This is a genomic window from Myroides odoratus (genome assembly GCF_001549985.1).
Lineage (GTDB): Bacteria > Bacteroidota > Bacteroidia > Flavobacteriales > Flavobacteriaceae > Flavobacterium > Flavobacterium odoratum_A.
In genome coordinates this window covers 5001-88085 of the sequence record NZ_LROZ01000016.1, presented here as the reverse complement: position 1 = coordinate 88085, position 83085 = coordinate 5001, and the positions used below count along the sequence as shown (strand labels likewise).

At 36.1% G+C, this 83085-nt stretch carries 78 protein-coding genes and 3 tRNA genes (1 of these 81 cut by a window edge); 34 read left to right on the top strand and 47 right to left on the bottom strand.

Annotated elements, in window-relative coordinates; all coding sequences use genetic code 11:
• Positions 1-56: 56 nt before the first annotated feature.
• Positions 57-1253 carry an IS256 family transposase gene (locus AWV75_RS14600; protein ID WP_060874578.1) on the bottom strand — a complete coding sequence of 399 codons (1197 nt, stop codon included), beginning with the start codon at positions 1251-1253 and terminating at the stop codon, positions 57-59.
• A gap of 335 nt (positions 1254-1588) precedes the next feature.
• On the opposite strand from AWV75_RS14600, the gene AWV75_RS14595 reads away from it, so the two are divergent.
• From AWV75_RS14595 to carB, 7 genes are all read left to right on the top strand, one after another.
• On the top strand, positions 1589-2830 hold the full coding sequence (locus AWV75_RS14595) for an ABC transporter permease (protein ID WP_060875065.1): 1242 nt from the start codon (positions 1589-1591) through the stop codon (positions 2828-2830).
• 62 nt (positions 2831-2892) lie between these two features.
• Positions 2893-3366, top strand: coding sequence for an SgcJ/EcaC family oxidoreductase (locus AWV75_RS14590; protein WP_060875064.1), 474 nt, complete (start codon positions 2893-2895; stop codon positions 3364-3366).
• 94 nt (positions 3367-3460) lie between these two features.
• Entirely contained in the window at positions 3461-4057 is a 597-nt protein-coding gene (locus AWV75_RS14585; protein ID WP_060875063.1) for a hypothetical protein, read from the top strand.
• A 30-nt stretch (positions 4058-4087) separates the two neighbouring features.
• Positions 4088-6337, top strand: coding sequence for an ATP-binding protein (locus AWV75_RS14580; RefSeq protein WP_060875062.1), 2250 nt, complete (start codon positions 4088-4090; stop codon positions 6335-6337).
• A gap of 3 nt (positions 6338-6340) precedes the next feature.
• Positions 6341-6973: a response regulator transcription factor gene (locus tag AWV75_RS14575; protein WP_002990521.1), complete on the top strand. Its 633-nt coding sequence runs from the start codon at positions 6341-6343 to the stop codon at positions 6971-6973.
• A 337-nt stretch (positions 6974-7310) separates the two neighbouring features.
• Positions 7311-7472, top strand: a complete 162-nt coding sequence (gene rpmH / locus AWV75_RS14570; protein ID WP_002990519.1) for a 50S ribosomal protein L34 — start codon at positions 7311-7313, stop codon at positions 7470-7472.
• Positions 7473-7617: 145 nt separating this feature from the next.
• Positions 7618-10470, top strand: coding sequence for a carbamoyl-phosphate synthase large subunit (gene carB, locus AWV75_RS14565; RefSeq protein ID WP_060875061.1), 2853 nt, complete (start codon positions 7618-7620; stop codon positions 10468-10470).
• A gap of 52 nt (positions 10471-10522) precedes the next feature.
• On the opposite strand, the gene AWV75_RS14560 is transcribed toward carB, so the two are convergent.
• A complete protein-coding gene (locus AWV75_RS14560) occupies positions 10523-10909 on the bottom strand; it encodes a hypothetical protein (RefSeq protein WP_231738161.1) in 387 nt (128 codons plus the stop codon).
• Between the two features lie 51 nt (positions 10910-10960).
• Positions 10961-11413 (bottom strand): hypothetical protein, encoded by a 453-nt coding sequence (locus AWV75_RS14555; RefSeq protein ID WP_156424207.1) that lies wholly within the window; start codon positions 11411-11413, stop codon positions 10961-10963.
• A 179-nt stretch (positions 11414-11592) separates the two neighbouring features.
• Between AWV75_RS14555 and AWV75_RS14550 the strand changes: the two genes are divergently transcribed.
• Both AWV75_RS14550 and mgtE read left to right on the top strand, forming a co-directional pair.
• Positions 11593-12906, top strand: coding sequence for a DNA recombination protein RmuC (locus AWV75_RS14550; protein ID WP_060875058.1), 1314 nt, complete (start codon positions 11593-11595; stop codon positions 12904-12906).
• A 279-nt stretch (positions 12907-13185) separates the two neighbouring features.
• On the top strand, positions 13186-14499 hold the full coding sequence (mgtE, locus tag AWV75_RS14545) for a magnesium transporter (protein WP_060875057.1): 1314 nt from the start codon (positions 13186-13188) through the stop codon (positions 14497-14499).
• 129 nt (positions 14500-14628) lie between these two features.
• Here mgtE and AWV75_RS14540 read toward each other — a convergent pair whose 3' ends face one another.
• The 3 genes from AWV75_RS14540 to AWV75_RS14530 all read right to left on the bottom strand — a co-directional run bounded on the left by AWV75_RS14540 (position 14629) and on the right by AWV75_RS14530 (position 17810).
• A complete protein-coding gene (locus AWV75_RS14540) occupies positions 14629-15870 on the bottom strand; it encodes an MFS transporter (protein WP_060875056.1) in 1242 nt (413 codons plus the stop codon).
• Positions 15871-16177: 307 nt separating this feature from the next.
• Positions 16178-16423: a hypothetical protein gene (locus tag AWV75_RS14535; protein WP_002990505.1), complete on the bottom strand. Its 246-nt coding sequence runs from the start codon at positions 16421-16423 to the stop codon at positions 16178-16180.
• A 7-nt stretch (positions 16424-16430) separates the two neighbouring features.
• Entirely contained in the window at positions 16431-17810 is a 1380-nt protein-coding gene (locus AWV75_RS14530; protein WP_060875055.1) for an MATE family efflux transporter, read from the bottom strand.
• A 139-nt stretch (positions 17811-17949) separates the two neighbouring features.
• Here AWV75_RS14530 and AWV75_RS14525 point away from each other — a divergent pair, with 139 nt between their 5' ends.
• A complete protein-coding gene (locus tag AWV75_RS14525) occupies positions 17950-18471 on the top strand; it encodes a hypothetical protein (protein ID WP_060875054.1) in 522 nt (173 codons plus the stop codon).
• A gap of 25 nt (positions 18472-18496) precedes the next feature.
• On the opposite strand, the gene AWV75_RS14520 is transcribed toward AWV75_RS14525, so the two are convergent.
• Entirely contained in the window at positions 18497-19369 is an 873-nt protein-coding gene (locus AWV75_RS14520; protein WP_060875053.1) for a PPK2 family polyphosphate kinase, read from the bottom strand.
• A gap of 62 nt (positions 19370-19431) precedes the next feature.
• On the opposite strand from AWV75_RS14520, the gene AWV75_RS14515 reads away from it, so the two are divergent.
• Positions 19432-20271 carry a DUF6929 family protein gene (locus AWV75_RS14515; RefSeq protein ID WP_060875052.1) on the top strand — a complete coding sequence of 280 codons (840 nt, stop codon included), beginning with the start codon at positions 19432-19434 and terminating at the stop codon, positions 20269-20271.
• A gap of 25 nt (positions 20272-20296) precedes the next feature.
• Here AWV75_RS14515 and AWV75_RS14510 read toward each other — a convergent pair whose 3' ends face one another.
• The 6 genes from AWV75_RS14510 to AWV75_RS14485 all read right to left on the bottom strand — a co-directional run bounded on the left by AWV75_RS14510 (position 20297) and on the right by AWV75_RS14485 (position 28490).
• A complete protein-coding gene (locus tag AWV75_RS14510; protein ID WP_060875051.1) occupies positions 20297-21505 on the bottom strand; it encodes an ABC transporter permease in 1209 nt (402 codons plus the stop codon).
• Entirely contained in the window at positions 21495-22661 is a 1167-nt protein-coding gene (locus tag AWV75_RS14505; RefSeq protein WP_060875050.1) for an ABC transporter permease, read from the bottom strand. The genes AWV75_RS14510 and AWV75_RS14505 overlap by 11 nt, the downstream gene beginning before the upstream one ends.
• 13 nt (positions 22662-22674) lie before the next feature.
• Complete coding sequence (locus AWV75_RS14500) at positions 22675-23661, bottom strand: HlyD family secretion protein (protein ID WP_060875049.1); 987 nt, start codon at positions 23659-23661, stop codon at positions 22675-22677.
• A gap of 12 nt (positions 23662-23673) precedes the next feature.
• Positions 23674-25068 (bottom strand): TolC family protein, encoded by a 1395-nt coding sequence (locus AWV75_RS14495; RefSeq protein WP_060875048.1) that lies wholly within the window; start codon positions 25066-25068, stop codon positions 23674-23676.
• A 264-nt stretch (positions 25069-25332) separates the two neighbouring features.
• The gene (locus AWV75_RS14490) at positions 25333-26964 is read right to left on the bottom strand and encodes an ABC-F family ATP-binding cassette domain-containing protein (RefSeq protein WP_060875047.1); all 1632 of its coding nucleotides are present in this window, start codon (positions 26962-26964) and stop codon (positions 25333-25335) included.
• A gap of 152 nt (positions 26965-27116) precedes the next feature.
• Positions 27117-28490, bottom strand: a complete 1374-nt coding sequence (locus tag AWV75_RS14485; RefSeq protein ID WP_060875046.1) for an MFS transporter — start codon at positions 28488-28490, stop codon at positions 27117-27119.
• Between the two features lie 87 nt (positions 28491-28577).
• On the opposite strand from AWV75_RS14485, the gene AWV75_RS14480 reads away from it, so the two are divergent.
• A complete protein-coding gene (locus tag AWV75_RS14480) occupies positions 28578-28937 on the top strand; it encodes a winged helix-turn-helix transcriptional regulator (RefSeq protein WP_060875070.1) in 360 nt (119 codons plus the stop codon).
• Between the two features lie 38 nt (positions 28938-28975).
• Here AWV75_RS14480 and trpB read toward each other — a convergent pair whose 3' ends face one another.
• From trpB to AWV75_RS14445, 7 genes are all read right to left on the bottom strand, one after another.
• The gene (gene trpB, locus AWV75_RS14475) at positions 28976-30157 is read right to left on the bottom strand and encodes a tryptophan synthase subunit beta (RefSeq protein WP_060875045.1); all 1182 of its coding nucleotides are present in this window, start codon (positions 30155-30157) and stop codon (positions 28976-28978) included.
• Between the two features lie 295 nt (positions 30158-30452).
• Positions 30453-31103, bottom strand: coding sequence for a peptidoglycan-binding protein LysM (locus AWV75_RS14470; protein ID WP_197429585.1), 651 nt, complete (start codon positions 31101-31103; stop codon positions 30453-30455).
• A gap of 287 nt (positions 31104-31390) precedes the next feature.
• Positions 31391-33250 (bottom strand): ABC-F family ATP-binding cassette domain-containing protein, encoded by a 1860-nt coding sequence (locus AWV75_RS14465; RefSeq protein WP_060875043.1) that lies wholly within the window; start codon positions 33248-33250, stop codon positions 31391-31393.
• Between the two features lie 63 nt (positions 33251-33313).
• On the bottom strand, positions 33314-34453 hold the full coding sequence (locus tag AWV75_RS14460; protein WP_060875042.1) for a metallophosphoesterase: 1140 nt from the start codon (positions 34451-34453) through the stop codon (positions 33314-33316).
• 124 nt (positions 34454-34577) lie between these two features.
• Positions 34578-37541, bottom strand: coding sequence for a sensor histidine kinase (locus AWV75_RS14455; protein WP_060875041.1), 2964 nt, complete (start codon positions 37539-37541; stop codon positions 34578-34580).
• The gene (locus AWV75_RS14450) at positions 37538-38263 is read right to left on the bottom strand and encodes a LytR/AlgR family response regulator transcription factor (RefSeq protein WP_231738160.1); all 726 of its coding nucleotides are present in this window, start codon (positions 38261-38263) and stop codon (positions 37538-37540) included. Before AWV75_RS14450 ends, AWV75_RS14455 begins: the two co-directional genes overlap by 4 nt.
• Before the next feature lie 116 nt (positions 38264-38379).
• Entirely contained in the window at positions 38380-39981 is a 1602-nt protein-coding gene (locus AWV75_RS14445; RefSeq protein WP_060875069.1) for an ABC transporter substrate-binding protein, read from the bottom strand.
• 89 nt (positions 39982-40070) lie between these two features.
• On the opposite strand from AWV75_RS14445, the gene mtaB reads away from it, so the two are divergent.
• Positions 40071-41390 (top strand): tRNA (N(6)-L-threonylcarbamoyladenosine(37)-C(2))-methylthiotransferase MtaB, encoded by a 1320-nt coding sequence (gene mtaB, locus AWV75_RS14440; protein ID WP_060875068.1) that lies wholly within the window; start codon positions 40071-40073, stop codon positions 41388-41390.
• 258 nt (positions 41391-41648) lie between these two features.
• Here the strand turns inward: mtaB and AWV75_RS14435 are convergent, their stop codons facing one another.
• Entirely contained in the window at positions 41649-41930 is a 282-nt protein-coding gene (locus AWV75_RS14435) for a GNAT family N-acetyltransferase (RefSeq protein WP_060875039.1), read from the bottom strand.
• A gap of 219 nt (positions 41931-42149) precedes the next feature.
• On the opposite strand from AWV75_RS14435, the gene AWV75_RS14430 reads away from it, so the two are divergent.
• The 3 genes from AWV75_RS14430 (at position 42150) to AWV75_RS14420 (ending at position 44025) form a co-directional block, all read left to right on the top strand.
• On the top strand, positions 42150-42806 hold the full coding sequence (locus AWV75_RS14430) for an alpha/beta hydrolase (RefSeq protein WP_060875038.1): 657 nt from the start codon (positions 42150-42152) through the stop codon (positions 42804-42806).
• Positions 42807-42808: 2 nt separating this feature from the next.
• Positions 42809-43705, top strand: coding sequence for a lytic transglycosylase domain-containing protein (locus tag AWV75_RS14425; protein WP_060875037.1), 897 nt, complete (start codon positions 42809-42811; stop codon positions 43703-43705).
• Positions 43706-43821: 116 nt separating this feature from the next.
• Positions 43822-44025, top strand: a complete 204-nt coding sequence (locus AWV75_RS14420) for a hypothetical protein (protein WP_060875036.1) — start codon at positions 43822-43824, stop codon at positions 44023-44025.
• On the opposite strand, the gene AWV75_RS14415 is transcribed toward AWV75_RS14420, so the two are convergent.
• Positions 44020-44805 carry an alpha/beta fold hydrolase gene (locus tag AWV75_RS14415; RefSeq protein ID WP_060875035.1) on the bottom strand — a complete coding sequence of 262 codons (786 nt, stop codon included), beginning with the start codon at positions 44803-44805 and terminating at the stop codon, positions 44020-44022. The genes AWV75_RS14420 and AWV75_RS14415 overlap by 6 nt on opposite strands.
• 165 nt (positions 44806-44970) lie before the next feature.
• Between AWV75_RS14415 and AWV75_RS14410 the strand changes: the two genes are divergently transcribed.
• A complete protein-coding gene (locus tag AWV75_RS14410) occupies positions 44971-45525 on the top strand; it encodes a hypothetical protein (protein WP_060875034.1) in 555 nt (184 codons plus the stop codon).
• 107 nt (positions 45526-45632) lie between these two features.
• On the opposite strand, the gene AWV75_RS14405 is transcribed toward AWV75_RS14410, so the two are convergent.
• Positions 45633-46244 (bottom strand): nitroreductase family protein, encoded by a 612-nt coding sequence (locus tag AWV75_RS14405; protein ID WP_231738159.1) that lies wholly within the window; start codon positions 46242-46244, stop codon positions 45633-45635.
• 95 nt (positions 46245-46339) lie between these two features.
• Here AWV75_RS14405 and AWV75_RS14400 point away from each other — a divergent pair, with 95 nt between their 5' ends.
• Positions 46340-46717, top strand: a complete 378-nt coding sequence (locus AWV75_RS14400) for a winged helix-turn-helix transcriptional regulator (RefSeq protein ID WP_060875033.1) — start codon at positions 46340-46342, stop codon at positions 46715-46717.
• Between the two features lie 71 nt (positions 46718-46788).
• Here the strand turns inward: AWV75_RS14400 and AWV75_RS14395 are convergent, their stop codons facing one another.
• Positions 46789-47337, bottom strand: coding sequence for a YbhB/YbcL family Raf kinase inhibitor-like protein (locus AWV75_RS14395; RefSeq protein WP_060875032.1), 549 nt, complete (start codon positions 47335-47337; stop codon positions 46789-46791).
• 87 nt (positions 47338-47424) lie between these two features.
• On the bottom strand, positions 47425-48258 hold the full coding sequence (locus AWV75_RS14390; RefSeq protein WP_060875031.1) for a helix-turn-helix domain-containing protein: 834 nt from the start codon (positions 48256-48258) through the stop codon (positions 47425-47427).
• Between the two features lie 268 nt (positions 48259-48526).
• Here AWV75_RS14390 and AWV75_RS14385 point away from each other — a divergent pair, with 268 nt between their 5' ends.
• Positions 48527-48751, top strand: a complete 225-nt coding sequence (locus tag AWV75_RS14385) for a CDGSH iron-sulfur domain-containing protein (protein ID WP_060875030.1) — start codon at positions 48527-48529, stop codon at positions 48749-48751.
• A gap of 332 nt (positions 48752-49083) precedes the next feature.
• Here the strand turns inward: AWV75_RS14385 and AWV75_RS14380 are convergent, their stop codons facing one another.
• From AWV75_RS14380 to AWV75_RS14330, 11 genes are all read right to left on the bottom strand, one after another.
• Complete coding sequence (locus tag AWV75_RS14380) at positions 49084-49542, bottom strand: hypothetical protein (RefSeq protein WP_060875029.1); 459 nt, start codon at positions 49540-49542, stop codon at positions 49084-49086.
• A 134-nt stretch (positions 49543-49676) separates the two neighbouring features.
• Positions 49677-50129 carry a hypothetical protein gene (locus tag AWV75_RS14375; protein ID WP_060875028.1) on the bottom strand — a complete coding sequence of 151 codons (453 nt, stop codon included), beginning with the start codon at positions 50127-50129 and terminating at the stop codon, positions 49677-49679.
• A 134-nt stretch (positions 50130-50263) separates the two neighbouring features.
• Complete coding sequence (locus AWV75_RS14370) at positions 50264-50713, bottom strand: hypothetical protein (RefSeq protein ID WP_060875027.1); 450 nt, start codon at positions 50711-50713, stop codon at positions 50264-50266.
• 136 nt (positions 50714-50849) lie between these two features.
• Positions 50850-51302, bottom strand: coding sequence for a hypothetical protein (locus tag AWV75_RS14365; RefSeq protein WP_060875026.1), 453 nt, complete (start codon positions 51300-51302; stop codon positions 50850-50852).
• A 138-nt stretch (positions 51303-51440) separates the two neighbouring features.
• A complete protein-coding gene (locus AWV75_RS14360) occupies positions 51441-51893 on the bottom strand; it encodes a hypothetical protein (RefSeq protein ID WP_060875026.1) in 453 nt (150 codons plus the stop codon).
• Between the two features lie 138 nt (positions 51894-52031).
• On the bottom strand, positions 52032-52484 hold the full coding sequence (locus AWV75_RS14355) for a hypothetical protein (RefSeq protein WP_156424206.1): 453 nt from the start codon (positions 52482-52484) through the stop codon (positions 52032-52034).
• A gap of 44 nt (positions 52485-52528) precedes the next feature.
• Entirely contained in the window at positions 52529-52984 is a 456-nt protein-coding gene (locus AWV75_RS14350) for a hypothetical protein (protein WP_060875024.1), read from the bottom strand.
• A 5-nt stretch (positions 52985-52989) separates the two neighbouring features.
• The gene (locus AWV75_RS14345) at positions 52990-54303 is read right to left on the bottom strand and encodes a hypothetical protein (RefSeq protein ID WP_060875023.1); all 1314 of its coding nucleotides are present in this window, start codon (positions 54301-54303) and stop codon (positions 52990-52992) included.
• Between the two features lie 514 nt (positions 54304-54817).
• Positions 54818-54891 (bottom strand) — tRNA-Arg (locus AWV75_RS14340).
• A 16-nt stretch (positions 54892-54907) separates the two neighbouring features.
• Positions 54908-54985: transfer RNA gene (locus AWV75_RS14335), tRNA-Pro, on the bottom strand.
• Between the two features lie 6 nt (positions 54986-54991).
• Positions 54992-55075, bottom strand: a tRNA-Ser gene (locus AWV75_RS14330).
• A gap of 498 nt (positions 55076-55573) precedes the next feature.
• On the opposite strand from AWV75_RS14330, the gene AWV75_RS14325 reads away from it, so the two are divergent.
• The 3 genes from AWV75_RS14325 (at position 55574) to AWV75_RS14315 (ending at position 59040) form a co-directional block, all read left to right on the top strand.
• The gene (locus tag AWV75_RS14325) at positions 55574-56752 is read left to right on the top strand and encodes an acetyl-CoA C-acyltransferase (protein WP_060875022.1); all 1179 of its coding nucleotides are present in this window, start codon (positions 55574-55576) and stop codon (positions 56750-56752) included.
• Between the two features lie 88 nt (positions 56753-56840).
• Positions 56841-57605, top strand: coding sequence for a C40 family peptidase (locus tag AWV75_RS14320; protein ID WP_060875021.1), 765 nt, complete (start codon positions 56841-56843; stop codon positions 57603-57605).
• Between the two features lie 85 nt (positions 57606-57690).
• On the top strand, positions 57691-59040 hold the full coding sequence (locus AWV75_RS14315) for a DEAD/DEAH box helicase (protein ID WP_060875020.1): 1350 nt from the start codon (positions 57691-57693) through the stop codon (positions 59038-59040).
• A 66-nt stretch (positions 59041-59106) separates the two neighbouring features.
• Here the strand turns inward: AWV75_RS14315 and nhaA are convergent, their stop codons facing one another.
• Both nhaA and AWV75_RS14305 read right to left on the bottom strand, forming a co-directional pair.
• Positions 59107-60450 (bottom strand): Na+/H+ antiporter NhaA, encoded by a 1344-nt coding sequence (gene nhaA / locus AWV75_RS14310; RefSeq protein WP_060875019.1) that lies wholly within the window; start codon positions 60448-60450, stop codon positions 59107-59109.
• A 308-nt stretch (positions 60451-60758) separates the two neighbouring features.
• A complete protein-coding gene (locus AWV75_RS14305; protein WP_060875018.1) occupies positions 60759-61574 on the bottom strand; it encodes a DUF4261 domain-containing protein in 816 nt (271 codons plus the stop codon).
• 230 nt (positions 61575-61804) lie between these two features.
• Between AWV75_RS14305 and lipA the strand changes: the two genes are divergently transcribed.
• The gene (lipA, locus tag AWV75_RS14300) at positions 61805-62677 is read left to right on the top strand and encodes a lipoyl synthase (RefSeq protein ID WP_002990415.1); all 873 of its coding nucleotides are present in this window, start codon (positions 61805-61807) and stop codon (positions 62675-62677) included.
• A 48-nt stretch (positions 62678-62725) separates the two neighbouring features.
• Positions 62726-63736, top strand: coding sequence for a type I glyceraldehyde-3-phosphate dehydrogenase (gene gap / locus AWV75_RS14295; RefSeq protein ID WP_060875017.1), 1011 nt, complete (start codon positions 62726-62728; stop codon positions 63734-63736).
• 111 nt (positions 63737-63847) lie between these two features.
• Here the strand turns inward: gap and yajC are convergent, their stop codons facing one another.
• From yajC to AWV75_RS14275, 4 genes are all read right to left on the bottom strand, one after another.
• Positions 63848-64123 carry a preprotein translocase subunit YajC gene (yajC, locus tag AWV75_RS14290; protein WP_060875016.1) on the bottom strand — a complete coding sequence of 92 codons (276 nt, stop codon included), beginning with the start codon at positions 64121-64123 and terminating at the stop codon, positions 63848-63850.
• Positions 64124-64143: 20 nt separating this feature from the next.
• Positions 64144-64596 (bottom strand): DUF1573 domain-containing protein, encoded by a 453-nt coding sequence (locus AWV75_RS14285; RefSeq protein WP_060875015.1) that lies wholly within the window; start codon positions 64594-64596, stop codon positions 64144-64146.
• Positions 64597-64626: 30 nt separating this feature from the next.
• Positions 64627-65568, bottom strand: coding sequence for a transcription antitermination factor NusB (gene nusB / locus AWV75_RS14280; protein ID WP_060875014.1), 942 nt, complete (start codon positions 65566-65568; stop codon positions 64627-64629).
• Between the two features lie 429 nt (positions 65569-65997).
• Entirely contained in the window at positions 65998-66822 is an 825-nt protein-coding gene (locus tag AWV75_RS14275) for a siderophore-interacting protein (RefSeq protein ID WP_060875013.1), read from the bottom strand.
• Positions 66823-67076: 254 nt separating this feature from the next.
• Here AWV75_RS14275 and udk point away from each other — a divergent pair, with 254 nt between their 5' ends.
• The 6 genes from udk to AWV75_RS14245 all read left to right on the top strand — a co-directional run bounded on the left by udk (position 67077) and on the right by AWV75_RS14245 (position 72916).
• On the top strand, positions 67077-67685 hold the full coding sequence (gene udk, locus AWV75_RS14270) for a uridine kinase (protein ID WP_060875066.1): 609 nt from the start codon (positions 67077-67079) through the stop codon (positions 67683-67685).
• A gap of 30 nt (positions 67686-67715) precedes the next feature.
• On the top strand, positions 67716-68039 hold the full coding sequence (locus tag AWV75_RS14265) for an FtsB family cell division protein (RefSeq protein ID WP_060875012.1): 324 nt from the start codon (positions 67716-67718) through the stop codon (positions 68037-68039).
• An 18-nt stretch (positions 68040-68057) separates the two neighbouring features.
• On the top strand, positions 68058-69419 hold the full coding sequence (locus tag AWV75_RS14260) for a methylmalonyl-CoA mutase family protein (protein ID WP_060875011.1): 1362 nt from the start codon (positions 68058-68060) through the stop codon (positions 69417-69419).
• A gap of 11 nt (positions 69420-69430) precedes the next feature.
• Positions 69431-70864 (top strand): methylmalonyl-CoA mutase family protein, encoded by a 1434-nt coding sequence (locus AWV75_RS14255; RefSeq protein ID WP_060875010.1) that lies wholly within the window; start codon positions 69431-69433, stop codon positions 70862-70864.
• Positions 70865-70988: 124 nt separating this feature from the next.
• Entirely contained in the window at positions 70989-72236 is a 1248-nt protein-coding gene (locus tag AWV75_RS14250) for a DEAD/DEAH box helicase (protein WP_060875009.1), read from the top strand.
• Positions 72237-72256: 20 nt separating this feature from the next.
• On the top strand, positions 72257-72916 hold the full coding sequence (locus AWV75_RS14245; protein ID WP_060875008.1) for a SanA/YdcF family protein: 660 nt from the start codon (positions 72257-72259) through the stop codon (positions 72914-72916).
• Between the two features lie 21 nt (positions 72917-72937).
• Here AWV75_RS14245 and feoB read toward each other — a convergent pair whose 3' ends face one another.
• From feoB to recR, 3 genes are all read right to left on the bottom strand, one after another.
• Positions 72938-75118, bottom strand: coding sequence for a ferrous iron transport protein B (gene feoB / locus AWV75_RS14240; RefSeq protein ID WP_060875007.1), 2181 nt, complete (start codon positions 75116-75118; stop codon positions 72938-72940).
• A gap of 17 nt (positions 75119-75135) precedes the next feature.
• Positions 75136-75372, bottom strand: coding sequence for a FeoA family protein (locus AWV75_RS14235; protein WP_060875006.1), 237 nt, complete (start codon positions 75370-75372; stop codon positions 75136-75138).
• 180 nt (positions 75373-75552) lie between these two features.
• Positions 75553-76173: a recombination mediator RecR gene (recR, locus tag AWV75_RS14230; protein WP_060875005.1), complete on the bottom strand. Its 621-nt coding sequence runs from the start codon at positions 76171-76173 to the stop codon at positions 75553-75555.
• 198 nt (positions 76174-76371) lie between these two features.
• Between recR and AWV75_RS14225 the strand changes: the two genes are divergently transcribed.
• A complete protein-coding gene (locus AWV75_RS14225; protein ID WP_060875004.1) occupies positions 76372-77871 on the top strand; it encodes a sodium:solute symporter in 1500 nt (499 codons plus the stop codon).
• On the opposite strand, the gene AWV75_RS14220 is transcribed toward AWV75_RS14225, so the two are convergent.
• Positions 77851-78210, bottom strand: a complete 360-nt coding sequence (locus AWV75_RS14220) for a CoA-binding protein (RefSeq protein ID WP_060875003.1) — start codon at positions 78208-78210, stop codon at positions 77851-77853. The genes AWV75_RS14225 and AWV75_RS14220 overlap by 21 nt on opposite strands.
• Before the next feature lie 166 nt (positions 78211-78376).
• Here AWV75_RS14220 and AWV75_RS14215 point away from each other — a divergent pair, with 166 nt between their 5' ends.
• From AWV75_RS14215 to AWV75_RS14205, 3 genes are all read left to right on the top strand, one after another.
• Complete coding sequence (locus AWV75_RS14215; RefSeq protein ID WP_060875002.1) at positions 78377-79066, top strand: OmpW/AlkL family protein; 690 nt, start codon at positions 78377-78379, stop codon at positions 79064-79066.
• Positions 79067-79183: 117 nt separating this feature from the next.
• Positions 79184-80515, top strand: a complete 1332-nt coding sequence (locus AWV75_RS14210; RefSeq protein WP_060875001.1) for an MATE family efflux transporter — start codon at positions 79184-79186, stop codon at positions 80513-80515.
• Positions 80516-80686: 171 nt separating this feature from the next.
• Entirely contained in the window at positions 80687-82660 is a 1974-nt protein-coding gene (locus AWV75_RS14205) for a heavy metal translocating P-type ATPase (protein ID WP_060875000.1), read from the top strand.
• 202 nt (positions 82661-82862) lie between these two features.
• On the opposite strand, the gene AWV75_RS14200 is transcribed toward AWV75_RS14205, so the two are convergent.
• Positions 82863-83085, bottom strand: the 3' portion of a protein-coding gene (locus tag AWV75_RS14200) for a hypothetical protein (protein WP_060874999.1). Its footprint extends 374 nt past the window's final position; only the last 223 of its 597 coding nucleotides appear in the window; its start codon lies off the right edge, out of view; the stop codon is at positions 82863-82865.

Genomic DNA, 83085 nt, shown 5'->3' with positions numbered 1-83085 from the left:
GGCACTATCTCTTAAAGTGTGTAAGTTCAAAAATAAAGCTTGGGTTAGGTTTTGAATTAAAGTCTAACCCTTTCTTGATATAGGATTAAGAATTGATCAAGTATAATTCCCCAGCTTTTTACTGGCATTGACCATCTTTTAGTTGCTTCTCTTACAGCCAAATATACGGATTTCATCACAGCTTCGTCTGTAGGAAAGGATAATTTATTCTTGGTATACTTCCTTATTTTACCGTTTAAATTCTCAATTAAATTGGTGGTATAGATGATTTTTCTAATCTCTATAGGGAATTCAAAGAATACTGTAAGATCTTCCCAATTGTTTCTCCAACTTTGTATTGCATAGGAATATTTATGTTCCCATTTAACAGCAAAGTCATTAAAAGCAGCTTGCGCAGCTTGTTTATTTGGAGCATTATAAATATGTTTCATATCAGCAGTAAAAGGTCTTTTATCTTTCCAAACAACGTATTTACAAGCATTTCGTATTTGATGTACAACGCATATCTGCGTTTTAGATTCAGGAAAAACAGTGCGAATAGTATCAGTAAAACCGTTTAAATTGTCAGTTGCTGTAATTAAAATATCCTCAGTTCCACGGGCTTTTATATCCGTTAAAACACCCATCCAAAAGGAAGATGACTCATTTTTACCTAACCACAAACCTAAAACTTCTTTACGCCCATCACGTTTTAATCCTACTGCGATATAAATAGTTTTATTAATCACTTTTGAATCTTCTCGAACTTTAAATACAATTCCATCCATCCAAACAATTAAATAAACTGGTTCTAATGGGCGATTTTGCCAAGCGATAATATCTGCAGTAACAGCATCGGTTATACGAGATATTGTGGATTTAGAGACATCGAAATTATATACTTCTCGTATTTGTTCTTCGATATCAGAAACAGACATCCCTTTGGCGTAAAGGGAAACAATAACGTTTTCCAAGCCCTCCACCATGCTTTTTCGTTTGGGGATAATCATAGGGTTAAAACTAGCATCACGATCCCTAGGAACCTTTATTTCTTCTTCTCCGTAACTCGTTTTTATCTTTTTGGTAGAGTAACCATTACGCGTATTTTCTTCCTTTCGTAAATCATGCTTATCGTAATCTAGATGAGCATCTAACTCGCCTTCTAACATTTTTTCAATTCCTCGCTTTTGTAAGTCTTTTAGGAAGTTTTGAAGTTCATCTCCAGTTTTAAACTGTTTGAAAAACTCATCCGGAAATAGGTCTTTTGTTTCCATAACTATTTAAATATTAAATATATAAAAAAATTCTGCGCGGTTTTAACCCAAGCAGAATTTTATACTTACACAGTTTTTGGTACAGTGTCGCTTTAATCGAAAATTTACTTCTCTCCCTTTTCCACTTTCTCTTCTCCAATTGCTTTGTGAGGTTTGCTCATCGCCTCACCATCTCACCATCTCACCATCTCACCATCTCACCATCTCACCATCTCACCATCTCACCATCTCACCCTCTCACCACCTCACCATCTTCTCTCCCTTTTCCAATTTCCCTTCTCGAAAATTCCTATCTTTACTTGTAACATTTAATTCATTCTAGCTACTTATACCGTATGTGGAAAATAACACTTGAGAATATCAAAATTGCAACGACGAGTATCAAAAGTCAACTCCTCCGCACCTTTATTACGGTGTTTATTATTGCTATTGGTATATGGGCACTTGTTGGTATTCTATCCGTTGTAAGTGCATTAAAAAACACCATTTTAGCTGATTTCTCTTCCATGGGTGCTAATACTTTTACGATTAGCCAATATGATACAGCAGGTAGAATAGCAAAAAACCAATCCAATCAAGTAGAAAATCCACCTATTACCTATGCACAAGCTCTGGATTTCAAGGAACACTACAGTTACCCTTTTGCAGCGGTATCGCTTTCTTTTGATGCAGCTACTAATATTGAAATCAAGAATGATTATGTAAAAACGGATCCAGAAGTTAGCATTGTAGGTTGTGATGAAAATTACCTCTCCAACAGTGGATTATTAATCAACAATGGACGAGGATTGAGCTATACGGATTGCAAAAACAATCACTTTGTTTGTGTGGTGGGATCTGATTTCTCCAAAAACATGTTCAAATCACAATCCCCTATCGATCAAGTAATTTCCATTCGAGGATATAAATTTAAGATTGTTGGAATCCTCAAAGAACAAGGCAGTACCTTTGGTCAAAATGAAGATCAACGCGTGTTTATTCCCATTCAAATTGCTCGTAATATATTCAATACAGCCAATATCAATTACACCATCAAAGTAGGAATTCAACAAGAAGGATTATTAAATCAAGCTATTGATCAAGCTACCCTTGATTTTCGCATCAGTCGAAACTTAGCCGTAGTAAACGATTCTAATTTTGGTATTGAACGCAGTGATGACATGCTTCGATCCTTAGAAAAACAAATTGGCATGTTGAATATTGCTGCTTGGCTTATTGGTATGATCACCATTTTAGGTTCTTCGATTGCACTAATGAATATCATGTTGGTATCAGTAACAGAGCGAACCAAAGAAATTGGTATCCGCAAGTCTTTGGGAGCCAAACGAAAAACCATTGCTCAACAATTCTTTACGGAAACCCTTATCATTGGTCAATTGGGTGGATTACTAGGCACTATATTGGGAATTGGCACAGCATACTTAATGACCTCCATCCTCCATTTTACATTTGCCATTCCGTGGTCCGCCATTTTAGCTGCCTTCATTACCACCTTAGTAGTTGCTGTTATTTCAGGTTTATATCCTGCCATAAAAGCTTCCAAATTAGATCCAGTAGAGGCACTTCGTTACGAGTAAGTTAATTCACGGTATACATTCATGTAATCTGCGTATTTTTACATGACATCAAAAAACTCAACATGAACAGAACTTTACCTGAACATATTGCAGAACAATTTGTTACTGCATGGAATCAATACGATGCGGAACAATTAGCTGCTATTTTTATAGAAGATGCCGATTTTGTCAATGTTACAGGGTTATGGTGGCACAATAAAGAAGCCATCTTTCAGGCACATGACTATGGTTTACGCGTCATTTTCAACCACTCAAAGCTGGAAATAAAACGCATAAAAGTCCGATACTTATCTGATACTATTGCTACCGTACATGTCCGTGTAAGATTAAGCGACCAAACTGCTTTAGCGGAGAGTGAAACCCCTCAAATTCGAAATACACTCTTTTTATTTGTCGTACAAAAAATAGAAGAAACTTGGTTTTGTATTGCTGCCCAAAATGTAGAAGTCCAAAGCGGAAAAGAAACGTTCATCAAAAAAACAGATGGAAGTTTTGAAGCAGTCAATTATGGTCAATTCAAGAAAAAACAAGGTTAATTTCTATTTTTAGAACGCAAACTCATCATTTTTAGGGAGTACAACAAAAGTCCTTATTCGCTACTTTTGTAATCAACTAACAATCTTTCTATCTATGAAGAAACTATTATTAGCCTTAGCCCTAAGCTTAGGCACTTTTACCTTAGCACAAGCACAAGAGGTGACAACAAAAAACATCTTGATTAAACAAGGGAATACTACAATCGTTATTGATCAAAAAACACAAAACATCACCCTAAAACCAGAGCGTTTTAGCCTTGAGTTTTTAAACAAACCATACCAAGACAAAAAGGAGTTATTTTACGCTGCTAAGGCTTTAGTAACCGATAACAGTCAATTTGAGAATACTTTCGAATCCATGTCTTTTGAAGATATTGAATTTTTTAGCCCAGGAACGGGATTTGCCGCTTCTTTCGGCAAAAGTCAAGGTTATCCTATCTTGAGTGAAGAGGGGCATCAATACCTCTATTTTGCTTCAAATAGCGACCATCGAATCAACAAAATTGGACAGCAAAAAGAATGGGATATCTACCAATGGAGCCTTGATGGGGTAAACATTGACGGAAATGAAATTGCATGGAAAAACTACCGTATTGGCGAATTATATCTTTACTTTGTAGTAGATCGTAATTTAAACGATACCATTGACCCAGACGAGCATCATTTAATTCGAATCACATTTAAAAAATAACGGACGCTATGCGTACCTAAATACTTATACATGTCTTATTCTTCTAAATCTGCTTTATTTTTTGTCTCATTCCTTTGGTTTGTACTGCTCTTTTGTACCTCCAACCAGCTGTATGGACAAGAAATATTGACGACGTACAAAGAACAATACGACAAAACAGTACCGGGAAGTCCTGCGCGTTTTGAAGTCGTAGGAAAATACGCCCAAGCGCTTTTTTTTCAAGAACAACAACAAGAGGCCACTCAATTATTAAAAGAGAACATTCTCATCGCCGAAAAACAAGGAGATAAAACCAATGCGGCTTATCTCTATGCTATTTTGGCGATGAATGCTCAACTCAATGATAAAACAACTGAAGCCAGTAGAACGATTAAAAAGGCATTAGACTATGCGCAGCAGATTGACGCAAATGAAATCAAAGCCTATGTCAACTATTGCCAAGGATGGATTTATGTACGCAATAATCAAGAAGCTAAAGCAGTTCAATCCTTATTAACTGCCATTTCATTCTATGAAAAAGCTCCTTCATCGTCTACTAAATTAAGTCGATTATCTGCCGCCTATAAAGAGTTGACAAGCATCTATGCTAGTTGGGATGATTACGAATTACAAGAGAAGTACAGCAAGCTTACATTGGATATTGCTGTTCAACAAAATAATCCTAATGCCCTTTTTGATGCATACATGATGATGGGCTATTTATACGAAAGTGAATTTGCTCAAAACACCAACAATATTTATGCCCGTGATTTAGCTGAAAACTACTACAAAAAGGCCATCAAAACCTATGAAAATAATCGAGAAGTCATTCCTTTTCGTTCAGATTTAGCTTTTGTAGCCAATAATTTAGCAAGTCTTTATTTACGCGCCTTTCCCAAACAATACAACGAACAAGCCACCTATTATGCTAACTTAGCCTTACAACAAGCACAAGAAACCCATCAGATAAACTTTCAAGCGTCATCTTATGGGATTTTAGCTGAAATTGCCTTAAAAGAAAATAAGACCAAAATAGCAACTTCCTATTTGCTTTCTGCTTTATCGGCGATTAATAGTACGCATTTACCAGATAAAAACACCTTACTTTCTATTTATGAGAGTTTAGCTCAACTCAATGAAACAGAAGAAAACTATCTAGGTGCGCTCCACTTTCACAAGCTTTACCTACAAACGTATCAATCCATTTACAACCAGGATAAACTCGAAATTAGTAGACGCCTAGAAGCACAATATGAAAAAGAGCAACAGAAACAACAATTGTTAACCCTGCAATTGGCCTCTGAGAAAAAAGAGCAACAAATTCGCCTGATGAGAACCTTAGGGGTACAACAGCAACAAGAATTGGAAAATTTAAAACTTTCAGAGGAGAATCAACGAAAAAAACTCGAAATTAGTCAGCTGGAAACCGAGACACATGCTCAAGCATTGAGATTGTCCCAATTGGAGAATGATAACAAGTTATTGGATATTCAACACTTCAAGAAAACATTGTCTTATCAAAAAAAGGTCAATTCTTACTTTTTAGCCCTAGCTGTAGTTTTTGCTATCCTCCTTTTTGTCCTCCTTTATGTGTACAAACAGCGTACGAAAAGTATGAATCAACAAAAAGAGCTCTATAATCTAGCTTTAGAAAAAGAAAAACAACACGCCAAAATTGCAACATTAACCGCTTTATTGGATGGACAGGAACAAGAACGCGCCCGTTTAGCTCGAGATTTACACGACGGTTTAGGTGGATTACTTTCTGGAACAAAGATCCAGTTAAGTACCCTTCATCATAAAATCACAGATACCAATAAAATAGAAATGACAAAATCTATTGAACATCTGGACAATGCCGTAGATGAACTAAGACGTGTCGCTCATAATTTGATGCCTGATCTACTCCTCAAGTACGGATTAGAAGAAGCGCTAAAAGAGTATGCCAATCGCATGTCTACCGATCAATTGGATATCCATGTTCAATTCTTAGGATACACGCAAACCTTGGAGCAAGATAAACAATTGTTAGTCTATCGCATTATTCAAGAATTGGTCAACAATGCCTTAAAACATGCAAACCCACAACAAATTATTATTCAACTGGTTGAAAGTGATAACTCCTATATGGTTACCATTGAAGATGATGGATGTGGTTTTGAGCTAACCCAGGCCCAACAAACGCAATCCGCCGGACTACACAACATTCAGTCGAGGGTACAATTCCTCAAAGGAGAATTGCACATTCATTCTGAATTAAACCTTGGAACAAGTATCGATTTTCAATTCCCAAAACAATAACCCATGATAAAAGTAGCGCTGACAGACGACCACCCTTTGCTATTAGAAGGATTAAAAAACATCTTAAACAAGCAAGAAAACATTCAAGTAACTGGTTGTTACCCATCTATAGATACCCTCCAAAAAGGGTTAAAAAAGAATCCCATTCACATTTTATTACTCGATATTAATTTGGAAGATATCAATAGTTTGGATTGGATTAAACCTTTGAAGAAAAAACACCCTGAGATGCAAATCATCATGTTGAGCGTGCACAATGAATATGCTGTAATCAATAGTTCCCTACAAGAAGGAGCTTCGGGCTATATTCAGAAAAATGCTTCGGTCGATGAAATTGTACAGGGCATTTATGCTGTTTACAACCAACAAACCTTTTTGTGTTCTCAAACACAAGTTGTTTTAGAAAAGAAAAACAAAAATGGGTTGAATACCATTCCAAAGCTTACACGACGTGAAAAAGAAGTTTTAGTGGAAGCAGCACAAGGATTGACAACGCAACAGATTGCCGATCGTTTGTTTATCAGTACGCATACCGTAGATAGTCATCGCAAGAACTTGATAGAAAAATTTCAAACGTCCAATCTAAGTTCTGTGATTACCTTAGCTATTGAATATGGCTTGATTAAAAAAGCCTAAACAAGACAAACAACAAGGAAGCTAGATAAGTTGACTCTTTTTTTTAGCAATAAAAAAGATTTTTAATTTTCTTAACAGAAAAAACAGTTTTATGCGCTACAAAACATTGTTTTTTCATCTTAAAAAAAATATTTTCCTTATCTTTGATAAGATAACTTGTTGTTTTATCCTTAGAAATAGTGATTAAATGAGTTCAAATCGCAAGTTTCTAAAAATATTTTACAAAAAGACTTTGTAAGAATCAAATGACTTTATATATTTGCACTCGGTTTTGGCGCAAGTATATCAAAGCTGAATTTTTTGAGAAGTAAAATACTAAGATTTAAAGATAAACGCAATGAGCAAGAGAACGTTTCAACCTTCAAATAGAAAAAGAAGAAACAAACATGGTTTCATGGAAAGAATGTCTACTCCTAACGGTAGAAAAGTATTAGCTGCTAGAAGAGCTAAAGGAAGACATAAATTAACTGTTTCTTGTGAAACAAAACATAAACATTAATGTTTTGATTAAAATATAAATAAAGGTGTTACTCATTTGGTAGTAACGCCTTTTTTTATACTTTGTCGGAAGCATCACAATACAATCACACACACTATACTTACTTTTTTTAAACAAAGTAGTACAAAATAAACAACACAAGAAAATGCCTAAAGACACTTCTATCAAGACCGTTTTAATCATTGGTTCGGGACCAATCATCATCGGACAAGCTTGCGAATTTGATTATTCAGGTTCACAGTCAGCAAGATCATTAAGAGAAGAGGGAATTAAAGTTATCTTAGTTAACTCGAACCCCGCAACAATTATGACCGACCCTTCTATGGCGGATCATATTTATCTAAAGCCATTAACTGCACGTTCAATTATTGAAATTTTAGTTGCTCATCCAGAAATTGATGCTGTATTACCAACTATGGGAGGACAAACAGCTTTAAACTTATGTCTGGAATGTGATGAAAAGGGAATTTGGGCAGACTTTGGTGTTCGTTTAATTGGTGTAGATATTAACGCTATTAATATCACAGAAGACCGCGAACAATTCAAACAATTACTAGAGCGTATTGATGTGCCTGCTGCTCCAGCAAGAACAGCTACTTCTTACCTTCAAGGAAAAGAAATCGCACAAGAATTCGGATTTCCATTAGTTATTCGTCCTTCGTTTACTTTAGGAGGTACTGGTGCTGCTTTTGTACACCACGTAGAAGATTTCGACGATTTATTAACTAGAGGTTTAGAGGCTTCTCCAATCCACGAAGTTTTAATTGACAAAGCTTTATTAGGATGGAAAGAATACGAATTAGAGTTATTACGCGATAAAAATGATAACGTAGTTATCATCTGTACCATCGAAAATATGGATCCAATGGGAATCCATACTGGAGATAGTATCACGGTTGCGCCTGCGATGACTTTATCTGACAGAACCTTCCAAAGAATGCGTGACTTATCAATCAAGATGATGCGCAGTATTGGAAACTTCGCTGGAGGTTGTAACGTACAATTTGCAGTATCACCAGATGAAAAAGAAGATATCGTTGCCATTGAAATCAACCCTCGTGTTTCTCGTTCATCTGCTTTAGCTTCTAAAGCTACTGGATATCCAATTGCCAAAATTGCTACAAAATTAGCACTAGGTTATACTTTAGATGAATTGCAAAACCAAATTACAAAATCTACTTCTGCTTTATTCGAGCCGACCTTAGACTATGTAATTGTAAAAATCCCACGTTGGAACTTTGATAAATTCGAAGGAGCTGATAGAACCCTAGGATTACAAATGAAATCTGTAGGTGAAGTAATGGGAATTGGACGTTCATTCCAAGAAGCACTGCACAAAGCAACACAATCATTAGAGATTAAACGCAATGGTTTAGGTGCAGATGGAAAAGGATATACAAACTACGATCAAATCATTGAAAAACTAACGCATGCTAGTTGGGATCGTGTTTTTGTAATCTATGATGCCATTCAACATGGTATTCCATTGAGCAGAATCCATGAGATTACCAAAATAGATATGTGGTTCTTAAAACAATATGAAGAGCTTTATCTGTTAGAAAAAGAGATTTCAAATTACACCATCGAAACTTTGCCTAAAGATTTGTTGTTAGAAGCGAAACAAAAAGGATTTGCTGACAGACAAATTGCCCATATGTTGAAAACATTGGAAAGTCAAGTTCACGATTTAAGAGATAAAATGGATATTCAACGCGTATTCAAATTAGTGGATACTTGTGCGGCTGAATTCCCAGCAAAAACACCTTACTACTACTCTACTTTTGAAGCTGATATTCAAAAAGCAGATGGAACAAGATACGTTTCAAATGAAAGTGTTGTCACAGAGAAGAAAAAAGTAGTTGTTTTAGGATCAGGACCTAACCGAATTGGTCAAGGAATTGAGTTTGACTATTCTTGTGTACACGGGGTATTAGCTGCTGAAGAAGCAGGATATGAAACAATTATGATTAACTGTAACCCAGAAACTGTTTCTACAGATTTCGATACAGCAAACAAATTGTACTTCGAACCTGTATTCTGGGAGCATATTTACGATATCATCCGCCATGAGAAACCAGAAGGAGTAATCGTTCAGCTTGGAGGTCAAACGGCTTTAAAATTAGCAGAAAAATTACACCGTCACGGAATTAAAATTTTCGGAACTAGCTTTGACGCTTTAGACTTAGCTGAAGATCGCGGACGTTTTTCTACTTTATTAGAAGAGTTAAACATTCCATTCCCTCAATTCGGAGTTGCTAAAACAGCAGACCAAGCGTTGCAGTTAGCAGATAAGTTAGACTTCCCATTATTAGTTCGTCCATCGTATGTATTGGGAGGACAAGGAATGAAAATTGTCATCAACAAAAAAGAATTAGAAGAACACGTTATTGATTTATTAAACCAAATTCCTGGTAACTCGCTTTTACTTGACCACTACTTAGATGGCGCAATCGAAGCAGAAGCTGATGCAATTTGTGATGGTGAAAATGTGTATATTATTGGAATCATGGAGCATATTGAGCCATGTGGAGTTCACTCTGGAGATAGTCATGCCATGTTACCACCATTCAACTTAGGGGAATTTGTATTAAATCAAATCAAAGATCATACAAGAAAGATTGCCGTTGCTTTACAAACCGTAGGTTTAATCAACATACAGTTTGCAATTAAAGACGATATCGTTTACATCATCGAAGCAAATCCAAGAGCTTCAAGAACGGTTCCATTTATTGCAAAAGCTTATGGAGAGCCTTATGTAAACTATGCGACGAAAGTAATGTTAGGTGAAAATAAAGTCACTGACTTTACATTCAATCCTCAGTTGAAAGGATATGCAATCAAAACGCCTGTATTCTCTTTCAATAAGTTTAGAAATGTGAATAAAGCTTTAGGCCCAGAGATGAAATCAACAGGAGAAAGCATCTTATTCATCGATAACTTAAGAGATGATCAGTTCTATGAAATCTATTCTCGTAGAAAAATGTACTTGAGTAAATAAAAATAGAAAAAGCCCTCGTTTATAACGAGGGCTTTTTTTATACTAACCTAGATTATTTTACTTTTTTGTAATAGGTATAACCACCTCCTCTTCGGATGTAAATGTATTTTACACCTCCAGCACAAAGCTCATACGTTCCATATTCTTTGGTATCACGACCACTGATTATAGCAACATCTTTGAGTTGAACATTGTGCTCTTTTGCCGCACGATTACGTATCTCCTCTATTCGACTCGGAGATAAAACAATATAGCCATCCAATACCGCCATGCGTTCGTCATCTTTGGTGAATTTACAATAGTAATACTCCCCCATATCCCAGACTTTACCTTCTAAATTTTGAGATGCAGCTGCTTTAATTACAACTTCATCGATTACCTTACTTATAGTATCCTTGTCTTGTGCAGAAATAGAATAGCTTCCTACTATAAATACCAAAAAAAATAAACTTTTTTTTATCATCCTGTTAAATTTCGTTTTTCTATCTTACTATTCCATCTTCATCCAATCTACTTTTTTATATCGCTCATAGTTATCACCTCGACGTATATAGGTGTATTTTGTACCTGCTACGCAAACCTCATAGGTTCCATATTTTCTTGATTCCTTTGCATTAATAATAGTTACATCTGTCGAATGCACATTATTTCCACCAGATGCTTGCGCCCTAATTTCTTCTACGCGAATAGGATCTACCAAAATCCACCCATCTAAAACTGCTTTTCGCTCATCATCACGAGAAAACTTACAATAATAATAAGCCCCCATATCCCAAACTTTTCCTTCTAAATTTTGTCTAGGTTGTGTTCGTATCACAATTTCTTTAATTTTAGTATCTGGTACGCTCAAAATATAAGGTTCTGTTTGTTCTTGTGCAAAAGCGATTATTCCTCCACCCAAAAAAAACATACAAGAATAAATAAAAAGATATATTTTTTTCATAATAAAACCTATTTAATTAATGACAACTAAAAATACAATTTAAATCTCATTAAAACAACTTTAATAATTAATAAAAAATTAACCAATCAAAATACCTTTTTGCGACAAATAAGAACAACAAAAAAGATAAAGAAGCCTTTTAGATTCCTTATTTTTGACTTTCAATACAAATACAAAAAATGTCACAAGAAATATTCTTAATCCTTAATGGTGTACTGGTTATCCTTATCGCCTTCTTCATTGGAAAAAAATCGAATAGAAAACCGGATGTTTCATCAACTCTAATTCAATTAACAACGGAAAGGGATTTCTTAACTCAACAAAACATTCAATTAAATAACGATAAAACGAAGTTGGAAGAACAAACCGAAATACTTCGTCAGGACAACCAAGAGTTGATTGCGCGCATTTCTATTCGAGAAACAGAACTCGCCAACTTCAAAGAGAAACTCGAGTTGCAACAAAAGCAAACGCTAATCTTACAAGAACAGTTTACCACGCAATTTGAAAACCTAGCCAATAAAATACTCGAAGAGAAAAGCGATAAGTTTACCCAATTAAACAAAACGCAAATGGAGCGTATTTTAACGCCTTTACAGGAAAAAATAGGTTTGTTTGAGCAGAAAGTAGAACAAACCCATAAAGAGAGTATTGATCATCACGCCGCCTTACGTCAACAAATTTTTGGACTTCAACAGGTACACGCGAAGATGAGTGAAGAAACCCTAAACCTAACCAAGGCCCTAAAGGGAGATAATAAAATGCAAGGAAACTGGGGCGAAATGATCTTGGAAAGTGTATTGGAAAAATCGGGCTTAGAAAAAGATCGAGAATATAAAACACAACCAAGCTATACGAGTGATAATGGCAATCGCCTACAACCAGATGTAGTCATCTATTTACCCGATAATCGACATCTAGTGGTAGACTCTAAAGTATCGTTGGTTGCTTATGAACAATACATCAATACAACAGAGAAACAGGAGCAAAATCGCTTTTTGCATGAACATATTCTCTCCATTAAGCGCCATATCGAAAATTTATCAGACAAGAATTACTATGAATTATACAAAGGAACAAGTCCTGATTTTGTCTTGTTATTTGTTCCAATTGAAACTGCTTTTTCTATTGCTGTAAATGCCGATAATACCCTTTATACAAAAGCGTTTGAAAAAAACATTGTGATTGTTACTCCTTCTACGCTACTCGCTACTTTACGCACGGTAGAAACCATTTGGAGACAGCAAAAACAACAGGAAAATGCGTATGAAATTGCTCGTCAAGCGGGATTACTACACGATAAATTTGTGGGATTAATCAATGACTTAACCAAAATAGGTAAAAAACTAGATGAAACTAGAAATGAGTATGACAGTGCCTTTAACAAGTTGAGTCAAGGAAAAGGAAATCTACTGACTTCTGTCCAAAAATTAAAGGATATGGGTGCCAAGGCAAAAAAATCTATTGATTCTCATTTACTCGAAGAAGAGTAAGAGAGAGTGAGGTGGTGAGATGGTGAAATCGAAACGCAGTGAAGATTCATCGAACACCAAAACAAATATAAAACTAGGTGAGATAGATGGTGGGGTGGTGAGGTGGTGAGATAGACGATGAGAGGTAAAATTATAATGTTCTCCTAACTTCAAGTCTACTTAATTTTGCTTAACTTTATTATTAGAATATGATTAGAAATTTTAATTTCCTACATCTAAGCGTTACTTTTGCAAGCGAAATGAAAAAATGATTGTCTAACACTTTATAAAATTCTAACTATGTTTTTTAAAGATATGCACCCAGCCGACATTGCTGAAGCTATTTCAGCAATGAAAAGGAGAGAACGAAATCTTCATTTTCTAAAGCTTTCCTCCGAGCTGAAGGTCGAAGTGTTTTCATTTTTAGATATCCATATTCAGGAAGAAATTGTACACAGTATGACTCGAGAGGATTATGCTGAGGTACTGAACAACCTAGAGCCCGATGATAGAACGGAGCTATTAGAAAACTTCCCGGATGAATTAATTAAATATTCTATCAACCTATTAAACGATACTGAAAAGCAAATTGCACTGAATTTAATAGGGTACAAAGAAGATAGTATTGCGCGTTTAATGACGCCTTTGTATATTCAGACCAAAGCTAATAAAACAGTAAAACAAGTTTTTCAACACATTAAAAAATATGGCAAAAAAGCAGAAACGCTAAACTATATTTATGTGGTGGATGATCACAATGTACTGATTGATGACTTACAAATCGGACAATTGCTGTTAGCAGATGAAGAAACATTGATTGCGGATCTCATTGACTACAACTTTGTTTCCTTAGTCACTACAACACCTATGGAAGATGCCTTTGATGATTTTGAAAAATACGATCGTTCGGCTTTACCCATTATCACAGAAAAAGGAGTACTTGTGGGTATTGTTACTTTTGATGATATCTTAGATAAAATTAAAGAACGCGATACAGAAGATATTCAAAAATTCGGGGGGATGGAAGAGTTAGATTTATCCTATACGCATACACCTCTTTATGAATTAGTAAAAAAACGCGCAGGCTGGTTAATCGTACTCTTTTTAGGGGAAATGTTAACGGCCTCAGCAATGAGCTACTATGACCAAGAAATTGAAAAAGCGGTGGTATTAGCGTTATTTGTTCCCTTAATTATTTCCAGTGGAGGAAACTCAGGTTCTCAAGCAGCCTCTTTAATTATCCGTGCTATGGCTTTAGGAGAGCTAAAATTAGGAGATTGGTGGTACGTGATGCGCAAAGAAATTGCTTCGGGTTTAATGCTGGGAGGAATCTTGGGGATTATCGGTTTCGTTCGCATTTTTATTTGGCAAGAAACGGGAATCTACGACTATGGAGAATTTTGGTTGTACGTAGGCTTGAGTGTTTCCGTCTCCTTATTATTTATTGTGCTTTGGGGAACTTTATCTGGTTCGATTATTCCGTTTGTCTTAAAGAAATTTGGCATGGACCCCGCAACCGCTTCAGCTCCATTTGTTGCCACTTTAGTTGACGTGTCAGGTTTAATCATCTACTTCACCATCGCCGCTATGTTCCTTACGGGAAAACTACTCTAAATCAAATTTATCTTTATAAAAAAATCCGATGCACATCATGCATCGGATTTTTTATTTCAAAGATCTCTTATTCTCATTTATAGCATCGTATACATAAAAACAAGAGTGATTTTTATATTTTCTTGAGATTTATTCTTCTCTGAACTTGACTTTTTTCATGTTAGGTAAAAAACAAGCAATAATACCAATTAAAGGCAAATAAGCACATACCGTGTAAATGTATTCAATTGAGGTATGATCTGCCCACCAACCTAAAAGTGCGGAACCTAATCCGCCCATTCCAAAGGCAAAGCCGTAAAATAACCCAGATACCATTCCTATTTTCTTTGGTAACAACTCTTGTGCATACACCAAAATAGAAGGGAAAGCAGAAGAGATAATAAATCCAATAACGACAATCAAAATACCGGTCCAAGCTAAGTCGACATGAGGCAACAATAACGTAAATGGCGCTGCACCAAGAACAGAAAACCAAATGATGTATTTACGTCCTACTTTATCTCCTAAGAAACCACCAATCAATGTACCTAAAGCGACAGCAATTAAGAAGTAAAACAAATATACCTGTGCTTGAACTTCTGTAATGCCAAACTTATCCATGGTATAAAATTGGAAGTAGCTTGAAATACTAGCTACATAAAAGTACTTCGAAAAAATCAACAGCAATAGAACGACAATCGCACTATTAACTCTAAATGAAGATAATTCTGGAATGAGTATTTTCTTTTTCTGTTTGGTCGATGCATGACGCAAAATTCCTTTGTACCACGTTCCGATAAAATAGTAAACAAATTGAGCAATAATTGCCACTACAACAAACCAAAGCAGGTGTCGTTGTCCTTGAGGCAATACAACCCAAGCCACCAATAAAGGCGCTAATGCTGTTCCTGTATTTCCACCAATTTGAAAGATCGATTGAGCCAAACTTCGCTTTCCACCAGATGCAACATACGAAACACGGGATGACTCCGGATGGAAAATGGAAGATCCAATACCAATACAAGTTACGGCAACCAACACCCAAATATAACTTGGAGCGAAAGCGAGTAAAATCACCCCTAATGTGGTACACAACATTCCGTAAATTTGAGAATATGGTTGAGGTTTTTTATCGGTATAATTTCCTACCAGTGGTTGTAATAAAGAGGAAGACATTTGATAAAAGAACGTAATCAATCCAATCTGCGCAAAGCTCAACTGATAGTTCTCTTTCAAGAGTGGATACGTTGCTGGTACGATGGCTTGTAATAAATCGTTACACAAGTGTCCAAAACTAATCGCTAGCAAAATTGGATAAACTGTCTGCTGCGATAATGTTTGTTTATTAACCTTATCCAACACTTTGTGTTGAATACTTAAAATTTTGTTCATACCCTAAATTTTAAAGTACACAAAGGTAAGGTTTTTTCATCCGTTCACTGACTTTTAGGCTTCCAGAATATCATTACTACCAAAAGCGTTGTCTTTTGTTGGCAATCATTTCAATATCTAAAATAATACATCAAAACACTTCTTTAAATGCATCATTTACACCAAAATACCAAGCCTAAGCAATCCACATTCTTCAACAAATGGACGATATGGATACTTTTTACTGCTAAATTTTTATAAAAAAACAGCTGTAAGGGAGAATCATATACTCCTTTACAGCTGTTTTTATTCAATTTTGAATGAGGAATTAGTCTTCTAATTCTTCACTTTCAACATATCTAGCCATTTCTCTTTCATAGAATTCTCCAGCTTTTACTACTAAAGCTTCCATCTCTTCTTCTACTTCCGATTCTTCTGATTCTTCGATTGTTTCTAAGAACTCAATTTCGTCTGTATTTAAATTAATGATAAAGCGTGGAAACTCTAAATGTATGATAAAGATATCATCTAAATGGTCTGTATTATCAGCTAAAACAAATTTTGGTAATTGCATGATTTTATTATTTTATATTAGTATTAATCAATCGATTTGATATGTGATGAAAACGCAAATAAAGCAAAATAGCTGCTGCTGTTAATCCGGCTAATAAACCAATCCAAATACCTGGCGTTCCTATATCCGTGTACAAACTTAAGTAAATAGACATTGGAAATCCAACAATCCAATAGGAAATAAAGGTAATAATCATCGGAACATTTACATCTTGTAAACCGCGTAAAGCACCTAACGTGACTACTTGCAAACAATCTGAAATCTGAAAGATTGCCGCAACTAACAACAATTGCCCTGCGATTCGAATCACTTCTTCATTCATTACTGCATTCATACTATCTTTCACATCTAAGAACAACAGCGGAATATAGTTGTGAAACGCGACAAATAATAAGGCAAATAGGATGTAAATAAGGAGTGCCATGAGCATAATAGAACGGGCTACCGTTTTTAAATAGGTATAGTTTTTCAGCCCCATTTGATTTCCTACTCGAATGGTAGCGGCAACTCCCAATCCACTAGCGAACATAAAGGTCATTGATGACATACTGAGCGCTATTTGATTTGCTGCTTGAGAAACTGTTCCCAACATACCCGAAAGCCATACTGCAGCGACAAATAAAGCTACTTCAAAAAAGCTCATCAACCCAGAAGGTACCCCGATTTTAGCAATTTGGATTAATACTTTTTTCTTTACTTCATCAAAGCGCAGATTAAGCATAAAAGGCTTAAACATCTCTTGTCTAGTCAATGCAAAATGCATATAAATAATCATCACAACACGCGAAATTAATGTACCATACGCTGCCCCTAACATGCCCAATGTGGGGAAAAACCACACACCGTAAATCAATAAATAGTTAAATAATAAATTTACTGCATTACAAATTAAGGTCGCATACATCGAATTTTTCGTTTGAGATTTTCCATCCGCAAACTGCTTGTATCCTTGGTACATCACCAAAGGAATAATGGACAAGGCTACAATATCTAAGAAGGGTTTTGCCAATACTGTAACTTCTTCTGGCTGCCCCATATACTGTAAAAATGGTTTAGCTAAAAAGATGATTGAAAACAAAACGACACCAACCACGGTACAAAGGAAAAGTCCATTAATAAAGGTTGATCGCCCTCCTTCTAAATCATTGGCAGCGTCACTTTTAGCAACAAAAGGCGTGATGGCTGTAGAAAACCCTACACCTAATGAAATCGCAATAAATACGAAACTATTGGCCAATGAAGCAGCGGCTAATTCCGTAGGACCAATCTTACCCACCATAATATTATCAATTACCCCAACTACCGTATGCCCTAGCATAGCTAAGATAATAGGATAGGCCAATTGAATATTATAACGAAATTCTTTGATATAGATTGACAGGTTCATGTACTAAAAAATTTGTGCAAATATACAGACTTGAAAACGAAACAATCTGTTGGGTTAACAAATTCTTTTAAAAGAATGACGAAACAACGGCAAACTATTTGTTTTACTTTTTCTCAAAACAAAACTAAAAACACAAGCTATGCTAAAGTCAAAAAGAACAATTGCGCTATTTTTAGCACTAGGGATGTTAGCTCTCCCTACTGCTTTTGCCCAAAATAAAACAAAGCCTTATTACCCTAAAGGTTTTCGTATTGGTTTTGGACTCAATGGAGGAATTTCAACCAACTCCGATTACGATGCTGTATTTGGTGCAGATGCCCGTTTACAATATGATTTGAGTAAAGAAACGTCCTTGACATTAACAACAGGATATTCTCATTTGAAGGAAAAACACGATCAAGATTTAGGTGTTATTCCAGTCAAAGCAGGATTCAAACATTTCATGACTAAAAACTTCTATGCCTTGGGTGAAGTAGGTGCTGGTTTTGGAACACATCAAGGATCAGGCAATACCTTTATTTGGAGCCCGTCTATTGGTTATGCGAATAAATACATCGATATCAGCTTGCGATATGAGCGCTATAACGATTATCACGTGGATCAAATAGGTTTACGAGCAGCTTATGGTTTTAGCTTGAAGAAAAACAAAAATAAAAAGTAAAATAAAAAGGGCCTAGGCCCTTTTTTTATTCATTTAATAATCGCTCTCTATACTTAGATAGGTTGTCTTTGATATTATCAGGTAATTCTGGCAAACTAACATCCGTTAATTGCTCTGTTATTTCCAATAAAATACTGGCAAAAATATAGCGACATAACTCTTTATTATCAGCGGGAATCACATACCACGGACATGCTTTTGTTGAGGTCTTCTCAATGGCCTCTTCATAATACGTTTGATATTTATCCCAGAACTCTCGCTCTCGAACATCTTCTGGAGCAAACTTCCAATGGTGCTTCTCTTTGCCCAATCGACGTAAAATGCGTTTTTTTTGCTCGTCCTTTCCCAAGTGTAAGAAAAATTTAAGCACCACTACTCCATTATTACTGATATGCTCTTCAAAATTGCTGATTTCCTTATAGCGTTTTTCCCAAAACGACTCGTCTAGCTGATCCGTACTTGTGATTTGAGGCAGTCGCTCATTTAACACAATTTCTGGATGTACGCGAGAAACCAGTACATTTTCATAATGTGTGCGATTAAAAACAGTAAATTTTCCTTTCTCAGGTAAAGCAATATAATGCCTCCATAAATAATCGTGTTCCAATTCTGTCGAAGTGGGTTTCTTAAAACTCTGCACCACCACTCCCCTAGCATTGAACGATTTAAACACTTCTCGTATCAAACTATCTTTACCCGCCGTATCCATCCCTTGAATGCAAATCAAAAAGCTGTAGCGATTATGTGCATACATCAATTCTTGAAATTTACTCAAATGCCTACTTACTTCTTCTAATTTACGTATGGCTTTTTTAGGGCTCAATTCAAAATCGGGAACCGTAGCTAACTTTGCCAGTTTCGTTTTCCCTGTTGCCTTATATTTATTTTCAAAACTCATATCAATTTAATTCATTAAGTAATTCGGATGTATTAAATTTATAAAATTCAATTCAAGTAACCATGAGAAAACTGACATTAGAGTTCCTCTATCATATTATTGGCCTAAGTGCGGCATCTGGTTTGTACTATGCCGAAGACAAACTTCATTTAATTGCTGACGATAGTTCTTACTTATATCACTATGATATACCGTCCAAACAATTAAACAAAACAGCGCTTACTGACGATTATATCGGCCAAGAACATATTGCAAAAGCAGACAAACCAGATTTAGAATCCATGACCTTTGATGGAATTAATTACTATTTATTTGGTTCAGGTTCAAAGCCCAATCGAACTGATTTATATGAAATCCATCAAATGACGAATGAACCAGTAAGCAAACAATCGTTGGAACTATTATATGAATCTATGAAAGCCTTTGCCCATATGGACGATGCTGATTTTAATATTGAAGGTGTGGTGTACGATGCCGAGACGTGGTATTTTTTCAATCGCGGGAATGGACCTAAACAACAAAATGGAGTATTTGTTGTAACAGGAGAAAGTATCTTGGATAATTTTAGAATTACCTATACTCCCATGAAGTTACCAAAATTAGATCAAGTTCAAACTGGGTTTACAGATGCCGTTTTAGTGGATCGAGATCTTTATTTTATTGCAACAGCGGAAGATTCTAGTTCTACCTATGCAGATGGCGAAATCAAAGGTTCTATTGTCGGAAAAATCAATACCAAGAAAATGAAAGTTGAAAAGACCAAGACCATTAGTACAGATCAAAAATTTGAGGGCATAACTGTGTATAAAAACAACAAAAAAGAAGTTTCCTTCTTCTTGTGTACAGACCCAGATAATCCGGAACTACCAACGTCAATTTATCAATTAACTATACAAAAATAGGATCGTTTACACGATCCTATTTTTTTTATATCTCTTGGGAAATGGTTTCCCCTTCTTTTCTTCTTAAGCGCCAATTTGTCCAGATGGCCAACATAAAATAAAAGAGGCACACCAACCACATCTGCAAAAACAAATCCTTGATATCCTGTAATGATGCTCCAAACTGAGTGAGCGCGACAAAACCTTTCGTACCAACAGTAGAAGGGACAAAAAAGGAAATGACCTTAATAGCCGTTGGGAAAGCCGTTGTTGGCCAAGACAAACCAGTCATCAACAAAGTTGGAATTGAAAAAAGTGTAATGGTCATGATTGAATCTTCCCTGTGTTTGAAACAATTCGCTAAGGTCATCCCTAAAAAGGAAACCGCTAGTAAGAATGGAACCAAAAACAGCGTTACTTCCATTAGATTTCCGCGTTGTGGAAAAGTAAACAGGTGCATTACAACACCGAGTACAATCCACATCATCAACATCGAAAGGATCAGGTAGGCTAAACTTCGCCCTAAAGTCAAGAAGAAATTAGAAAAACGTCCTGTTGCATAAGCAAAGGCTTGTCCAAAACTTCTTTTTTCTCGTAAAGTACCGGCTAAAATCCCCATTCCATTTAGCTGTAGTGTCTGAATCGCAATCAAGAATACAGCGGGCATCAGAAAGGTAGCATAACCTCCATTAATATTAAACAAAGGCTTTGCTGTAACATCAAATGGACGTCTACTCGCTGCTGCCTGTTTCATAGGCATCCCTCCAGCCATCATCTTATTCACTTCAACTTGTCCGCCTAAAGTTCCTGCTGTAAGCATAACAGCTCCTAGGGTTTGCTTATAATATAGCATATAAGAAGCATCACAATAAGCACCAAGTGTAGGTACTTTTCCCTTTTGTAAATCTCTTCCAAAATGCTCTGGAATCACAATAATCCCTTTGATCTTTTCTTGGTAAAATGCTTCATGTGCCAAATCCATACTCGCTGTACGCAACTCTACGTTGAGCTGAGGCGTTGCATCCAACATGCGGTCAATTTGAAAACTCATTTTCGATTGATCCTGATTGACAATCGCTACGGGTAATTCTGTGATAACCTCTTTCGAATACACATAGGAATACACAAAAGCAACTAGAAGTACACAAACAATATAGGTAATTACAATAGCTGAATCCTTAAAAATCATTTGAATCTCTCGTTTACACGATTCGATAATCAAAGCCCAATTTTCTATACATCGCTTAAGCATCATAGCCTCCTTTCTGTAATTTTTTATAATAAAACGGAATTCCGATTAATCCTAAACAGATAAATACAGCAAAAGCAATTAAATATCCTACTTGTTCAGCATTAAATGAAATCCCTCGAATGGCATAATTCACAACAAAGCGCATATAAGAATGAAAGGGAAATACATAATTTACCCCCCTTACAAATCCACTCATTCCTTCTGGAGGGAATGTATATCCTGCAAAAGAAAAAGCTACTGCAGCATAAGCTCCACCTATTGTTAAAGCAATCCTCAAGCTATTCATCACAGATGCTAGAAAGAAGCCCATACTTTGACAAACCAAAATAAACAAGAAGAAAAACGCATTGAGCATAAAGAAATTCCCTTTGAAAGGCATACTCAATTTATAGAATACATAACTATTCATATACAAGCCCAGTACCATAAAGATTAAGGTATAGGGCAAAATCTTAGCGATAGCCACAACCCAAATCTTATTATTGGCGCGTTCCAGTAACTCTTTTCCTTTTCTGTATTTTAAGTCCACACCAAAAACGTAAATCGATACGACCAACATAATAATTTGCAAGGCCATAGGCATAAAAGCTAAACCTAAATAATATTCATAACTGGTGTATGGATTAAAGAGTACATGCTCTTCCACTTTGATGGGTGCAACAGCTGCTAGTGCTTGATTCGGTGTTAATCCACCTTGCTCTAAAGATATTGTTCGAACTCCAGCTGCAAGATACCCCGCTGCCGTTTGAAAATCGCGTTGAATTAACCCTGCAGGTAATAAATATTGCCCATTATAATAACACGTTACATTGGTTTTTACTCCTTTCTGAACGTTTTTCTGAAAATCTTTGGGTATGATAATTAAAGCAAAAGAATCCCCTCGACGCACCGTTTTTTGTCCTTCTAGCTCATCATTTACTTCATAAACAATTTGCATGGCAGAACTAGCATCAATAAAACTCGCTAATTTACGTGAAGTACTACTTTTATCTAAATCGAGGATTGTTACAGGTAAATCTCGAGAAACCCCTTCTTGTAACAAAGCCCCATAATATAGAAATAGCAAAAGTGGAATACTGAGAATCAACACCAAAATTCGAGGTGTGGTCAGCATTCGCTTAAACTCTTCTTTAAACAGGGATAAAAAACCTTTACTCACGTTCTTTGTATTTTTACTTCAAACTACTTTCTACTACTAAAGCACTCATTCCAGGTCTTAATCCATCCACTTTTTGTGTCGGATAAGCCTTAATCAAAAAGGTTTTCATATCGAAATCACCTTTTGCTTTTGTAGCACTCCATGTAGCGTAATCTCCTTGTACAGCAATATAGTTCACTTCTAATTCAATCGATTGATTACCCAATGCTGGAATAATCGCTTGAAATTTAGTATTCATTTTAAACTTACTCATCAAGTCTTCACGAATATTGAAGTTCACCCATAGATCATTTAAATCCACTAGATTGACAATAGGATAACCTGAATTTACGATTTCTCCTTTATTAGGCATAATGGTATAAACCTCTCCATCTTGTGGTGATTTTACTGCTCCTTCTCCTTTATAGATTAAGACTTCTTCCACTGCTCCTTTCGCTTGATTGAATACAGCTAAAGCTGCTGCTTTATCTTCAGATCGAGCTCCACTTTTTGCCATTTGATACGTGGCATGTGCCGCTTTTTCTACTTCTTGTGCTGCTGTATATTTTGCATAAGCCTCGTCCTTTTGCTGTGCAGGAATCACTTTTTCTTTGTATAAGTTTTCTACTCTCGCATAGGTTTTTTGAGCAAAATCAGCTCCTGCTTTTGCCTGTTGCCACATATTGTAAGCCGCCTGAATTTCTTCTTTACGCGCTCCTGTATTTGCTTTAGCGTCTTGGGCTTGTGCAGCCGCTTTTAAAGCTTCTACTTGTTGCAATTTAGCATCTATTTCAGGGGTACTAATCTGAACCAATACTTGTCCTGCTTGTACTTTATCTCCTTCTTTTACTAGAATATCATCAATTCTACCTGGTATTTTAGAGGATACATTAATTTGAGTAGCGTCCACTTGTCCTTGAATGTAACTCTCTTCTGGAGCACTCATATACCAAATAGAAACAGCGAAAACAATCACTACAACTACAATTCCAACAATAGCACTTATTACTTTATTTTTCATCTTACCTTCAATTTATTTTGCAAATTGGACAAATTCATTACTCAATCCTGTGTACTCAAATAGAGAAGCTACATTCGCTACATAATTAAAATGCGCTTGTAATTTCTTTAATTTCACCACAGATAAATTTAATTCTGCATCAACTACTTCTGTTGAGGTAGCAAATCCCTCCACGAATGCTTTGTTGCGCACTCGGAGGTATTCAGTAGCCATTGCTTCTTGTGTCGTTAAACTTTCTATTTGTTCCTGTTGTTTTACAATATCTTGGTACAATTTAGCCACCAACATTTTGATATCCGCCTTTGCTTTTTCTTCAAAAAGCTCAACACTTTCTCGCGTTGCTTTGGCTGCTCTGATTTCATTTCTATTTTTAAATCCCTCAAATAAAGTATAGGTTACCCCTACGCCAATTGTCCAAGGCTTATTATTATCGTAAAGTACATCAAGGCCACTGATGGGATTATTATGTGCTAAAATAGTCTGTCCAAAGGCAACCACAGTAGGATAATTTGCTGATTGTTTTGCTTTTACTCCTTGTGTAGCCAATTCTTTTTGTAGTGCTAATTTTTGTAAAGCGGGGTAGTGATCTGAGGCAGATTCTTGGTAATATTCTAAATTTTCTAATTGAGGGAGCACGAAAAAGTCACTGCTTAAATCCGCTGTTACCTCCTCTACTTCTAGGGTATTTGCCAAAGCTAAACGCGCCAAAGTAGCGTCTTTCTTCGCAGCTTCAAACTCTCGATTTGCATCAGAAACCGCTACATCAGCGGCCATGCGTTGAACAGGGGCAATCATGCCATTTTCCTCTAATTTCAAAGCATCATGCTGGTGCTTTTCCATGCCAGTCAATACTTCTTGACGCACAACTAACGCACGTTCTGCTAATTTTACAGTGTAGTAACGAACGACGAGTTCAGATATTAATTTGTCCTTGGTTTGCTCCAAGTCCTTTTCTCCCATTTCACTTTTGAGCTTGCCCGCTTTGATAGCAGCATTAATCTTTCCTCCTGTAAACAAAGGCCAAGTAGCCATGAAGCCCCCAAAAGCCATATCTCGTTTGTTGAAATCAACGGACCAATTCCCTAAAACTTCCGAGTTTGGTAAATGCACAAAATCACCTACTTGATTTCGAAGCCCATTAAAATCTAATCCCAAAGAACGATCCATGTAAATGCCCATTCCGAAAGCTTTAACCGATGGTGAACGCAAGCCTTTCATGGCTTTCCATTCATATTGGTGAACCTCCTCTTGTTTTTCCATCGCTTTAATTAAGCTATTCTCCTCATTCATCACACGCATCGCATCAGCAAAAGACAACTGCTGTCCATAACTAATTCCCGACATAGAAAAATAAAGTACAGTCCCTCCGATAAGCAGAAAAAAACGTTTCAAGTTTATTCTTTTCATTCACTTAATGTTGTTAATTACACATAAATGCTTCAATAAATATACAACCTTTTTCACTTTATGAAACACTATTTTCACTTGTTTTACAAATATAACACTATCCCCGAACGGAGAAAGAAAAAGCAGGCTTCTTTCCTGCTTACAACGGTTTAATTTTGCCGTAAATATTAAAAAAAGAAACTCCTTCCCTCAAAAAACTTAACAAAACACATGCCATAAGTCTTTTAAGAGAAGGAGTTTTTATATTTTCTACCAGAGAATCGCTTATTTTTCGATCTCGCGTAAGCTTTCCATTTTTTTATGCGCTAGGAATCCTTTGATATCTTCAAAGTGTTCTTTGACGCGTTTATTGCCAAATTCAAATACTTTTTCGGCCAATCCATCTAAGAAATCACGGTCGTGAGAAACTAAGATTACAGTGCCTTCAAAATCTTTCAATGCCGCTTTAATGATGTCTTTGGTTTTCATATCCAAATGGTTCGTCGGCTCATCCAGGATTAATAAGTTATATGGTTCTAATAATAATTTCACCATCGCCAATCTTGTTTTCTCCCCACCAGAAAGTACTTTTACTTTCTTTTGAATATCATCTCCAGAGAACATAAAAGCTCCGAGTATATTTTTGATTTGTGTACGGATATCCCCCTCAGCAATACGATCTACTGTTTCAAAGATAGTCAAATCGCCATCTAATAAAGACGCTTGATTCTGAGCAAAATATCCCACTTGAATATTGTGTCCTAATTCAATAGACCCTGTATAATCAATCTCTCCCATGATTGCTTTAATCATCGTCGATTTACCCTCACCATTCTTTCCTACAAAAGCTACTTTTTGTCCTCTTTCCACCACCATATTAGCCTCTTTAAACACGATGTGATCGCCATAGGTTTTTCCCATTTCAGACACTGTAACAGGATATTGTCCAGAACGTGCTGCCGGAGGAAACTTCAAACGAAGAGCTGAGTTATCTACCTCATCCACTTGAATAATTTCTAATTTTTCCAACATTTTTACACGTGATTGCACTTGTAATGTTTTTGAATATGTTCCTTTAAAACGCTCAATAAACTCTGTTGTTTCAGCAATCATTTTTTGCTGTTCTTCATATGCTTTCATCTGATGTGCTCTACGATCTTGACGCAATACCAAATAGTCTGAGTATTTTGCTTTATAATCGTAAATTTTCCCCATCGTTACTTCAATCGTACGATTGGTAATATTATCCACAAAAGCACGGTCGTGAGAAATAACCATTACAGCTTTTGCTTGTGTAATCAAGAATTCCTCTAGCCATTGAATACTTTCAATATCCATGTGGTTCGTTGGCTCATCCAATAAAATCAAATCGGGTTTTTGCAATAAGATTTTTGCTAATTCAATACGCATTCTCCATCCTCCACTGAATTCAGAAGTTGGACGTGTAAAATCTTCGCGCAAGAATCCCAATCCTTTCAACACTTTCTCCACCTCAGCTTCATAGTTTACTTCTTCGATTGAATAAAACTTTTCGCTTAATTCAGATACGCGTTCGATTAACTTCATATACGCATCACTTTCGTAATCGGTACGCACCGTCAATTCTTCATTGATCTGCTCAATTTCATTCTTCATGGCGAAGATTTGAGCAAAAGCTTTGGATGTTTCTTCAAAAACAGTACAATCATCCGCAGTTAATAAATGCTGAGGTAAATAAGCAATCACAGCTTCTTTTGGTGCAGCAACAGCGCCTAAACTAGGTTTATCTACTCCTGCTACAATTTTCAGTAACGTGGATTTACCCGCACCGTTTTTTCCCATTAAGGCAATTTTATCATTTTCATTAATTGAGAAACTTACGCCACTGAAAAGCGTTGTACTACCAAATTGGACAGCAACATCATTAACTGTTATCATATTGTATTTTTATTAAACCGCTGCAAATATAGTATTTGTTTGTTTTGGATGGGGATATTTTTATAGGGATCTGACACAAAACAAACAACGCAGGTCCTTTTCTTTTTACTCCTTACTATATATAAGGAGTAAATGGTTGTTTTTTATGAGAGTCATCTCCTTTTTTTATACTGACTATAGAACACAAATCCTGTAATTAATAACAACATAATCATAAGTATTGTCGCATTGAAATGTCCATGTTCACTACCGAAATAAACTTGTCCCACCATACTTACCCCCAAAGCAATACTTAACTGTTGTACCGTCAAATATAGACTAGACCCTCCTGCTGTGGCTGTGGTAGGCAAAGCACTTAAAGCATAGGTAAACATCGAAGGTAAAACAATCCCACACCCCAATCCATATTCAAACAACAAGAGTGCCACTTGATAAAACAAAACCTCGTCCCGCTCCAATAAGCTATAATGAAAAACAAGTCCAACGATCATCAACAGTAAGCCAAAAAGCATAAAACGCTCTTGATACCGAGCTAAAAAATGCAAAGACAAAAACGAGGCTAACACATAGCCTACCCCTTGAAAAGCAAATAAAATTCCCGTTTGCGTAGCGGTATAATGCAAGTGCAATTGGAAGTGATTCGCATAAATAAAAAAATATGAATCCTGTACTAAGGAATAAAATACTAGAGCGATAAGAGTCACGGCAAACATTTTATAAGTAAATGGTTTAAAATCAAGTAAGGTAACCTTTCCTGCCTTGTATTGTTTCCATTGAAAGAATAGAAAGATGACGACTCCCCCCATTGCACCGAATAATAAGAAAAATAAAGAGAAAGTCCAGCCTAGATCTGCTCCTGTAACTAAACTATACATCAAAAGCACCAGGAACAAAACAAGTACAAACTGTGACAAGGGTTGTATTTTTAAATCTCGCTTGCGTGCTACCTCTGGTATGAACTTCCAAGAAGCTACGACTACCAATAGAGCAAGGGGGACATTAATTAAAAAAATCAATCGCCAAGCTCCAAAGGCATAATCTAAATCAGGAAGTACCCCTCCGAGAATCTGTCCCAGTACAGAAGACATTCCAGCTATCGCTCCATAAATAGCATACGCTTTACGTCGTTCTGCTTCTTCAGTATAAATATGTGATAAAAGCGTCACTCCTTGTGGAATCATAAAGGCCCCACTAATTCCCTGAAACAAACGATAGAGATTCAATGCGTGTATCTCCGTAGCTAATCCACACAAGAGCGAAAATAGCCCAAAACTCAACATGGACAACACAAAAACGCGCTTATGTCCATACTTTACACCTACTTTCCCTGAGGTAATCAGAAAAGCACCGTAGCCAATGACATAATAAACAATAACAAGCTGTATATCTGCTACACTGGCGTGTAAGGCAGTTCTAATTTTAGGAATGGCTACATTGACGATAAACAAATCTAATACGGACAAAAAGATAGACATTGAAAGCAACAATAACAGGACACTCTTTCTTTGATGGGTTAAATTTTGCATTTTTTTCTTCCTATATTTTATAATTATCTTTACAAAAGTGAAGAATCACTTGCTTCCAATCAAGTAGGTAAAAAATCTAGACTAAGTATGAAAAATAATACGAATAGTGATAATGAGTATACTACGGTAGAAAAAAAATTGACTGATTTTGAAAATACTTGTGTGGCTCAAGATGCATTAAAGACCATTACGGGTAAATGGAAGATTTCAATTATTAAAATTGTAGCGGCTCAATGTCCAAAGCGATTTGGAATTTTAAAGCGCGACTTAGACCATATTGCCCAAGGTACTCTCACCACCGTTTTACGCGAGTTAGAACAAGATGGAATATTAGCACGAGAAGCCTTTGCTGAGATTCCCCCACGCGTTGAATACAAACTCACCGCTAAAGGAATAAAACTACTTCCCATTTTAGTTGAATTAGAACAGTGGTATCAATCAGAATAAAAAAAGCCCACTCCTACGTGGGCTTTTTCCTGAAAAAACTACAACTGAAAGTAGTTGGTATAATTTTGTAAATCCTTATCCCCCCTACCGGAAAGGTTTACGACTACAATATCAGTTGGCAAAAATGTTTTATGTTGTAAAGCAGCTAGTGCATGTGAACTTTCTATGGCGGGAATAATCCCTTCTAATTTACACAGGGCTAAACCAGCCTCCATGGCTTCTGCATCTTTAATAGCGAAAAATTCAGCGCGATTTTCTTGTTTCATCAGCGCAAATAAAGGTCCAAAACCAGGATAATCTAATCCAGCGGAAATCGAGTATGCTTCCAAAGGCTCCCCTGTTTCATCTTGCATGAATAAGGTCTTGCTTCCGTGTAATACTCCCGGTTTACCAATAAAAGAAGTAGCAGCCGTTTGATTCGTATCTACACCAAAACCACCGCCTTCTGCAACAATAAGTTTCACCTGCTCCTCTTCTAAGAATTCGTAGAATGCCCCTGTAGCATTACTTCCTCCACCTACACTCGCAATCACATAGTTGGGTTTGTCAACTCCTTCTTTTTCCAACAATTGTTTTTTTATCTCTTTGGAGATGACAGATTGAAAACGTCCGACCATATCAGGATATGGATGCGGGCCTACCACAGAACCAATTAAATAATAGGTGTCTGTTGGATTTTCTATCCAGTAAAGCAAGGCTTCATCTACGGCTTCTTTTAATGTTTGTGTTCCTGTCTTTGCTGCGCGAACCTCTGCGCCTAGCATCTTCATGCGCGCAACATTGGGCGCTTGGCGTTCAATATCTGTAGCTCCCATAAAAACCACACATTCTAATCCTGCTAGTGCACATACGGTTGCAGTTGCTACTCCATGTTGCCCTGCCCCTGTTTCAGCGATGATTTTCTTCTTCCCTAAGCGTTTAGCCAATAATACCTGTCCAATCGTATTATTAATTTTATGCGCCCCTGTATGGCATAAATCCTCGCGTTTTAAATACACCTTCGTATTGTAGAGCGCTGAAAGTCTTTCTGCAAAGTACAAAGGCGTAGGTCTTCCTACATAATCAGCTAATAGCTTTTGGTATTCCGCCTGAAAGGTTGGTTCTTCCATGATTTCAATATACATGGCTTGTAATTCTGCTACAATGGGTTGTAAAGTTGGAGGAATAAACGCTCCTCCAAAATCTCCATAAAATCCTGCTTGATTGACTTGATACTTCATATTTGTTTGTTTTATTGTATTGATTTATTTGAAATTTTTAGGCACAAAAAAAGGGCTTGTCGTGATGACAAGCCCTTAGAGGTGTAGGAATAATATACTCGTTCCGTTATATTTTTTCTTCATACATACCAATAGCAGGACAGCTCACGACGTCTTGACGTAAGTTGTTCCACCACCAATTATTTGTATGTTTGAAATTCATTTTTCTTTGTTTTGAAGGTGTAAAGGTAGAAATTATTTTTTCACTACCAAATAAAAAAAAGGTGATCTGTCAAACAGACCACCTTTTATACGTTTACAGCATTACTAATGCATCTCGTTCTGGATCAATCTCCGAAACATCATACCCACTAAATTTTTTCAAGTAGGTCTTGATTGAAGTTCCGAATCCATCGCTAAATGAATTAGCTCCATTACTTCTTAAATATTTTCTCACAGATCCTGCTCCACCTAAGTGAGCAGCGGCTAATATCCCCGACTCTGTGATTCTGATCCCGTCAATTCTTCGTCCCTCGAACGCTTTAATCTCGTTTCTAAGAATCCATTTGTTTTTTGCAACCAGAGCGTCAAACGCTTTTTCCTGTAATTGCGGATCATTCAAAAACTCTTCAGAATCAAAAATTCCTATTGATCTTAGAGCTAACCTTCCAAATTGGTATTTCCCGATGTAACCAAAAGAGTTAACAATTCGATACAAACCATTAGATTCTCTTGCACCTAAGGCTTGTTTAAACCCAATATAGGTTTTCCCTGTAAATGGTATTACTGCAGCTTCCTCTGCCTTTTTTTCTTCCGTAATCTTTTCTTCAGGAAGATGGTAAGACAGCTCTTCTGTAGGGACAATTTTATACTGTTCTAGCAGTATGACTTCATACTTTTTGAACCCCGAAAAAACTCCACCTAATAGCAGTAATAAGCCAATAAAAAAAGAACATTTTTTCCTCATTAAAATTAATTTCTCAAGCCCTGTCACCACTTGAAATTTCACTTCGCAAAGTTACCTTCTTTTTTAAATATGCCTATTCTTTAATCGTTAAATTACATTCCCTTAACCTATCCTTTACACACAAACCCTGATTAGCAAAGAGATACATCAAAAAACTTTAACATTTTAACTCTTGTAAAAATCTTAAATTTTCACTATATTTTATAGCTTTATTCCGATTTAAAAATAAAAAAAAAGAGAGCAAAACTGTTTTTTCGCCCTCTTTTCTGCTTTTTTTGCCCTCGAAATTACTCCCCTTTTTTGGCTGATAATTCAAACCATCTTTCTTCTTTTTCTTCGAGTTCTTTTATTATTTTTTTCAGCGCATTTGCTTTTTCGTCAATTTGATTTTCTTGTACTTTTCCGTCCGCAAATTCTTTTTCAATCTCTTGTTTTTGCTCTTCGAGTTTTGTCATTTCGCGCTCTATTTTTTGAAGCTCTTTTTGTTCTTGAAACGTCAAACCATTTTGTACTTGATTTTCCTTCCAGTTTACTTTTTCTTTTGGCGCTTCCTCTTTTACAGGCTCAATACTATCTTCATACGTTCTAAAATCAGAATAGTTTCCTGGAAAATCTTCAATTTCTCCTTCTCCTCTAAAGACAAATAAGTGATCGACAATCTTGTCCATGAAATAACGGTCGTGCGAAACCACCACCAAACAACCTGGATAATCCAATAAGAAACTCTCTAACACGTTCAATGTTACAATATCTAAATCATTTGTTGGCTCATCGAGAATCAAAAAGTTAGGGTTTTGAATTAAAACAGTACACAAGTACAAGCGTTTTAGCTCCCCACCACTCAATTTTTCAACAAAATCATGCTGTTTTTTGCGATCAAACAGAAAACGCTCTAAAAGTTGTCCTGCAGAGATAGAACGTCCTTTGGCTAATGGAATATACTCACCAAACTCTTTAATTACATCAATTACTTTCTGTTCAGGCTTAATTGAAATTCCTCCTTGCGTATAGTAGCCAATCTTAATTGTTTCTCCAATCACGACTTTTCCTGTATCAGGTTTCATCGTTTGCGTTAGAATATTCAAAAAGGTTGATTTTCCAGACCCGTTCTTTCCGATGATTCCAATGCGTTCTCCTCGGTTAAACATATAGCTAAAATCGTGTAAAATTACTTTTCCATTGAATGATTTATTCAACTTGTGTAGTTCTACAACCTTACTTCCCATGCGCTCCATGTTAATTTCCAGCTCCACTTGGTGCTCTTTTCTTCTACTGCTCGCCTTTTCTTTGATTACATAGAAGTCATCAATACGCGATTTTGATTTTGTCGTACGCGCTTTTGGCTGTCTTCTCATCCAAGATAATTCTTTGACAAAAAGATTTTGAGCCTTATCAATACTTGCATTTTCAGCGGCTATTCGCTCCTCTTTCTTTTCTAAGTAGTATGAATAGTTTCCTTTGTATTGGTAAATTAATCCGTTATCTAATTCGATAATTTCATTACACACACGTTCCAAGAAAAAGCGATCGTGGGTAACCATAAACAAGGTGATATTTTCTTTAGCGAAATAGTTCTCCAACCATTCAATCATTTCTAAATCTAAGTGGTTGGTTGGCTCATCCAATATCAACAAATCAGGTTTATTGATTAAGATAATAGCCAAAGCCAAACGCTTTTTCTGTCCACCAGAAAGCGTTTTCACTTTCAACTTTAAATCATCTAATTTTAGTTTCGTTAAAATCTGCTTGTATTGGGTTTCAAAATCCCAAGCATTGTGAATCTCCATCTGCTCAAAAGCTTTTTGATACGCATCTTCATCCTCTGGATTTTCCAATGCTTTTTCATAGGCTTCAATTACTTTTAGAATATCGCTATCTGAAGCGAAAATACTTTCTTCGATGGTTAGTTCATCTTGTAAATTAGGTTCTTGCGATAGAAATTCCATGCGAATTCCCTTGCGAATAACTACTTGTCCGCTATCAGGATCATCCAATCCTGTTATTATTTTTAAAATAGTCGATTTTCCCGATCCATTTTTTGCGACAAAAGCAATCTTTTGATCTTTATTAATACCAAATGACACATTTTCAAACAAGTTATGTGCCCCAAAAGATTTCGATATATTTTCTACTGATAAATAATTCACTTCAACTAAATTTTGACAAAAATAACCTTTTATTCTCCATTAAAAAAGTTTGTGTTTTTTCCCTTACACTTTCTCTTTTTTATCTTTCGTTTTTAACGTAACAACCACGTATTCTGATTGTGTTCCGATGCGGTATCTTCCGCCCCAAATCCCCAATCCAGAACTAATGTAATATTGGGTATTTCCCTTCTTTACATACCCATGTGATTGTTCAAATAAATAATCCGTAACCCAAGAAAAGGGCCATACTTGTCCGCGATGTGTATGTCCTGAAAATTGAAAATCTACTTGCTGTGCTTCAGCAGCCTCCAATGCATAAGGCTGATGATCTAAAACAAGTTGTATTTTAGTTGAATCAGGCTGAACCAATTCAGCTAAAGGCTTGCGATGTGGATTAGCTTTATCATCTCTTCCTATCAGTTGAAGTTGTCCCCCGATGAGGTTGACAACCTCATCTCTCAAAACGGTAATATTCGCTTTCGCTAAAAAAGCTAAGCTCATTTCAACATTAGCTAAATATTCATGGTTCCCTAAACACGCATAAACGCCGTGTTTACTTTTTATTTGACTTAAAAGTTCATCCAATTTATAATACGTCAAAGGCAGTAAGCTATTATCAATAATATCTCCAGCAAATAAAACAAGATCTGCTTCTTGTTCATTAATAAAGGTAACCCAACGTTTTAATTCCTTTCGGCTAATGGCATGTCCTAAATGCAGGTCGCTCAAAACTACTAGCTTTAGCGGTTGATGCGATGGTTTTTCTGTTTCTAAATCGAGATGAACAACCTTCTTTCGATAATAATTAATATTACCAATCCAAGCAATTCCAATAGTTCCCAATACGATAAACCACGCTTGCAATTGATCCAATCGAATCCACGCTTGCGTCCATTTATCAATAAAATCGCCAATTCCAAATAGAAGTAAATCCGACAATAAAGCCAACAAAAATGAATAGATGATTAACATCAACCATCCTGTTCCTACCTTATATAGTATAGCTGCTTTGGGTACACTAACGCGTTTTCTAAACGCAAAAAATAAAATAGGCGATATCACCAAAAAAGCAACAGCTACTCCATATAATACTTGAATGCTCCAAGGGGTAGTATTCACTAAGGGATATACACGGATTCCCAAATAAATATTAGCTAAAAAATACGCAATAAAAATTCCGACAAACAACAATCTTCCTTTCATAAAACAAGAATTAAATCAGCAGTACACTCTTTTTTTAGGATTTCAACTGCTTTATCACAATAATACAATCCTTTCTTTCATTACTTGGTTTTATTAACAAATAATTGACGTGATTTTCTTTGATTTATTTACTTAAAGTGTCTTTTAATACCAAACGAACCCGTGTTCCTGCTGTCGTAGATTGTATGCTAATATGTTCCTCTAAGTACGCTTGAATCATCTTCATTCGTTCTTTAACTAAAAATAATCCTTTTGAATCGTGTTTCGATAGGGGTTCGGGAGCCTGTTGTTTTCCAATACCATTGTCAATGACCTCCAGAATCACATCGCGTTCTTGTGGATACACATGCACGATGATCTTTGGATTTTCAATACTTTCGGGAAAGGCATGTACCAGACTATTTTCAATAAAAGGTTGAAGCAACAAAGGCGGAATCATAATTTGATGTATATTCAATAGTGCATCTATTTTGATTTCTAACTGAACGCGTTCATCTAATCGCATATTCTCTAATTCAAAATAGCCCTGAACATAATCGAGTTCCTCTTTGACACTCACTTGTTCAAGCATCGATAGGTTCAGTGTTTTTCTAATCAAAGAAGCAAATCGCTCTAAATAATACAACGCTTCTTCTTCCTTATGTGCAATAATAAAATATTGAAACGAACTGAGTACATTAAAAATAAAATGGGTATTCAATTGACTTCGAACCGAAAGCAGCTTTAGTTCAGCTACTTTTTTCTCATAGCGCAACTGCTTATCTTTGCTTTCTTGTCGTCGTTTTATGCGCTGTATGATAAGTACAACAATTCCGATACCCACCAATACAAGCAAACTAAAAAACCACCAACTATAATAAAAAGGAGGCATGATTGTTACATGGAGCAGTGTTTTCACTTGCTCTGCTCCCTTATCGTAATCGTAAATTCTAATTTCAATTGGATACTCTCCGGAATTTAAATAATTCAATGACAGCGTACGTTGTTCTAAATCCAACCATTCTTCCGTGGGTTTAACGCGATATTGAAACTTTAATTTTTCTGGGTATTTTGCGCCTAATAGAACAAAATTGACAAAGATAGAATTTTGATCATAGGGTAATTCTAGCTCTCGATTTCCCTGCTCTTCTAGTTTTTTCAAATCTAATTTTGTCCCGTTTATCTTAATTGAAGATAGCACAAGATCATAAGTAACCTTTTGAGGTTTAAAATAATCTAGATCTAGGGTATACAATCCAGCATCAGTTCCTAGCATCAGTTGTTTTCCTAAAACTACACTGCTTTTTACGTTGTAATTGTCCAATCCTTGCTCGGTATTAAACAAAAAAGTGCCCGCTGCATCCAAAACAGTCACACCTTTATTTGTTCCAATCAACAATTGATGATTCCTATAATGCAAAAATGTAATTCCATGTCCCAGGATAGCTTTCTGTGGAATTTTTCGAATAACTTTTGGGGCTTGTCCACTGACATCCAAACAATAGATATCCCCAAAATCTGTGGCCACATATAGCGTTTTCCCTTCTCCTTTTTCAAGGTGCTTCAGTCGATTTTCTAAAAACAGCCCCTCACTTAAAAAAGAACGAAAATGGTTGTCTTCATATACATATAAACCATCCAATGCACCCGCCAAATACATTTTATCTCCGATGGCCTGCATGCCTACAATATCGCGAGGAACATAACTTCCATCCTCTCGATCGAGAAATTGATAGCGAAAAGCAGCGATATTTTGATACAATCTCACCCCTCCATAAGGGTCTGTTTCCAGCAATTGATTTTGAATAAAATCAAATTGATAGGTATGTATACCTACATAACTTTCAATTTCTCCCTGAAAATTTAATTGAAATAAGCCAATATTGGTACTGACCCAAATAGCATTTAGCCCTTGGACTGCCTTGTAGAACTGAATTTGTTCGGAGGGAATTTGATGTTCTATTTCAAAAAAATGATGGGCACGAGTTGTCACCCCAACAAACTTTTTATGATGAGCTAAGTGATAGGCTTTAAAAGCGGCTTTTTCAAGGGTATGGGTAACTTGATTGTTACGCACCAAGCACAATCCATTTGTACCAAAGACATAAGCCGTATCACCAGATAATGCAATGGCTTCTACTGGTCCAAAACGGGGATCAAAGCGCAAAGGGGAAGCCAAATCCACTTGAAATAGCCCCTGTTTTTTACTTCCAACATACAAAAATTTGCGTTTGGCATCATAAGCTAAACTATAGAGTTCTGCATTGTGTATCCCGTACTTTTGATTGAGTTTTTTAATTTGTTGCCCATCCCAAGCATAAATCCCTCCTCCTTCATTTAAAATATCCGCTCCTACCCAATAGACCTGATCCTCTACGGGTTGAAAAAAACGAGTTCCTTTAATTCCCTGTTTCGCTATAGATTGATTGGATTGAAGGGAATGAATTTCCAAATCAAACTTTAACCCCAAGAATAGGGTTTGGTGTTTGGAATCAAAAAAAGAAGCAACAACTTCTTTTTCTTCCCCTATAGGAATGAGCGCTCTTCCTTCAACTTGAAAAACACCATGATTAATTGTAGTCGCAAAAACCGACTCACCAATCTGGTAAAAACTAGAAACAGGACTGGGTGTTTTAAGCGTATTCTTGGGCTCTTGTTTGTCAATAGTCAGCGTTTGAATATCGAGCGTAGTGATACCTTCTGACGTTCCAATATACAATTTAGATGCAGCAACAAATAAAGTATTGATGCGCATAGAAAATAATCCCGATTGCTCCTTAAACAAAAGCGTCTGTTTTGGGCCTTTATACAATATCCCCTGTCCATAGCTTCCGATCCAGATTCCTTGATCCTTGTCCTCAACTATAGCTGTAATATTAGTAAAACGGTGCTGAAGCGACTCCTCATCAATAGCAATTTGCCCTTGTTGGCGCACACTCAATCCCGCTCTTGAACCAATCCAAAGGACACCTCTAGAGTCTAATAAAAGTGCTCTAATGTCATTGGCTATCAGTCCATCTTCTGTTGTATACCGCTTGGTAACCGTTGTTTGTGCATAAAGCAAGGGGAATGTAATTCCGAAGAACAAGAGCACAATCCATCCTCTCATAGTTCAAGCAATCTAAACTCTTTCATTTTAGTTGCTGAAACTACAATATCATGGTTGATTTCCTGATCATTAATAATCACCTTATCTTTAAAAACAATGCGATTTGTACCCATTTCTATGTATTTAACACGTTTGAAATTAACTACATACGATCGACCTACCCGATGAAATTGCGGGTGTTTCAATTTAGAAGAAACGGCTCCTAACGTTTTAGATATCAGATACTTTTGATCTTGTAAATAGATTTCGCAATAATTATCATCTGCTTTGCAGTATAGAATATCTTCTATTGCAACAACTTCGCGTTTTTGATTGTTTTTGATTAGTTTGATAAAAGATTGTTGGCTTTCTTTTTCAACAAATTTATCGTAGGCCGTTTGCAAATTTTCAACGGCTATTGGTTTCAATAAATAATGCAAACAAGTATATTGATTTAAAACTTCTAGTGCATATTGACTGTAAGCGGTGGTGATAATTACTTCAAATGGGAGAGGATCCTTAAAGTAATCAAACAAAGCCAACCCGTTTTCTTTAGGCATTTGAATGTCTAAAAAAACCAAATCTGGCACATATTGCTCAATCATTTTTACTGCTTCTGCGACTGATTTTGCCATATAAAACACCATTTTGTGTTGGATTTGAATGCTATTCAGCAATCGGTGTTTTAATACTTCCGCAACTTTCATTTCGTCATCCACAATTAGAACGACTAACTCATTCATAATAGTATTCGTGTGTAAGGTTGTCATATAATCAGAACATCTCATTGATATTCTGCGACTTCAAATATACTATTATATCTAAAATAAATCTCCATTAGAAGAAAAATTATCTTCTTTTATTCTTTCCAAACTCTTTTTAGGAATAAATTATTCATGGGGTTGATTCTCAGTTGATGGATATCCTTTCGGCTAAATCGCACCGCTTGGTCATAAAAGAGGATAAGAGCAGGAACTTCCTCCGCAATTAACTGATCCATTTGTTCATACAATTGTTCTCGCTCTTTCTCATCCGTAACCAAGAAAGCTTGTTCATACAAACGATCATAGGTTTGATTGGCAAAAAACGTATAATTAGGACCATTGGGTGCTTTATTTTTACTATAGAACAACGATAGGTAATTTTCTGCATCAGGGTAATCAGCAATCCAACTCCCTCTAAAAAAGGCAATCTTTCCAGAAGCCATTCCTTGTCTCAAGGTTGCAGGTGGCATGACATCGATTTCAACAGTTAACCCAATTTTTTGCCATTCTCTTTGCAAGTATTCTGCAATATCTAAATAGCCCGCATTGGTAGACAATGGAATCACCACGTTGGTCAAGTTGTTTTCTTTTTTATACGCTTGTACAAGTGCTTTAGCCTTTGTAACATCATAAAGTGTTTCTATCTGAATATTGCCTTTCAATCCTTGGGGAATAATCCCTCCTACTGCAGTGGTTCCCATACCACTTCTCAGGTGTTTGATCATTTTTTCGCGGTCAAATCCCCTATTCAATGCTTGGCGAATTCGCTTATCACTGACAGCACTCTGCTTATCTTCCATATTGAAGCCCAAATACTCTGTGTTGAGGTAAGGCCCTGTTTCCATTTGTACCAAGGGCTGATACTTCTCTTGCAACTTCCCTTCTAACGTAATTAAATCATCTTTGTAAGAAGGATCTAAACCAGAAATAAAATCGAGTTTTCCTTGTATAAATTGCAAAAAGGCACTTTGTTTATCTGGTAAAAAAGTAATAGCAACAGATTCCAAATAAGGCAATTGAACTCCTCGTTCATCTTTTTCAAAATAGTTGGGATTGCGACGCAAAACTAATTTGACATTTTCTTCCCAAAACTTAAAATAAAAAGGGCCAGTTCCGATGGGATGTATTCTAAAATCATGTTGTGGATCTTCAACTACTTCTCGAGGTACGACTGAAGCATAACGCATCGACAACAAACCTAAGATTGCAGGAAAAGATTCTTTTAATTCCAATCGAAATACCGTGTCATTCAATGCTTCGTAATGCTTTACTTTTTGCATAATCCACGCACCTGGAGAAGCTGTTCTCGCATCGGTTAATCGATCTAAACTATAAACGAAGTCACTAGCTGTTACTGCTCGCGTTTGTGCATTTCCAAAAGCAGGATGCGGATGAAAATACACCTCTTTGCGCAACGTAAAATCATAGGTTAATCCATCTGGAGAAGCCTTCCATGATTGGGCAATATCTCCCACAACATGCAACTGATCATCCAGCTGAACCAATCCATTAAACAATTGATTACACGGCCAAATGATTGCCATACTTCGTGCAAAAGCTGGATCAAGTGTTTGAATATTTGAACTTTCATTGTATCGAAATACTGCTCCTCTCTCATTTTCATCTCTTTTATTTTGACAAGAATAAACAGTGAAGACAACACAAAGAATTGATATATAATAAATTATTGATTTCATCAAACCGAATTTTGTACGTAAATTTGCAAGCTTTGTGACAACAAAGAGTAAATATACTTCAAAGTTACTACTCATAGTAAAGAATGATTATGGAAAATAGAAAAAAAGTAGCTTTTTACACCCTAGGATGTAAGCTAAACTTTTCTGAAACCTCAACAATAGCAAGAAGTTTCGTAGATGAAGGTTTTGATCGTGTTGAATTTGAGGATGTGGCAGACATTTATGTAATTAATACATGTTCTGTAACCGAAAATGCAGATAAACAATTCAAACAAATAGTAAAAAAGGCGCAAAAGAAAAACGACAAGGCTTTTATTGCCGCTGTAGGTTGTTATGCGCAGTTAAAACCTGCTGAATTAGCCAATGTAGATGGAGTTGATTTAGTTTTAGGAGCAACTGAAAAATTCAAATTAACGGATTATATCAATGACCTCTCTAAGAATGAAATGGGACAAGTGCATTCGTGTGAAATTTCTGAAGCCGATTTTTACGTAGGATCCTACTCCATCGGTGATCGAACAAGAGCGTTCTTGAAGGTACAGGATGGTTGTGATTATAAATGTACGTACTGTACAATTCCATTAGCTCGAGGAATTTCTCGTAGTGATACCATGGAAAATGTATTGAAAAATGCGGCAGAGATTTCTGCTCAAGACATCAAGGAAATTGTCTTGACAGGGGTGAATATTGGAGACTACGGAAAAGGAGAATTTGGCAATAAAAAGCATGAACATACCTTTTTAGAGCTTGTACAAGCCTTGGATCAAGTAGAGGGAATTGAGCGTTTGCGCATCTCTTCTATCGAGCCTAACTTGTTGAAAAATGAAACAATTGAGTTTGTTTCTAAAAGTAGAACTTTCGTTCCACACTTTCACATTCCGCTACAATCGGGAAGCAATGACATTTTGAAAAAAATGAAACGCCGTTATATGCGCGAACTATACGTTGAACGTGTAGATAAGATTCGCACGGTAATGCCAGATTGTTGTATTGGTGTGGATGTGATTGTTGGTTTTCCTGGTGAAACAGACGAAAAGTTCTTGGATACCTACAATTTCTTGAGCAATTTAGACATTTCCTATCTGCATGTATTCACCTATTCCGAACGCGACAATACCGAAGCGATTGAAATGGAGGGAGTAGTACCCATGGAGGTGAGAAACAAAAGAAGCAAAATGTTACGTGGTTTATCCGTAAAGAAACGCAGAGCTTTTTATGAATCTCAACTGGGTCTAGAAAAAACGGTCTTATTTGAAAGTGAAAACAAGGAAGGATACATCCATGGTTTTACAGAAAACTATGTCAAAGTAAAAACACCTTGGGATCCTGCTTTAGTGAATACTTTACACCCAATTAAATTGACTAAAATTGATGAGGACGGTATCGTTCGATTTGATTTTCTAGATTAAACCCAAATTCCGCATTAGCCGAATACTACGAGTTAATTCTACTTTATATCTCATTCACTTCTTCTAAAACCATACTATAGTATGCTTTTTTTATAAGTTCAGCGCTATTTTGTATAATTCACTCTCGTTCATCCGTCTATTGCTGAATTTGGGTTAAATAAAAAAACCTGTTTGAATTGAAGTTCAAACAGGTTTTGTTTTTTTCACCCATTAGGGGTATGTTGTGTGTGTTATAAGTGGTTTTTAAATCTCACAGGATTAAATTCTTATCCCTGGAGGAAGCATTTCTTTATACATCGGATTTTTCCTAAAGAAAGAAACAATTTTTGGATGTGTAGGAACGACTCTCAATCTTTTTTCTCTAACGATATCAAGTACTCCTTTTAAGAAATCGATGGATTGTGCTTGAACACCTTCCTCAAATCCTTTTAATTTGGTAAGAAAGATTTTTCTTTCTTGAAGTGAATACTCCACGCTAAGCAAACCTTGATCGGTTTCGAGCTCAAACTGACGAAGCAATTCATTGTCTTTAATTTCCATTATACTAAAATTTTATATTTTCATGTTAGGCAAAATGTTCTTTTTCATAGCATAAAAAGAATAAAGGACTCACCCGAGTCATCTTTCCATAACAAAATTATATCGCAAGAAATTTTTAGCGTTTATATAGGATGTAAACAAAAAGTTTTATTCCTATATTTATCAAAGTTCGTCATTTTTTTCCAGACCACCCCTATTAACTATGTTAATTTATTTAAAATGAACAAAATACCAATTTATTTCTTTCCTGGAATGTCATCAACTTCACTCATATTTGAAAGATTGAAATGGGATACTACACGTTTTGAATTGCATTTTTTAGAATGGTTACCTTGCGAAAAAAAAGAAAGCTTACTTGCTTATACCCAAAAATACATTCCCCTTATTCAACATAATAACCCTATCTTGGTTGGCGTTTCATTTGGAGGGATTATTGCTCAAGAACTAATGAAGCTCATCGACGTTCAAAAAGTGATCATTATCTCAAGCGTACGCACAAACAAAGAATTTCCAAGGCGTTTTAAGTGGGCGAAATATACCCGGTTATATAAACTCATCCCAACACATGGAATTGAGTTTCTACTCCGAATGATAGAGCGCTATGGCAATGACAAACAAAAAAAACGCGTGACTATGTACAATCGCTATTTATCTGTTCGAGATCCTCATTATCTGAATTGGTGTATTCAAACCGTTCTGACTTGGAATCAAACAGAAGAATTAGAACATGTGATTCATATTCACGGAACGAGAGACGAAATATTTCCGTTCAAAAACATACGAAATGCAATTGAAGTTCAAGGCGGAACACATGCCATGATTATTGTAAAATATAAATGGTTTAATCAACATCTAGAAAAAATTATACTGAAATAACGATGAAAAAGAATCTTAAAAATGTGCTTTACACAGCGGCAGTTGTGGGTGTAGCATCTACTTTTATTTTTGCCTCAGCGCATGCAACTGCTGATCCAGTAGAAGAAGTAAAAAACCCAACGGATCATCATGTTCCTCTTCCTTTAACTGCAAATTTTGCAGGAGAAAAGGCTCCTTTGGATGTAATTGATGTCAAAGAGCGTTTTGATCGTGAGATGATTATCAACGCGAACCTGCACTCATCTACCACCTTAGTCATCAAAAGAGCGGAACGTTATTTCCCTATTATAGAACCCATTTTAAAAAAGAACAATATCCCCGATGACTTTAAATACCTTTGTGTCATTGAAAGTACCTTATCCAATGTTGTTTCCTCTGCAGGAGCTTCTGGATTTTGGCAATTTATGAAAGGAACAGCAGGAGAATACAACTTAGTTGTTGACGAGTATATTGATGAGCGCTATCACTTAGAGAAAGCGACTGAAGCAGCATGTAAATACTTTAAAGATGCAAAAGCTCGCTTTGGCTCTTGGACCATGGTAGCTGCTGCATACAACCGCGGAATGGCAGGTATGACTAAAGCAATGAATTCACAATACGTAGACAACTACTATGATTTATTCCTGAATCAAGAAACTTCGCGCTATGTATTTCGTATCCTTGCTATGAAAGAAATCATGACAAATCCACAAAAATACGGATATGACATTCCTAAATCAGAGAAATATCCACCTATTCCAATGCGTACAATTACGTTAGATAAAGATATTGAAGACCTACCTATGTTTGCGATAGAACAAGGTTCTAACTATAAACTGTTGAAGTTATATAACCCATGGTTGGTGAATACCAATGTAAAAACAAAAGGCAAAACGTATACAATTGAATTGCCGAGATAAATAATTTCACAATTGTTATGAGTTATGGGGGTATGAGTTATGGATTATGAGTGAGCAGTATCATAACTCATCCCCTTAACCCTTAACCCTTAACCCATCACCTATACCCCTTTAAAATGGATAAAGAAACATATATCAAAACTGCCCTAGAAACAATTAAAGCCAAGAATCTTCAAGTGCCTTTTGAACTGGCCCAAGGGAGTGTTATTACCAATTTAGATCAATACCTAAACAGTTTAAAGTCTTCCTATTTACAAGCGAAAGACCCTCGAATAGAACAACTATTTTTAGATAAAATTGAACACTTACTCAAACTATAAGTAACGAGTTAAAAAGGAGATAATCAAAGTTAAGGTTTTCTCCTTTTGTTCTTTATGGGGGATATGCCCTACTCCTTCAAAAATGTATTTTTCTGCAATACCACTAACCTGTGTCACTGTGTCTTCTACTTGTTGTAAGGTTCCATATTCATCCAAATCTCCTTGTAAGAATAACAAAGGGGATGTAATACGAGGCAATTCAGGCACCATTGTCCAATTGCGATAATCTGGATTCAACCAGATATCAAACCAAGCGTAACACAACTTTTCTACACGCTCTCCATGGTATTTTGCTAAACGGTAGCGCAAATCAGTCTCTTCATATGCTTTTTTTGCATCAGCGACTCCTTTAATCGTTACTTCCTCTACAAAAACATGACCTGCTTCAATCACCATAGCAGCGGTATGTTCGGGATACAAAATCCCATACCACAAGGCAATAGAAGCCCCATCACTATGCCCAAATACCGCAAGTTTTCCTAGTTTTAAAACAAGGCGTAAACGCTCTAAAAAAGCTCCTTCTTGTGCTAAATAATCGGTGGCTCGAAAGGAAGTCTCCATCGGTTGTGATTTTCCATACCCTATGCGATCATAGACCATAACATTGCATTGCAATTGAGTCGCCAATAAACTAGGCCAATCGCGCCACAATTCCACGCTTCCTAGTGAATCGTGTAACAAAACTAAGGTCGTATCAGTTTTGGGGTATTCAGGAGTATACAGATGTACAAAAATTTGCTGTCCATCTACGTGAACTAGTTGTTCCGTCAGTTTATACATTGTTTTTTAGCTTTCCTCAAAAATAAGATTTTTAATTCAATGACTATTCGTCTTTCATCGGATTAAATACGAATATAGCAATAAAGCTCCATCGCCACTCATCCTAAAAATTAGCAAACCCCAATTTATACCCCTATCTTTAATCTTTTATAAATTCAATCTAGTATGAAAAATTTACTTGTCCTGCTGTTCTGTATCAGCGGTGTATTATGCGGAAAAGCCCAAACGTCAAATCCTTCAGCACAATTTATACACAACCTCGCACAACATTGTGGTAAAGCCTATAAAGGTAGTCTTGTATCCACACCTGTTCCTGCTGATTTTGACAACAAAGAATTAATTATGTACGTTTCGGCTTGTGATCAAAGAGAAGTTAAGATTGCTTTTTTTGTAGGAGATGACCTATCTCGCACCTGGGTATTTACCTCAAAAGGCGACCGAATTGAATTGAAACACGACCACCGTCAACGCAATGGAAAACCAGATGAGGTCACCATGTATGGCGGAACAACAACAAATACAGGAAATGAACATATCCAATACTTCCCTGCCGATCAAGAAACGGCATTAGCTATCCCTGCTGCTGCTTCCAACCTTTGGTGGGTGACCATTGACGAAAAAGAATACAGCTATAACTTGCAACGCGCCGGTTCTAAAACCAGTTTTAACGTGGTGTTTGATCTTACAAAACCAATAACTACCGACAAACGAGCATGGTAGATGGTTGACAGTTTACGGTTTACAGTTTATGGTGAACAGTGAACAGTTGACAGTTTACAGTTTACGGTGAACAGTTTACAGCAAACTATAAACTGTTCACTAAACCACTAAATTGATGTTATAATGTCCTCTAATTCAAAACGAGTTTTAGGGGATACTGATGGATGTGCCATATCTGTATCATCAGCATAGCCTACTGTAACAGCAAATAAAGGCGCATATCCTTCTTGCCCTAGTATCGTTTTATAAGCTTGACGATCGATTCCTTCCATTGGTGTTGCATCCAGACCTAAACTTATACAAGCGGATAAAAAGTATCCTAAAGACAGGTATACTTGATTTTCCATCCACGATTTTGTTGCTTGCTCTCCACGAGCACGCACTAAAGGTTCATAAAAACCTTTAATCCATCCTTCTGGTAAAATCGAAATATTGCGCGCCTCAAAGTGCTCAATATCTTCCATTACGCTAAATACTACGACTAATCCAACCTCATTAATTGAATTCTCATTCATATAGGACTGTGCAGCTAATTCCGCTTTTACTTTTTCATTGGTTACAAACGTAAACTTCCACGGTTGACTATTGATAGACGAAGGACTTAAGCGAATGATTGCTTTTAATTCTTCAATTTGTGCTGCCGAAATCTTTTTGGTCGCGTCGTATTTTTTAGTTGCATACCTGCGTTTCGCTAAATCTAAGAAATTCGTACTCATCATTTTTTACTTATTTTATTACTACTATACTTTTTATAGTTGCAAACTTAAGTATAGTAATTTACCTTTGCAAGAACGGTCATAAAGGATAGTAACAGATGTATACAATAGACAACCAAGAATTTCCATGCAGTACAAGTTTGACAATGAGATATATAGGCGGAAAATGGAAAGCCGTCATTCTTATTCATTTAATAGAAAAAAAACGATATAGCGAATTGAGAAAGGCAATTCCGATGATAACGGAACGCACATTAAGCTTGCAACTCAAGGAATTAGAAGAACACGGTTTGATTAACCGAACCGTCTATACAAGTAAACCACCTTTAAAAGTGGAATATGCATTAACCGATTTTGGGCAAACCCTAATTCCGTTGCTCACTGCCATTGCACAATGGGGAAAAGCAACAGGTGCATCGAAAGACAACATTACTTATACACCAAATGAAGAGATTCAATGTTCAATATTAGAGTAATGAAAAAGCTACATACAAAAAAAGTCTTCGTAAAATCGAAGACTTTTTTTGTATGTAATTCACTCCGTTTTTTATCGTTTATAATAAGCAACGATACTCGCTTTTGCTAAGGTTTGATTCCAAAGATTAAAGCCGACCAAAGCGGGATGCACATTCGAATCTAATCCTAATGTTTTCGTTTTTAAGGCATAAATAGTGATGATATACTGGTGATATCCGTGTCCTTCTGGCGGACAAGGTCCTCCAAATCCCTTTATTCCATAATCAGTCTTACTTTGAATCGCACCTTTTGGGGCTAAATCCAAGCTACTATCTCCAGCATTTGCAACTAATTCATTGACATTTGAAGGAATATCAAATACTACCCAATGCCAAAATCCACTCCCTGTTGGTGCATCGGGGTCATACATTGTAATTGCAAAACTCTGCGTTCCTTCAGGTGCATTTTCCCAAGACAATTGAGGAGATTGATTCAGTCCAGCACAACCAAATCCATTAAATTCCATTCGTTTCGTTCCTTGTCCACCTAAATCCTTACTTGATAAAGTAAATGTTTTTTGCGCAAATAATGACGTTGATAGCATCAAGAAGAGCAGCGCGACTACGTGTTGTTTTTTCATTTTAGCTTACTTAAAAATTTCAAGTAAAAGTACTGCTACGCTAGTCAGGCGGGTTTTGCTATTTGTCCAAAAACTATCGCTAAAAGCTCATTTCATTTGATCTTGTTTAGGAGTAATACCAAATTTGATTTTATAAGCCTGAATAAAACTCGATAAATTCTCATAGCCTATTTCAAGGTAAATTTCCGTGGCCGTTTTTTTCTCAAAATGCAACAAATAACGCGCATAGTCTAATCGTTTGTTTTGAAACCACTGCATGGGTGATTCAGCATAATGCTTTTCAAAGGTTCTTTTGAACGTTGAAACACTCATATTACACAAAAAAGCAAGTTCTTTGATCGTTAACTTATGGTGCTTATTGCTTTCAATCGTACGCGTAAACTTTTGGGTGCTGTCATTATGATGCAAAAGAGAATGCAAGATGTCCATGCCATAGGCCTCCACAAGATACCACATAATTTCCTCGAATTTCACGGCTAACAACCGATGTTGAGTTTCTGCTGAGAGTTTGACAATATCGAGTAAACTAGCTACATAGCGAAGGATAAAATCATCGTATGGAAAGGTATGAATCGATTGGTATTCCAATGCTGCTGGTGGGTTTAGTTCTACTTTTTGAACAAACCGCTGAATATCCTCCAAGCTAAAAAAGAACAAGACACTTCTATATGTACTCGTTTGAGAAAGTTTTTCCGTCATCAAACAATGCCCTGCCTTCATAAGAAGAAAATTTGAAGGATCAATCCCTTGTATTGCATCATCAAAAATAACCTCTTTCATTCCTTCCATCAGAAAACTAAACACATATTGATTCAAAACAATTTGTTGGCGAGCAATGGCTTGGGAACTGTGATAATCGTAAATTTTAATCGAGGTTGAACCATCGAGATTCAAGTCATTCGGAAGTGTAAGTAGGTCCATTGGATTTATTCTATCATATCATTCTGTTCTTCCGCAATAAGAACGTATAGCTCAGAGCGGATTAGGGCTGACTAAAAATACGAAAATGCAATTGTATATAAGGTTGAAAAAACTTTTTCACCTCTTTTTATCTTTTTCTTTTATTTCCAATGATTTAGTCGAATTTACTAAAAGGAATCTTTCTAAATAGAAATGTCCCTCAATAGGACTCGTATTATTGTTCTATTATTGTTCTATTATTGTACAAAATAACAAAACTCAAATAGACATGTCAAAGACAAAATTAACAATCAACAATAACGGATCGGTAAAAATCGAAGGAGATTTTGAAATCGTAGATCGAAATGGAAATGCATACGGATTACAAGGTAGAACTGTACTTTCAATCTGTCGTTGCGGACTTTCGAAAAACAAGCCATTTTGCGATGGTGCACACAATGGTCATTTTGAACACGAAGCTGTTGCATTTGATCTACCACCAAAGAAAGTATAGGTTATTTACTAGCGAAAATAAAGTCACGGGCGGATATAATTCGCCCTTCTTTCATTCTATACAATGGAGTATAAACAAAAAAAGTCCTAACTTTCGTTAAGACTTTTTCGTGATCCAATCAGGATTATTTCACAATATCTAACAGATTAATATATAAATACTTAACATTTCAATCGTGTCAAAAATGGGACATGAATAAAGTGTTTTTTTATTTTGTTAAGGTCTCAATAGCTTTCAGGTACTTCCTAATTTGTTTGATATGGAGTAGTCCTTGAATATTTCCCGCTAATAACTGAATAGAGTTTTTTCTTTATTATCATACGTGAGTTCAATTATTCTGTTGCATTATATATAACACGCAACCAACCTCTCTTTACTACAAAGATATTTAAAGCCTTCCCGTTGTTTAGTACCGTAACCTTATATAATACAGGTCCCCACCATTCATTTTGGTTAGGTATAAATGAAACATTATAGTAGTAATCATTTTTCATTACGGTATAATCGTTAATCAAATCACCATAGAAATCATTAAAATCAGTTACTCTTTCCTCTGTATCTAATTTTACTTCCCTATACCCATATCGATAAGGCGAATAAGTTGGTGGAGGTGTATTGGGACCGTATAACCCTTTTAAAAAATCGTATAGAAATACATCCAAAGCCCTTGTAGCTTCTTGAATGACATAGTCCTTTCTCTGCTCCGAAGTTAGGTTTCTTAAATCAATTTCTTGCGCATTGATGGACGAGAAAGACATAAAAAATAAAAGTAATAAGAGTAGTTTTTTCATTTTTGTACGTAATAAAAATAAAATGTTTCATTTCCAGGAAAACGCTTACCTGTCTTACTCAAATGCTCCAATTTCAAATGCAACATGAAGTAAACAGATTATAAACTACAACTATTTTCCTTTACGTTAAACTATTATTTATGATAAATAACTTGTGATTCCCCAACACTTAGAACAGTGATTTTAAGCGCCTTCCCATTGTTAAGTATCGTAACTCGATACAATAAGGGGTTCCAAACACGCTGATTGGCGACAAAACTAATGTTACAGATATAATCGTTTTTTTTAAAGGTATAATCTGTGACAAAATCACCATATTGTTCAGTTAAGGACTGTACGACTTTCTCATCTCTTATCAGTATTTCCTTGTAACTACCTGAATAGGCTGAATAACCCGGACGCATAATATTAGGGTTGCCATATAATTTTTTCATGAATTCATGGAGATGTTGATCTAAGGCTCTGGTTGCTACTTGAGAAACATAGCGGATTCTGTCCGCCTGTGTCATGGCTTTTAAGTCAACTTCTTGCGCATTGATGGACGAGAAAGACATAAAAAACAAAAGTAATAGGAGTAATTTTTTCATTTTTGTACGTAATAAAAATAAAATGTTTCATTTCCAGGAAAACGCTTACCTGTCTTACTCAAATGCTCCAATTTCAAATGCAACATGAAGTAAACAGATTATAAACTACAACTATTTTCCTTTACGTTAAACTATTATTTATGATAAATAACTTGTGATTCCCCAACATCTAAAATCATAATTCTCAATGCCTTTCCATTATTCAGAATAACAACCTTATACAATAAAGGGTTCCAAACACAAGGATTGGCGACAAAACTAATATGATAGATATAATCATTTTTTTTAAAGGTATAATCCGTTACAAACTTCCCATATTTTTCAGTTAAAGGCTGTACATCCTCCTCCCTTATCAGTATTTCCTTGTAACTACCAGCATAGGCTGAATAACCCGGACGCATAATATTAGGGTTGCCATATAGTTTTTTCATAAACTCATGAAGATGTTGATCTAACGCTCTAGTTCCTTCTTGAGAAACATAGCGAATTCTGTCCACCCGTGTCATGGTTTTTAAATCAATTTCTTGCGCATTGATGGACAAGATAGACATAAAAAATAAAAGTAATAGGAGTAATTTTTTCATTTTTGTGCGTAATAAAAAAAAATGTTTCAGTTCAATTTCAGCCCCCCTTATCTATCTCACCCAAATGTTCCAATTTCAAATGCAATAAGAAGTAAACAGATTGTAAACTACAACTATTTTCCTTTACGTTAAACTATTATTTATGATAAATAACTTGTGATTCCCCAACACTTAGAACAGTGATTTTAAGCGCCTTCCCATTGTTAAGTATCGTAACTCGATACAATAAGGGGTTCCAAACACGCTGATTGGCGACAAAACTAATACCATAAACATAATCATTTTTTTTAAAGGTATAATCCGTTACAAAATCACCGTAAAGTTTAGTTAAAGAACTAGCTGCTTCATCATCTTTTATCAAACTTTGTTTAAAACTACCTGAATAGGCTGAATAACCCGGACGCATAATATTAGGGTTGCCATATAATTTTTTCAAGAACTCATGGAGATGTTGATCTAAGGCTCTGGTTGCTACTTGAGAAACATAGCGAATTCTGTCCGCCCGTGTCATGGCTTTTAAATCAATTTCTTGCGCATTGATGGACAAGATAGACATAAAAAATAAAAGTAATAGGAGTAATTTTTTCATTTTTGTACGTAATAAAAGGTAAAATGTTTCACTTCAATTTCAGCCTCCCTTATCTATCTCGCCCAAATGCTCCAATTTCAAATGCAATATGAAGTAAACAGATTGTAAACTACAACTATTTTCCTTTACGTTAAACTATTATTTATGATAAATAACTTGTGATTCCCCAACACTTAGAACAGTGATTTTAAGCGCCTTCCCATTGTTAAGTATCGTAACTCGATACAATAAGGGGTTCCAAACACGCTGATTGGCGACAAAACTAATACCATAAACATAATCATTTTTTTTAAAGGTATAATCCGTTACAAAATCACCGTAAAGTTTAGTTAAAGAACTAGCTGCTTCATCATCTTTTATCAAACTTTGTTTAAAACTACCTGAATAGGCTGAATAACCCGGACGCATAATATTAGGGTTGCCATATAATTTTTTCAAGAACTCATGGAGATGTTGATCTAAGGCTCTGGTTGCTACTTGAGAAACATAGCGAATTCTGTCCGCCCGTGTCATGGCTTTTAAATCAATTTCTTGCGCATTGATGGACAAGATAGACATAAAAAATAAAAGTAATAGGAGTAATTTTTTCATTTTTGTACGTAATAAAAGGTAAAATGTTTCACTTCAATTTCAGCCTCCCTTATCTATCTCGCCCAAATGCTCCAATTTCAAATGCAATATGAAGTAAACAGATTGTAAACTACAACTATTTTCCTTTACGTTAAACTATTATTTATGATAAATAACTTGTGATTCCCCAACATCTAAAACCATAATACTCAACGCCTTTCCATTATTCAAAATAACAACATCATACAGTAAAGGCTTCCAAACACGTTGATTGGCAACAAAGCTAATGTTACAGATGTAATCATTTTTTTTAAAGGTATAATCCGTTACAAACTTTCCATATTTTTCAGTTAAGGACTGTACGGCTTTCTCATCTCTTATTAATATTTCTTTGTAACTACCAGCATAGGCTGAATAACCTGGACGCATAATATTAGGGTTGCCATACATTTTTTTCATAAACTCGTGAAGATGTTGATCTAAGGCTCTGGTTGCCTCTTGAGAAATATAACGAATTCTATCCGCCCGTGTCATGGATTTTAAATCAATTTCTTGCGCATTGATGGACGAGAAAGACATAAAAAATAGAAGTAATGTGAGTAATTTTTTCATTTTTGTACGTAATAAAGCATACAGCTCATATACTAAAGATAAAATTAATCTTTAGCATAAATAACTTTTGAATAACCCTCGTTCAAAATCATAATACTCAATGCCTTTCCATTATTCAAAATGACAACATCATACAGTAAAGGCTTCCAAACACGTTGATTGGCAACAAAACTAATTCGGCAGATATAATCGTTTTTTTTAAAGGTATAATCCGTTACAAACTTTCCATATTGTTCAGTTAAGGACTGTACGGCTTTCTCATCTCTTATCAGTATTTCCTTATAACTACCAGCATAGGCTGAATAGCCTGGACGCATAATATTGGGGTTGCCATATAGTTTTTTCATGAACTCGTGAAGATGTTGATCTAACGCTCTAGTTCCTTCTTGAGAAACATAGCGAATTCTGTCCGCCCGTGTCATGGTTTTTAAATCAATTTCTTGCGCATTGATGGAGGAGATAGATATAAAAAACAAAAGTAATAGGAGTAATTTTTTCATAAGTATTAGTTTAAATGGTGATAATAAAATTCTGTGTTTTGATTTTGAGGATTATCACTGTATTGTATAACATTCTCTCCTCTACTCTCATCATAAACACCCTCAAAATCTTTGACAATTACGGTTACACCATAAGATTGTCCAATTCTTATATCCTCAACCGAAGGACCTGCTTTTCTCGTAATCCCTTCTTCTCCAATAACGGTGTGATGATGATACCAAGCCACCATTACAGCATCAGCAGGCATATCGGGTGTAGGATTTAATGTATAGTCGGCAATCGGTAAATAAGCACGTTCACTTGGATCTGTGATTATTGGTCCGCGTTGTACATGACCTGGGTAATATTCGCCTGATGTCGCACTGTAAAAGATAAAAAATCCCAATTCTTGTCGTTCCTTATTTCTAGTAAATTTATTCATTGCAACATCCCATAATTGCTTTGTTCCAGTTTGAATTTTTACATCCGCCATAATTGTTTCTCCATTCTTTATTTTTTTCCATTTTTCCTCTTCTGGTGTTAAAGGATCTTGTATAATCAGTTTTCCTCCTGGGCGTGAAAAATCAAACCCACCGCCGCCATTGCCACCACCTGTAGGTGGTATACCATTTGGATTACCGCTGTATTTACTGTCACCCCAACTAGGTCTAGGTGGAACAGGGCTGGAACCATCGGGTTGTGGAGGATGTCCTAGAGGATATTTTGTAATAATAATTTCAGGCAGCCATTTATTCTTTTTAGTTACCTCTCTTGTGCTCTTATTTACTGCTCTCAATCCTTTTTCTTCAATCAAGTCTTCCGCTTGTAGTAACCGCCTTTCCGATGCTTCGAAATACACCTCATCTCCATAGAAATCATCCATATTTACTAAATATCGAATGTCTAACTCATCCCCTTCTTTAAGGCTTTGTTTTTTTATTTTGGCTGTAAGATAATCATAAGCAGGATAAATCTTAATTACATGTGGAAAATATAAGTTGTCTTCTTTGGAATTAATCTCAAAAATAACATTGGTATATCCCTTCGCTACAACTTCATCTAACTCGTACATTGTGGAAGGTTTTTCATGCAGAAATAACGCAATATACTCCTTATCTCCAATTTTGGAAACGTAATAAAAAAATTCAAATAAAGGAGGTGTTTTAGCATTGAAATAAGCCTTTCCCAAAATATCATCCATATGAACAACCGCAAAATCATTCGCTATTTGAGCATAACGATGCGCTTGTTCTTTGGTAAAACTATATGCTTTTACACTATTCGTTGTCTTTGTTTTTTGAAGGGTGTCAATTTGATCATCTTCAAAAGAACAACTCATAACAAACAAGGGTATTAGTAAATAAATTATTTTTTTACCATATTTTTATAAAAAATTAAACATAATTAAATGCAAAAATAAGTTAATTAAACTAATACACAACTCCTTTTTAGTTTTTACATCTACAAGATAATTTTTAATATCCCCATGGCTTCAAGCAGAAAAGTACCTATACAGCGGTTGAATTCCTTAATACAAAAACTAAATACTTTAGAATGAAGCATATAGCAATTAGAGATAAAGCCTTCTTCCTCTTTAGATTGACTAAACTTTTCGCTTAGTAGACGTTAAATAAAAAATGATTGATAGGATGTGCCCATTCTCCTTCCTTCGTCGGGATGACAAAAATGGAAGAGATTTTTTTATTTTTCAGGGTAACATAAGAACTGGAAAGTCTACTTTTAAAAAAAATACTCTTTTTATACTGTCCCCCAAGTTTTGTACTTGATTCCCTTTTTCTGATTTGAAAGGTGGTAAAACAAAAAAAGTCCTAACTTTCGTTAAGACTTTTTCGTGATCCAATCAGGATTCGAACCTGAGACCTACTGCTTAGAAGGCAGTTGCTCTATCCAGCTGAGCTATTGGACCCTACACTACTTTGTAGTGGTCGGGGTGGCAGGATTCGAACCTGCGACCTCCTGGTCCCAAACCAGGCGCGATGACCGGGCTACGCTACACCCCGAATAAGCGGAGAGACAGGGACTCGAACCCTGGCGACCGTTACCAGTCGACAGATTAGCAATCTGCTCCGTTACCACTCCGGCACCTCTCCGTTGCTTTAAAGAAGAGTTATCTTCTGTATTGCGGATGCAAAAGTAGCACGAGTTTTCGTTGTTTCCAAATATTTCAACGAGAAAAAACTAAAAAAAACAAGCCCAATCAACAAATCAATTATCTATCAAGTAGATACAGCCTTCTTTTTTTTTATTTATTTTTTGAATAAAAAAGTAAATTCTCCCAAAACCCCTGTTTTCTCACCATACTCCCCTCCACTATCCGTCTTTTTTTTAATTAAATATCCAATTAAAATACTCCCTTTCTCCAGATTAATGTTAATATCACGGATTATTTCCCCCTACAATTCTGCCAAATAAATTTATAACGTATATTTGTCCTTAACATTGAATCAAAAAATATCTAACTAATATCCTAGAACACGACACTATTTTGCTACAAGCCTAAAACAACAAGTGATGCTCTGCATCCGTTGTCTATCTATTAACTTGGTTCAAAATAATCATTAGTACAGGGTTGATAAACACTATTTATTATGAGTAAAAGAGTAGTAATTGTATCTGCTGCTAGAACACCAATCGGTAGCTTCTTAGGTTCATTATCTACAGTTCCTGCAACAAAATTAGGAGCTGTTGCAATTAAAGGCGCTATTGATAAAATTAATTTAGACGTAAATTTAGTTGACGAAGTATTAATGGGTAACGTTGTTCAAGCAGGTGTTGGACAAGCACCAGCTCGTCAAGCGGCTATTTACGCTGGATTAAGCAGTAATGTTCCTTGTACTACAGTAAATAAAGTTTGTGCTTCAGGAATGAAAGCGATCATGCAAGGAGCTCAAGCGATTATGTCTGGAGATGCTGAGGTAGTTGTTGCTGGTGGAATGGAAAACATGAGTTTAATTCCACATTATGTACACATGAGAAATGGACAAAAATTTGGTCCTACAACATTAGTTGACGGATTGCAAAATGACGGTCTTGTTGATGCTTATGACAACCAAGCAATGGGTGTTGCTGCAGACAACACAGCAAAAGTACACAACATTTCAAGAGAAGAACAAGATGCTTTCGCTATCCAATCATACAAGCGTTCAGCTAAAGCTTGGGAAGAAGGAAAATTCGATATGGAAATCGTTCCTGTAGAAGTTCCTCAAAGAAGAGGTGAACCAATCATCGTTTCAAAAGACGAAGAGTATTCAAACGTAAAATTAGAAAAAATCGCAGAATTGCGCCCAGCTTTCACAAAAGAAGGAACGGTTACTGCTGCCAATGCATCAACAATCAATGATGGAGCTGCTGCTGTGGTATTGATGAGTGAAGAAAAAGCAAAAGACTTAGGTTTAAAACCTTTAGCTTATATCAGAAGTTATGCTGATGCTGCACAAGAGCCAATTTGGTTTACAACTGCACCTGCAAAAGCATTGCCAATCGCATTGAAAAAAGCAAATTTAGCGCTTTCAGATGTTGATTTCTTCGAATTTAACGAAGCTTTCTCTGTTGTAGGTTTAGCTAATGCTAAGCTTTTAGAATTAGATACAGACAAAATCAACGTAAACGGTGGAGCTGTTTCTTTAGGACACCCATTAGGATGTTCAGGAGCGCGTATCGTTGTTACTTTATTAAGCGTATTAGAACAAAACAAAGCTAAAATTGGTGCTGCAGCTATCTGTAATGGTGGTGGTGGTGCTTCTGCTATTGTAATTGAAAGAGCTTAATTCAACTAGTTGTACAAATATTAATAAAAGATGGGTTTGATTTCTTCAAACTCATCTTTATTTTTGCACTTTAATAAAAAGACCCTCTATGACATTTGCCTATTGTAATCTTTCGATTGTTCCCCTACGCGCAGAACCTAGCGATAAAAGCGAATTGGTATCCCAACTGCTATTCGGAGAATTGTTTACAATACTAGAACAAACAGAGAAATGGTCTAAAATTGAATTGGCTTTTGACCAATACCAAGGATGGGTGGATAACAAGCAATATCAAATCATCACTAAGAATGAATATGATACGCTAAATCAAACAGCACCTATTTATGCAGGAGACTTTGTAGAGTTTCTACATTCCTCAGACAATCAACTGATGTCTATTCCGTTGGGTAGTAACCTCAACGTTTTGAAACACGCTGCGACTAACCCGCTTAAATTTGCCTTTGAAGGACGCTCAATTACTGGAACTTTCACCAAAAGTCAGTTCGTAAAAACGGCCTTTATGTACTTAAATGCCCCTTACCTATGGGGAGGAAAAACACCTTTTGGTATAGACTGTTCTGGTTTTACACAGATGGTCTATAAAATCAATGGTCATGTTATTCCTCGTGATGCCTCTCAACAAGCAACAATAGGAGAAGCCCTGAGTTTTATTGAAGAAAGTGAAGCTGGAGACTTAGCCTTTTTTGACAATGCTGAAGGAAATATTATCCATGTTGGCATTATCATGGAAAACAATTACATCATTCACGCGCATGGTAAAGTGCGTATTGATCGTTTAGATCATTTGGGTATTTACAATGTAGATTCAGGAAAACACACGCATAAATTACGCGTAATCAAAAAGATTTTGTAATTTATAGACTTGTCTTTTATCCAATTTAATTCCAATACTTCCTACAAGCATAAAAAAACGTATCTTTGTCCAAATAAGATATTTTATGCATACTTTCGAGCAATTTAATCTACCGAAAGCTTTACAAAAAGCCCTAGATGAGCTTCAAATTACTACGCCAACACCAATTCAATCCAAATCATTTCCTGTTATTTTATCAGGAAGAGATGTGATGGGGATTGCCCAAACAGGTACGGGTAAAACTTATGCTTATTTACTTCCCATTTTAAAACAATGGAAATTTGCCCATGTGGATACACCACGCGTTGTCATTATTGTACCAACACGTGAATTAGTTGTTCAGGTTGTTGATGAAGTAAATAAACTGACGCAGTATATGTCGATTCGCACTTTAGGTGTTTATGGGGGAACCAATATTAATACACAGCGCAAGGCTGTTTACGAGGGTGTTGATATTTTAGTTGGAACACCAGGTCGTATGATGGACTTAGCCCTAGACGGTGTCCTGCGTTTTGACAACTTACAAAAACTAGTCATTGACGAATTTGACGAAATATTAAACTTAGGATTTAGAACTCAACTTACTTCTATCCTAGCCATGATGCGCAACAAGAAACAAAATATTTTGTTCTCTGCGACAATGACAGAAGAGGTAGATGAGGTATTGGAAGACTTTTTTGATTTTCCGGAAGAAGTTTCTTTAGCCGCTTCGGGAACACCGCTAGAACAAATTGATCAACAATTGTATCGCGTTCCAAACTTCAATACCAAAATGAATTTGCTGATGCATTTATTGCATGACAAAGAAGTTTTCAATCGCGTATTGATTTTCATTAACAGCAAACGTTTGGCTGATGTGGTAATGGAGCGATTGGAGGAAGCATTTCCAGAAGAGTTCACTGTTATTCACTCGAATAAATCACAAAACTTCCGTTTGCGTTCTATGGCGGAGTTTCAAGCAAATGAATTACGAGGATTAGTAACCACAGATATTATGGCTCGTGGATTGGATATTTCTGATATTAGCCACGTCATCAACTTGCAATTCACAGATTCTCCAGAGCAATATATTCACCGTATTGGACGTACAGGACGTGCGGATAAAACGGGAATTGCCATCTCTATTGTAGATCCTAAAGAAGAGGAAATGTTATTGGAAGCGGAAGACCTCATGGAGAAAGAATTGAGAGAAATCGAACTTCCTTCAGCTGTTGAAGTTTCAGACAAATTAATGGAATTTGAACAATCGAAGTTAAAAGCGAAGCAATTAGTCAAAGCGAAAAAGCCACTTGAAAAAGGAGCTGCTTTTCACGCGAAAAAAGAAAAAAACACAAAAGTTAACCTAGGTGGTCCCGGCAAGAGAAAACCGAGAAAGACCAAACCAAGAAACCGCGCCGTTGAAGCTAAACGTGCAGCTAAGAAAAAGAAAGACTAAATTTCAAATCATAAAAAAAGCCGAAGATTACTCTTCGGCTTTTTTAATATTGTGGCAGTATACCTATTATTTCTTTGCTTTACCCGCCAAACTCAAAACGATGAATCCTAACAACCCTCCTAAACCAGAAGCAATTAAGATTCCCAACTTCGCTTGACCTGGAAACTCAGGGTGCAAATTAATATCAAAAGCTAATTCTGTTACAAACAAAGACATGGTAAATCCAATAGAGGCTAATAATCCCAGTCCAAACAAGTTTTTATAGGTCATTCCAGCAGGCATTTTTACGACACCTAACTTGATAATCAACGCGGTTAATCCAAATACCCCTAAAACCTTTCCTACTAATAAACCTAGCGCAACACCAAGCGTTACTGCACTCAATCCTTCTCCACCTCCTGTGCTAATTGGAATAGCCGCATTAGCTAAAGCAAAAACAGGCATCACAAAGAAGGCTACAAAATTGTGCATGCTGTGTTCTAATCGAGTGGCTGGTGGTAAACTATTAGTAGCTAAATCCTTCATCTCTTCTACACAATCCATTTGCTCTCCTGTTAAGGTTGGAATCTTATCATTGGGATCGATGCTGTTGAATCTATTTTGCAGTTCTTTCATCTTTTTGCGGAAGAACGGTTCGTGAATTTTAGCAGTGGACGGAATAGCAAAAGCAGCTAAAACGGCAGCGATAGTAGCGTGAACTCCGGATAACATAAAGGCCAACCAGATTCCGCCAATTCCAATAATAGCATAGTAAATCGTATTGCGAATCCCCAATAAATTACTGATAATCAATAGTCCAAAAAAGCCCAATCCAATCCCTAAATTAATCAATGAAAGTTGCTCTGTATAAAAGATTGCAATTACGAGTACAGCTCCTAAATCATCTGCAATAGCAAGTGCAGTTAAGAAAACTTTTAAAGAAGTAGGTACCTTATCACCTAATAAATAAAGCACACCTAATGCAAAAGCAATATCCGTTGCCATAGGAATTCCCCATCCATGAGCGGCATCTGTTCCTGCGTTAAAAATAGCGTAAATAGAAGCTGGTACAACCATTCCTCCAATAGCGGCAATAATAGGTAACATTGCTTTTTTAGGAGAAGATAGTTCACCTGTGGTTAACTCTCTTTTCAATTCTAAACCAACAACGAAGAAAAAAATTGCCATCAATCCATCATTCACCCAATGTTTCAACGAGTGATTCAACGAAAAGTCATTAAATGAAAAAGCAATGTGATTTTCTTCCCAAAAAGCGGTGTATTGATCTGCCCAAGCAGAATTAGCCATAAAGATGGCAATCAAAGCGGCCACGAACAACACAATCCCACCAGATGTAGATTTTCGCATAAATTTACTTACGGGCGCTACAATCCATTTATCTGCTGGTGTTAACTTCAGATTATCTTCCATTTCTTTTGAGTTTGTATAAATATTTAATACCAAATATAGGTTTCCTACATCTTTTAACCAAGCAAGCCTTTTATTTTTTAATATATTCTAATTTTAGGCTTTGAATTATTTTGTTATAAAAACACCTTTTTACTAGGCATTTTTTAATTTTAACCAATATTACATATTATTTATTCCTTTTTATTAAAAGGCTCTAAATTACATCGTCATTTCCCTTCCATTTCAATAAAAACACTTTTGCTATTTTTTTATTTGAACCACTAGCAAAAGAAAAACGCTATCCTTCAATAAGAATAGCGTTTCATGCCTTACATCGCTAACTTCAATGTTTCACCTTCTACAAATACACCTGTAGAAGAAGTAATATTTATCTTTTGTTCTGCCGTATATCCTAGCGTTTCGCCATGTTTAAACACAACATCACTTCCAATTACATAGGAACATATATTCACAATAAAAGAATACAATTCTTCTAGTTCTAAATGCGAATGGATAACTTCTAATTCCTGCTTACCAAAAGCAGTTAAACCATACGTATAAATGCTATTTCCTTCTGCTGTACTGCGCAAACCAATATAAACCCATAGCGGAACCAATACTTTTCCCTCTTTCATTTCCTCATAATAATCCAAATATTGGGCACGTGGAATGAGCAAGGTTTGACTGCCCTGATATACGCCAACACAACTTGGTGTAGTTGCGATAATCGCATACAAGATACGAGAAAGCAACAAATGTCTTTCTACCGTATCCATCGGACCACTTAATACCGAAACAATCGCATGACTATCGACATCTTGAACATCCTCAAGTACATTTTCCCAATTATAGGCATATTGAGCTGTGTTCTGAATGTCTTCTGTCGGAATTGGCGCTGGCATAAAAGCAATAGCGAACATCGTTCCTTCTACCGTCAATACAGCAGTTGTATTGTCATAATCTGTTCCTTCTACTTGGTAGCCCCACTCCGCATGTAAATGCTGCAATACAGCCTCAATACTGTAGGTACCTCCTTTTTCAAACATAGGCATAGCCAATAAAAGACTAGCCTCTTGCTCTGTTGTAATTGGCATTTCTTTTTCTGGTTGTGGCTTATCTTTTTTCAGCCAATTTAATACTCCCATAGCGTTATTTTATAAACCCAAAAATACACATTAGGGCGTACATCACCATGCGTAAATGAATTTAATTCTGACCTACTTTGACTTTAAATGCGCGTTTTCAGCAAAAATATCCTCAAAAAAGAACAAGAAGTCCAAGTAGATAAAAGGAATCTACACAGTTTTATAATTCCGAAAAAACCAAAGATAAAAGAGAAGATTTCAGTATATTTGTACTTTGATAAAATGAAAGTATGGATACAATCTTAGACAAAAATATACAACCACAGGCCAAACCAAAATGGTTACGTGTAAAATTGCCTACAGGTAAAAAATATACTGAATTAAGAGGGTTGGTTGACAAATACAAATTGCACACCATTTGTACCTCTGGTAGTTGTCCAAATATGGGAGAATGTTGGGGAGAAGGAACAGCTACTTTTATGATTTTAGGTAATATCTGTACGCGTTCATGTGGTTTCTGTGGAGTAAAAACAGGACGTCCAGAAACAGTGGATTGGGATGAACCAGACAAAGTTGCTCGCTCTATTAAATTAATGAATATCAAACACGCCGTATTAACGAGTGTTGACCGAGATGATTTAAAAGATGGAGGGTCTATTATATGGTCAGAGACCGTTAAAGCTGTTCGTCGTATCAGTCCAGGAACAACAATGGAAACACTAATTCCAGACTTCCAAGGAGAAGAACGCTTATTGGATCGTATCTTAGAAGTAGCGCCAGAAGTAATTTCCCATAACATGGAAACAGTTCGTCGCTTAACAAGAGAGGTTCGAATTCAAGCCAAATACGATCGCAGTTTAGGTGTATTAAAATATTTAAAAGACAATGGCGCTAAACGCACCAAGTCCGGAATTATGCTAGGTTTAGGTGAAACAGAAGAAGAAGTAATCCAAACGATGCACGATTTAAGAGCCGTTGGATTAGATGTTTTAACTATTGGTCAATATTTACAACCAAGTAAAAAACACTTACCTGTAAAAGAATTCATCACACCTGAACAATTCAAAAAATACGAAGAAATCGGATTAGAATTAGGTTTCAGACACGTTGAAAGTGGTGCACTTGTACGTTCATCATACAAAGCTCAAAAACATATTTTATAATTATAATATTGATGGTCGCTGCTTGGCGACCATCTTCTTTTACAACCAATGAAAAAAATTAAAGTTGCAATTAATGGATTTGGACGTATTGGTCGAAATTTATTCAAGTTATTGCTCAATCATCCTGTCATTGAAGTTGTCGCTATAAACGATTTAGCTGATGTGCAAACCATGGCACATTTAGTGAAGTACGATAGTATTCACGGTATTTTCCAAGCTGATGTTTCCCATGATGAAAACCACCTCATCATTAACCAACAAAAAATACCTTATTTTAGTTCAAAGGAAATTGCAGACTTACCTTGGGCAGAACTGGAGATTGACTATGTTGTGGAAGCAACGGGAAAACGCAAAACAACAACCTTATTAGAAGAACATATTCAACAAGGAGCAAAACGTGTAATTTTATCTGTACCACCAGAAGACAATGAAATTAAAACGATTGTTTTTGGGGTAAATGAACAGATTTTAACAGGAGAAGAACGCATCGTTTCCAATGCGAGCTGTACAACAAATAATGCAGCTCCTATGGTAAAGATCATTAAAAAGTTATGTGGAATGGAACAAGCCTATATCACAACGGTTCACTCCTACACCACCGATCAAAGTTTACACGATCAACCGCATAAAGACTTGAGAAGAGCCCGTGGAGCAGCACAATCCATTGTGCCTACTACTACCGGTGCAGCTAAGGCCTTAACGAAAATATTTCCTGAATATGAAGGAAAAATTGGCGGTGGAGGAATTCGAGTTCCTGTTCCTGATGGATCACTAACTGATATTACGTGCTATGTTAAACGCGCAATAACCATTGAAGAAATCAATCAAGCCTTTAAAGAAGCAGCAGAAAATGAATTAAAAGGAATTTTAGCCTATACGGAAGACCCGATTGTTTCAGTAGATGTCATTGGCAATACACATTCTTGTCTATTCGATGCGCAGCTGACTTCTGTTCTTGATCGCATGGTTAAAGTGGTGGGATGGTATGACAATGAAATTGGATATTCCTCTCGTTTAATTGATTTGATTTTATATTTCGATTCCATCAAAAAGGACTAAAAATACATGGATAAAAAATCAACACAAGTAAAACGATTTTTCACCTCAATCGAATAAAAAAATAGGCATTGCTTTCGCAATGCCTATTTTTTTTATCTATACTACGTATAATTATTTCTTATCTTGAAGCTTTTGGCTCATATCCATAGAAATAGCAGAACGCTCCATTAATAGTTTTCCTGCCATTGTTTCTACAACAACTGTTAATTCATTTAACTCAGCAATTCTTCCGTGTAAACCTGATTTAGTTACAATACGATCTCCTACTTTTAAACTAGCTTCGTATGTCTTTTCTTGTTTCATTTTCTTTTGTTGCGGGCGAATCATAAAGAAATAAATCGCAACAAAGATGAAAATCATAGGTAAAAATTGTTGTATACCTTCCATAAAATATAAGTATTAAAAAATTAGTTTGCCGGAGAAACGTTAGCTTTGATCGTTAGTAACTCCTCTCCTTTTTCTGTATTCGTTGTTAAAGTAACGGTCTTTTGTTGTTGTCCAACTGCTCCCGTTTGAAATCTCACTTTTAGTTTCGATTTTTCTCCTGGCTTAATTGGTGTTTTTTGGTATTCTGGAACTGTACATCCACAAGTAGCACGAGCATCAATAATAACTAAATCTGCATTTCCTGTATTCGTAAATTCGAATTCTGTTTCTACGGCTTCATTATTTCCAATCGTCCCAAAATCATGTACAAGTTCTGCAAACTCCATCTTAGGGCTTCCTTGATTTTGTTTATCAACAGCATCCTGTTCAACTTTTGCCACATTATCCTCGCTAATACGACTTGATGCCTCATTCTTTTTACAAGCTGTCATAGTTAGCAAAGCTACACAAGACAACATCAATACTTTTTTCATCTCAGTTATAGTTATTATGGTTAATTCGTCTTATAAAAGTCCTTTTCCAATTTTATTCAATCGGCCTTGAGCTTCTAATTCTTTCGAGATAGCGTCAAGAATACCGTTGATAAATATACTACTTTTTGGTGTAGAATACTCCTTCACTACCTCTAAATATTCATTTATTGTTACTTTTACTGGGATAGAAGAAAAACGCAACATCTCGCAAATCGCCATTTTTAATACCACAATATCAATCGCTGCAATACGCTCAATATCCCAATTTGGTGTTTTACCATCGTATTCTTTAGCTAATTCAGCTCCATTTAAAAATGTTCTACGGAATAAATCCATAGCAAAATCTTTATCTTCTGAATCTTTGAAAACTTTCGGTACAAAAAAGGCTTGCTCCTTATTTTTCAATTGTCTCAATTGCTTTTGAATCAATGTATTTACTACAGGAAAATCATCTGCCCATGTTAATTTTGTATCTTCTAAAAAGTCATAGATTTTATCATTTGGCGCAATAATTTCTGTATATAAATCAACAATGAAGTCTTGATCTTCTTGGAAAGATCGCGTTGTTGATTTCATGTAGTCCTTATACAACTGACTTGCTTTAACCTCATCTAACATCGACTGAACGTAATGGTCTTTTCTTTGCCAATACACCATGCTTCGCTCTTCCACCTTATTGCTAATAGAAGCAGAATTACTCAATAAATCGAGTACTTGGTTTTCAATAAATTTTTTGTTTGGATGGCGTTCTTCGTAAGTAGCTAAATGTTTTTTCTGAGAAATCTCGATGTATTCTTCTTCTTTTTTTCGAATTTCTATCAGGAGGGTTAGCATCAATAAATACAACTCTTGTATACTATCCATGCTGTGGTTTAAAAATTTCTCACCCGTTTGAATTTGGTCAGAATTACTTTGGTGCAGTGCATAAAGCGTCTGCATAACCTTGATACGAATGTGTCTTCGATTTAACATGCTACTAAAGAACTTAAAATGATTTGAATTTTTATTTCAGCCGACAAAGGTAAGAAATATTATTTCTTATCAAACTAAATAATGTAATTCATCGTCTAGATTTAACTTGTTTTTAGAAACTACCACCTTTTTACTCCTGAAAAAACGAAATGACAGTTAAACTCAGATTCCGCATTCGCCAATACTACGAATAAATTCTACTTTACATCGCTTTCATTTTTTATACAACCATACTATAGTATGCTTTTTTCATCAATTCAGAGCTGTTTTGTATCATTTACTCTCGTTAATAGGTCTATCGCGTATTCTGGGTTAAAAAAAAACGAGGTCAATAGACCTCGTTCTCCGATTTAATTAAAGGTAATAGAATAGTGAATCTACCTTTTGTAATGACAATAACAACATGTATGGAGGTATTGCATTTTATGATTAGTCTAAACTTGCTTTTTCAGCACGACGATCCGCTTCAGAAACATTTTCTGCTTTCCCGAATTTCCAATACGAATAAGCATACAGCTCCTCTTTAGTCCAGTTTTTCTCTTTGCGCAAGAAGTTGCGCAATAATTTCACATTGGAAAACTCAGCCGCAACATAGGCGAATTTAGATTCCATTTCTCCTTGTTCTTCAATATAAGCCAATGCTTTTTCAGCCAATAGCGTATCTTGACCTGGTGCTGGATTCACAATCCATTCGATATCAGCTTGTGCTTTCGTCTTTAAATCTTGGATATCGGCTTCTGTTTCTACTTCAATGAATCCTTTTACTTGTGCTCCTGTAGGCAAATCCTCCAAAATAGCTCCTAAAACAGGAATAGCCGTAGCATCTCCTACTAAAATATAACGGGCCGCTTCTGGATACAATTCAGATGCCTCTGTTCCCATAGCTACGCCCAACTTAGCGCCAATTGGTGCATGTATCGCCCATTTGGAAGCTGGTCCTTCATCTCCATGCGCAACGAAATCAACGTATAATTCATTGGTTTCTAAATTGATTCCGCGATGGGTATAGGTTCTAACACTTGGACGAATAGCCTCATCCATCGGTACCCATTGTCCTTTTTCAGCATCGAATTCTGGTAGATGTACTTGATCACATCCTTCTGGTGCTAAAAATATTTTATTGTTTGCTCCAATTGTAGTACGATTAAATTTTTGGGTATCCTGTCCTTCTAATGTTATACGTATATAGTGGGGCGTAATATAAGTTCTTTCTTTTAATGTAAATATTCCTCGATCTACAGTTTTCTTAGCCATATATCCTTGTTTTATTTATAAAAATCAATTTCTTCCTCCTTGTGATGAAAGACAAATATAACTTTTTTAAATTAGATTAAGTATAAATAACAAGTTGTCCTGCTAATAATCCAATACAATCCTTCTTTTATCCCTCCTGCTTTTATCCCCCCTACTCGTACTCCAATAAAAAGGGAGAACAAAGCGCTAATCTTAAAAAATGTTTTTCCCCTCTTTGATTAATGTTTATTTTTGCTGAAAATATAGAAGCAAACATGTTAATTATTGGAATTGCAGGCGGTACAGGAAGTGGAAAAACGACCGTAGTTCATCAAATTATGAACGAACTACCTGAAACAGAAGTAGGTATTATATCCCAAGACTCGTACTACAAAGCGACCGACAATCTTAGTTTAGAGGAGAGAACCTTAATCAATTTTGACCATCCAAGATCAATCGACTTTGATTTATTGGTTCAACACCTCAAAGAGTTAAAAGAAGGAAAAAGTGTGAATCAACCCGTGTATTCTTTTGTAAAACACAACCGAACAGACGATTATATTCTAACACATCCCCGAAAGGTAATGATTGTAGAAGGAATTTTAATTTTGTGTAATCCTGAATTGCGAGCCTTATGTGATATTAAAATTTTTGTCCATGCAGATTCAGATGAGCGTTTAATTCGCCGATTAAAACGCGATATTGCCGAGCGTGGACGCGATATGATTGAAGTACTTAATCGTTATCAAAACACCTTAAAGCCTATGCACGATCAGTTTATTGAGCCATCAAAGGCCTATGCTGATATTATTATTCCAAATGATACCTACAATACAGTTGCAATTGATATTGTTCGTACCGTAATTAATGAGAAAATAGGTTAACTTTATACCACATAAATAACAATCAAGCCAATGGATTCAAAAAGCATGCTTCGCAAACTGAGATATATCCGAATAGTGAAAAACCCGTTTTTTTTAATCACTATTGGCTTTTTTGTTTGGATTATTTTCTTTGATAGCTATTCCTTAATCGAACATCATACGATTGATCAAGAGATTGATAAACTTGAAGAAAGACGCGATTATTTTCAAAATGAAATAGACAAGGACAAACAAGCCATCAAGAATTTAAAAGATGGCGATGCTACAGAAAAATACGCAAGAGAGAAATATTATATGAAGCGAGATAATGAAGATATTTTTATCATTGAATTTGATACCCTATCTTCGAAGTAAACCTGACATTTAATTCCTATGAATCATCATCTTTTCGGAGAATTTACGAGCATTCCATCGAAACAGTGGAAGAACAAAATTCAATACGAACTAAATGGAGCCGATTATAATGAAACCTTAATTTGGGAAAGTTTAGAAGGCATCAAAGTACGTCCTTTCTATCATGCTGATGAAAGTCAGCCGCTACCTGTCGCTACTCAAAATACCCAATGGCGTATTGTTCATACCATCTATATTCAGGATATAGCGAAGTCCATTAACAATGCAAAAAATGCGTTACAAAAAGGGTCCGAAGTTATTTATTTTACGTTAGCTACGACTGATCTTGATGTTATACCTTTACTTGATGCTTTACCTCGAGAAGTCACTTACTTTTTGAGGGCTACTTTTTTAAATCAAGTCTATATGGAACGCGTGGCACAATGGGCCATTCAACACCAGTATACGCTTCATCTATTAGTTGATCCGATTTATCAATTGGCAACTGAGGGCAATTGGTTTCACAATCTCGATCAAGATTTTACTATTGTTCATGCCTTGACCCATCAATATTCAACAGTCAATTTAACCATTGATACCAAAGCATATCAACAAGCGGGAGCTACCCTTGTACAACAAGTTGCGTACGCGTGTAATCATTTTAATGAATACCTTTCAAGAGTAACGACCCTAGGACAGCCTGTTTTTGTTGAGGTTGCTATAGGTTCCAATTACTTTTTTGAGATTGCTAAACTCAAAGCCCTGCGTTTACTTTTTGGCTTAATTGCACAAGAATATCAAGCACCTCAAGGGGCCGTAAAGATTATCAGCATACCGACCAAACGCAATAAGACATTATATGGAGCATCAATCAATGCTCTCCGCACCACAACAGAGTGTATGAGTGCTATTTTAGGAGGAGCAGATTTTGTTGGGAATCTACCTTATGATGCACTCTATCGAAAAGAAAATTACGCCAGTCAACAAATAGCTAGAAACCAGCTACTTTCCTTAAAAAAGGACAGTGATTTCCAAGCGGTTGACAATCCTACAGCAGGCGCTTATTATATTGAGGAATTAACCAAGCAAATTGCTGAAAAGGCTTTAGATATTATCAAGCAAATTGAAAAAGCAGATGGTTTAATCACTTCTTTTCATCAGGGGACAATTCAACGAAAAATTGAGGAAGCGGCAGCAAAGGAGCAACAGATGTTCCAGACGCAAAAAGAAATTTTAGTAGGTACAAATCTACAAGCCAACCCCAACGAAAAGATACAGAGTCAATTGGAACTTTTTCCTTTTGTCAAACAAAAACCACGCAAAACACTCCTTGCGCCAATAATAGAGAAACGCTTAGCAGAAAGCTACGAACAACATAGATTAACAGAGGAAAACAACTAAGATTATTCGTTATGAAAAGAAAGGATTTACAGCATTTAAAAATAGATTCTACGCTATTCGGAATACAATCAAGTTCCCCTGTAACTACAACGATTGAGGATATTGTCATTCAACAAACAGATCGAACAGAAGATAACCTAGCACTAGAAGATTTTCATTATGCTGCTGGATTTGCTCCTTATGTACGAGGAATTTCTCCTACCCTGTATGTGCAACAACCTTGGCAAAGCAATCAAGTTCCGCAAAGTTCATCATTGGAAAAATGCAATCAAATCTATCGCAATCAGATTCAGCAAGGGCAAACGGAAATCATGCTTATTTCTAATCCATCGCAAGAACAAAATGCGATTCATTCAATTGAAGAGATGAAAGTCTTACTAAACCAACTTCCTCTTCATGAAATAGCCGTTTCACTGTATACGGATGAAAGTATTTTACCTTTATTGGCTTGTTACTTAGCAGCAGCGGAAGAATTGGGTTTTGAAGGAAAATCCTTATCGGGTCATGTACAGTATGATTTGCTGTTAACCGTTTTAACATCAAACGGATTATATACCTTAGAAACAGCTCATCGCATAGTTGCTGATCTAAATGAATACATGCATCAGAATCACCCGAAATTCAACGCGATTTCTCTTTCTAACAAAGTCTTTCAGTCACTGAACCTGACAGCAGATCAAGAGCTTGCCTATAGTTTAGCACATGGAATTGATCAAATCAAAGCAATTTCTACACCTGTTCTTTCTATTGATTATTTAGCGACTCATCTTTCATTTGCTTGGTCTGCAGACTTCCATCATTTTACAACAATAGCTAAAATGAGAGCTGCCCGTGGAATATGGGCTAAATTACTCAAGGCTTTGAATGTAAAGAATGAGCAAGCACTCGCCTTATCTATTCGCACACAAACCCTACCAATCCCTCTAGATCCGAATGAAGCTCTGGAGGCCTTAGGTCCAGCCACTATAGAAGCAACTGCTGCTATTTTTGGAGGTACACAAGCCCTTCATTTACAATTACCTCCTACTCCTTCAATAGGGCTTACTGCAGGTCAAATGCAACGCTTTTTAGTTGAAGAACTAAAAAGTTGTAAAACGGTGGATCCTTGGGCAGGCAGTTATTATGTAGAAAAATTAACGCTAGATATCGCTAACAAAACATGGGAAACCCTGCAAGAAATTGAACGTACTGGTGGAATACAACCCATACTCAATCAGCTGATTCAAACGCAAATCGCTAAACAACTCGCAGAGGAACCTAAACCGAGTCCCGTAGCACTAGCTGTTGATCCGATTCCTTCGCGTCAAACCCAAGAAGTAGAGAAAGCTTTATTCAAACTTTCCAAGGGTGTACAAACACCAGGTGAAAATGTCTTAGCCTTAGCTATTGAAGCAGTGAAAGCACGTGCAACTCTTCGTGAAATTCACCAAGCGTTACTCCGTTAAATCTCGTTTTCACAATTCCCTAATTGACAATCAATTAAAAACAAGAAAACACGCTTTTTTTGAAGGGTACTTCATTAATTGCTATCAAAACGCGTACCTTTGTCTTATAATATAAGTATAGGTTATGACATTTGAAGATTTACAACTGAATAAAAATATTCTACGCGCCATTGAAGAACTTGACTATCAAGCTCCTACTCCCATTCAACAAAAAGTAATTCCCTTGGTCTTACAGGAAAAAGATGTTATTGGTTGCGCACAAACAGGAACGGGAAAAACAGCTGCTTTTGCCATGCCTATTTTGCATTATCTTCATCGCTTAGGCAATACCAAACGCACAAAAAATGCACGTGTATTAGTGGTAACACCTACACGTGAATTAGCACAACAAATCGCAGATAATTTTACCTTATACGCCAAATACACCAACGCAACTTTAATGACCATTTATGGTGGTGTATCCAGCAAACCTCAAATTGAACAACTAAACAAAGGAGCTGATATTATTATTGGAACTCCTGGTCGTTTATTGGACTTATACAAACAAAAACACCTCAATTTAGATCATATCCATTGTTTAGTATTAGATGAAGCAGATTTAATGCTTGATATGGGATTCATTGATGATGTAAAAAAACTCATCCAAGTTACTCCAGATACGAGACAAACGCTCTTATTTTCAGCAACCATGCCTTTGCCTATCCGAGAATTGGCACATAACTTCTTAAAAAAACCAGAGTACGTCGTGGTTGATGCTATTTCATCAAGTGCAAAAACAGTGAAGCAACAGGTGTATTTCGTAGAGAAAGGGGAAAAGAAAAAACTATTGTATCACCTGATTCGCAATCAAAAGTTAAGTGATGTTTTAGTCTTTACTCGTACCAAACATGGCGCTGATGCTGTAGTAGAATCACTGGAAAAGAATGGAATCCATGCAACTGCTTTTCACGGAGATAAATCCCAAAACTTACGACAAGAGGCTTTAGATAGTTTCAAGAAAAAAGAAACAAAAGTATTAGTAGCCACTGATATTGCTGCAAGAGGAATTGATATTGACTCATTGCCCATTGTTATCAATTACGATTTGCCTAATATTCCCGAGACCTTTGTACACCGCATTGGACGAACAGGACGAGCTGGAAATGAAGGATTGGCTATTTCCTTTTGTGATAAATCTGAGAAAAAATACTGGGAAGATATCGTCAAATTTACGCGTACTCAACCTAAGATTGTTACAGATCATCCTTTCCCGTGGAAAGAAGAACCTAAAAAAGGAGAAGCAGCACCTAAGAAAGATTTTCGAAATAAAGCAAAAAATGCCAATTCGCGTAAATCCGAAAACTCGAAAAAAAATAAAAAACGTTGGTATTAATCTCTTTGTAATTCCAAAGCATGAAAAGAATAATTCTGGGAATAGGTCTATTGGGTCTTGTCCTATTCTTTTTTATTTGGTGGGCCAATGCACAGGTTTCATCAAGTACCAAAGATCAGTTGTTTGATGAAATTGACCAAGTTCCTCACCATAAAGTAGGCATGGTTTTAGGCACATCAAAACATCTGAATGGTGGACAACTCAATTATTATTTCACCTATCGCATTGAAGCAGCTGCACAGCTGTATCATGCGGGAAAAATTGATTTCATTGTTGTCAGTGGAGATAATAGTCGCGAAAATTACAATGAGCCTAAAGATATGGAAGAAGCATTGATTGAACGAGGGGTACCAAAAGATCGCATCTATTTAGATTATGCTGGTTTTAGAACCTTGGATTCTGTTTATCGCATGCAAGCCATCTTCAATGAAGACGCTTTTACCATTATCTCACAACCCTTTCACAACGAAAGAGCAGTATATATTGCTAATCATTTGAATTTAAAAACAGTAGGGTTTAATGCACAAGATGTTACGCGTAAATATGGATTCAAAACACTTTTGCGTGAAAAATTCGCTCGCGTAAAAGTGCTATTAGATCATTTCATTGATAAAAAACCAAAATATTTAGGCCCGCAAATTCTCATTGGAGAAGGGCTAAAACAAGAAAAAGTCGAGTAGTTTACTCGACTTTTTTTATTATTAACTGAAAATATGCCAAAGTTGTGTAACAGTAAAACAAACCAGTAAACCAAAAATAATTGGTAAAATTGAGGCGACGGTCGTCCATTTGACACTATGTGTTTCTTTATAAATCGTGTAGATGGTTGTACTACATGGGTTATGCAATAAACTAAACAGCATAAGGTTGACTCCTGTCAAGGTTGTCCATCCTGCCATTTGCAAAATGGTTGCTATCTCTCCATCTGAAACTTCAAACATCACCCCTGCTCCTTCCCCTAATGTAGCATCACCTAACACCATAGCCGTAAGCATTAAAATCGTAGGAATAACAATTTCATTGGCAGGAATTGCTACAATATAAGCCAATAAAATCACGCCATTCAATCCAATCAGAACCGCAAATGGATTTAATCCTTCAATCATCCAAAGGGCTATACTTTTATCTGCGACATCAATATTACAGACTAACCAAATGATTGCGCCCGCAGGTGCTGCAAATACAACAGCGCGCCAAAGAACAATTAACGTTCGATCAATCAAAGAGGTGTAAACTGTTTGCCATACTCTTGGAGGTCGATACGGTGGTAATTCTAAGGTGAAGAAGGACGATTCTCCTTTAAGCATCGTTTTGGACAACATCCACGAAGTAAAAAACGTAAATGCGATTCCCAACACGACAATTCCGACTACTGCTAAAGTAGATACAGTAGGAGCCATATATTTAGGTACTAAAGCACCAATAAAAATAGTAGCCATTAAAATTTGTGTAGGCCAACGTCCATTGCAAAGCGAAAAGTTATTGGTAATAATTGCGATTAGCTTTTCCCGTGGACTGTTGATGATACGCGTTGCTACCACTCCTGCAGCATTACAACCAAAGCCCATACTCATCGTTAAGGCTTGTTTACCATGTGCCCCTGCTCCTTTAAAAATACGATCGAGATTAAACGCTACTCGAGGTAGATAACCAAAATCTTCAAGCAGTGTAAATAGCGGAAAGAAGATGGCCATTGGAGGTAACATCACTGCAATTACCCAAGCCGTTGCTAGGTATACTCCATCTATTAGAAAACCGCTCAACCACCAAGGGAAATTCAAACTCACTGCTCCTTCTTTCAAAAAAGGATACAGCTGTTCTAATAAAAGATAAGATAGTGCTTCTGAGGGATAGTTGGATCCAATAATTGTCAGCCAAAGTATTCCTCCTAGCATTAAAAGCATCAAAGGAAACCCTAATAGCTTATTAGTAACTACGCGATCAATCAAGCGATCCACTCGAAATGCTCGTTGATTATCATCCACTTGGACACGTCCTTTTACAATAGTTGAAACCTGCTCGAAAATAGCCCCCGCTACATTATCTGAATAATCTAATCCTAATGCTTCGTTGTACTTTCGCGCTTTAGCTAAAATTGGTCCTACTTGTGTCTCGGTAATAGTTGCAGACAATGTACCACTTGCTAAAGCCGCTTGAATACTAGAATCTTGTTGAATCAAACGCATAGCAATCCAAGAGACACTTGGTAATTGCGCATCTAAAGCCAATAAATCAGTAGCTATATCTTGAACTGCTTTTCTGGATGCTCCAGATATTCCTGTAATATTCTTTTGTTGGGCTACAAATTTTCCTGTTGCGACTTGATCAATAGCTTGTAGAAGTTCGGTAATCCCTTCTTTATTTCTGGCTGATGTTGGAATAACAGGCACCCCTAAATCACGAGATAACCCACGTACATCAATTTCCACTCCATGTCGCTTTGCTTCGTCCATCAAATTAAGACAAACCACAACTTTAGTTGTAATTTCCTGAATTTGAACAACCAAACTCAAATGGCGCTCCAATCGACCTGCATCAACTACTACCACCGTTACATCGGGCTCTCCAAATAAGATATAATCGCGTGCTACTTCCTCATCTTCTGAAGTAGACATCAACGAATAAGTTCCTGGTAAATCAACCAATCGATAGGTTTGGTCTCCATATAAGAAACTTCCTTCTGCTCGGGTTACTGTTTTTCCAGGCCAGTTTCCTGTATGTTGTTTAAGCCCTGTAAGTGCATTAAATATGGTGCTTTTTCCTGTATTGGGATTCCCTGCCAATGCAATAGCATAATCGTATTTACCTGATAGATTACCCAATTTTTTTAAATCAGCAGCTTTATTTAAATCACATAAATCACAGGCTGAATGTGTTGTCATATACGTTCCTTTTCTCTTTATTCATTCTCTGCTTCTAGCAATACCATTCGAGCATCCTCTTTGCGCAAAGAAATAATTGTATTGTAAATAGAATAAGCTACCGGATCTTTTAATGGACTGATACTGTGAACTGAGATCACAGCTCCAGCCACAAATCCTAAATCGAGAAATCGTTGATGCACTTCTTTGGAACAATCTTTAGCGATGCCCTTAATGATGCCTTTACTTCCTAATTTTAAATCCGATAAATTCATTCTTCTATCTTTTGTTTAGATATACAAAATTACAAAATTAGACAAGCCTAACAATAAATTTAGCGTAATTTATACTTTTTAAAAATAAAAAGGCACAACAACTCCTAGTCGAAGATGAATAATGAATCTACAACACTCATTTTCTTCGTCTTAGCTATAAAAAAAAGTAAACAGTTATGGTTACAGCGACCTAAACGCATTTTCAAAGGGAACACGATGAACCAAACTACGCCCTAATGTCACTTCATCGGCATATTCTAATTCATCTCCGACGGCAATTCCTCTTGCAATGGTTGAGGTAATGACATCATAATCTTTGATTTGTTTATAAATATAGAAATTGGTTGTATCACCATCCATCGTTGAACTTAAAGCAAAAATCAATTCTTTGACATATCCACTTTTTACTTTTTCCACTAGTGATTGGATATTCAATTGACTGGGTCCAACACCATCTATAGGCGATATTTTCCCGCCCAAAACATGATAAATCCCCTTAAATAGTTGGGTGTTTTCCAAGGCCATAACATCGCGTACATCTTCAACAACACAGATAATTTGGTGATCTCGAGAAGGATTCGAACAAATTTCACAGATTTCTGCATCAGCGATATTATGACAGCTAGCACAATAACTAATCTCACGACGCATCTTATCCAACGCCTGTACCAAACGAGCCGTTTGTTCTTCGGGTTGTTTTAATAAATGTAAAGCTAATCGCAAAGCAGTACGCTTGCCAATTCCAGGCAGTTGAGCTATTTCTTCTACTGCCTTTTCTAATAATTTTGAAGGGAAATCCATCCGACAAAGATATAAAATATACAACTATTTTCCATGTTTTTATATGATCCGTCTTTACTATCAGAAAACAAGTCTTCTAGGATAAGCCCTTGACTTCAAACCACTCCTCCTGTCCTTTTTTTCATCACCACACATAGAAATAGATCTATAAAATTTACTTACTTTTGATTTTCTGGAAATACAAAAAATACGGATACCATGACGCCTATCACTATCATCATTATTATCGCTATTTACTTTGGAATGCTCATTGGAATTTCTCAGTTAACAAGTAAAAAAGACAGTAGTAATGATGCCTTTTTTAGCGCCAACAAAAATGCAAAATGGTATTTGGTCGCCTTTGGAATGATTGGAACAGCCTTATCTGGTGTAACCTTTATTTCCGTTCCTGGTGAAGTAGGTTCTCCGAATGGGGAACAGTTTAAATATTTTCAGTTCATCTTGGGAAATGCTGTTGGTTTTATTATCACTGCAGCCATTCTTCTTCCTTTGTATTACAAGTATAATTTAGTTTCCATTTACACCTATATTGAGAAAAAACTGGGGTTCTACAGCTATAAAAGTGCAGCCTCCATTTTCTTACTCAGTAGAACAATTGGTTCAGCCTTTCGCTTGTATTTGGTCGTAATTGTTTTACAGCGTTATGTCTTTGATTACTTTGGTATTCCGTTCTTTGCAACAGTATTAATAGCTCTCTTATTGATTTATGCTTATACTTACAAAGGCGGATTAAAAACGATTATTATCACCGATTCACTACAAACCTTCTTCTTGGTTTCTTCGGTGATCTTAACCATTATTTTCATTTGTCATCAATTGGATTTATCAGCAATTGAAGCTTTTGAATCTGTTAAAAATAGCAACTATTCCAAAATTTTCTTCTTTGAAGATTTCATGGGAAGTCGCTACCACTTTATCAAACAGTTTGTAGGTGGTATATTCGTCACCATTGCCATGGTTGGGTTGGATCAAGATTTAATGCAGAAAAACCTAAGCTGTAAGAACATCAAAGAAGCGCAAAAAAACATGTATTCCTTTACGGGGATTTTCGTTCTTGTTAATCTTTTGTTCTTGGGAATTGGAGCGCTTCTTTACATCTATGCAAACAACCAAGGAATTGATGTTCCTCTAGATGCAGTAACTCAAAAGCCACGTACCGATTTACTATTTCCAGAAATAGCATTCAACCACCTAGCGCTCATTCCTGCTTTGATCTTTTTATTAGGATTGACAGCTGCTACTTTTGCTACAACAGATTCTGCATTAACTGCCCTTACTACTTCTTTTTGTATTGATTTCTTACACATGGACAAAGACAAAGCCAATCCTTCCAACGTATGGAGAAGAAAGTTGGTTCACTTTGGTTTTTCTATTTTAATGTTTTTGGTCATTATCTTATTTAATGCCATCAATGATGCCTCTGTGGTCAGTATGATTTTTAAAATTGCTTCTTATACGTATGGCCCGCTATTAGGACTATTTAGTTTTGCTATTTTATTTAAAAATCGACAAGTGAAGGACAAGCTTGTTCCTTACATCTGTATCCTCTCTCCTTTTGCAACTTTGTGGTTTAGCAACAATGCTACTGCACTATTGAATGGCTATGTTTTTGACAATGAATTAATCCTCGTTAATGCCTTAATAACTTTCGTGTTATTGTGGTGTATTAGTTCTAAATCAAAACTGATTCGTGCGTAGAAGAACCAAAGTACAGGCTTCTTCATATCCGATATTATTTCGAATCAACCGCTTGTAAAAATTGGGGTTTTCTGTTCCAGGATTAAAAATCACCCGATTCGGTTTCAATTCGATAATATAGTCGTAAAATTCTTCTTGTCTTTCTGGATTGAGATACAAGGAAACAGTATCAATATCGTGATATATTTTTTTATCCGTTTCAATATCAACATCCCCAACTCTTCCTGCTCGCAAACCATGAGCGACTACAGGATGTCCATATTCACGCAACATTCGAATCGCTTGATTGGAATAGCGTTCTTCTTTTAAGGAAGCTCCAAATACAATTGTTTTTTTCATGTTTAAAAGTCTTATACTTAAAAATAATAATTTATCTTAAATAAAACAAATTCATAACAAGATTAGAATTTTGTGCAAAGAAAAATACAACACAATGATAAAAATCATGTTTTTATACTAAAACAATGGATACTTTTGTTAAAGTATAATTGTAATACAGATAACTATGAAAAAGCTATTTCTATCATTATTAGGAGCTGTTTTATTAATGGGTAATACGGCTACTGCTCAAGAAACACCTACAAACGAGAAAGAATCGTACAAATGGCAAGTTCGCCTACGTGGTGTGGGAGTTATTCCACACAATAGAGCTGATATCAGCACAATTGGAGGGCAAATCGATGTGAATAACAACTTTATCCCAGAGCTTGACTTTACGTATTTCTTTACAGAAAACCTTGCTGCAGAGTTAATCTTAGGTACTTCAAGACACACAGTGGGAACATTAGGTTCTGATCTAACTCCTATTAAAGGACCTGAATCAGCTAATGTAGACTTAGGAAGTGTATGGTTATTACCTCCTACATTAATGGTACAATACCACTACCCGGTAACAAATAACTTCAAACCGTATGTTGGGGTTGGGGTGAACTACACGATTTTCTACAATGAAAAATCAGGAGCTGCAAGAGATATTTCATATGACAATAAATTTGGTTGGGGATACCAATTCGGGTTTGACATCGACATCACGGATAAATTCTTTATCAACGTTGACTTCAAAAAACTATTCTTGAAAACAGACGTAACAGTAGATGCAACCAATTTAAATCCTACAGGAGAACAATTAAATATTCCTGCTAAAGTAAAAATTGACCCTATGTTGATTGGTTTTGGTGTAGGGATGCGTTTTTAATCATTCAATTAATTTTTTTTTATAAGATGTTCCTAACCATATCCTTGGTTAGGAACATTTTTTTTGCTCTTTGTTTTTGACGACCTTTGCCCTTGTTAGCATAAGGAGAAGAACTACATGGACCAGTCAATTACATTTAAAGGAATCAATACACTTGCAATACCTGCTATTTTTTCAGGAATCTCAGAATCTATCATTACATTAACTGATATTGCCATCGTAGGAAATCTCAAAGAAAATAGTGTAGAAGCATTAGGTGCAGTTGGTCTTGTAGGATCATTCTTATCGGCAATCATTTGGGTAGTAGCCCAAACCAAGACCTCGCTATCTGCTACGGTATCTCAACATTATGGTTCCAATCGACTGATCGCAATTAAAACCTTAGTTCCTCAAGCCATTCTGTTCAACTTCACCTTAAGTCTACTCCTATTTTTAACGACCACAATCTTTGTACATGAAATTTTTACGGCCTATAACGCTGAGGGATTACTACTTACTTATGCTAAAGAATACTATTTAATCCGTGCATGGGGCTTTCCATTAACGCTCATTACATTTGCCTTGTATGGAGTTTTTCGAGGGTTACAGAACACCATTTGGGCAATGAAATGTAGCCTAACAGGAGCATTACTCAATGTTGTATTAACGTATCTATTGGTGTATGGTATTGAGGGTTACCTTCCTGCATATCACATTAAAGGTGCTGCCTATGCCAGTGTTATCGCACAAACCGTTATGCTAATCATGGCTTTCTATTATTTCTTTAAGTATACCCCTTTTACCCTGCGTATTAGCAAAAATATAAACCCTAGATTGAAGCCCTTTATCATCATGAGCTTTAATTTTATTATTCGAACAGCAACCTTAAACGTCGCCATCTACTTAGCCAATGCTTATGCTACTGGTTACGGGAAAAGCTTTATTGCTGCCCAGAGTATCTTGATGAATATCTGGTTGTTCTTTTCCTTTTTTATTGATGGATATGCAACAGCAGGAAATGCTATGGCAGGAAAGCTATTGGGTGAAAAAAACTATAATGCCCTGTGGCAAATGAGTAAAGCAATCAGCAAATATGCCATCATCATCTCCATTATACTTATTGCTATTTGTTTTGCCTTCTATGAACAGATTGGTTTGCTATTCAATCAAGACCCTAACGTGATTCGCGTATTCACTTCGGTATTTTGGATTATTTTATTAGTACAACCCATCAACTCCCTTGCCTATATTTACGACGGAATATTCAAAGGAATGGGAGATGCTAAATTTCTGAGAAACAATTTAATATTTGCTACCTTTTGTGGCTTTCTTCCAACGTTACTCTTCTTAGACTACCTTGGTTTTCAATTGTACAGTGTATGGATCGCTTTTGCTGTCTGGATGTGTTGTAGAAGTTTTCCGTTGATGTATAGCTTCAAAAAGAACTATGTAAAAGAGAGTAAACTGTAGACCGTAAACTGTAAACCATAAACCATAAACCGTACACTGTAAACCGTACACTGTAAACCGTAAACCGCAAACCATACACCACCAAATGTAGCAGTGTTGCAAACATGCATCCGCCCTATTTATATTGTACAGAAGTACTTAACTTTGTCTAAAGAATAAATATAAATAGTTATGATACATCAAGATAAAGACAGTTGCTGTAATTCAAAACTTGAATTCAACACAAAACCAGCCCACAACCACAACGACCAAAGTCATGATGACCATGACCACAATCATGGGGAAATGAATAGCAAATACGTCATTGGTTTCAGTATTCTCTTATTCTTTTTAGGCGTATTATTTGCCAATGTTTTAAAAGCGGATTGGTTCATCAACAACCCTACTTTACGCGTACTTTGGTATCTAGCGGCTTATGTTCCTGTTGGTTTTCCAGTATTAAAAGAAGCTTTTTCTTTAATGCTAAAAAAAGATTTCTTTAATGAATTTTCATTAATGGGAATTGCTACTTTAGGTGCTTTTGCAATTGGAGAATATCCTGAAGCCGTGGCAGTAATGCTATTTTACACCATTGGAGAAATGTTTCAAGAATCGGCAGTAAACAAAGCAAAAGGCAATATTAAAGCCCTATTAGATATCCGTCCAAATGAGGCCAATGTATTTCGCAACAACGCATTTACCATTGTCAATCCAGAGGACGTACAGATTGGAGAGCGCATTCAGGTTAAAGTAGGAGAAAAAATCCCATTAGATGGAGCCTTATTATCCGATAAAGGAAGTTTTAATACATCTGCACTAACGGGAGAAAGCAAACCTTCTACCTATAAAAAAGGAGAAACAGTTCTAACGGGCATGATCAATTTAGAACAAGTAATTGAAATTCGTACCACAAAGTTATACCAAGATAGTTCGCTAGCCAAAATCCTAGAGATGGTACAAGAAGCAAGTACTCGAAAAGCACCAACCGAATTGTACATTCGAAAATTTGCTAAAGTATACACCCCTATTGTTTTCTTCTTAGCAGTGTTGTTAACTTTCGTACCCTATCTATTCTTAGGTGAAGCTTATGTATTTAACCAATGGTTAGAAAGAGCCTTAGTATTTTTGGTAATCTCATGTCCTTGTGCCTTAGTTATCTCTGTTCCATTAGGGTATTTTGGTGGAATTGGCGCAGCATCGCGAAACGGTATTTTATTCAAAGGATCTAATTTCCTCGAATTAATGGCGAAATTAGATATGGTCGTCATGGATAAAACAGGTACCTTAACAGAAGGTGTTTTTAAGGTTCAAAAAGTAGAAACAACGATACAACAAGAACAGTTTGTACAACTTGTTGCAGCCATTGAAAAACAATCGACTCATCCCATTGCTAAAGCCATTGTGGAAGCTTATCCAACCACATTAGTAGCAAGAAATGTAAGAGAAATATCAGGTAAAGGACTTGCTGGAGAGGTTGATAATCAAGCAATATTAGTTGGTAATACTGCTTTATTAACACAGCACGGCATTGCTTATCCCAATGAAGTTAATGCAATTGTAGAAAGTATTGTTGTAGTTGCTATTGACAATCAATATGCAGGTTATATCACCATTGCAGATCAAATTAAAGAAGATTCCAAAGATGCTATTCGATTAATGAGATCCATGGGCGTACAAAAAACCATTATGTTAAGTGGGGATAAGGATACTATTACTCAGAAGGTAGCTCAAGAAACAGGAATTGATTTTGCCTTAGGAGGATTATTACCTGAAGGTAAAGTAGAACAAGTAGAGCGATTGAAAAAAGAACATCCGACAAGCTCCATTGCTTTTGTAGGAGACGGAATTAACGATGCCCCAGTATTAGCACTAAGTGATGTTGGAATTGCGATGGGAGGTTTGGGTAGTGATGCAGCGATTGAAACAGCAGATGTTGTCATCCAAACCGATCAACCTTCTAAAATTGCTACCGCTATTCACATTGGAAAAGAAACACGCAAAATTGTTATCCAAAACATCACCCTTGCCTTAGTGGTAAAAATTATTGTACTCATTCTAGGTGCTGGTGGAATTGCAACGATGTGGGAAGCCGTTTTTGCTGATGTTGGTGTTGCTTTACTGGCTATCTTAAATGCCGTAAGAATTCAAAAAATGAAATTTATTTAATAAACTCCTATAAAGAAAAATAAGAAGTCCTATAGTGTTATCTATAGGACTTCTTTATTTTATATGTATTGATTATACGCCACATAAGCACCAATCATCATTCCCATTAAGAAAAGCTTAAACGCAAATCTAATAATATCTCGTTTGTTTCTTAGGATCAGATTATTCTTTGAGCTATACGATTTATTTAAGAGATTAAACATTAAGACAAGGCTTTAAATTGATCTAATGTTTCTTTCATCTGCTTTAAATAGCGACCATATAAACGCTTAATCCAGTATCTACTGAATAGAAAAACAAAAAGACATAAACCGATAAAATAAATTACAAAAAACACATTGGTAAATAAGAGAACCATTTTATCTAAAGTGAATCCCATAAAAAATGGAATAAAGAAAATGACAAATGGAGCAAGTGAAAAACAG

Coding starts and splice junctions, on each gene's coding strand:
- AWV75_RS14600 (WP_060874578.1), bottom strand. CDS start 1,253: ATGGAAACAAAAGACCTATTTCCGGATGAGTTTTTCAAACAGTTTAAA.
- AWV75_RS14595 (WP_060875065.1), top strand. CDS start 1,589: ATGTGGAAAATAACACTTGAGAATATCAAAATTGCAACGACGAGTATC.
- AWV75_RS14590 (WP_060875064.1), top strand. CDS start 2,893: ATGAACAGAACTTTACCTGAACATATTGCAGAACAATTTGTTACTGCA.
- AWV75_RS14585 (WP_060875063.1), top strand. CDS start 3,461: ATGAAGAAACTATTATTAGCCTTAGCCCTAAGCTTAGGCACTTTTACC.
- AWV75_RS14580 (WP_060875062.1), top strand. CDS start 4,088: ATGTCTTATTCTTCTAAATCTGCTTTATTTTTTGTCTCATTCCTTTGG.
- AWV75_RS14575 (WP_002990521.1), top strand. CDS start 6,341: ATGATAAAAGTAGCGCTGACAGACGACCACCCTTTGCTATTAGAAGGA.
- rpmH (WP_002990519.1), top strand. CDS start 7,311: ATGAGCAAGAGAACGTTTCAACCTTCAAATAGAAAAAGAAGAAACAAA.
- carB (WP_060875061.1), top strand. CDS start 7,618: ATGCCTAAAGACACTTCTATCAAGACCGTTTTAATCATTGGTTCGGGA.
- AWV75_RS14555 (WP_156424207.1), bottom strand. CDS start 11,413: ATGAAAAAAATATATCTTTTTATTTATTCTTGTATGTTTTTTTTGGGT.
- AWV75_RS14550 (WP_060875058.1), top strand. CDS start 11,593: ATGTCACAAGAAATATTCTTAATCCTTAATGGTGTACTGGTTATCCTT.
- mgtE (WP_060875057.1), top strand. CDS start 13,186: ATGTTTTTTAAAGATATGCACCCAGCCGACATTGCTGAAGCTATTTCA.
- AWV75_RS14540 (WP_060875056.1), bottom strand. CDS start 15,870: ATGAACAAAATTTTAAGTATTCAACACAAAGTGTTGGATAAGGTTAAT.
- AWV75_RS14535 (WP_002990505.1), bottom strand. CDS start 16,423: ATGCAATTACCAAAATTTGTTTTAGCTGATAATACAGACCATTTAGAT.
- AWV75_RS14530 (WP_060875055.1), bottom strand. CDS start 17,810: ATGAACCTGTCAATCTATATCAAAGAATTTCGTTATAATATTCAATTG.
- AWV75_RS14525 (WP_060875054.1), top strand. CDS start 17,950: ATGCTAAAGTCAAAAAGAACAATTGCGCTATTTTTAGCACTAGGGATG.
- AWV75_RS14520 (WP_060875053.1), bottom strand. CDS start 19,369: ATGAGTTTTGAAAATAAATATAAGGCAACAGGGAAAACGAAACTGGCA.
- AWV75_RS14515 (WP_060875052.1), top strand. CDS start 19,432: ATGAGAAAACTGACATTAGAGTTCCTCTATCATATTATTGGCCTAAGT.
- AWV75_RS14510 (WP_060875051.1), bottom strand. CDS start 21,505: ATGATGCTTAAGCGATGTATAGAAAATTGGGCTTTGATTATCGAATCG.
- AWV75_RS14500 (WP_060875049.1), bottom strand. CDS start 23,661: ATGAAAAATAAAGTAATAAGTGCTATTGTTGGAATTGTAGTTGTAGTG.
- AWV75_RS14495 (WP_060875048.1), bottom strand. CDS start 25,068: ATGAAAAGAATAAACTTGAAACGTTTTTTTCTGCTTATCGGAGGGACT.
- AWV75_RS14490 (WP_060875047.1), bottom strand. CDS start 26,964: ATGATAACAGTTAATGATGTTGCTGTCCAATTTGGTAGTACAACGCTT.
- AWV75_RS14485 (WP_060875046.1), bottom strand. CDS start 28,490: ATGCAAAATTTAACCCATCAAAGAAAGAGTGTCCTGTTATTGTTGCTT.
- AWV75_RS14480 (WP_060875070.1), top strand. CDS start 28,578: ATGAAAAATAATACGAATAGTGATAATGAGTATACTACGGTAGAAAAA.
- trpB (WP_060875045.1), bottom strand. CDS start 30,157: ATGAAGTATCAAGTCAATCAAGCAGGATTTTATGGAGATTTTGGAGGA.
- AWV75_RS14470 (WP_197429585.1), bottom strand. CDS start 31,103: ATGAGGAAAAAATGTTCTTTTTTTATTGGCTTATTACTGCTATTAGGT.
- AWV75_RS14460 (WP_060875042.1), bottom strand. CDS start 34,453: ATGAAAGGAAGATTGTTGTTTGTCGGAATTTTTATTGCGTATTTTTTA.
- AWV75_RS14455 (WP_060875041.1), bottom strand. CDS start 37,541: ATGAGAGGATGGATTGTGCTCTTGTTCTTCGGAATTACATTCCCCTTG.
- AWV75_RS14450 (WP_231738160.1), bottom strand. CDS start 38,263: ATGAATGAGTTAGTCGTTCTAATTGTGGATGACGAAATGAAAGTTGCG.
- AWV75_RS14445 (WP_060875069.1), bottom strand. CDS start 39,981: ATGAAATCAATAATTTATTATATATCAATTCTTTGTGTTGTCTTCACT.
- mtaB (WP_060875068.1), top strand. CDS start 40,071: ATGGAAAATAGAAAAAAAGTAGCTTTTTACACCCTAGGATGTAAGCTA.
- AWV75_RS14435 (WP_060875039.1), bottom strand. CDS start 41,930: ATGGAAATTAAAGACAATGAATTGCTTCGTCAGTTTGAGCTCGAAACC.
- AWV75_RS14430 (WP_060875038.1), top strand. CDS start 42,150: ATGAACAAAATACCAATTTATTTCTTTCCTGGAATGTCATCAACTTCA.
- AWV75_RS14425 (WP_060875037.1), top strand. CDS start 42,809: ATGAAAAAGAATCTTAAAAATGTGCTTTACACAGCGGCAGTTGTGGGT.
- AWV75_RS14420 (WP_060875036.1), top strand. CDS start 43,822: ATGGATAAAGAAACATATATCAAAACTGCCCTAGAAACAATTAAAGCC.
- AWV75_RS14415 (WP_060875035.1), bottom strand. CDS start 44,805: ATGTATAAACTGACGGAACAACTAGTTCACGTAGATGGACAGCAAATT.
- AWV75_RS14410 (WP_060875034.1), top strand. CDS start 44,971: ATGAAAAATTTACTTGTCCTGCTGTTCTGTATCAGCGGTGTATTATGC.
- AWV75_RS14405 (WP_231738159.1), bottom strand. CDS start 46,244: ATGATGAGTACGAATTTCTTAGATTTAGCGAAACGCAGGTATGCAACT.
- AWV75_RS14400 (WP_060875033.1), top strand. CDS start 46,340: ATGTATACAATAGACAACCAAGAATTTCCATGCAGTACAAGTTTGACA.
- AWV75_RS14395 (WP_060875032.1), bottom strand. CDS start 47,337: ATGAAAAAACAACACGTAGTCGCGCTGCTCTTCTTGATGCTATCAACG.
- AWV75_RS14390 (WP_060875031.1), bottom strand. CDS start 48,258: ATGGACCTACTTACACTTCCGAATGACTTGAATCTCGATGGTTCAACC.
- AWV75_RS14385 (WP_060875030.1), top strand. CDS start 48,527: ATGTCAAAGACAAAATTAACAATCAACAATAACGGATCGGTAAAAATC.
- AWV75_RS14380 (WP_060875029.1), bottom strand. CDS start 49,542: ATGAAAAAACTACTCTTATTACTTTTATTTTTTATGTCTTTCTCGTCC.
- AWV75_RS14375 (WP_060875028.1), bottom strand. CDS start 50,129: ATGAAAAAATTACTCCTATTACTTTTGTTTTTTATGTCTTTCTCGTCC.
- AWV75_RS14370 (WP_060875027.1), bottom strand. CDS start 50,713: ATGAAAAAATTACTCCTATTACTTTTATTTTTTATGTCTATCTTGTCC.
- AWV75_RS14365 (WP_060875026.1), bottom strand. CDS start 51,302: ATGAAAAAATTACTCCTATTACTTTTATTTTTTATGTCTATCTTGTCC.
- AWV75_RS14360 (WP_060875026.1), bottom strand. CDS start 51,893: ATGAAAAAATTACTCCTATTACTTTTATTTTTTATGTCTATCTTGTCC.
- AWV75_RS14355 (WP_156424206.1), bottom strand. CDS start 52,484: ATGAAAAAATTACTCACATTACTTCTATTTTTTATGTCTTTCTCGTCC.
- AWV75_RS14350 (WP_060875024.1), bottom strand. CDS start 52,984: ATGAAAAAATTACTCCTATTACTTTTGTTTTTTATATCTATCTCCTCC.
- AWV75_RS14345 (WP_060875023.1), bottom strand. CDS start 54,303: ATGAGTTGTTCTTTTGAAGATGATCAAATTGACACCCTTCAAAAAACA.
- AWV75_RS14325 (WP_060875022.1), top strand. CDS start 55,574: ATGAGTAAAAGAGTAGTAATTGTATCTGCTGCTAGAACACCAATCGGT.
- AWV75_RS14320 (WP_060875021.1), top strand. CDS start 56,841: ATGACATTTGCCTATTGTAATCTTTCGATTGTTCCCCTACGCGCAGAA.
- AWV75_RS14315 (WP_060875020.1), top strand. CDS start 57,691: ATGCATACTTTCGAGCAATTTAATCTACCGAAAGCTTTACAAAAAGCC.
- nhaA (WP_060875019.1), bottom strand. CDS start 60,450: ATGGAAGATAATCTGAAGTTAACACCAGCAGATAAATGGATTGTAGCG.
- AWV75_RS14305 (WP_060875018.1), bottom strand. CDS start 61,574: ATGGGAGTATTAAATTGGCTGAAAAAAGATAAGCCACAACCAGAAAAA.
- lipA (WP_002990415.1), top strand. CDS start 61,805: ATGGATACAATCTTAGACAAAAATATACAACCACAGGCCAAACCAAAA.
- gap (WP_060875017.1), top strand. CDS start 62,726: ATGAAAAAAATTAAAGTTGCAATTAATGGATTTGGACGTATTGGTCGA.
- yajC (WP_060875016.1), bottom strand. CDS start 64,123: ATGGAAGGTATACAACAATTTTTACCTATGATTTTCATCTTTGTTGCG.
- AWV75_RS14285 (WP_060875015.1), bottom strand. CDS start 64,596: ATGAAAAAAGTATTGATGTTGTCTTGTGTAGCTTTGCTAACTATGACA.
- nusB (WP_060875014.1), bottom strand. CDS start 65,568: ATGTTAAATCGAAGACACATTCGTATCAAGGTTATGCAGACGCTTTAT.
- AWV75_RS14275 (WP_060875013.1), bottom strand. CDS start 66,822: ATGGCTAAGAAAACTGTAGATCGAGGAATATTTACATTAAAAGAAAGA.
- udk (WP_060875066.1), top strand. CDS start 67,077: ATGTTAATTATTGGAATTGCAGGCGGTACAGGAAGTGGAAAAACGACC.
- AWV75_RS14265 (WP_060875012.1), top strand. CDS start 67,716: ATGGATTCAAAAAGCATGCTTCGCAAACTGAGATATATCCGAATAGTG.
- AWV75_RS14260 (WP_060875011.1), top strand. CDS start 68,058: ATGAATCATCATCTTTTCGGAGAATTTACGAGCATTCCATCGAAACAG.
- AWV75_RS14255 (WP_060875010.1), top strand. CDS start 69,431: ATGAAAAGAAAGGATTTACAGCATTTAAAAATAGATTCTACGCTATTC.
- AWV75_RS14250 (WP_060875009.1), top strand. CDS start 70,989: ATGACATTTGAAGATTTACAACTGAATAAAAATATTCTACGCGCCATT.
- AWV75_RS14245 (WP_060875008.1), top strand. CDS start 72,257: ATGAAAAGAATAATTCTGGGAATAGGTCTATTGGGTCTTGTCCTATTC.
- feoB (WP_060875007.1), bottom strand. CDS start 75,118: ATGACAACACATTCAGCCTGTGATTTATGTGATTTAAATAAAGCTGCT.
- AWV75_RS14235 (WP_060875006.1), bottom strand. CDS start 75,372: ATGAATTTATCGGATTTAAAATTAGGAAGTAAAGGCATCATTAAGGGC.
- recR (WP_060875005.1), bottom strand. CDS start 76,173: ATGGATTTCCCTTCAAAATTATTAGAAAAGGCAGTAGAAGAAATAGCT.
- AWV75_RS14225 (WP_060875004.1), top strand. CDS start 76,372: ATGACGCCTATCACTATCATCATTATTATCGCTATTTACTTTGGAATG.
- AWV75_RS14220 (WP_060875003.1), bottom strand. CDS start 78,210: ATGAAAAAAACAATTGTATTTGGAGCTTCCTTAAAAGAAGAACGCTAT.
- AWV75_RS14215 (WP_060875002.1), top strand. CDS start 78,377: ATGAAAAAGCTATTTCTATCATTATTAGGAGCTGTTTTATTAATGGGT.
- AWV75_RS14210 (WP_060875001.1), top strand. CDS start 79,184: ATGGACCAGTCAATTACATTTAAAGGAATCAATACACTTGCAATACCT.
- AWV75_RS14205 (WP_060875000.1), top strand. CDS start 80,687: ATGATACATCAAGATAAAGACAGTTGCTGTAATTCAAAACTTGAATTC.